General features: G+C 33.2%; 83 protein-coding genes, 8 tRNA genes, 12 rRNA genes, 4 pseudogenes and 1 riboswitch (2 of these 108 running past the window's edge). Of the genes and pseudogenes, 75 read left to right on the plus strand and 32 right to left on the minus strand.

Going from position 1 to position 115343, the window contains the following annotated elements; genetic code table 11:
- The 3 genes from PG912_RS04970 to PG912_RS04980 all read left to right on the plus strand — a co-directional run.
- On the plus strand, positions 1-749 hold the 3' portion of the coding sequence (locus tag PG912_RS04970; protein ID WP_275688714.1) for a hypothetical protein. It extends 604 nt beyond the left edge of the window; only the last 749 of its 1353 coding nucleotides appear in the window; its start codon lies beyond the left edge, outside the window; the stop codon is at positions 747-749.
- A gap of 23 nt (positions 750-772) precedes the next feature.
- Positions 773-2017: a hypothetical protein gene (locus PG912_RS04975; RefSeq protein WP_275688715.1), complete on the plus strand. Its 1245-nt coding sequence runs from the start codon at positions 773-775 to the stop codon at positions 2015-2017.
- A 162-nt stretch (positions 2018-2179) separates the two neighbouring features.
- Positions 2180-2707, plus strand: coding sequence for a hypothetical protein (locus PG912_RS04980; protein ID WP_275688716.1), 528 nt, complete (start codon positions 2180-2182; stop codon positions 2705-2707).
- Position 2708: 1 nt separating this feature from the next.
- Here the strand turns inward: PG912_RS04980 and PG912_RS04985 are convergent, their stop codons facing one another.
- Complete coding sequence (locus PG912_RS04985) at positions 2709-3134, minus strand: DUF7738 domain-containing protein (RefSeq protein ID WP_275688717.1); 426 nt, start codon at positions 3132-3134, stop codon at positions 2709-2711.
- A gap of 107 nt (positions 3135-3241) precedes the next feature.
- Here PG912_RS04985 and PG912_RS04990 point away from each other — a divergent pair, with 107 nt between their 5' ends.
- Genes PG912_RS04990 through PG912_RS05005 form a run of 4 tightly spaced genes read left to right on the plus strand, consistent with a single transcriptional unit; the run spans position 3242 to position 6130 of the window.
- Positions 3242-4546 carry an NAD(P)/FAD-dependent oxidoreductase gene (locus PG912_RS04990; protein WP_275688718.1) on the plus strand — a complete coding sequence of 435 codons (1305 nt, stop codon included), beginning with the start codon at positions 3242-3244 and terminating at the stop codon, positions 4544-4546.
- Positions 4539-4793, plus strand: a complete 255-nt coding sequence (locus tag PG912_RS04995) for a hypothetical protein (RefSeq protein ID WP_275688719.1) — start codon at positions 4539-4541, stop codon at positions 4791-4793. Before PG912_RS04990 ends, PG912_RS04995 begins: the two co-directional genes overlap by 8 nt.
- A gap of 57 nt (positions 4794-4850) precedes the next feature.
- Positions 4851-5207 (plus strand): hypothetical protein, encoded by a 357-nt coding sequence (locus tag PG912_RS05000; protein ID WP_275688720.1) that lies wholly within the window; start codon positions 4851-4853, stop codon positions 5205-5207.
- A 2-nt stretch (positions 5208-5209) separates the two neighbouring features.
- Positions 5210-6130: an AraC family transcriptional regulator gene (locus PG912_RS05005; protein ID WP_275688721.1), complete on the plus strand. Its 921-nt coding sequence runs from the start codon at positions 5210-5212 to the stop codon at positions 6128-6130.
- 35 nt (positions 6131-6165) lie between these two features.
- Here the strand turns inward: PG912_RS05005 and PG912_RS05010 are convergent, their stop codons facing one another.
- Positions 6166-6675 carry a flavodoxin family protein gene (locus tag PG912_RS05010; RefSeq protein ID WP_260585140.1) on the minus strand — a complete coding sequence of 170 codons (510 nt, stop codon included), beginning with the start codon at positions 6673-6675 and terminating at the stop codon, positions 6166-6168.
- A 146-nt stretch (positions 6676-6821) separates the two neighbouring features.
- On the opposite strand from PG912_RS05010, the gene PG912_RS05015 reads away from it, so the two are divergent.
- Genes PG912_RS05015 through PG912_RS05030 form a run of 4 tightly spaced genes read left to right on the plus strand, consistent with a single transcriptional unit; the run spans position 6822 to position 12020 of the window.
- On the plus strand, positions 6822-7676 hold the full coding sequence (locus PG912_RS05015) for a PPK2 family polyphosphate kinase (protein WP_275688722.1): 855 nt from the start codon (positions 6822-6824) through the stop codon (positions 7674-7676).
- A gap of 14 nt (positions 7677-7690) precedes the next feature.
- On the plus strand, positions 7691-8518 hold the full coding sequence (locus PG912_RS05020; protein ID WP_275688723.1) for a 3'-5' exonuclease: 828 nt from the start codon (positions 7691-7693) through the stop codon (positions 8516-8518).
- A gap of 36 nt (positions 8519-8554) precedes the next feature.
- On the plus strand, positions 8555-9040 hold the full coding sequence (locus tag PG912_RS05025; protein WP_260585143.1) for an ABC transporter ATPase: 486 nt from the start codon (positions 8555-8557) through the stop codon (positions 9038-9040).
- 58 nt (positions 9041-9098) lie between these two features.
- Positions 9099-12020, plus strand: a complete 2922-nt coding sequence (locus tag PG912_RS05030; protein ID WP_275688724.1) for a glycoside hydrolase family 3 N-terminal domain-containing protein — start codon at positions 9099-9101, stop codon at positions 12018-12020.
- Here PG912_RS05030 and PG912_RS05035 read toward each other — a convergent pair.
- The 7 genes from PG912_RS05035 to PG912_RS05065 all read right to left on the minus strand — a co-directional run bounded on the left by PG912_RS05035 (position 12001) and on the right by PG912_RS05065 (position 19507).
- Complete coding sequence (locus tag PG912_RS05035) at positions 12001-13047, minus strand: lysophospholipid acyltransferase family protein (RefSeq protein WP_275688725.1); 1047 nt, start codon at positions 13045-13047, stop codon at positions 12001-12003. The two genes, PG912_RS05030 and PG912_RS05035, sit on opposite strands and share 20 nt — an antisense overlap.
- Positions 13048-13962 (minus strand): bile acid:sodium symporter family protein, encoded by a 915-nt coding sequence (locus PG912_RS05040; protein ID WP_275688726.1) that lies wholly within the window; start codon positions 13960-13962, stop codon positions 13048-13050.
- Entirely contained in the window at positions 13946-14584 is a 639-nt protein-coding gene (locus PG912_RS05045; RefSeq protein WP_275688727.1) for a DUF4159 domain-containing protein, read from the minus strand. The genes PG912_RS05040 and PG912_RS05045 overlap by 17 nt, the downstream gene beginning before the upstream one ends.
- A 493-nt stretch (positions 14585-15077) precedes the next feature.
- On the minus strand, positions 15078-16238 hold the full coding sequence (locus PG912_RS05050; RefSeq protein WP_275688728.1) for a helix-turn-helix domain-containing protein: 1161 nt from the start codon (positions 16236-16238) through the stop codon (positions 15078-15080).
- Positions 16239-16277: 39 nt separating this feature from the next.
- On the minus strand, positions 16278-16988 hold the full coding sequence (locus PG912_RS05055; protein ID WP_275688729.1) for a 16S rRNA (uracil(1498)-N(3))-methyltransferase: 711 nt from the start codon (positions 16986-16988) through the stop codon (positions 16278-16280).
- Entirely contained in the window at positions 16988-18106 is a 1119-nt protein-coding gene (locus PG912_RS05060; RefSeq protein WP_275688730.1) for a GTP cyclohydrolase, read from the minus strand. Before PG912_RS05060 ends, PG912_RS05055 begins: the two co-directional genes overlap by 1 nt.
- Positions 18107-18124: 18 nt before the next feature.
- Positions 18125-19507, minus strand: a complete 1383-nt coding sequence (locus tag PG912_RS05065) for a transporter (protein ID WP_275688731.1) — start codon at positions 19505-19507, stop codon at positions 18125-18127.
- Positions 19508-19644: 137 nt separating this feature from the next.
- On the opposite strand from PG912_RS05065, the gene PG912_RS05070 reads away from it, so the two are divergent.
- The 7 genes from PG912_RS05070 to PG912_RS05100 are packed head-to-tail and all read left to right on the plus strand — an operon-like array spanning position 19645 to position 27957.
- Positions 19645-19923, plus strand: a complete 279-nt coding sequence (locus PG912_RS05070; protein WP_275688732.1) for a DUF4834 family protein — start codon at positions 19645-19647, stop codon at positions 19921-19923.
- Positions 19924-19925: 2 nt separating this feature from the next.
- Positions 19926-22346, plus strand: a complete 2421-nt coding sequence (locus PG912_RS05075) for a YfhO family protein (protein WP_275688733.1) — start codon at positions 19926-19928, stop codon at positions 22344-22346.
- Between the two features lie 33 nt (positions 22347-22379).
- Positions 22380-22898: a methyltransferase domain-containing protein gene (locus PG912_RS05080; RefSeq protein ID WP_275688734.1), complete on the plus strand. Its 519-nt coding sequence runs from the start codon at positions 22380-22382 to the stop codon at positions 22896-22898.
- A 6-nt stretch (positions 22899-22904) separates the two neighbouring features.
- Positions 22905-24089: a glycosyltransferase family 4 protein gene (locus PG912_RS05085; RefSeq protein WP_275688735.1), complete on the plus strand. Its 1185-nt coding sequence runs from the start codon at positions 22905-22907 to the stop codon at positions 24087-24089.
- 1 nt (position 24090) lies between these two features.
- Positions 24091-25371, plus strand: a complete 1281-nt coding sequence (locus PG912_RS05090; protein ID WP_275688736.1) for a glycosyltransferase family 4 protein — start codon at positions 24091-24093, stop codon at positions 25369-25371.
- Positions 25368-26453, plus strand: coding sequence for a non-hydrolyzing UDP-N-acetylglucosamine 2-epimerase (gene wecB, locus PG912_RS05095; RefSeq protein WP_275688737.1), 1086 nt, complete (start codon positions 25368-25370; stop codon positions 26451-26453). The genes PG912_RS05090 and wecB overlap by 4 nt, the downstream gene beginning before the upstream one ends.
- A 1-nt stretch (position 26454) precedes the next feature.
- Positions 26455-27957, plus strand: coding sequence for a lipopolysaccharide biosynthesis protein (locus PG912_RS05100; protein ID WP_275688738.1), 1503 nt, complete (start codon positions 26455-26457; stop codon positions 27955-27957).
- Between the two features lie 385 nt (positions 27958-28342).
- On the opposite strand, the gene PG912_RS05105 is transcribed toward PG912_RS05100, so the two are convergent.
- The 4 genes and pseudogenes from PG912_RS05105 to PG912_RS13795 all read right to left on the minus strand — a co-directional run bounded on the left by PG912_RS05105 (position 28343) and on the right by PG912_RS13795 (position 32952).
- Positions 28343-28753: a GNAT family N-acetyltransferase gene (locus PG912_RS05105; protein ID WP_275688739.1), complete on the minus strand. Its 411-nt coding sequence runs from the start codon at positions 28751-28753 to the stop codon at positions 28343-28345.
- Between the two features lie 154 nt (positions 28754-28907).
- Positions 28908-29264 carry a VF530 family protein gene (locus PG912_RS13880; protein ID WP_333780687.1) on the minus strand — a complete coding sequence of 119 codons (357 nt, stop codon included), beginning with the start codon at positions 29262-29264 and terminating at the stop codon, positions 28908-28910.
- A gap of 147 nt (positions 29265-29411) precedes the next feature.
- Entirely contained in the window at positions 29412-31325 is a 1914-nt protein-coding gene (htpG, locus tag PG912_RS05115) for a molecular chaperone HtpG (protein WP_275688740.1), read from the minus strand.
- A 236-nt stretch (positions 31326-31561) separates the two neighbouring features.
- Positions 31562-32952: pseudogene (locus PG912_RS13795) on the minus strand (Gfo/Idh/MocA family protein).
- 109 nt (positions 32953-33061) lie between these two features.
- On the opposite strand from PG912_RS13795, the gene PG912_RS05130 reads away from it, so the two are divergent.
- The gene (locus tag PG912_RS05130; RefSeq protein WP_275688743.1) at positions 33062-34069 is read left to right on the plus strand and encodes a 3-oxoacyl-ACP synthase III family protein; all 1008 of its coding nucleotides are present in this window, start codon (positions 33062-33064) and stop codon (positions 34067-34069) included.
- A gap of 169 nt (positions 34070-34238) precedes the next feature.
- Here PG912_RS05130 and PG912_RS05135 read toward each other — a convergent pair whose 3' ends face one another.
- Entirely contained in the window at positions 34239-36599 is a 2361-nt protein-coding gene (locus PG912_RS05135; RefSeq protein WP_275688744.1) for a TonB-dependent receptor domain-containing protein, read from the minus strand.
- A gap of 96 nt (positions 36600-36695) precedes the next feature.
- Here PG912_RS05135 and PG912_RS05140 point away from each other — a divergent pair, with 96 nt between their 5' ends.
- Positions 36696-37058: a CoA-binding protein gene (locus PG912_RS05140; protein WP_275688745.1), complete on the plus strand. Its 363-nt coding sequence runs from the start codon at positions 36696-36698 to the stop codon at positions 37056-37058.
- Here PG912_RS05140 and PG912_RS05145 read toward each other — a convergent pair.
- The 5 genes and pseudogenes from PG912_RS05145 to pyrR all read right to left on the minus strand — a co-directional run bounded on the left by PG912_RS05145 (position 37055) and on the right by pyrR (position 40197).
- Positions 37055-37996: a ribonuclease Z gene (locus PG912_RS05145; RefSeq protein WP_275688746.1), complete on the minus strand. Its 942-nt coding sequence runs from the start codon at positions 37994-37996 to the stop codon at positions 37055-37057. The two genes, PG912_RS05140 and PG912_RS05145, sit on opposite strands and share 4 nt — an antisense overlap.
- Positions 37997-38317 (minus strand): T9SS type A sorting domain-containing protein, encoded by a 321-nt coding sequence (locus PG912_RS05150; protein WP_260585166.1) that lies wholly within the window; start codon positions 38315-38317, stop codon positions 37997-37999.
- 32 nt (positions 38318-38349) lie between these two features.
- Positions 38350-38682 (minus strand): hypothetical protein, encoded by a 333-nt coding sequence (locus PG912_RS05155; protein WP_275688747.1) that lies wholly within the window; start codon positions 38680-38682, stop codon positions 38350-38352.
- 2 nt (positions 38683-38684) lie between these two features.
- Positions 38685-39618: pseudogene (locus PG912_RS05160) on the minus strand (aspartate carbamoyltransferase catalytic subunit).
- A gap of 24 nt (positions 39619-39642) precedes the next feature.
- On the minus strand, positions 39643-40197 hold the full coding sequence (gene pyrR, locus PG912_RS05165) for a bifunctional pyr operon transcriptional regulator/uracil phosphoribosyltransferase PyrR (protein ID WP_260585169.1): 555 nt from the start codon (positions 40195-40197) through the stop codon (positions 39643-39645).
- 145 nt (positions 40198-40342) lie between these two features.
- Here pyrR and PG912_RS05170 point away from each other — a divergent pair, with 145 nt between their 5' ends.
- Positions 40343-42235 carry a SulP family inorganic anion transporter gene (locus tag PG912_RS05170; protein ID WP_275688748.1) on the plus strand — a complete coding sequence of 631 codons (1893 nt, stop codon included), beginning with the start codon at positions 40343-40345 and terminating at the stop codon, positions 42233-42235.
- Between the two features lie 36 nt (positions 42236-42271).
- Here the strand turns inward: PG912_RS05170 and PG912_RS05175 are convergent, their stop codons facing one another.
- A complete protein-coding gene (locus PG912_RS05175) occupies positions 42272-43213 on the minus strand; it encodes a hydrogen peroxide-inducible genes activator (RefSeq protein WP_260585170.1) in 942 nt (313 codons plus the stop codon).
- A gap of 114 nt (positions 43214-43327) precedes the next feature.
- Between PG912_RS05175 and PG912_RS05180 the strand changes: the two genes are divergently transcribed.
- The 3 genes from PG912_RS05180 to PG912_RS05190 all read left to right on the plus strand — a co-directional run bounded on the left by PG912_RS05180 (position 43328) and on the right by PG912_RS05190 (position 47294).
- Complete coding sequence (locus PG912_RS05180; RefSeq protein WP_275688749.1) at positions 43328-43798, plus strand: Dps family protein; 471 nt, start codon at positions 43328-43330, stop codon at positions 43796-43798.
- Between the two features lie 188 nt (positions 43799-43986).
- Positions 43987-45507 carry a PhoX family protein gene (locus PG912_RS05185; RefSeq protein WP_275688750.1) on the plus strand — a complete coding sequence of 507 codons (1521 nt, stop codon included), beginning with the start codon at positions 43987-43989 and terminating at the stop codon, positions 45505-45507.
- Between the two features lie 44 nt (positions 45508-45551).
- The gene (locus tag PG912_RS05190) at positions 45552-47294 is read left to right on the plus strand and encodes a cytochrome-c peroxidase (protein ID WP_275688751.1); all 1743 of its coding nucleotides are present in this window, start codon (positions 45552-45554) and stop codon (positions 47292-47294) included.
- A gap of 4 nt (positions 47295-47298) precedes the next feature.
- On the opposite strand, the gene PG912_RS05195 is transcribed toward PG912_RS05190, so the two are convergent.
- On the minus strand, positions 47299-48027 hold the full coding sequence (locus PG912_RS05195) for a sulfite exporter TauE/SafE family protein (RefSeq protein WP_275688752.1): 729 nt from the start codon (positions 48025-48027) through the stop codon (positions 47299-47301).
- Positions 48028-48085: 58 nt separating this feature from the next.
- Positions 48086-49003: an AraC family transcriptional regulator N-terminal domain-containing protein gene (locus PG912_RS05200; protein ID WP_275688753.1), complete on the minus strand. Its 918-nt coding sequence runs from the start codon at positions 49001-49003 to the stop codon at positions 48086-48088.
- A gap of 463 nt (positions 49004-49466) precedes the next feature.
- Between PG912_RS05200 and acs the strand changes: the two genes are divergently transcribed.
- From acs to PG912_RS05230, 6 genes are all read left to right on the plus strand, one after another.
- Complete coding sequence (acs, locus tag PG912_RS05205) at positions 49467-51374, plus strand: acetate--CoA ligase (protein ID WP_275688754.1); 1908 nt, start codon at positions 49467-49469, stop codon at positions 51372-51374.
- A gap of 97 nt (positions 51375-51471) precedes the next feature.
- Positions 51472-52044, plus strand: coding sequence for a Crp/Fnr family transcriptional regulator (locus PG912_RS05210; RefSeq protein WP_275689013.1), 573 nt, complete (start codon positions 51472-51474; stop codon positions 52042-52044).
- 59 nt (positions 52045-52103) lie between these two features.
- The gene (locus PG912_RS05215) at positions 52104-52829 is read left to right on the plus strand and encodes an acyl-CoA desaturase (RefSeq protein WP_275688755.1); all 726 of its coding nucleotides are present in this window, start codon (positions 52104-52106) and stop codon (positions 52827-52829) included.
- A 90-nt stretch (positions 52830-52919) separates the two neighbouring features.
- Positions 52920-54686, plus strand: a complete 1767-nt coding sequence (locus PG912_RS05220) for an ABC transporter ATP-binding protein (RefSeq protein ID WP_275688756.1) — start codon at positions 52920-52922, stop codon at positions 54684-54686.
- Between the two features lie 136 nt (positions 54687-54822).
- A complete protein-coding gene (locus PG912_RS05225; RefSeq protein WP_275688757.1) occupies positions 54823-55575 on the plus strand; it encodes a DUF6503 family protein in 753 nt (250 codons plus the stop codon).
- Between the two features lie 111 nt (positions 55576-55686).
- Entirely contained in the window at positions 55687-57342 is a 1656-nt protein-coding gene (locus PG912_RS05230; protein WP_275688758.1) for a sodium:solute symporter, read from the plus strand.
- A 149-nt stretch (positions 57343-57491) separates the two neighbouring features.
- Here PG912_RS05230 and PG912_RS05235 read toward each other — a convergent pair whose 3' ends face one another.
- The 3 genes and pseudogenes from PG912_RS05235 to PG912_RS05245 all read right to left on the minus strand — a co-directional run bounded on the left by PG912_RS05235 (position 57492) and on the right by PG912_RS05245 (position 59633).
- Positions 57492-58586 (minus strand): TIGR03862 family flavoprotein, encoded by a 1095-nt coding sequence (locus PG912_RS05235; protein ID WP_275688759.1) that lies wholly within the window; start codon positions 58584-58586, stop codon positions 57492-57494.
- Complete coding sequence (locus tag PG912_RS05240) at positions 58543-58677, minus strand: NAD(P)-binding protein (RefSeq protein WP_275688760.1); 135 nt, start codon at positions 58675-58677, stop codon at positions 58543-58545. Before PG912_RS05240 ends, PG912_RS05235 begins: the two co-directional genes overlap by 44 nt.
- Before the next feature lie 117 nt (positions 58678-58794).
- A pseudogene (locus PG912_RS05245) lies at positions 58795-59633 on the minus strand (DUF2911 domain-containing protein).
- A gap of 107 nt (positions 59634-59740) precedes the next feature.
- On the opposite strand from PG912_RS05245, the pseudogene PG912_RS05250 reads away from it, so the two are divergent.
- From PG912_RS05250 to PG912_RS05260, 3 genes and pseudogenes are all read left to right on the plus strand, one after another.
- Positions 59741-60172 (plus strand): annotated as a pseudogene (locus tag PG912_RS05250) (MIP/aquaporin family protein); the annotation flags it as partial.
- Positions 60173-60254: 82 nt separating this feature from the next.
- Positions 60255-60407 (plus strand): aquaporin, encoded by a 153-nt coding sequence (locus PG912_RS05255; protein ID WP_275688761.1) that lies wholly within the window; start codon positions 60255-60257, stop codon positions 60405-60407.
- Positions 60394-61155 (plus strand): NAD(P)-binding domain-containing protein, encoded by a 762-nt coding sequence (locus PG912_RS05260; RefSeq protein ID WP_260585193.1) that lies wholly within the window; start codon positions 60394-60396, stop codon positions 61153-61155. The genes PG912_RS05255 and PG912_RS05260 overlap by 14 nt, the downstream gene beginning before the upstream one ends.
- Here the strand turns inward: PG912_RS05260 and gldG are convergent.
- From gldG to PG912_RS05285, 5 genes are read right to left on the minus strand one after another with little or no spacing between them, the layout of a single operon-like run.
- The gene (gene gldG, locus PG912_RS05265; RefSeq protein ID WP_275688762.1) at positions 61148-62791 is read right to left on the minus strand and encodes a gliding motility-associated ABC transporter substrate-binding protein GldG; all 1644 of its coding nucleotides are present in this window, start codon (positions 62789-62791) and stop codon (positions 61148-61150) included. The two genes, PG912_RS05260 and gldG, sit on opposite strands and share 8 nt — an antisense overlap.
- A complete protein-coding gene (gldF, locus tag PG912_RS05270; protein ID WP_260585195.1) occupies positions 62784-63494 on the minus strand; it encodes a gliding motility-associated ABC transporter permease subunit GldF in 711 nt (236 codons plus the stop codon). Before gldF ends, gldG begins: the two co-directional genes overlap by 8 nt.
- A complete protein-coding gene (locus PG912_RS05275) occupies positions 63494-64018 on the minus strand; it encodes a GNAT family N-acetyltransferase (protein WP_275688763.1) in 525 nt (174 codons plus the stop codon). Before PG912_RS05275 ends, gldF begins: the two co-directional genes overlap by 1 nt.
- On the minus strand, positions 64018-64314 hold the full coding sequence (locus PG912_RS05280; RefSeq protein ID WP_275688764.1) for a putative quinol monooxygenase: 297 nt from the start codon (positions 64312-64314) through the stop codon (positions 64018-64020). Before PG912_RS05280 ends, PG912_RS05275 begins: the two co-directional genes overlap by 1 nt.
- 5 nt (positions 64315-64319) lie before the next feature.
- Entirely contained in the window at positions 64320-65183 is an 864-nt protein-coding gene (locus PG912_RS05285; protein ID WP_275688765.1) for an SAM hydrolase/SAM-dependent halogenase family protein, read from the minus strand.
- Positions 65184-65303: 120 nt separating this feature from the next.
- Here PG912_RS05285 and PG912_RS05290 point away from each other — a divergent pair, with 120 nt between their 5' ends.
- From PG912_RS05290 to rrf (PG912_RS05435), 30 genes are all read left to right on the plus strand, one after another.
- On the plus strand, positions 65304-66257 hold the full coding sequence (locus tag PG912_RS05290) for a PhoH family protein (protein WP_275688766.1): 954 nt from the start codon (positions 65304-65306) through the stop codon (positions 66255-66257).
- Between the two features lies 1 nt (position 66258).
- Entirely contained in the window at positions 66259-66450 is a 192-nt protein-coding gene (locus PG912_RS05295; protein ID WP_275688767.1) for a hypothetical protein, read from the plus strand.
- 39 nt (positions 66451-66489) lie between these two features.
- The gene (locus tag PG912_RS05300; protein WP_275688768.1) at positions 66490-67437 is read left to right on the plus strand and encodes a phosphoribosylaminoimidazolesuccinocarboxamide synthase; all 948 of its coding nucleotides are present in this window, start codon (positions 66490-66492) and stop codon (positions 67435-67437) included.
- Positions 67430-67840 carry a glyoxalase gene (locus PG912_RS05305; protein ID WP_275688769.1) on the plus strand — a complete coding sequence of 137 codons (411 nt, stop codon included), beginning with the start codon at positions 67430-67432 and terminating at the stop codon, positions 67838-67840. The genes PG912_RS05300 and PG912_RS05305 overlap by 8 nt, the downstream gene beginning before the upstream one ends.
- Entirely contained in the window at positions 67818-69005 is a 1188-nt protein-coding gene (gene fabV / locus PG912_RS05310; protein WP_275688770.1) for an enoyl-ACP reductase FabV, read from the plus strand. Before PG912_RS05305 ends, fabV begins: the two co-directional genes overlap by 23 nt.
- A gap of 83 nt (positions 69006-69088) precedes the next feature.
- A complete protein-coding gene (locus tag PG912_RS05315) occupies positions 69089-69559 on the plus strand; it encodes a hypothetical protein (protein ID WP_275688771.1) in 471 nt (156 codons plus the stop codon).
- 168 nt (positions 69560-69727) lie between these two features.
- Complete coding sequence (locus tag PG912_RS05320) at positions 69728-70189, plus strand: (2Fe-2S)-binding protein (protein WP_275688772.1); 462 nt, start codon at positions 69728-69730, stop codon at positions 70187-70189.
- A 10-nt stretch (positions 70190-70199) separates the two neighbouring features.
- A complete protein-coding gene (locus PG912_RS05325) occupies positions 70200-72419 on the plus strand; it encodes a xanthine dehydrogenase family protein molybdopterin-binding subunit (RefSeq protein WP_275688773.1) in 2220 nt (739 codons plus the stop codon).
- A 135-nt stretch (positions 72420-72554) separates the two neighbouring features.
- Positions 72555-73808: an aminotransferase class I/II-fold pyridoxal phosphate-dependent enzyme gene (locus PG912_RS05330; RefSeq protein ID WP_275688774.1), complete on the plus strand. Its 1254-nt coding sequence runs from the start codon at positions 72555-72557 to the stop codon at positions 73806-73808.
- A gap of 103 nt (positions 73809-73911) precedes the next feature.
- Complete coding sequence (locus PG912_RS05335) at positions 73912-74649, plus strand: DUF4294 domain-containing protein (RefSeq protein WP_275688775.1); 738 nt, start codon at positions 73912-73914, stop codon at positions 74647-74649.
- A gap of 792 nt (positions 74650-75441) precedes the next feature.
- Positions 75442-76959 (plus strand): 16S ribosomal RNA (locus PG912_RS05340).
- An 82-nt stretch (positions 76960-77041) separates the two neighbouring features.
- Positions 77042-77115, plus strand: a tRNA-Ile gene (locus PG912_RS05345).
- A gap of 85 nt (positions 77116-77200) precedes the next feature.
- Positions 77201-77277 (plus strand) — tRNA-Ala (locus PG912_RS05350).
- A 228-nt stretch (positions 77278-77505) separates the two neighbouring features.
- Positions 77506-80389: ribosomal RNA gene (locus PG912_RS05355) — 23S ribosomal RNA — on the plus strand.
- Positions 80390-80491: 102 nt separating this feature from the next.
- Positions 80492-80600: ribosomal RNA gene (rrf, locus tag PG912_RS05360) — 5S ribosomal RNA — on the plus strand.
- A 1152-nt stretch (positions 80601-81752) separates the two neighbouring features.
- A 16S ribosomal RNA gene (locus PG912_RS05365) occupies positions 81753-83270 on the plus strand.
- A gap of 82 nt (positions 83271-83352) precedes the next feature.
- Positions 83353-83426, plus strand: a tRNA-Ile gene (locus tag PG912_RS05370).
- Between the two features lie 85 nt (positions 83427-83511).
- A tRNA-Ala gene (locus PG912_RS05375) sits at positions 83512-83588 on the plus strand.
- A gap of 228 nt (positions 83589-83816) precedes the next feature.
- A 23S ribosomal RNA gene (locus PG912_RS05380) occupies positions 83817-86699 on the plus strand.
- A 102-nt stretch (positions 86700-86801) separates the two neighbouring features.
- Positions 86802-86910 (plus strand): 5S ribosomal RNA (rrf, locus tag PG912_RS05385).
- Between the two features lie 1152 nt (positions 86911-88062).
- A 16S ribosomal RNA gene (locus tag PG912_RS05390) occupies positions 88063-89580 on the plus strand.
- Positions 89581-89662: 82 nt separating this feature from the next.
- A tRNA-Ile gene (locus PG912_RS05395) sits at positions 89663-89736 on the plus strand.
- Between the two features lie 85 nt (positions 89737-89821).
- Positions 89822-89898, plus strand: a tRNA-Ala gene (locus PG912_RS05400).
- Positions 89899-90126: 228 nt separating this feature from the next.
- Positions 90127-93011: ribosomal RNA gene (locus PG912_RS05405) — 23S ribosomal RNA — on the plus strand.
- A gap of 102 nt (positions 93012-93113) precedes the next feature.
- Positions 93114-93222, plus strand: a 5S ribosomal RNA gene (gene rrf, locus PG912_RS05410).
- 1152 nt (positions 93223-94374) lie between these two features.
- Positions 94375-95890 (plus strand): 16S ribosomal RNA (locus PG912_RS05415).
- Positions 95891-95972: 82 nt separating this feature from the next.
- Positions 95973-96046 (plus strand) — tRNA-Ile (locus PG912_RS05420).
- A gap of 85 nt (positions 96047-96131) precedes the next feature.
- A tRNA-Ala gene (locus tag PG912_RS05425) sits at positions 96132-96208 on the plus strand.
- A 228-nt stretch (positions 96209-96436) separates the two neighbouring features.
- Positions 96437-99321: ribosomal RNA gene (locus PG912_RS05430) — 23S ribosomal RNA — on the plus strand.
- Between the two features lie 102 nt (positions 99322-99423).
- Positions 99424-99532 (plus strand): 5S ribosomal RNA (gene rrf / locus PG912_RS05435).
- Together the 16S, 23S and 5S rRNA genes with 8 tRNA genes alongside form the textbook arrangement of a ribosomal RNA operon.
- 606 nt (positions 99533-100138) lie before the next feature.
- On the opposite strand, the gene PG912_RS05440 is transcribed toward rrf (PG912_RS05435), so the two are convergent.
- The gene (locus PG912_RS05440; protein WP_333780688.1) at positions 100139-100729 is read right to left on the minus strand and encodes a LytR/AlgR family response regulator transcription factor; all 591 of its coding nucleotides are present in this window, start codon (positions 100727-100729) and stop codon (positions 100139-100141) included.
- Positions 100730-100841: 112 nt separating this feature from the next.
- On the minus strand, positions 100842-101897 hold the full coding sequence (locus PG912_RS05445) for a sensor histidine kinase (RefSeq protein WP_275688776.1): 1056 nt from the start codon (positions 101895-101897) through the stop codon (positions 100842-100844).
- A gap of 383 nt (positions 101898-102280) precedes the next feature.
- Between PG912_RS05445 and PG912_RS05450 the strand changes: the two genes are divergently transcribed.
- The 12 genes from PG912_RS05450 to PG912_RS05505 form a co-directional block, all read left to right on the plus strand.
- Positions 102281-103411 carry a S41 family peptidase gene (locus tag PG912_RS05450; RefSeq protein ID WP_275689014.1) on the plus strand — a complete coding sequence of 377 codons (1131 nt, stop codon included), beginning with the start codon at positions 102281-102283 and terminating at the stop codon, positions 103409-103411.
- Between the two features lies 1 nt (position 103412).
- On the plus strand, positions 103413-104456 hold the full coding sequence (locus PG912_RS05455; RefSeq protein WP_275688777.1) for a WD40 repeat domain-containing protein: 1044 nt from the start codon (positions 103413-103415) through the stop codon (positions 104454-104456).
- A gap of 145 nt (positions 104457-104601) precedes the next feature.
- Positions 104602-104726, plus strand: a riboswitch (SAM riboswitch).
- A 122-nt stretch (positions 104727-104848) separates the two neighbouring features.
- Positions 104849-106123 (plus strand): O-acetylhomoserine aminocarboxypropyltransferase/cysteine synthase family protein, encoded by a 1275-nt coding sequence (locus PG912_RS05460; RefSeq protein WP_275688778.1) that lies wholly within the window; start codon positions 104849-104851, stop codon positions 106121-106123.
- A gap of 93 nt (positions 106124-106216) precedes the next feature.
- Complete coding sequence (thrA, locus tag PG912_RS05465; protein WP_275688779.1) at positions 106217-109615, plus strand: bifunctional aspartate kinase/homoserine dehydrogenase I; 3399 nt, start codon at positions 106217-106219, stop codon at positions 109613-109615.
- 65 nt (positions 109616-109680) lie between these two features.
- Positions 109681-110847 (plus strand): trans-sulfuration enzyme family protein, encoded by a 1167-nt coding sequence (locus PG912_RS05470; RefSeq protein WP_275688780.1) that lies wholly within the window; start codon positions 109681-109683, stop codon positions 110845-110847.
- Positions 110848-110876: 29 nt separating this feature from the next.
- Positions 110877-111284 (plus strand): RrF2 family transcriptional regulator, encoded by a 408-nt coding sequence (locus PG912_RS05475; protein ID WP_260585833.1) that lies wholly within the window; start codon positions 110877-110879, stop codon positions 111282-111284.
- A 119-nt stretch (positions 111285-111403) separates the two neighbouring features.
- Positions 111404-111655, plus strand: coding sequence for a DUF2061 domain-containing protein (locus tag PG912_RS05480; RefSeq protein ID WP_275688781.1), 252 nt, complete (start codon positions 111404-111406; stop codon positions 111653-111655).
- The gene (locus tag PG912_RS05485) at positions 111655-112281 is read left to right on the plus strand and encodes a phosphoadenosine phosphosulfate reductase domain-containing protein (protein ID WP_260585831.1); all 627 of its coding nucleotides are present in this window, start codon (positions 111655-111657) and stop codon (positions 112279-112281) included. Before PG912_RS05480 ends, PG912_RS05485 begins: the two co-directional genes overlap by 1 nt.
- Complete coding sequence (cysD, locus tag PG912_RS05490) at positions 112265-113197, plus strand: sulfate adenylyltransferase subunit CysD (protein WP_275688782.1); 933 nt, start codon at positions 112265-112267, stop codon at positions 113195-113197. The genes PG912_RS05485 and cysD overlap by 17 nt, the downstream gene beginning before the upstream one ends.
- 183 nt (positions 113198-113380) lie before the next feature.
- Entirely contained in the window at positions 113381-114628 is a 1248-nt protein-coding gene (locus tag PG912_RS05495) for a sulfate adenylyltransferase subunit 1 (RefSeq protein ID WP_275688783.1), read from the plus strand.
- Between the two features lie 11 nt (positions 114629-114639).
- Entirely contained in the window at positions 114640-114987 is a 348-nt protein-coding gene (locus PG912_RS05500; RefSeq protein ID WP_028888186.1) for a 4Fe-4S dicluster domain-containing protein, read from the plus strand.
- Positions 114988-115021: 34 nt separating this feature from the next.
- Positions 115022-115343: the beginning of a nitrite reductase gene (locus PG912_RS05505; protein ID WP_275688784.1), read on the plus strand. 1784 nt of this gene lie beyond the right edge of the window; 322 of the gene's 2106 nt are visible here — the first part of the coding sequence; its start codon is at positions 115022-115024; the stop codon falls past the right edge of the window.

Below are 115343 nucleotides of genomic sequence, written 5' to 3' on the forward strand. Positions count from 1 at the left end.
TTAAATACGGCATTGTGGCTACGTTAAAGGATGGAAGTAAGCTGTCTACAAAAAATTTAGGAGGAAAACTTCCTTGGAGTGATTTTACACTTAAAAATAAAGGATGTAGTAGTACTATTGATGAGGTTCGAGTAGATGAAGATGCAAAGTCGTTAAAGCAGGACAGAATAACGATTAAAGCAATATCAAAATATCACCCAACATTAAATGCTACGAAGCATATTAACACCACAAATAACTTATCTATTCAAGTAAATCAATCAGGTTTTTGGGGGCATGAACGTCATAAATATGTACATGTTTCTCAAGGTAAAAATGGTCAACATGCAGGTAGAGGTGATAATTTAACGATAAAAGTTAAAACAGTTACTCATAAACAAACTGGCATTAAATTAAATAAAATAGATATTTATAATACCACAAAAGAAAAGCATGTTGCACGTTATAAGTTAACTACTTACACGAAATTGATTATAAACAATCAAGGTGGTGGCGGTATGGGTGGCTTTGAAGGACGTGATGGTTCGCCAAATGGAGGAAATGGTGGTTCTGGTGGAGCAGGTGGTAATATTCTTTTAATAAAAGATCCATCAGTAGTAAAATTAAATATTGTTCTTAATAACCAAGGAGGAAATGGTGGTAAAGGAGGTGCGCCGAAATATTCTCATGCAAGTAGAGGAAGAAGTGGAGCAAAAGGAGATAATGGAAGGGTGACAAAACAAGTGAAATCAATAAAATTAAATTTTTAATTCAACAATAAAAAACAATAATTATGAAAAAACAATTATTATTAACATGTGCTTTAAGTGCAGTATTATTTTTAGGAAACACAACCGAAACTAATGCGCAATTTGGTAAATTATTAAAAAAAGTAAGTTCTAAAAAGAGCAGTAAAAAATCTTCTAGATCAACGAAATCTTCGAAAAAATCTAAAACAGCAGGGTCATCATCAGGTACTTTTAGTCATTTAAATAGTGTGAATGATGAAATGGGATTAAGTGGCGAATACTACGGTTTAATAGATAAAAGTACATTTGGTATTAAGTTTGTAAAAGAAGATGGTGGGAAAATTGTGAATGAATTACATTACTGGGAAAAAAAAAGTGAGAAACCACAATTAAAAATGAACTTTAAAGAAAGTTATTTTAACAAAAAACAGGTTAAAATGTTTTTTGAATGGGTTTCTACAGGAGCAAAATCATACATTGAAATATTCGAAATAGCCCCAGGCGTTATAGCACAAACACAACAAACAAGTAGGTCTTTAAATAAATATGAAGAATCGGTTCCATTAGATTCTAAAAGAACTGTAATTGAGGTAATGGCTAAAAACAAAGCAGACTTAGATACTTGGGATATTGAAACAGCACAAGCTAAAATAGATATGATGATTAGCGACTTAAATTCGTTAAAAGTAGCGAAAACAAAAAAGAAATTAATGCGTTTTGATACGTATAAAAATTACCATGGTAAAGTGGCTTTTGCAAAAGCAACACATTACTTAAAGAGTTCAAAGGCAAACCAACCAGTAGAAAAAGCTGCTAATTTTATTACTAAGCAAGAGTTAGGTTCTACTGTAGCATATAAACCTTATTTCGATATGCCATTGTCAATATCTCACCCAGGTTCTTGGTTTAATATTACTTATGAAATGGCAGGAGTAACAACAGATAGAGAAGTTTTAAGAAGAAAAAGTACAAAATATTCTAAAAACATACCTCAATTAGATGATTATGAAAATGACTTTTATTTCCATTATCCAAAAGTAACTATTAATCGTTCTAATAATTTAGCTGATTATGCTTTTTTAGAATTGTTAAGACAAACACAAGATAAATTACAACAAGGAAAAACATATGATTTAAAAGTTACTGTTTGGGCTCATAAAGACGGGCAAAATATTGATCCAGTAGCAAAAGGTACTATTCAATTAGAATATACTGCAAACACAGAAAAATTATTGTTAGATCCAGTTAAGGGGTGGATCACAGTTTTAGAAGATTATTTAGATGAATAAGACTTTTTATTGTTTGATTCAAGTAAAAAGGATCATGATTTAAAAAGGATTACTTAAATAAAAATATCTTTGATTATTTGAAACCGAATTGTTTAAAAGCAATTCGGTTTTTTTTATAATAAGGGTTCATCAAAAGTCGGGGACTTTACTTATTTTTGAAGCATGAAATTTCATAAATTTAATTTTTTTAGATATACTTATTGTGAATTTGAATCTCAGTCAATAGATTTTTTTAAAGATAAATCTGCACACTATCAAAGTAAATCGGGGAGTTTATATTTTTACATAGATGCTGGAGTTTTTCGTTATTCAAATCATTGGGGAAGGGTTGCTAATTGTCGTTGGAAAATTAAAGGAATTGAAACATATAAAAGTCAAAATTATTACGTAGGTTTTGCAAAATGGAATGATTTTTATCCATTAAATAATACCGATAAAGTATTTTACTTAGAAGTAGATTTTTTACTAAAACAAGCGAAAGTTAAACGATTAAAAAATAAAGTAAAAAAAGAAGTTTTTTTAATGACTTCAACTTTAGCCCATCAACGGTTAAAACAAATTCAAACATTGTTTAACGAATATAAATGGGCAAAATATTTTGAAGAAGATATTGAAGTATTAAGGAAAATATTAATCACAAATTTAATCAATACAAATAAACCGATACAGCAATTAAAAAGAGAATTGTAAATTAATAGTTTTTATTAATTCCTAAACTAAAACCAAAACGAATTTCGTTTTCACTTCCTAATCTGTGAATAGCTATTTTACCCAAAGAAACTTTTCCGAATTCGTTGTTGGTAATTTCTTCATCATTTAAAAACAATTTCCCGTTAAATTGATTTTTGGTATTGTATTCACTTTTATCCAACTTGTTTTGATACACATTGATAGATAAAATAGCATCTTTATCTGTATAGCCACAAAATACACCATATTTATCCCAAAACATATAGTTATTAGATTTTTGAAGCTCTCTATCTGGCTTTCCTAATACAGTAATTAAAGTAGCATAATCGGTCGGAAAAGTAATTGGTTTTTCGTTAACTACAATAACATCAGTATCGCATTTAATAACTAAACCTTTCACTTTTTTCTTTCTTAAAAAATTAAACATAGTAGCGTGTTTTTATAAAGGGATAGTTGTGTTAACTTGTAAGCAAATTTAAAGAATAAAATCTAATTTTTAGTTAAATTTGTTGTTCTGAAATAAAATAATTTAAAATGAATATACCTCAAACAAGTTTTCCTAGAATTGTAATTATTGGTGGAGGATTTGCAGGTTTAGCTGCTGCAAGAGGATTAGAAGAACAAGAACTTCAAGTCGTTTTAATAGACAAACATAACTACCATACTTTTCAACCATTATTATACCAAGTTGCTACTGGTGGGTTAGAGCCAGATAGTATTGCTTTTCCGTTACGGAAGCGTTTTAATGATGTTGAAAATTTCTTTTTCCGCTTGGCGGAAGTTACCAATATTAATGCGGATCAAAATATAATTGAAACAACTATTGGTAATTTAGTGTACGATGAGTTGATAATAGCAACAGGATCTACCACAAATTTTTTCGGAAATACAAATATCAAAAAGTATGCGATGGAAATGAAATCGGTTCCACAAGCATTAAATATCCGTAGTTTGGTGTTAGAAAATTTTGAAGAAGCATTATTAGAAACCGATTTAGAAAAACGAAGAGCTTTAATGAATTTTGTCATTGTTGGCGGAGGGCCAACAGGCGTGGAATTAGCAGGTGCATTGGCAGAAATGAAAAAAGGAATTCTACCTAAAGACTATCCTGATTTAGATATCCGATTGATGAAAATTAATTTGATTCAAAGTTCTGGCGAATTATTAAAAGGAATGAGTGCTAAAGCATCAGAAAAAGCCGAAGATTTCTTAATAAAATTAGGCGTTGATGTCTGGAAAGATCTTCGAGTTTTAGATTATAACGGAACCACGGTAACAACAAATGGTCACGATAATTTTAATGCAGAAACGGTAATTTGGGCTGCAGGAGTAAAAGGAGGTGCTATTAATGGTTTACAGCAAGAATGTTTAGTTGAAAGAGCAAACCGATTTAAGGTTGATGAATATAACAAGGTAATAGGTTATAAAAATGTGTATGCGGTAGGAGATGTAGCTTGTATGCAAACGGAAGATTATAAACATGGGCACCCAATGATGGCGCAACCAGCCATTCAGCAAGGAACTTTATTGGCTAAAAATGTTTTAGCAAAATTTAAAGGAAAAAAACTTAAAGCTTTTAAATATAATGATAAAGGAGCGATGGCAACTATTGGGCGAAATAAAGCAGTAGTAGATTTACCAAGATTAAAATTTCAAGGAGTTTTTGCATGGTTTGTTTGGATGTTTGTGCATTTATTCTCTTTAATAGGTTTTAGAAATAAAGTAATTGTATTTATGAATTGGATGTATAATTATATTCGTTTTGATAGAGAAACGAGGTTAATTATTCGTCCGTATAAAAACAAAAATAAATATTCATTTAATAAAGAAAATGGCTAAAATATCTAGAAGTATTAAGTGTAGTAAATGTGAGGTTTTTACTTCGGATGCTGATTATTGTAAAAGCTGTGGAGAATTAATATCGCATAAAAAAAAGGTAGAAATAAAAATAGAAAAACAAAAACTAGAACGTGTAGTTGAAGCGCAGCATGAAATTGATAATCCCAATTTAGCCGAACGTTTAAAACAACATCCTTTTTTTTATATAAAATTATTGGCTGGATTTTATATTCCGCTTTTTTATTAGTGAGTATAATCGGTGGCGCTTTGGCTTGGTTTGTAACAATGGTAGCCGCTGGGTAGCATGAAAAAAGTACTGCCTATTTACTTTATATTTTCATTGTTTTTAGGAACAAGTGTGTATTTTGCTCAAAAACTAAATTTTAATTTGCCAAAAATTATTCAATTTTATTTGAATGATTTTTTAATAATTCCAATTATTTTAATAGGTAGTTTATTTATTTTAAGATGGAGTAAGCAAAATAAAAAGTATCAAATTCCTCTTTGGATTGTTTTATATATTTGTAGCTTATACGCATTATTATATGAATATATTTTACCTAAATTTCACCCGAGATATACTGCCGATATACTAGATGTATTTTTATATTTTATAAGTGGTTTTATATTTTTAATCCTTCAAAAAAATAATAAAAATTAAAAATGTCTTCTAAAAAAATAACATCAAAAACAGTTATAAGAATAAGTAAAGCAATTGCTTATATTGAAGAGCATTTACATGAAAAATTAACTTTAGAAGACGTTGCCTTGAAAGCATATTTTTCTAGATTTCATTTTCATCGACTTTTTTTGACAGTAACAGGAGAAACCCTAAATAATTTTATAACTAGAAAGCGGATAGAAAAAGCAGCATCATTTTTATTGCATCAAAAAGAACTATCTATAACCTTAGTTGCAGAAAAAGTAGGGTTTGCAAGTTTATCTTCATTTTCAAGAACATTTAAGAAATTTTATGGAATGAGTCCTGTTGAATTCAAAAAAGAAAGTGAATATAAATTTAGTGAAATATCTAAATCAGAAAGCAAGAACGGACAAGTAACAACATCTTTTGAACAGTATATTTGTAATGTTAATAATTCTTTAAATTGGTTAAAAATGAATGCAACTACTGAAGTTAAAATTGTACCTGAATTGCAGCTAGCATATATAAGTCATCAAGGAAAGATGGATTTAATTGGAGATGTTTATAAGAGGTTAATGCAATGGGCTTTTCCGAAAGGCTTAATGCAACAAAAAGATTTGCGAATGGTAACAATTTATCATGACAGCCCAAAAATTACTGACGAAGATAAAATACGTATGAGTGCTTGTATGACATTAAATAGGTTAGTGAAAACGGATGGTGAAGTAAATTTAAGAACGTTACCTAAAACTAAATGTATTGTTTCTCATTTAGAAATTAATATATCTGAGTTTCAAAAAGCATGGGAAAATAACTTTGTATGGATGAGTGAACATGGTTTTAAAAAAGCCGATCAAGATCCTTTTGGAATTTATTATAACAACCCTGAAGAGCATCCCGAAGGAAAATGTATTGTAGATATTTGTATTCCTATTCAATAAAAAAAAGGCTGTCTGTTTTACCAGCAACCTTTTTTTTAGAGTAGACATCTAAAAGTATCAATGTTATTTTTAGCTTCTAAAGTAATTTCAGAACCATCTTTGGTAAACCAAGTATGCGTGTCGCCAAGGTAATTCATACCTAAATAATTGGCACTTTCTATAAAAGGCATGGTAAATCCATTTTTTAAATCATTTTCGCCAGAATTACTAATCATAGCCATATTTTTACCTCTCATTAACCTTCCTAAATCTTTTTTATAATGTAGTAAGTCAGACATTCTGTCAAAAAATGTCTTTAAAATCCCACTCATGCTATACCAATAAACAGGTGTAGCAAATATTATGGTATCGTATTTTTGTATAATAGTTTCCATTAATGGAATAAAATCGTCATTTGCATTGCTAAAATCATATTCGAAATCACCAATATTTTTAGTTTTTAAATCGATAATATCAAAATCATTATTTTTATTTAAATATTGAATAATCGTATTTGTATTTCCGTTGCTTTTCGAGCTTCCTTGTATAATTACTCTTGTGTTCATCTGTATTTTTATTTAGAAGATAAATTTCTAAAATTTAATTAGAACAGCATTTAATCTTTAATCGTAAAAATTGATAATTCCCAAGGGAAAATCAATACAAAAAGGAGATTTTTTTGTATTTTTATGCTACTAATTCACTATTGTAAATGAATACAAACACCTATAAGTTTTCGAACGCAACAACATTGAGTAATTTCAGAACGAAAGAAGTGGGTGAAGACGCCAAAAAGAAGCTTAAAAAAATACGAAAAGAAATTAGTGAGTTACAAGATACTATGTATGCCGAAGGTAAGTATAGTATGTTAATTTGCTTACAAGGAATGGATACTTCGGGTAAAGATAGCTTAATTCGTGAGGTGTTTAAAGATGTGAATGCGCGTGGAGTAGTGGTGCATAGTTTTAAAGTACCTACAGATTTAGAGTTGAAACATGATTTTTTGTGGCGCCATTATATCGCGTTACCAGCAAAAGGTAAAATAGGTGTTTTTAATAGAACACATTACGAAAATGTGTTGGTAACAAGAGTACATCCCGAGTATATTTTAGGTGAAAATATACCTACAATTAAAAGTTTAGATGATTTAAATGATACTTTTTACCATGATAGGATGGAAAGAATCAATCAATTTGAAAAGCACATTTCAGATAGCGGAACCATTATTTTAAAATTCTTTTTAAATGTATCTAAAGAAGAACAAAAAAACAGATTGTTACGTCGTTTAAATATTCCAGAGAAAAATTGGAAATTTTCTTCTGGCGATTTAAAAGAACGTAAGTTGTGGAGTAAATATCAAGAATGTTATGTAGATTTATTAAACAGAACTAATACGGATTATGCACCTTGGTATGTAGTGCCTGCAGATGATAAACCAACGGCGAGATATATTGTAGGAAAAACAATTAGCGAAACGTTAAAAAAGTACGGTTTTAAAGAACCTACATTAGCGCAAAAAGATTTAGATAAATTAGACGAGTTTAAAGCTCAGTTAAATAACGAATAATTGCCAAAAAAAAGATGGAATTAAACTTAACAAAACCAATTATATTTTTCGATTTAGAAACAACAGGAATCAACATTGCGAAAGATAGAGTGGTAGAAATATCAATATTAAAAGTGTTTCCAAACGGAAATAAAGAAAGTAAAACATGGTTGGTAAATCCTGAGCTAGCAATACCAAAAGAATCATCAGAAATTCACGGAATTACTGATGAAAAAGTTGCCAACGAGCCAACTTTTAAAGAATTAGCTGTTAGTATAAACGAAATGATTGCAGGTTGTGACTTAGCAGGTTTCAATTCAAACAGATTTGATATTCCGGTTTTAGCAGAAGAGTTAATGCGTGCAGGGATTGATTTTGATATGAATGATCGTAAAGCAGTTGATGTTCAGGTTATTTTTCACAAAAAAGAACAACGTACTTTAAGTGCAGGATATCAGTTTTACTGTGGCAAAGAATTAATTGGTGCGCATGGCGCAGAAGCCGATACCAATGCTACCTACGAAATTTTATTAGCACAGCTAGATAAGTATGAAGATATTGAGAATACTGTGGATGCTTTAAGTGAATATTCAACACATGGTAAACGAGCAGATTTTGCAGGTTTTATTTTGATGAATGATAAAGACGAAGAAATTTTCTCTTTCGGAAAATATAAAGGAAGAACAGTAGAAGAAGTGTTTAAAGAAAACCCAGGATACAATTCATGGATTCAGAATGCTGATTTTCCGTTGTACACCAAAAAAGTATTACGCGAAATTAAAGAGCGAATGGCAGTACCTAAAAAGAAAATGACCGACGGAGAAAAGTTAGAAGCTTTACAACAAAAATTTAATTTAAGATAATTTTTTACTTTAGAGATTATAAAAAAAGAATAAAAAATGTTTACAGAATATAATAATTTACCAACAAACTCAAGAGTTTGGATTTATCAAGCAGACAGAGAATTTAGTATCGAGGAAGTAGAATACATTTGTGCTAAAACCATACTTTTTATTGATAATTGGACACGTCATGGAGATGATTTAAAAGGGTCATTTACTATAAAATATAACCAGTTTTTAATATTGGGTGTAGATGAAGGTTTTAATGATGTATCAGGATGTTCAATAGATTCTTCAGTTCATTTTGTACAAGAATTAGAAAAAGAATTAAGAATCGATTTAATGAATAAAATGAACGTTTCTTTTAAAGATGGTGACAATATTAATGTTGTTAAATTATCCGATTTTCAGCAATTAGCAAAAGATAAAAAGATAACATCAAAAACTATCGTATTTAATAATATGGTAGATACCAAGGAAGATTTTGAAACTAACTGGGAAGTTACTGCCGATAAAAGTTGGCATAAACGATTTTTGGTATAACAATTGATTTTAATTATTGTGTAACGCAATAAAAGTGTAGAAAAAGAAGGAAAAAAACATGAAAAAGATACTCATAATTTTAATAACAGCATTTGTACAAGTACTACAAGCTCAGCAAACGGATCCGTTGTTAGCAAAAGATGCGGACGGACAAGAGAAATGGGTAGATAGCATTATGAATAATATGTCGATTGATGAAAAAATCGGACAGTTATTTATGATACAAGCCTATTCTAACAAGGATAAAAAGCATGAAGTGGCTATTACTGAAATGATAACTAAGTACCATGTTGGTAACTTAATTTTTATGCAAGGAACACCAGAAAAACAAGTCGTTTTAAATAATAAATATCAAGAAGTATCTAAAGTACCACTAATGATTGGTTTTGATGGTGAATGGGGTTTAGATATGCGTCTTAAAAACACGTATCGTTTTCCTTGGAATATGACTTTAGGTGCAATTAAAGATAATGAACTGTTAGTAGCAACAGGAAAAAGAATTGGTGAACACTGTAAAAGAGTTGGTATTCATATCAATTTTGCTCCGGTGGTAGATATCAATACAAACCCTAAAAATCCGATTATCGGAAATCGATCTTTTGGAGAAAATAAAGAAAATGTAACTCAAAAAGCAATTGCTTTTACAAAAGGGATGCAAAGTGCAGGAGTGTTAGCAAACGCAAAACACTTTCCAGGGCATGGAGATACAGCGGCAGATTCGCATCATACATTACCAACAATTAATTTTAGTGAGCAACGATTAGATTCGTTAGAGTTGTATCCTTTTAAAAAAATGTTTAAAGAAGGTGTTGCTAGTGTTATGACAGCACATTTAAGTATTCCTGCTTTAGAAACGAATGTGAAATTACCATCATCATTATCAAAAAATGTTGTGACTACTTTGCTACAAGATAAATTAGGTTTTAAAGGATTGATAATTACGGATGGTTTAAACATGAAAGGAGCTGCTAATTATTCAACTCCAGCACAAATAGATGTTGCTGCGATTTTAGCAGGTAATGATGTATTATTGATTTCTCAGGATGTTCCTGGTTCAGTAAGATTGCTTAAAAAAGCATTAACTGATGGAGAATTAACAGAAGAACGTTTGAATTATTCTGTAAAAAAGATATTAAAAGCGAAGTATTTAGTCGGTTTAAACTCGTATAAATCAATTGATACAGAAAATATATCAAAAGATATAAATTCACCTTATGATGAGGTTTTACATAGAAAATTAATAAAAGATGCGATAACCGTTGTAAAAAATAAAGAAGCTATTTTACCAATTAAAAATTTAAAGGATAAAAAAATAGCATACGTTGCTTTAGGAGATGCAAAAGGAAGTTCTTTTGTTGATATGTTAAAAAATTATACGGCATTAGATGTCGTTTCAGACAAGCATTTGAGTGTATTAAAACAAAAACTAGAAAAATACAATTTGATTATTATTGGTTTTCATAAATCAAATAAGAATCCTTGGAAAGGTTATAAATTTTCAAATAAAAATTTAGTTTGGTTACAAGAAATATCAAGAAACAAAAAAGTTATTTTAGATGTATTTACGAGTCCGTATAGTTTACTTCAGGTAACATCATTTGAAAACATAGAAGGTGTTGTAGTATCGTATCAAAATAGTGTTTTATCGCAAGAGTTATCAGCGCAAGCTTTATTTGGCGCTTTTGATTTAAAAGGAAAATTACCGGTATCAATTAAAGAAAGTTTTAAAGAAGGCACCGGGGAGTTTGTAAAGGGAATTAATGTGTTTCAATACACAATCCCTGAAGAAGCGGGAGTTTCATCAGAAAAATTATCAATAATTGATAAAAGAATTGATACTATTTTACAACAAAAAATGGCACCAGGAGGGCAGGTTTTTGTAGCAAAAGACGGAAAAGTAATTTATAATAAAAGCTTTGGCTATCATACAAATACAAAAAAAAGAGCTGTAAAAAATTCTGATATTTATGATTTAGCTTCTTTAACAAAAATATTAGCATCATTGCCTATGGTGATGAAAGCAGAAGAGGAAAGAAAATTAAGTTTGTACTCTAGTTTAGGTGATGTTTTACCAAGGTATAAAGATTCTAATAAAGACACTTTATTAATAAAAGAACTATTGTCTCATTATGGTCGTTTACGCTCATGGATTCCTTTTTATATGAATACTAGAGATGAAGAAACAGGTAAGAACTCAGTAAAATATTATCGAAAAATACGAACAGGTAAGTTTAATATTAAAGTTGCCAGAAACTTGTATTTAAAGCGAAGTTATAAAGATTCTATATACAAGCATATTGTTGAGTCTGAACAGCGAGCAAGAGTAGGCTATAAGTACAGTGATCTAGGTTACTATATGATAAAAGAAATTATAGAAAAAAAATATAAGAGGCCATTAAATAAGTTAGCAGATGAATATTTTTATAGCTCGTTAGGTGCTAACAGAACAAGTTATTTGCCGCTTGCTAAATTTAGAAAATCTGAAATTGTACCAACAGAAAGAGATACTTATTATAGAAATCAGCTAGTACATGGTTATGTACATGATATGGGCGCAGCTATGATAGGTGGTGTAGGTGGTCATGCTGGTTTGTTTTCGAATGCGAATGATGTAGGGAAGATTATGCAAATGTATTTACAGGAAGGAACTTATGGTGATAAAAAATATTTAGAACCAGAAACCGTACAGAAATTTAATAAGCGTTACTATGCAAAAAGAAAAGTAAGAAGAGGTTTAGGTTTTGATAAACCTCAATTAAACCCCAAAGTTAAAGCAACTTGTGGCTGTGTTTCAGATGAAAGTTTTGGGCATAGTGGTTTTACCGGAACTTATACTTGGGCAGATCCTGCAACAGGAGTGGTATATGTTTTTTTATCAAACAGAATATATCCTACGATGAACAATAGAGGTTTGGTAAAAAGCAATATCCGTACTAAAATTCAGGAAGATATTCAAGATGCTATTTTAATGACGGAGTAGTACTTAATTTGGTGTAAAAAAGGACTGTTAAAATTGACATAACTAAATATACAATGGCAATTTTCCAATCAAAAAAGAAATATAGGATCAAACTTTGTAATATATAAAAAAGAGGAAAAAGCACTATGCTTAAGGTAAATCGAAATGTATCAATAAATTCAATTTCGGGTACTTTTTTACTTAACAGTTTCCAAATAAAATAAGGAATAACACTATTTATTAAAAGTATATAATATAAGAAAGAAGCGTAGTTTTTACTACGTTTTTTTTCTTTTGGAAAAGAACCAGATTTAAGAATAGCATTTGTCGCACCAACTTTTGTAAAATCTACTTGAGCTTTATCTAGTTTCTGTATTGTAGTTGTATAAAACTCATCATTTGCTATATGAACACTTAAATTTTCTAGTTGATGAGCAACTTGTTCTTTTATTGTTTTAATAGATTTAAAAATATCATTTTGATTATAAAACTCATTTGCTAAAATAGGTTTTCCGAAATTTAAAGTAACTTTAGAAGGATAGCTAGATGAGTTTTGATATGTAAGACCAATAGGGACAACATGAATATTTAGATTAGGGTATTTTTCTAAAGCACCGTAAATTATTCGTGTAAAGCCTTTACTTAAAGGCCTAATGGTTCGTTTTCTATTATGACTTCCTTCTGCAAAAATAAGTAAAGTCTCCTTGTTATTTAAAAGGTCTTGACAATCATTAAAAATGGCTTCATTTTTTGATAATTGTTTTATCCCATCTCTTATGCGGTAGATTGGCATTAAACCTAATAAATTTAAAAAAGCAGCAGCTATTGTATTTTTAAAAACAGCAGCACGTACTAGAAAATGAATTTTTCTTTTGGTATTTGTAGCAATTAATAAAGGATCTATTAATGCGTTTGGGTGATTTGCAACAAATAAAACAGCACCTTTTTTGGGAACATTATTTTCACCTAATACCGTTATTTTTTTTGAATAAAAAAATAAACCGATTTTAATATAAATTTTAAAAATTGAATATAAAAGTGTTTTCATTTACTGTTTTTTTCGTCCCCAATAAGTTGCTAAAACCATTCCAGAGAAAACATCCCAAATTCCCCAAAAAGCTGCGAGTAAAGCCATGCCTCCTAAACCTTCAAAAAAACCAAAAATTAATAACAGTCCTAAGCCTCCATTCTGAATTCCGGTTTCTATAGCAATTGTTTTACTATCTGATTTGTTTAAACCAAAAATTTTGGCGGTAAAAAAACCGAGAATATAGGCGAAAATATTATGAAAAATAACTAAAAACAATACGTGATGAATGTAGTTTTTAAAGATGCTTAAATTTTGAGAAAAAGCGATTACAATTAAAAGAATAAATACGGTCATAGAAAGAGGTTTTAATACCTTTTCTATCTTTTCTGCCATTTCAGAATGATAGTGTTTTATGAGCATTCCGAGTATTAAAGGAATACCTAGAATTAACGAAACAAGTTTAAATAATTCAAACGGATTTAACTCAACTGTTTTTAAAATTGCATTCGTAGGCTCGTATAAACTTCCCCAGAAGTGTAAATTTACTGGAGTCATAACAATACATATAAGTGTTGCGAAAGCTGTTAAACTTACAGATAAAGCAGCATTACCGCCAGCCATTTTACTGAAAAAATTAGAAACGTTTCCGCCAGGACAAGCTGCAATCATCATCATTCCTAAAGCAAAACTGGGGTGTGGTTGTATTAAAATAATTGCTAAAAAAGTAGCAGCAGGTAATAATATAAACTGAGATAATACGCCAACAAAAACAATTTTAGGTTTTTTAAAAAGTCGCTTAAAATCGTCAAGTTTTATGCCTAACGCAACGCCGAACATAATTATAGCAATGGCAATATTTAATAACCATAAACCTTCTGAATCGAAGTTTATTTTAATACTATCTATTTGTGTTTCACTAATGTTTAAAAGCATACTCTATAATATTTGATCCCATTTTTAAAGCTTTCATTCTTGTTTCTTTAGGATTATTATGAATTTCAGCATCTTCCCATCCATCACTTAAATCACTTTCATAATCATAAAAAACAATTAAACGGTTTTTGTAAAAAAGTCCCAACCCTTGTGGTGGTTTTTTGTTGTGTTCATGAATTTTAGGCATTCCTTTAGGAAAAGAAAATGTTTGATGATAAATCGGGTGATTGTTTGGTATTTGTTGTAAAGTTAGTGTTGGGAAAACTTTTGTTAATTCCCGCCTTATATATTTATCTAACCCATAATTATCTGATATATGAATAAATCCGCCCGAGATTAAGTAGTTTTTAAGATTTTTAGCTTCATCGTTCGTAAAAAAAATATTTCCATGACCGGTAACAAAAATTATTGGGTAATTATTTATGTTATCATCATCGAGTGTTATTGTTTTAGCTTTATCAATAGTCGTATGAATGTTTGTATTACTAAATTGTATTAAATTAGGTAGTGCTGTTGGGTTAGCATACCAATCACCACCACCTTTATATTTTAAAGTGGCAATTTGCTGAGAGAAAATGAAAGTGTAACTTATAAGAAATATAGGCAGTAAAAGGTTTTTCATTTTTTTGATTTGCATTATAAAAAGCAAGATAACAAAAGAACAATAAAAAACACCAATATTACTATTGGTGTTTTGTTCCCCTTAAGAAATTAATTGTATTTGAAGATCCCCCTTAACTGATATTCAATACTTATAATCTAAATTTCCGCTTCCGAAGATAATTAGATCTTAAGTTTTAAGAGTTCGGAATCATCCAGTTTGGGTGTTTAAGGACTAATCTTAATGAAAATTGAATGATATTATTGCATAAATAGTATTAAAAATAAAAAACACCAATATTGCTATCGGTGTTTTTAGTAGTATCTTTTTCTTTTTCATTACTGAGAAGAATCTCAATAATTTACTTTCGAAGCTATAGTTCTAAAAAAGAAAACCCCTTCAAAAATCTCCATTTTTAGAATTTATAAACCTCTGGTACAAATATACTAAGGATATAAAAATAAGGAGTTCGAAATCATCCAATTTGGATGATTTCGAACTATTTTATTGGGTTTTAAATTTCAATAGCTTTAGTTTTTTTAAACTGAACAGGTGTATAGCCCGATTTTTTCTTAAAAGCAGTATAAAATGTCGATTTTGAGTTAAAACCAGATTCTAATCCGATAGATGTGATTGTGTAATTAGAATAACTTGGATCAAGTAAAAGCAGTTTAGCTTGCTCAATTCTTTTTTCATTAAGGTAATCTGTAAAAGATTTTTTAGCAATATTATTAATAATTAAAGAAAGTGTACTTGTGCTTAATTCAGTATCTTTTGATAATTTTTTTAAGGTGTATTTAGGTAGTAAGAATTTTTTATTTTTATCAATAAAATTATCTATTTCTAAAAATTGCTCTTTGTGTTTTTCAGAAGAAGTGTCTTTAGTATTTAAGTTTATTGTTTCAAGATTAAAACCTTCATCTAAATCAATTAATAATGATTCTCTAATTTTCTTACGCTCCTTTAGTATTCTTATTTGTTTTAATCCTTGGTAGCCTAACCAATAAATAAGTAATGTTGTATAAATTCTTAGAGGATAGTAAGAGAATAAGAAACCAGTAAAGTTCATTTTTACTTTAATGATTAAAGCAAGTATCCATAATACATAACCTACAGTTGTAAGTTTAAAAAAAGTATACACCCATTTTAAATTATCGAAAGATGTTATTTTTGTAAAAAGTTTTTCTTTTCTATAAAGTATATATAGCGAATAAATAAAAACACTTAAAGAGATGGTTAAGCTAAATATTTCTTCAAAAGAAGTGTATCGTTCATAAATGTAATTTAAATTATCTTGAGAGTTTGTGTCATTGTAGTTATATACGAAAACAATTTGTGTTGCGATTATAATTAAAAATAAAGGCACTATTGCTTTTAATATATTATACGATTTCTTAGATAAATTTAAATAATTTATAAGGAACATATATAGGAAGGGCATTGCTAAAAAATGCCAAGGTATTTGTAAGTAATCTAAAGAGAATTTATGTTGAAATAAATGTTTCTCTAAAGCCCAAGATTGAATATTGTTTAATGAAATAGCAAGTATTAGAAAGTTTAAATAAAGCATGCTTTTTTCTCTTCCGTTTTTTGAACAAAAAAGGATAATACTAAAAGCAAAACCATGTAAGGCGCTAATAAGTAAAAACAGGTTAAATAAAGTAGGGGTATCCAATAAGTAAGGTTTTAAACCAAATATATAAAAAAAAATGAATTATTGATTGATAAAAGCAATACTTTGAACGACATTTAAACCAGCAGTTTCGGTTCGAAGGCGATTTTCACCTAATGAAATAGGTGTAAAGTTTACAGTAAATGCTGACTCAATTTCCTTCATTGAAAAATCACCTTCGGATTCAATGAGTATTGTTTGTTTAGCGTTTTTAGCAGCGCTGTTTTTTAAAAGTTTTTTTTCAATATTTTCTTCGCAATGGGCGATAAATTTTTCTCCTGAGAAGTTTTGTTTTATGAATTCTGAAAATTTTACAGGATCATTAAGTTTTGGTAATGTAAATTGTAATGATTGCTTCATGGCTGATTGCACAATTTTAGATAATCGTTCAATCTTCACTATTTTTCTTTCAGAGTTGTCGCAAATAATAGGGGTAATTTCATCAATACCAATTTCAGTTGCTTTTTCTAAAAACCACTCTAAACGATCATTATTTTTAGTAGGTGCAATAGCCACATGTAAATAATAATCTCTGTTATTTGGTTTTTCTTCTTTTTTTATAACCGTTGCAAGACATTTTTTGTCACTAGCAATTGCTATTTCTACTGAAAATAAAAACCCATTACCGTTTGTAATGTGTAATATGTCACCTTCTTTTTTTCTTAAAACACGAACAATATGCCTGCTTTCTTCTTTTTCGAAGGTAATTTGTTTGGTGTTTGGAGTGATATTTTGATTAAAAAATAGCTGCATTATAAATCTAATTTATAAGTTCTTCTTCGTTTGTGTGTTGTTGGATTAAAATCTTTCCAAATTTGATGGATAGCGATATTATCTTCTAATTCTGGAGTTCTAATACAATTTATGATTCCTTTTTTAGAAAAAGTATCACAATATTGTTTGAATATAATAGCAAAAACACCTTTGTTTTGATATTCAGGCGCTACACCAATTAAGTAAAAGGTAACGTCTTTTGAGTTTTTTCTAGCGTTTAATAAATGAAAAAGGCCAAAAGGAAAAAGCTTACCTTTTGCTTTTTGAAGTGCTTTAGAAAATGAGGGCATTACAATGGCAAAAGCAACTAATTTATTATCTTTATCTACCACAAACTTTATATATTCAGGATTGATAAAACTGATGTATTTTTCTTTAAAATGGGTTACTTGTGCATCAGAAATAGGTACGTAAGTTGATAATTTTGAATATGCTTTGCTAAATAATTCAAACATTTCATCAACGTACGGCATTATAGCTTTGGTTGAAGTAAAACTTAACGGTTTTAAACCGTACCTTCTTTGAATGATGTTACTTGCTTTTCCGTATTTTACAGCATCTACATTTTTAAAAAGAAATTTATTTTCTAAATATTCCTTTTCTTTCTTTAATCCTAGTAGCTCAAAATGTTCCGAATAATAAGGATGATTATACCAAGTAATCATCGTGCCAATATGGTCAAAGCCGTCAATAAGTACTCCGGTTTTATCTAAGTTATTAAAACCAACAGAGCCTTCAAGGTATTCTAAGTTATTTTCGCGACCTATTTCTTTAACTTTATTTAGTAGTGCTTCAGTAACCTTTATATCATCAATAACATCAAACCAACCGAATCGTATTTTTTTAATTTGTTGTTTTTCTACTTCATAAGTATTTATAATAGCAACAACTCTTCCTACAATTTTTTCGTCTTTTAATGCAATAAAAAAAAATGCTTTTGCGTTTTCAAAAACAGGATTTTTATTAGGGTCGAAATTATCAATCTCATCACTGATAATAGGAGGAACCCAGTTTTTGTTATTTTTATAAAGAGAAAAAGGAAATTTAACAAATTGTTTCATTTCCTTTTTTGATATTACTTCTTTGATTTTAATCATACAGCAAATGTAAGATTTTTAATTGTCCTTCTTTTGCTCTTTTTCGTCTTCCTTTTTTAAATCCTCTTCTAATTTTTTAATCTCTTTTTCTAGTTTTAAACGCTCTTCTTCTTTACGTTTTGCTTCTTTTAAAAGATTTTTTTCTATCTCTTTACGTTCTTTTTCTTTACGCTTAGCTTCCTTTTCTTCCTCTTTTTTAATGTTTTTCTCTAATTTTAAACGCTCTTTTTCTTTGTTTTTAATAGCTTTTTCAGCTTCTTTTACTGCTTTTTTTGCAGCTTTCTTTTCAGCTTTTGTTGTTTTTTTCTTTTCTTTAATATCTTCTTTAACAATAACATCAACTAAAGATTTAGAGCGCTCTCTTTTTGGTCTTTGTATAGTTATCTTTTCTTCTTTTTCGCCTTCTTTTATCGTTACAGTATGTTTGTCTTTCTTTTTAAATACACCTTTTATTTTATCAAATAAACGACCAAAGAAACCTTTGTTTTCTGTGTATTTAGTAGATTTTTGTTCTTCAATTTTATTACCAAACTCATCTACTTCTAAAAATTTATTATGATGCCTGTTTATCCTGTATGAGACTCCTACACTTGTATAAAGTCCTATTTTTTCTTGATCAAAACTACCTCTTAGTGTAGCATTAAATTGCATATCTTCATTAAATAGATAAGCAGCTCCGATACCAACATTATTTTTACGTTCGTATTTTTCGAAAGTATCTTGCCATTCTGCAAAACCAGACCAATAATCATTAAAGTTATAAGTACCTGTAATAATGTATGATAATTCCGTAAAGTCGGTGCCTATATTGTCGTAATATAAGTTTGTAACCACGTTAAGTTTAGTTGAAAACTCATTTTGAAGCAATAAACCAACTTTCGGGCTAATACCACCTTTTTTGTGTGGTGTATTTAAGATACTTCCAAAATTAAGCCCAGCATAAGCTCCGATATGTGGAATCCATCTTTTGTAATCAAAAGAATGTCTTGCTCTCCAACTTCTAATTTCTTTCTTTTTATCGTTGTATTTAGGCGTATAGATTAAATACTTTGCTCCTAAGGTAAGTTGCCCTAAGCCAAATTCGTTATATGAAGATTCAAAAACGTTCTTAAAAGCAATTTTATCGCTCAGTAGACTGGTTTTTAAATTAAATTCTAACTTTTCAGAAAAAAAACTGGTTCTAAATAAAAGGTTTAAACCTTTAGCTTGTGGATTACTGAAAGTTGGTGTTGCACTTGTACTCCTAAAAAAAAGACTACTTTCAAATTGATACACACCTGATCCAACACTATAAGGACTTTCAGAAAAACCAGGGTTGTTTGAGTTTATAACCGTTGTATACTGGGCATTTGTAGCCAAGGTTAACAAAAAAGTAATAAACAAAAGAAGTTTCTTAATCATGTTGTAAATTCAATTAATACAATTAGTACAAACATACATAAAATACAAATTACTATATAATATAAGTTTTGTAAAGTCTTAACGCTTCGTTTTGCTTCAAATTGTTATTTTTGATTAATTTTTTATTAAAAGTTAAGATGATACATATAAATGAAGCTGGACCTATGAATTTTTTAAGAACCATATTAATAATTATACTTGTTTATTACGTGCTAAAATTTTTGGTGAAGTTATTTGCTCCTTATTTATTAAAAAAAGCGGTAGATAAAGTTCAGAAAAAAGCAGCACAACAATATAATAATCAGCAAGAAAGTACTGTTGATGAAGGAAAAACAGTTGTAGATAAAAAACCACAAGACACTAAACAAAGCAATAATTCGGTAGGGGAATATGTTGATTTTGAAGAAATAGACTAAGCATGAATTTTAAAAAAATGATTCCGTATGCGATAACAATTGTTGTTTTTGCAATTATATCGCTGCTATATTTTAATCCGGTTTTAAGCGGAAAACGAATAAAACAAAGCGACATTACCCAATTTATAGGAATGTCTAAAGAAGTAAAAGATTATAGAATAGCCAATGATGAAGAACCTTATTGGCTAGGAAACGCTTTTAGCGGTATGCCTGCATATCAGGTTAGTGCGTATTATCCGAATGATTTTGTTAGATATATTGATAAAGCGATTCGCTTTCTACCGCGGCCTGCAGATTATTTGTTTTTATATTTCTTAGGATTTTTCTTGTTACTAACAGCCTTAAAAGTAGATTGGAAGCTTGCCATTTTAGGAAGTTTATCCTTCGGGTTTTCTACATATTTGATTATTATTTTCGGTGCGGGACATAATGCAAAAGCACATGCAATTGGGTATATGCCAATGGTACTAGCCGGAGTTTTATATGTTTTTAGAAAACGTTATTTAGTCGGATTTGTAATTACAGCTTTAGCAATGGCCTTAGAAGTATACACAAATCACCCGCAAATGACTTATTATTTAGGTTTTTGTTTGTTGATATTGGCAATTGTAGAATTTATAGAAGCTTTTAAAACCAAAACATTACCAGTATTTGCAAAACAAGCTGCGGTATTATTGGTTGCAATGTTTATTGGTTTAGGCGTAAATTCTACCCGATTATTATCAATGAAAGAATACGGTGATTTTAGTACACGTGGAAAATCGGAATTAACGATAGCTCCTGACGGATCACCAAAAGAAAAATCTACAGGATTAGATAAATCATATATTACCGAATATAGTTACGGAATTGTAGAAACTTTTAATTTGATAATTCCTCGTTTTATGGGAGGAGGAACGGTTGAAGAATTAGGAGAAGATTCTAATTTTTATCAAGTTTTAGAACAAAACGCAGGTAAAAGTGTTGCTAAAGATTATTCGAGTCAGGTTTTAACATATTGGGGAACACAGCCAATTGTTGAAGCGCCCGCATATATTGGTGCTATTTTATTTTTCTTATTTTTTTTAGGCGTTTTCTTAGTAAAAGGACGTTTAAGAAATTGGTTGGTAGCCGCTACTATTTTTTCAATTATGTTAAGTTGGGGAAAAAATTTCTCAATACTCACCAACTTTTTTATTGATTATGTGCCGCTGTATAATAAATTCAGAGCGGTTTCATCTATTCAGGTAATAGCAGAACTATGTGTGCCTTTATTAGGAATGATAGCTTTACGAGATTTTTTCTCATCAGAAGTAGCATCCGAAGAAAAAGAAAACGCATTAAAAAAAGCATTTTATGTTTTAGGCGGAATTACTTTATGTTTTGCGGTATTCGGATCTAGTTTATTTGCTTTTGAAGGATTAAGAGATAGTCAATATCAAGAATTACCAACATTAATAGATGCTTTAATTGCGGATAGAAAAGCGATGTTGTTTAACGATAGTATTCGCTCATTTTTATTGGTTTTAGGTGCAGCAGCTTTGTTGTGGCTTTATCTAAAGGAAAAATTAAAACAAGTGCCGGTTTTAATTATTTTGGGAAGTTTAATTCTTTTCGATTTAGTTTCTGTTGATATGAATTATGTAAATAAAGAAGATTTTACATCAGCAAGAAAAGTCTTAAAACCATTTACACCAACTCAAGCTGATAAAGAAATATTAGAAGATAAAAGTTATTATCGTGTAGCTAATTTTGGTGGAAACCCGATGCAAGATGGTAGAACATCGTATTTTCATAATTCGATTGGTGGTTATCATGCTGCGAAAATGAAACGCTATCAAGAGTTATTTGATTATCAAATCGCAAAAAATAACATCAACGTATTAAATATGTTGAATACAAAATACGTTATTGTTGGTGAAGATAAATTTCAAGAAAATACGGATGCAAACGGAAATGCGTGGTTTGTTAATTCTTTAAAAATAGTTAATTCAGCAAATGAAGAAATACGAGCGTTAGATAGTTTAAATACTAAAATATCAGCTGTAATTAATGGACGAGAATTAAAAAGAAGTCCACAAGGATATATGGATTATAATAATATATTTAAAAAAGATTCAACAGCTACAATTTCATTAATTAAAAATAATGTTACAACCTTAGTTTATAAAACAGCTACGCAAGAAAATCAGTTTGCTGTATTTTCAGAAATTTATTATAAAGATGGTTGGAATGCTTATTTAGATGGCGTTAAAACTGAACATTATCAAGTGAATTATGTGCTTAGAGGTATGAATATACCAAAAGGAAAACACGAAGTTGTATTTAAGTACGAGCCAACCGTGATAAGAACCGGAAATATAATTACATTATTTTGTTATGCCTTATTATTGCTAATTCCGATTGGCTGGTTTGTAATTCGTAAAAAGAAGCAGCAAAAATAAATTTAGAGTTCAATTTTTTTTAAATAAAAATTAATGAAAACATATTATCCTCAAAAGAGATATAACCATACAATAAAATTTTTAGAGAAGGTGTTGCCTGCTCCGGCAACTATTTTAGATTTAGGAACTAGAAATAGGTTTACCGAAATTATGGAAAATCATGGGTATACTGTGATCAATACCAAAGGAGAGGATTTAGATTTTATTACGGATATTGTAAAAGAGCACGAAGTAGATGCAGTAACATCGTTTGAAATTTTCGAACATATGTTAGCTCCTTTAAATATTTTAAAAGCCATAAAAAGCACAAAGCTAATTACTACAATTCCGTTAAAATTATGGTTCGCAAACGCCTACAGAAGTAAAACGGATGTGTGGGACAGGCATTATCACGAATTTGAAGACTGGCAATTTGATTGGTTACTAGAAAAATCGAACTGGAATATTGTGGACTCAGAAAAATGGACAAGCCCTGTTAATAAAATTGGTTTCAGACCAATATTAAGGAAATTTATTCCGAGATATTATGCTGTTTACGCAGAAAGAAAGTAGTTGTAGATGAGAATAGGAATGATATTGGATAAGGTTTTTCCGCCTGATCCTCGTGTAGAAAATGAAGCAATTGAGTTGATAAAAAACGGACATGAAGTGTTCTTGTTTTGTTTGACTTATGGAGGGGAACAGCAGGAAGAAACAATCAACCAAATTAACGTTAAGCGATACCAATCTAACAAGTTGGAGTATAAACTATCTGCTTTAGCATACACCGTTCCTTTCTATTCATTATTGATGAAAAAGAAGATTGTCGATTTTTTGTTTAATAATAAGATTGAAGCTATTCATATTCATGATATCCGAATTGCAGAAGCAGTTTTTTTAGCAAATAAAAAACAGCAATTACCTGTCGTTTTAGATTTGCATGACAACATGCCAGAGGTGATGAAGTTTTATCCGCACTTGCAGAAATTTCCTGGAAAGTATATCATTTCTCCAAAAAAATGGCAGCAAAAGGAAGAAGCATTTATTAAAAAGGCTGATAAAGTAATTACGGTTTCTCAAGAATTTGTGAATGAAGTAGTTGATAGAACTAAAATTACTGAAAATAAAGTAGTTTTAGTACCAAATACCATTCGTAAATCTTTTTACGATGCCTTTGAGCTGAATACAGCCATCATCAAAAAATATAAAGAAAATTTTGTAATTCTTTATCTGGGAGATACTCATGTTCGCAGAGGTCTACTAACGGCAATACGAGCTGTTGCAAAATTAAAAGAGCAAATTCCGACTGTTAAGTTGGTAATTGTAGGTAAGAATACGACCGATTATGTTTTAAAAGCAGAAGTTGAAAAGTTGAAAGTATCAGATTTTGTTGATTTTGAAGGTTGGCAAAACGTTTCGTTGTTTCCGTCTTATATAGAGGCTAGTGATGTTTGTATTTCACCTTTACGACGTAATATTCAGCACGATGTGGCTTATGCGAATAAATTATTTCAATACATGAGTTTAGCAAAACCATTATTGGTAAGTAACGCCATTGCTCAGAAAAACTTAATTGAAAAAATAAATGGAGGTTTGGTACATGAAGCACAAAATGTAGCAGATTTCGAGGATAAAGTTTTAACGCTATATAATGATACAGCTCTACGACAAGAATTGGGTAAAAACGGAGAGAATTTTGTTAAAAATGAATTCACTTGGGATAAAACTTCTGAAGGATTAATCGATTTATACAATAATTTATAATTTGAAAGTACTAATTATTACATATTATTGGGTTCCAGCAGGTGGTTCTGGTGTACAACGTTGGTTAAAATTTGTAAAATATTTACGTGATTTTAATGTAGAACCTGTGGTATATACGGTTGATGAAGCTAAGTATCCTATTATAGATGCATCTTTAGCAAACGACATTCCTGAAGGTGTTGAAGTACTTAAAAAAGCTATTTGGGAACCAAATGATCTTTTATCAATCTTTAAAAAGAAAGAAACCAAAACAAGTGCCGGTTTTTTAAATCCGAATCCAACTTTTTTCGGGAAAATATTACAATACATTCGAGCTAATTATTTTATTCCGGATGCAAGAAAATATTGGATAAAACCATCTGTAAAATATTTAGAAAAATACTTATCAGAAAATAAGATTGATGCAATTATTACCACAGATCCGCCACATAGTTTACATTTAATCGGATTGCACCTAAAGAAAAAAACAAATGTAAAGTGGATTGCAGATTTTCGGGATCCTTGGACGGATATTGATTATTTTCATCAACTGCCATTAACTAAAAAAGCGATAAAAAAACACCATCAGCTAGAACAAGAAGTGCTGAAAAATGCCGATGCAAGTTTGGTGGTTGGTAAAACAATGAAGGCTAATTATGAGACATTTTCAGATAACATACACGTGGTAACAAATGGGTATGATTCTGAAGAAAACACCAATAATGAAACAAATTTAGATTTGAAATTCTCTATTACGCATATCGGGTTGATGAATGCAGATAGAAATCCGAAAATGTTGTGGAAAGCATTGGCTGAATTATCCGAAGAAAATAGCGATTTTAAAAACGATTTAGAAATAAAATTGATTGGAAAATTGTCTGATGATGTTGTAACAGATTTAAAAAAGTATGACTTTAAAAATGTTACACGCATAAATTATGTGCCGCATAAAGAAGTACAACAGTATCAGCGAGCTTCACAAGTTTTATTATTAGCAGTAAATAAAGTGCCAAGCGCTAAAGGAATTATAACAGGAAAGATTTTTGAATATTTACAAGCAAAACGTCCTATCTTAGCAATTGGTCCTAAAGATGGTGATTTAGCTGAGATTTTAACAAAAACAAAAGCAGGCAGTATAGTCGATTTTAGTGAGAAAGAGCAATTAAAAAAGACAGTGAGTGATTTGTATAAAAAGTACCAACAAAACTCGTTAACAGTTTCCTCTGTAAATATCGAGCAATACCATCGTAAGGAATTAACCAAACAATTGTCCGTAATACTTAAACAAGTAGTAAATTCTTGAAAAAAATAGTTACCATATTAGGCGCGCGTCCTCAGTTTGTAAAAGGAGCTGTGTTAAGCCGAGTGATACAAAAACATGGCGAAGTTGAAGAAATAATAGTGCATACAGGTCAGCATTTTGATGCCAACATGAGTGCTGTTTTTTTTGATGAAATGCAAATACCTAAACCGAAGTATAATTTAAATATCAACGGTTTAAGTCACGGTGCCATGACAGGGCAGATGCTAGAGAAAATTGAAGAGATTTTAGTAACAGAAAAACCGGATGCAGTTGTAGTGTATGGTGATACAAACTCTACACTAGCAGGTGCTTTAGCGGCCAAGAAATTACATGTAAAAGTGGTGCATATTGAGGCTGGTTTGCGTTCTTTTAACATGCAAATGCCCGAAGAAGTAAATCGTATTGTAACGGATAGAATTGCTGATTTATTAAGTTGTCCTACACAGGTTGCAATAGATAATTTGCAGAAAGAAGGTTTTGATAATTTAGCGATTAAAATTGAGCAGCATGGTGATATTATGAAAGATGCTGTTGAGTTTTACGGTCAGTTTTCAGAAGAAAAATCGACTATTATAAGCGATTTAAAACTAACAGAAAATGAATTTGTTCTGGCGACAATTCACCGTCAGGAAAATACTGATTTTAAAGAGAAATTAATCGAGGTTTTTTCAGCTTTAGAATCAATAAATAAAACAAAAAAAGTAGTATTACCATTACATCCTCGAACTAAAAAAATGTTAGCGAAGTATAATTTACAACCTAATATTACTTTTATAGATCCTGTTGGCTATTTTGATATGTTAGAATTGTTAAAAAAATGTAGTTTGGTTGTTACCGATAGTGGGGGACTTCAAAAAGAGGCTTTTTTTAATAAAAAGCACTGTATTATAGCAAGAGAAGAAACAGAATGGATAGAGTTGGTAACCTATAAATACGCTACAATTACAGGAACACATCCGAAGAAAATAACCAATGCTTTTAATGATTTTTTGAATTCAGAAATGACATTTGAAGAAACGTTATACGGTAATAATGTTGGTGAGAGAATATATAAATCAATTATAAAATTAATTCAAGAATAAATTGGGAATCGTACTAAGACAGTCGCTAAAAAACACCATTATAATCTATTTAGGTTTTTTAATAGGTGGTATAAACACCATATATTTATATGCTCGTTTTTTAAAAGATGAGTATTATGGTTTAGCAATGTATGTATTTGCAGCTTCAAATTTATTAATGCCGGTAATTGCTTTAGGTATTCAGTTTACAATTATAAAATTCTTTGTAGCCTACAAAACTAAAAAAGAAAAAGATAGTTTTTTAAGTTCCGTTTTATTTTTACCGCTTTTAATAGCGTTGCCTGTTGGTTTTGGTTGGAACTTTTTTCATAATTTAATTATGGAATATGTTGCCAAAAGTAATGTTGAAGGGAACTTAATTATTGAGAATTATACTGTTTATATATATGTTATTGCAGTAGCTTGTGCTTATTTTGAAGTTTTTTATTCTTGGGCAAAAGTACAAATGCAATCGGTTTTTGGTAATGTTTTAAAAGAGCTTTATAACCGAGCTGCTATTATGATATTGCTATTTGCCGTAAGTTTTGAGTTGATTACCAAACAAGATTTTTTGTTTTACATGACGTTTGCCTACGTTGTAAGAACTGCATTAATGATGTTGTATGCTTTTAAGCTATATACACCAACTATAACGTTGTCATTACCATCTAATTTTAAAGAGGTTCTTAGGTATACTTTTTATATTGTTTTAGCGGGTAGTGCAGGAGCGTTTGTATTAGATATAGACAAAGTAATGATTCCTGGTAAAGACGGATTAGCAACAGCAGCGTATTACGGAGTAGCACTTTTTATTGGTACTTTTATAGAAGCCCCAAGCAGGGCAATGGGACAAATATTACAACCACTTACTTCTAAATCTATTAATGAGAATAATGATAAAGAAACAAGAAGTCTGTATGAAAAAAGCTCTATAAATTTATTATTGGTTGGAGGGTTGTTCTTTATATTGGTAAACTGTAATGTAGATGAATTGTTTAAAATAATGCCAAATAAAAATTATGCAGGTGGCGGATTGGTAGTTTTACTAATATCTATGGCTAAATTATTTTTAATGTCTTTAGGTAATAACGGAGCGATAATTCAAAACTCAAAATTTTATAAAATTACCATGCCTGTAGGTTTAGGTATGGCATTTATGGTATATTATTTAAATATTTTCTTTTATAATGATATAGGCATGGGTACCGAAGGTTTGGCTTTAGCGACATTGTTAACCGTATTATTTTTTAATACGTTTAAGCTGTGGTTTGTTAGTAGCAAGTTAAATATGTTTCCGTACACAAAGAAAACCCTTAAGATGTTGTTAATAATAGCCGTATTATTCTTCGGATTTTATTATTGGAATTTCTCGATACCTCAATTCTCTATTAAAAGCACGCCAATTGATCCGATAATAAATATCATATTAAAAAGTATTTTAATAGTAGTAGTGTATGTATTTGTGGTAATTAAATTAGCTGTTTCAGAACAAATGAATAATTTAGTAGGTAGGTATATAAAATAAAAAAGACTCATACACATAAGGGAATAAGTCTTTTATTAGGGGGATAAGAATAAATAATTTTAAGGGGGGGTAATTATTTATATTACAAATATAGGAGGTTTTTTTAATGTGTTGGTTAACATAGGTTTATAAAGTTAGTTTAACACAGGTAAAATTAAAATGGCTATAAAAACTAATCTTATAGTCGTTTTAGTATAAAAATAGCTTCAACTGAACCTATTGTACATTTTAATTAATGTTTATCAATTCGAGTCAAGCACTTAAAAGATGTTCTCGGTACGATTCTCTTTGATTTCGATTGGGCTCAATCTGACAAAAAAATACTCAATCTGATATCTTTAGGAGGATCAAAATAACATAAAAAGAGTTTCATTTTAAACGAAGTTTATAAACTTAAGTACATAATATGATTCGGATTTGAGTGTGTTGCTGATATTTTAAAATCACTTTTCCCTACTATTGTAAAGCCTACTTTCTCATAAAACTGAATCGCTTTTTTGTTTTCTATCCAAACGTTTAACCAAATTCCAACCTGATTATTTTCCTTGCATAAGGCTACATTAAAATCGAATAATTTTTTACCGAGCCCTAAACCATAAAATTCCTCAAGCAAATACAATCTACTCATATAAGTGATGTTTTTAGCGGTAACATCTTTACAGGTTTTATTGAAAATTATTTTTGAATACCCGGCAGTTTTATTTTCATATTCCAGTAAATAATATTCATTCTCTACGGTTTCTAATTCTTCTATAAAGTCGCTTTCTTTAAAGTTATTAGTGATATAAGCATTCATATCTTTAGGCGGAGCAGAATGTCCATGTGCAGGTAAAAAAGAGGCGATACTAATTTTAGAAAAAAGTTTAGCTTGCGAGGTGTTTGCTTTTATTATTTTGATGATTTCTAGGTGTTTTTAAGGTGAGGTAAAATATTCCGATGTCTAAATATTATTATTGCTGTTGTTCTTCTAGCATATCTAAATAAACATCTTCTACATGTTCACGAGCCCAGCGAGTTTTTCTTAAAAATCCTAAACTCGATTTCATGGTCGGATCGTGTTTAAAACAACGAATGTTTACACGTTCTGCTAAATACTCCCAACCATAATAATCAACTAAGCGTTTTAGAAGCTGCGCAAGTTTAACACCATGTAACGGATTGTTAAGTTGCTCTTCTGTTGCCTGTCTTCTGTTTTGTCTAGAAGGATTTTCTTTATTTAACTGCTCGTTAGTTTTTGGCTTAAAATTGGTATTTGTAAGCTCTTCAGATTGTGTTGGGTTATTAATTGGATTATTTTCTGTATCCATTACTCTATTGTTTTATCTTAACATTGAACTACAAAAATAGAACTTGAAACAGCAATTAACTAGTTTAGTAGGATTTTTAAAAATTTTACAAAAAAACCTCTTTGAGTAAACAAAGAGGTTTTGTAATATTTAAAGTAACGGTGTTATTTATTTAATTAACTCGTAAGAACGCTTAATAAAGTTGGTTAAATCTTCACCATGTAAAAGGTTTTGAGATAACTTGGCTAAATCGAAAGCTTGCGTAATTAATCCTTTTTTCTTGTCTTCATCAGCGTTTAATATTTCAGAAACTAATGGGTGATTTGTATTAACAACTAAGTTATACATTTCAGGTAAATTACCCATTCCCATCATTCCGCCTCCACCACCAGAAGCTTGCATTTCTTTCATACGACGCATAAATTCTGGTACAGTAATTAAGAAAGGAGACGAAGAAGAATCCATTGCTTCTAATTGAACAGTATATGTTTGCGATGCAATTACACCTTCAATAACTGGTTTTAACGATTCTTTTTCTTCATCAGTTAATTTAGAAATAACAGCTTCGTCTTTCTTAATTAAATTATCAATAAAATCAGAATCAACACGTGTAAACTGAACTTTAGATTCACCTGAAGTTTCTAGTTTTTGCATTAAGTGCGATACGATTGGAGAATCTAATACAACAACCTCATATCCTTTAGCAGTAGCATCTTGAATATAACTGTGTTGTGCCTCTTTGTTAGAAGCATATAAAATTACGTGATTTCCATCTTTATCAGTTTGAGCGTCTTTTGTTTTTTCAATTAACTCATTAAAAGTAAAGTACGTATCTGCAACAGTTGGATATAAAGCGAATTTTTTAGCCTTATCAAAGAATTTATCTTCTGATAACATCCCGTATTCGATAATTACTTTAATATCGTTCCATTTTTGTTCAAAATCAGCACGATCTTTTTTGAATAAAGAACTTAACTTATCTGCTACTTTTTTAGTAATGTAACCAGATATTTTCTTTACGGCTCCATCTGCCTGTAAACCAGAACGAGAAACATTTAAAGGAATGTCTGGAGAATCGATAACACCTTTTAACATCTGTAAAAAGTCAGGTACAATTCCTTCAACGTTATCAGTTACATACACTTGGTTTTGATACAATTGGATTTTATCCTTTTGCATATCTAAACTCTGCGTTAACTTAGGGAAAAATAAAATTCCAGTTAAGTTAAACGGATAATCTACATTTAAGTGAATGTGAAATAACGACTCTTCAAACTGCGTTGGATATAGCTCACGATAAAAATTCGTGTAATCTTCATCACTTAAATCAGCAGGCGCTTTTGTCCAAGCAGGGTTTGTATTGTTGATAATATTATCAACTTCAATTTGTTGGTGAGGCTCAGTAGTTTCTTTACCATCCGCATCAGTTGTAGTTGCAGGTGTAAAATCAGGATCGTTAACCTTGTTCATTCCAAATTTAATTGGCACTTGATTAAAACGATTGTATTTGTTTAATAAACCTCCAATTTTAGCTTCTTCTAAAAACTCTAAAGAATCTTCAGCAACATGTAAAATAATTTCTGTTCCTCTGTCAGCTTTATCATGAGCTTCTAAAGTAAATTCAGGAGAACCATCACATGTCCAATGAGCAGCAGGTTCATCTTTAAATGATTTAGTAATTAACTCAACTTTGTCAGCTACCATAAAAGCAGAGTAAAAACCTAATCCGAAGTGCCCAATAACACCTGTTTCGTTTTTATCGTCTTTGTATTTGTCTAAAAACTCTTCGGCTCCAGAAAAAGCAATTTGGTTGATATATTTTTCAACTTCATCAGCTGTCATTCCTAAACCTTGGTCTTTAATGATTATGGTTTTAGCCTCTTTATTAATACTAATTTCAATTTTAGCATCTCCTAATTCGGTCTTAGCTTCACCAATAGCAATTAAGTGTTTTAATTTTGTAGTTGCATCTGTTCCGTTAGAGATTAATTCACGTAAAAAGATTTCGTGATCAGAATATAAGAATTTTTTAATCAGTGGAAATATATTTTCTACCGACACATTAATACTTCCTTTGCTCATAATTATATATTTGTTTGATTTGTGTTTTATTGAGTGCAGTCGAGATACTTTCAACACTTATTTAAATTTCTTTTATTTTAATCTGATTAGAAATTAAATACACTCGAACTAAACAGTTCGTTTTTTCTATAGTAGAATAGTAGTCAAAAAAAATACCAAATGAAATTTTGTGACAAGATGACATAAAAAAATGCCAACTAAGGAGTTGGCATTTCTTATACAAGAAGGTAGTTTTTTTAGATATTTCGCAACATTTCTGTTGTGTTTTTATTTTTCCAGGTTCCGCCTGTAAAATCAGGTACTTTTACTGAACTGCTATTTTGAGCAACTGAGAGTTCTGAAAGTGGCGTAATAGCGCTCCACATTACACTATCATATACATTAATATCTAAAGGTAAACCTTGGTTTAGGCATTTAATTAAACGATAAATCATTACAAAATCCATTCCTCCGTGACCAACAGAATTATCAGAAATCTGCGATTTTAATGTACTCCAAAGCGGATGGTTATACTTTTCTCTGTATTCATTATATTTTTCTTTTTCTAACCAATTATGTCCCCACCAAGCTAGTTCATCATCATTAATATATAGTTTTGATGGGTAGCCTTCGTGTACTGCTTTTGTGCCAACAACGGTGTTTAAACGATTGTAAGGCCTGCCTGTATGTACATCAAACTGTAACATAATTGTTTTACCGAGTTTTGTTTTAATCATGGTGGTGTTCATATCACCGCATTTAACGTTTGAAAATTTATTAATACCAGCATGTTTAGCAGCATCGCTTAAACTTTTTTCTCGCGAACTCATAGAAACAAGATGGTCGTAAGTGTCTCCACGACCAATATCCATATATTGACTGATTGGCCTAAACCATGAGTGGTGTAAAAGTTACCATCTTTATTTAAATGATGTTTAATTCTCCATTGATCTTCATAATATTTATCATCTAATAAATGTTTACGTAAATCATGAATATAAGCTCCTTCTGCATGTGTTAAATCACCAAAAACACCTTGATTTACCATGTTTAAAACCCAAAGTTCTTCATTGTTAAAACAACAATTTTCGAGCATTATACAATGTTTTTGTGTACGTTCTGCAGTTTCAATGAGTTTCCAACAGTCCTCCATTGTGTAGGCCACAGGAACTTCACAAGCAGCGTGTTTGCCTTTTTCCATGCCGTATAAAGCCATTGGCGTATGCATTTCCCACGGAGTGGCAATAATTAATAAATCAATATCATCTCTATCTACTAACTTTTTCCATTCATCTGCATTTCCGTGGTATTCATGAGCCGTTTTTTGATGTGTTTTTTGTAAATGTTCATTTAGCTTTGCTGTTTTTTCTTTGTGTAAATCGGAAACAGCAACAATTTCTGCATTATTATTTTTAACCAACCAGTCAAACATTTGGATTAAAGTTTGTCCTCGGTTACCGCAACCAATAATTCCGACGTTAACTTTAGCTATTTTGGGTGCTGTTAAGCCAAAAGCCGTTCCTTTTGCTGTTTTATTTAATAAAGGGTTTATTTTTTCTATGGTTTCATTTTTGCAAGAAATTGCTGTAGATAACCCTAAAAATACAGCTGCTTTAGTTGATAGTGAAAGAAAATCTTTTCTATTCATAATATGTTGATTCGTGTTTGTTAATTTAAGCTTCTTTGTAAAGATATTAAATTATCACTATTTTTACCCGCTACAAATATGCAAACAACAAAAAACACCAACATAGAATATGTATAATTCAAAAATAACAGGATTGGGTTATTATGTGCCAGATAACGTGGTTACAAATGATGACTTAAAAGAGTTTATGGAAACTTCTGATGAATGGATCCAAGAGAGAACAGGTATTAAAGAGCGTCGTTGGATTGATCCAAAAACAGAGGATACAACTGCTGTAATGGGAGCAAAAGCTGCTAAAATAGCAATCGAAAGAGCTGGTTTAACGAAGGATGATATCGATTTTATTATTTTTGCAACTTTAAGTCCAGATTTGTATTTTCCTGGAGGCGGAGTACAAGTACAAGATATGTTAGATATGCCAACTATTGGTGCTTTAGATGTACGTAACCAATGTTCTGGTTTTATTTATTCTATGTCTGTTGCCGATCAGTTTATTAAAACAGGAATGTATAAAAACATTTTAGTGATTGGTGCAGAAAATCATTCAGGTGGTTTAGAGAAATCTACTAGAGGTAGAGGTGTTACTGTAATTTTTGGTGATGGGGCAGGAGCTGCGGTTTTATCAAGAAGTGAAGAGGCAGGAAAAGGAATTTTATCTTCTCACTTACATTCGGAAGGTAAACATGCTAAAAAATTAGTTTTAGAAGGACCATCTACACAACGTTGGGTTCCTGAAATTTTAGAGAAAAACGATCCAGAAGATCAATCGTATTTTCCTTATATGGATGGGCAATTTGTATTTAAACATGCAATTACTCGTTTTTCAGAAGCAATAAATGAAGGTTTAGAAGCAAATGGATTAAAGAAAGAAGATATTGATATGTTAATTCCGCATCAAGCAAATTTACGTATCGCACAATTTATTCAGAAGAAATTTCAATTAGCTGATGATAAAGTGTATAATAATATTATGAAGTATGGTAATACTACTGCTGCTTCTGTAATTATTGCTTTAACTGAAGCATGGGAAAAGGGTAAGATTAAAGAGAACGATTTAGTAGTTTTAGCTGCCTTTGGTAGTGGTTTTACTTGGGGTTCTGTAATTATTAAATGGTAGTTTTTAGCCCCGATTGAAGCATTTGTTTGAGCTCCTTTTTTTGATTTTTCTTCAAAAAAAGAGCGAGTGTGAAAAGCGGGAAATAGCTTCTAATAAAATATTGAAATAAAAAAAATCCGAAGTTATTACTTCGGATTTTTTGTTTCAAATAGCTAAAAAAGATTTTAGTTTATAGAAAACCACCACCTTGTTTTTCGTTGTTATCTCTGTTTCTTCTACGTTTTGCTTTGTTTTTACCACCACCAAATCTGTAATTGAATCCGATATAAGCAGTTCTGCTATCTCCTTGAAATTGCCCTGTTTGCGTAAATGGAGTTGTAGATTCAAATCTGAATTTTGCCGTTCTAAAAATATCATTAACTCTAACGTTAATATTTCCTTTACCTTTTAATACTTTGTAGCTTGCACCTGTATTTATCATCCACATGTTTTTAACATCGAATTGTAAATTCTTATTAGCTCCTCTGTACATTGAAAATAATTGGAAACGTAATTTTTTTGTTGCTGTAAAACTATTACTTAAGCGAATATTAAAGGCACTGTTAGTAACTTCAGTTTGGGTGTTTGCAACAATACCTTTTAGTGTTTGCGAATAAAAATCTAAACTTGAGTTAATTCTCCACCAATTAGCAACTTTGTAATTTAAAGAAGCTTCTAAGCCATACCTGTTGTTTCCTTTAAAATTGTCATCCGACTTTATTTGTTTCGTGTCCGTTGGGTCATTAGGGTCTTTGTATAAGATGGTAGAAATTTCATCATTAACTCTTCTGTAAAAAGTACCTAAAGTTAATGAACCTCCTTTAATTCGTCTCGTATAATTAACTTCGAAAGAGTTTGTAAATTGAGGTAATAAATCAGGATTTCCTAATGAAGTTACTAGCGGAGTACTCCATTCTCTAATCGGATTTACTTGTTGAATTGATGGCCTATCAACTCTACGACTGTAACTTAATTGAAACTGATTTTTATCCGAAGGATTGTATGTGAAAAATGCTGATGGATACACGCTAAATATATCATTTTTATAAGGAGATGGAGTTATTCCCTCAACATTAAATAAACCTACGACATTATATTGCTCAAAACGTGCACCTAATTGCATTGTTACTTTGTTGAATTTATGCCCATAATTAATATATCCAGAATACATTTTTCTGTCGTATGAAAATGATGAATTTAATGCATTCGTATTATCATTAATATTATCAGTTTTGTTTATTCTTACTTCAGCACCAAGTTCTAGTTTTCCGTTTTTAGAAACAGGGTTTGTATAATCAATATTAAATAGCGTGTTGCTTCTTTTGTTGCTAATGTCTTCATTTCCTGTGTCTCTTACAGCATATTCTGGAGAGTTAGAATCCGAAAAAGTAGCTTCTACTTCAATATTATGTCCTTTTTTAGCAAAATCTAATTTATAGTTTAAGTTGTATGCACTAGAGCGACTTCCGTTAGAGGTTGAAGTAAAAGGGGAGTCGATAGTTAATGCGCCTGTAGTATCAAATACCTTTGTTGAACCTGTACCAACACCATCAGATAGGTTCTGAGTTGTGTAAAACGACAATGTATTTTTATCATTTAAGTAAATGTCTGCACCTAATTTTATTAAATGAGAAGTATTGTCATTTAAAAAATTAAATTCTTGTCTTGATGCATTTGTACCAGTTCTGGTAACATTACCACGACCACCATTTTTACCATCTCTAAACCCGTAATTTGTATAAAAATTTACTTTACCAGTTTTGTAGTTCATGTCTAGAGAACCATTTAAACGTGTATAAATACCTCTTGTTACACCTCCAGTAACAGAACCGTTAAAGCCAATATTAGCGTTTTTATTTAAGATGATATTAATAATTCCACTCATTCCTTCAGGATTGTATTTTGCCGATGGATTGGTAATTAATTCTATACTTTTGATAGAAGTAGAAGGAATTTGTTGTAATAATTGTGCGGTACTCATATTTGTTGGTTTTCCATCAACTAACACTCTTACATTACTGTTTCCACGTAAACTTAGAGCACCAGTTTGACTATCTACACTTACTGACTGCACATTATTCAATAATTCAGATGCAGTTGCACCTGCCGAAGTTAAATCTTTACCTACATTAATTACTTTACGATCAATTTTTTGGACTACAGTTGATGTCTCTGCACGAATCTCCACTTCGTCTAAAGTAGTCGAATCTTCGGATAAAGAAAGAGTACCAAGATTAATTTTTCTATTTTTGTTACTGACAGTAGCAGGTTTAGAGATTGTTTTGTAACCTATAAATTGAACTTCAACTATAATTTTTCCTTCAGGAATATTTTTTATAGAAAAAGTACCATTGTCGTTTGTGATTCCTCCAGTTAAAATTTTATTGGCAGCATCTTTGATTATAATGTTTACATAAGGTAAAGATTCCTTGGTTGTTTTATCAATAACTTTACCTGAAACAGTACCAGGCTTTGGTAAGTTACTTTTGGGCATTTGAGCAAATAAACTCACACTAAATACGGTGAAAATTAGTAGTAGTATTTTTTTCATTTTGTTTGTTTTTTAGATTCTTTTGATACTTAGTAGACTTGCTATTAATCATTTTCGTTACTACAGTTAACGGAGTTTAACTTATTATTAACAATTATGAAAAAAAATACTTTAGTTATAGGAGCTTCTTTAAATCCTACGAGATATTCAAATATTGCAATTAAAAGATTGATTGATAAAGGAATAAAAACCGTTGCAATTGGTTTAAGAAAAGGGAAAGTGTTAGACACTATTATTGAAAAAGAAAAAGTACTTTTTAAAAATATTGATACTGTTACATTGTATTTAAATGCTGAGCGTCAAAAAGAATACTATGAGTATATAATTTCATTACAACCCAAGAGAGTAATTTTTAATCCGGGTACTGAAAATAATGAGTTTTATAAAATTTTAGAAGAAAATAAAATCCAGTCAGAAGTGGCTTGTACATTGGTTTTATTATCAACCAATCAATATTAATTTAAAATATTTACAGGAGCCGAGTTTGTAGAATATAGTTTACCGGCTTCGGCTAATTCTACATTTTTAAAAATTGTTTGTGCTTCGTCTTTAAAATCTTCTATGTTTGAATATCGACTAGAATAATGACCAATAATTAATTTATTTACGTTTGCTTGGTTAGCAATTGAGGCTGCTTGTTCGGCAGTAGCATGTTTTGTTCTTTCACATAAATCTTCCCTATTTTTTAAAAAGGTAGCTTCATGGTATAAAAGATCTACATTTTTAATAATAGGAACTATATCTGGTTTATATGCAGTATCACTACAAAAAGCAAAACTTTTTGATTTAGGAGGATCGATAGTTAATTCGGAATTGGGAATAACTTTACCTGTAGATAAAACAAAATCTTTACCTGATTTGATATTATGGTAATCGCAAGTATCTATTTCTTTGTATTCTTCTATTTTACCGATATGTAATTTTCTTGGCTTTTCTTTTTCTCTAAATAAAAATCCGTTGGTATAAACTCTGTGGTCTAAAGGAATTGTATGTACAGAAACTTTATCATCTTCAAAAATTAACTCGCTTTCTTTTGATGCGAGTTCGTGAAAATGAATATGGTATTTTGTCCAAGATTTTGATAGTTTTAATTGAAGAGTAGTAACTTCTTTAATACCTTTTGGATCATAAATGTGGAGTTCTTTTTCACGATTTAAAATACCGAAGGTAGAAATAAGACCTATAAGGCCAAAGAAATGATCACCATGTAAATGAGATATAAATATATGATTGATTTTAGAAAAACCAACTTTGTATTTTCGCATTTGTCTTTGTGTACCCTCGCCACAATCTATTAGAAAATGACGGTTATTAATTTCTAAATATTGAGATGTAGGATGTGCGTTTACTCTTGGGGTGGCAGAATGGCAACCTAAAATAGTTAACTTTAAATTCATTTATCTAATTACAAAACGTTTAGAAATTACTTCTTTATTGCTTTGAATAGCATATATATACATGCCTGATTTTAAATCGTTACGATTAAAAGGTATAGAATTACGACCATTAATCACCTTTAACTTTTTAGAATACACTGTTTTTCCGAGTACATTTCTAACAGTTAAAATAACCGTTTGACTTGTTTTTGAGTTTACAAAAATGGTAGTACTATTCGTAAAAGGGTTCGGAGACGCAACTAATTTATCTATAGATTTTTCTTGAGAAAAACTAGATAATGTTATCGTTAATAAAAATAATAAAAGTATTTTTTTTACCATATGTATTCATTTAGGGGATAATAAATATAAGGCTAAAAACCCAAATCACGTTGAATATTTTCCATTTCTATAACATCTTCCGCTTCGGTTAGGGTTGGAACAATGTTAAAATTTTCAGGAAAATCATCAATATTTACATCCTTTACTACAATAACAAAAGATGTGCCGTTTTTTAGATGTTCATGAGCGTATACCAAAAATAATAAAATATTTTCTTTGGTAGCGTTAAAATTCTCTGAAATTTCAACAATAAGGTGTTTTTCCTTATAGTTAATATGTTCTTTTTCAAAAGTTAACATAAATTCAGCGAAAGTTTCTGCTACTGAACTAAATAAAGTATAGATTGTTTTTTCTGCTATTTTCATGATTATCTTTTTATTTGTTGAGCAAGTAAATATATTGCAGCCATACGTACTGCAACACCATTTTCTACTTGATTTAAGATAATAGATTGATTACTATCGGCAACATCACTAGTTAATTCTACCCCACGGTTTATAGAGCCTGGATGCATGATAACAATTTCTTTATTAAGGCTATCTAGTATTTCTCTGTTAATTCCGAAAAGTTGTGTGTATTCTCTTGTTGATGGAAAATATTTAATATCCATTCGTTCATGTTGTACACGTAAAACATTGGCTACATCACACCATTCTAAAGCCTTCTTTAAGTTTGTTTCAACCTCAACACCTAAACTAGTAATGTATTTAGGGATTAAAGTAGTAGTAGCCACAAACTTTTACCTTAGCGCCTTGTAGTTGCAATGCAAATATATTAGAAAGTGCCACTCGCGAGTGTAAAACATCACCTACAATTACAATTTTTTTACCTTTTAGATTACTGTTTAAAGCTTCTCGCATAGAAAAACTATCCAACAAAGCTTGTGTTGGGTGTTCGTGAGTTCCGTCACCAGCGTTAATAATTTTAGCATCTACATGCCTCGATAAAAAAATACCTGCACCAACACTTGCATGACGCATTACAACAATATCAACTTTCATGGCTAATATATTGTTAACAGTATCTATTAAAGTCTCTCCTTTTTTTACTGATGATTGCGCAGCAGAAAAATTAATTACATCAGCAGATAATCGTTTTTCAGCTAACTCGAATGATAATTTTGTGCGAGTACTATTTTCAAAAAATAAATTAGCAATCGTTATATCTCGAAGAGAAGGAACTTTTTTAATGGGTCTGTTTATAACTTCTTTAAAATGAGAAGCAGTTTCAAAAATAAGCTCTAAATCAGTTTTGTTAAGGTACTTAATACCTAATAAATTTTCAACACTTAACTGCTTCATCTTAGTTTGTTTTTATAATCATAACTAATCAAGCTTGGTAGGCTTGGTTTCTAGGTAAATTGTATCTTTTTTATGAGTCTCTTGCCAATTAACAACTACCTTTTCTTCATTAATAGCATCTACTTGTCTACCTCTGTAATTAGGTTGAATTGGTAAATGGCGACTAAAACGACGATCGATTAATACTAATAATTCAATATTTTCTGGTCGTCCGTATGATTGAATTGCGGTTAAAGCACTTCGCACACTTCTTCCTGAATACAGTACATCATCAATAATAACCACCTTTTTATCTTCAATTAAAAAATCAATTTGAGTAGATGTAGCCTCTAATGGCTCATTTCTTCTACGAAAATCATCACGATAAAAAGTAATATCTAACAGCCCTAGTTTAAGGTCTTTAATATTATATTCTTCGGTTAATAATTTTGTTAATCGTTTTGCTAAAAAAGAACCTCTAGGCTGCAAACCTATTAAAACGGTATTAGAAAAATCGTTGTGATTTTCGATTAACTGACAGGCTAATCGATGCAGAATGATTTCAATTTCTTTAGAAGTAAGTAGTGTTTTCCTGCTCATGTTTTGCTATCAAATTGGTATGATAGTTTATTTTTCAAAAATAAAGCAAAAAAAACAGCGGACAAAATTAAACTTGATGAAACATAAAACTATATGAATAAAATTATCTTTACATTTGCCAACTTTTACAATAGCCGAGAATATTATGATGAAATACCTTAAAAATAAGAAACTTAACATTAAAGATGATACGTTAGCAGGGATAACAGTTTCTTTAGCAATGATACCAGAAGTGGTAGCTTTTGCTTTTGTTGCTCAAATTAGCCCAATAGTAGCATTGTTTGGTGCATTTGTAGTGGGAATAATTTCAGCCGTTTTTGGTGGTAGACCAGGACTTATCTCTGGTGCAGCAGGTGCTGTAGCTGTTATTTTTGTAACGATGATACAAGAAGGGCATGCAAAAGGCTTGCTTTTTGATAACCCTGTAGAAAATATGGGCTATTTCTATTTACTAGCCGCAGTTGTTTTAATGGGAGTAATACAAGTTTTTGCTGGTTTGTTTAAGTTAGGGAAATTTGTGCGTTTAATTCCACACCCTGTAATGATGGGATTTGTAAACGGATTGGCAATTGTTATTTTTATGGCACAATTGGGAATGTTTACTGAAAATAAAAAAGATTTTTTCGGACAAAATATGCGTAAAACCGAATCGAAAGAATTGGTTTATAATGTAACAAATAATCAAGTTAAAGATTTAAATTCTGACACTGTTTTATTTACCATTGATGGAAATTCAGTAAGGAATAATAATACAAACGAAGAAGCTTTTTTCGTTTCAGAAGGTCAGGTTTTTGATGCTAAAACAAAAAAAGTTGTTTTTAACGTTTCTGAAGAAGGGTTTTATTCGGTAAAAGATAGCGGAGTTGTAAAATCAACCATGCAAGGAGAAAAGCTTTATACAATGATTGGGTTGGTTTTATTAACAATGCTTATTGTATGGGGATTACCAAAAATAACTACTAAAATACCGGCAGCATTAACGGCTATTTTAATTGTTACATTAATATCAATCTTTAGTGGTTTAAGTTCTATTAATGTTGGTGATTTTATTAGAGACGGAGGAGGAGCCGGTTTAAACGGTATTGATGAAATATCAAAAAAACTAAATTTATTAGAGCTTTGGAGCAACTTACCTTTTAATTTAGATACCCTTAAATTTATAGCACCTTATGCCTTTTTAGCGGCATCTGTTGGTTTGATAGAAACTTTAATGACTATGAACTTAGTAGATGAGTTAACAGATAGTAGAGGTAACGGAAATAAAGAATGTGTTGCGCAAGGAGCAGGAAATATTGTAAGTGGTGTATTTGGTGGAACTGGTGGTTGTGGTATGATTGGCCAAACAGTTATTAATATCAACGCTGGTGGTAGAGGAAGATTATCGGGAGTAATGATGTCATTAACCTTATTAACTTTTATTTTATTTGCTGATAAATATATAGAGCAAGTGCCAATTGCTGCTTTAGTAGGAGTAATGTTTATGATGGTTATTGAAACATTTGCATGGTCTAGTTTTAGAATCATGAAAAAAATTCCAACTTCTGATGCATTTGTATTAGTAATCGTATCTGCAGTTACTGTATTTTTCGATTTAGCAATTGCCGTTTTTGTAGGGGTAATTATCTCCGCTTTATCTTTTGCTTGGACAAGTGCTAAGAAAATTAGAGCTAGAAAAAGAATGAAAGCAGATGGAACTAAAGTGTATGAAATTTGGGGACCTTTATTCTTTGGAAGTATTACTACTTTTAATGAAAAATTTGATGTTAAAAATGATCCTGAAAATGTAGAAATTGATTTTATTGAAAGTAGAATTTCTGATCACTCTGCCCTAGAAGCCTTATTTATTTTAGTAGAGAAGTATGAGAAAGCAGGAAAAACATTAAAATTAAAACACTTAAGTGAAGACTGTAAAGTGTTAATGTATAAAGCGAATGATAAGTTTTATGATGTAATTATAGCTGATGTTGATGATCCTCGTTATCATTTAGCTGAAAATCCTGAAGCTTTTCCGAAGCCTTTATCAGAATATAAATTTTAAATAAAAAATCCCGCTTTTAGCGGGATTTTTTATGACTTATATTTTATTTATCGGACTAATAATATCAACATCACTAAAAGCAATTGCGCCTCTAATAACACTATCTATAGTGCTTTTTAAAGCTTCAATTAATTGCATTTTAAGTTGTGATTTATGATAAATTAAGCTGACCTCTCTTGCAGGAGGAGGTGTTTCAAATTCTCTTAAATGTTCTTTGTCAGATTCATTTAAATCTAGCGTATTTAAATATGGCAATAAGGTCATGCCTAAACCATCTTTAGATAGTTTTATGAGTGTATCAAAACTTCCACTTTCTAACTGAAAATGATGCGTTGAGTTCTTTTTATTAGTTCTGCATAAATTAATAATGCTGTTTTTAAAACAATGTCCATCTTCTAGTAATAAAATGTCATCCACTTCTAAATCATCAATTTTAATCTTTTTCTGATCATACAAACGATGTTCTTTTGGGATTAAACCCACAAAAGGTTCGTAATATAAAACGCGTTCTTTTATTGCTTCATTTTCTAGCGGAGTTGCCGCCAAAGCAGCATCGATATGACCGTCGGTTAATTTTCTAACAATTTCTTCAGTAGTTAACTCCTCTATAATTAACTGAACTTTCGGATAGTTTTTACTAAATGTCTTTAAAAACATTGGTAGTAGAGTTGGCATAACCGTAGGTATAATTCCAAGTTTAAACTCGCCACCTATAAATCCTTTTTGTTGATGAACTATATCTACAATTCGATTACTTTCATCAACAATAACTTTAGCTTGTTCAATAATTTTTTGACCAACTTCGGTTAATTCAATTGGTTTTTTTGACCGATTAAATATTTTAGCCTCTAATTCATCTTCTAATTTTTGAATTTGCATACTTAAAGTAGGCTGCGTAACAAAACAGTGCTCAGCTGCAATAGTAAAGTTTTTATATTCAGCAACAGCAAGGGTGTATTTTAACTGAGTTATTGTCATTCTATCAAATTTTTTGATAAAGATATTAAAACTATCAATATCATTTATAGTTTTTGTGATTTATTTAAAAGTAATTTTGAAGTATTAAAATATGAATAACTAAAAATAAATAAAATGAATACAACAGTTATAGGATTAGATAAGAATAAATCAATTGAATTAGTAAAAGAATTAAATGTTTTGTTGGCTAATTTTCAAGTTTATTACCAAAATGTTAGAGGATTGCATTGGAATATTAAAGGGAAAAGTTTTTTTGAATTGCATGTGAAGTTTGAAGAGTTATATACTGATTCTCAGTTAAAAGTGGATTTAATCGCTGAACGAATTTTAACATTACAAGGAACTCCTTTGCATACTTTTGATGATTATATAAAAGCGGCAGAGGTTCCTGTAGGAAAAAATATAAGTAAAGATGTTGAAGCAGTACAATTAGTTGTAAAGTCATTAGCCGGATTGTTAAAAGTTGAAAGAAAAATTTTAGAATTATCTGAAGCAGCAGCTGATGAAGGAACAAATTCTATGATGAGTGACTTTATTACTGAGCAAGAAAAAACAATATGGATGTTAAACGCTTGGTTGGGGTAAGACTAATTGATTTAAATAGAAAAAGGTGTACTAATTTAGTGCGCCTTTTTCTATTTAGAATAGTTCTAGTTATTTAAGTTCTCTTAATAAAATTTACATTTTAATGATGTGATATTAAAATAGCATTGATATAAGTTTTACAAACGAGCCCTTAATTTGAGGAATCAAAAAAACTAAAAAATATCATAATGAAAAAATTAAAATTAAGCTTACTTACCTTATTAACAATTTCAATTAGTATTACCACATTTACAGCTTGTGAAGATGCTATTGATGGAACTGACGGTATAGATGGTATTGATGGAAGTAACGGATCAGATGGAGAAAATGGTTCTGATGCAACAACATATTTAACAGCTTCTAAAACACCAAACTTTTTAAAAGTAACAAGTGATTTTGTAGGGTTAAAAATTACGCCAATTTTATCATCAGAAGATGTGATACCAAATTCACCAGACTTTGTATATGGTTCTATGGCAGATGGAGCAGGTTTGTTAGCTGAAACAGATGGTATTTTTACATTAATTAATAATATTGAAGCAGATTATTCTATCGCAAGAATTAAATTAAACGAAAATTTAAGACCAGTATCTGCAGAATATATTTTAAACGCAACAGCAACAGCTGAAACTGCTCAGTGCTCTGGATCAATGATTTCTCCACAAGAACATGGTTTTGGACCATTATATTTATCAGGAGGTGAATGGGGTGGAGCGTCTAAAGGTGTTTTTGCAACAGATCCGTATAAATCAGCAACCGATGCTAGTACAGGAAATATGTTAGCAGCATTAGGGCAATGGTCTACTGAAAATGCTGTAGTAATAGGTAAAGATGCTTATGCGGATAAAACGGTAGCGTTTATTGGAGACGATAATGCTAATAACGAAGTGCCTTCAGGTCAATTAGGAATGTATGTTGGTAATAGAGGAGATTTAGATGGTGGAAAATTATATGGTTTAAAAGTAACTTCTCCAGGTGTAACTTATGAAATGGACATGGCTCAAGGAACTGAATATGATGTGGAGTTTGTAGAACTTGAAGAAAAAGAAATTAACGCTTTAGATACTGAATGTAAAACAAAAGGGGTTATGGGATTCTCTAGATTAGAAGATATTGATTGGAGAAGAGGTTCTGCAGCTAATAATAGAGAAATTTATTTTGCAGTAACTGGACGTAATAAGCCAGGTTTAGTTGGTAAAGGATCTATTTTAGGACGTGTTTATAAAGTAGTTTTAAATGATACTGATCCAACAGGAACTGCAAAAATTACTTGTGTATTAGATGGTGATATTGTTGGAGGAAAAGCAGATGGATTTCACTCGCCAGATAACATTTTAGTAACTGAAAACTATGCTTATATTCAAGAAGATCCTAACGGGTATGCTTCTGTAAATCCAAGTATTATAGGATATTCTAAACTGTATCAATATAATTTAACAACCGGAGCTATAAAAACAGTATTAGAATGTGATCAGGAAAGAGCAGCATCTTTAGGATACGGTTCAACTTCAAGAAATTGGGAAATTACAGGAATGATTGATGTGACAGATATTGTAAATAATGGTAAGAATTCATTTTTAGTAATGACTCAAAACCATGGATGGGAACCAGCAGACGGAACTTCATTTACAGATCCAAAAGCAAATCCTAATTTATCAAATAGAAAAGAAGGTTCTGTTTTACATTTAATTACAGGATTAGAAAGATAAAATATGAAAGATATCTTAAGTCTAGCTAAGACATACCTTTGTGTATGTCTTTTGCTTTTATTGATGGGATGCAATCAAAAAAAGAAAAATATCAATCAATTACAGCATTTTCTGAAGCTGTAAAACAACTTTATGTAGAGCAGCTTTCTATGGCTATTGAAAATTTAGATGCCATGGAAGGAAAGCCAATAAAAGAACAACGAAATAAATACATAGCAGCAAGAAAAAATTTTAAATTACTAGAGCCAATTTTAGCTTTTTCAGACAAAGACAATTATAAATCGTTAAATGCACCTAATATAATAGGGGTTAAAGGCGAGGAAAGTAATGATACTAGAGTGATAAAGCCGATAGGTTTTCAGGTGATAGAAGAAACTATTCATGAAAAAAATATTGATCAAGATATTTTAAAAAGAGCAATAACTGTTACAAGTGGTCGATTAAAATTAATTCGAAAAAATGTAGTTCTTAAGTTAAAAGGCTACCATGTAATTTGGTTGATAAGAGATCAAATTACAAGAATAGCTACCACTGGTATTACAGGTTTTGATTCGCCTGTTTTAAATCAATCACTAATAGAAAGTTCATACACTTATAAAACAATATTAAAGATTGTTCAACTAAATAAAGAGAAGTTTACATCAAAAGAGCTGCTTATTAAGTTTGAAAAAGCAATTAAAAATGCTCAAAAAGATTTAGACCATGATTTTGATAGTTTTGATAGATTTACTTTTATAAAAAAACATACGAATCCGCAATTAAAAATATTACTTGAAATTCAAAAAGACTGGAAAGTGAAATTTCCTTTTGAAATGGCATTGTCTAATAACATGACAACCTTGTTTTCTGATAAAACATTAAACGCCAATTATTTTTCCGACCATTTAAGTGATACTACTCAATTGGCAGCTAAAATAGTTTTCGGAAAACAGTTGTTTAATGACACCTCTCTTTCTAAAGATTATAATATGGCTTGTGTAACCTGTCATATTAAAGATTTGGCTTTTACAGATGGTCGAAAAACATTTGATAAGAATCAAACAAGAAACACCCCTACATTAACTTATGCTTCTTACCAAAGAGGTTTTTTTATGGATTCGAGAGCAGGCAGTTTAGAAGGGCAGGTTATTGGTGTGGTAGAAAATCACAATGAATTTAATATGTCTATGGATTCAGTAGTACAGCGTGTGTTAAAAAACGAAAAATATAAAAATTTACTTACTAATTTATATGATAATAAAAGAGTAAATTTTAACATTCGACATGCGATTGCATCTTATATAAGAACCTTAAATACTTTTAATTCAAAATTTGATAAAAACATCAGAGGAGAAGAGGCTAGTTTAACAAGTGACGAACAAAAAGGATTTAATTTATTTATGGGAAAAGCATTGTGTGCAACGTGTCATTTTGCACCTGTTTTTAACGGAACCGTTCCGCCTAATTACAATGATACAGAGCTAGAGTTTATAGGTGTTCCAATATCTACGGATACTATAAATCCAATGATTTCATCAGATCTAGGACGTTATAATCTGTATAAAACACCCGAACGTAAACATTTCTTTAAAACACCTACTATTAGAAATATAGCCAAAACTGCACCATATATGCATAATGGCGTTTATAAAACTTTAAAAGAAGTAATGGATTTTTATAATAAAGGAGGCGGAGAAGGTTTAGGGTTTCATAATGAAAAGCAAACATTACCTTTTGATAAATTAAATTTATCTGAAAAGGAAATAACTCAAGTTGTAGACTTTATGAAAACATTGACTGACGAGTAATTGTTTAAAATAAATATTTAATTAAAATACGAATACTTACAAAGGCAACCAAAATAGCGGTTGCCTTTTTTAATTGAATAGGACTAAAGAATTGATGACTTACTCTGCTACCTATTTGGCCGCCAATAAAAACGGTAATCAATAGAGTCGTAGTTAAATTCCAGTCAATAGTAAAACTAGGATTCATATATTGGCCAAGTAGCCCTGCAATAGAATTAACTAAAATAAAAAAGCTTGACGTTGCCGCAATTCTTTTCGGAGAATCCCAATTTGTTAAATGTAAAAAAGGCGCTAAAAAAATACCACCTCCAATACCTACAATGCCAGAAATAAAACCAATAATGCCACCATAACTCGCATTTTTGTGAATGCTTACTTTTGTTGTATCTTTTTTTAATGAAATTACATTTTTAGAAACCCACATGGTAATTGCAGCTACAAACAAAGTAGTTCCTAAAAGAATAAAAAATATAGTTTGATTTATTTTAAGAAAACCACCTAAAAAAGCTAGTGGAACACTAAATGAAACAAGTGGAATTACTTTTTTCCAATTAAATAATTGTTCTTTTTGAAATATCAAAACATTACCAAAAACAACGGCAATATTACATATTAAAGAGGTAGATCTTATTTGTATATATGCGATACCTGTTAAGGCTAAAACAGCTAAATAACTAGAGCCTCCACCAAAACCAACGGAAGAGTAAAGTATGGAAATACTAAAAAAAAGCAAAATTAGTTGCCAGTTTAAAAAAACGGATTCAATTAAAAATGTCAATAGTTCTGTGAAATTAATTTTTCAAAGATGTTTTAAATTGTTGCGGTGTTAAAAGCTCATTTTTCTTAAAAAGTCTATTAAAATAAGTAACACTATTAAACCCTGCTTTGTATGCGATATCACAAATATTTTCTTGAGGAGTGTTTTTAATTAATTGTTTTGCAAATTTAATTTTCTCAGAATTTATATAATCCACGGGAGTAACACCTAGTGTACTTTTAAATTTTTTAAAGAAATGAGATTTACTCATGCAAGCTTTTTCAGAAACTTCATCTAAAGTTAAATTATTTTTTGTTAAATTATCCTTAATGTATTTTACCGCGTATCCGATACGAGTATCATTAAATAAATCATCAACATTATTTAAAATTAACTTTCTTGCTTTGCTTTGTAACAAACGAATAATTAGTTCTTGAATCATTAAATCTAATAGTAGATCTTTAGATTTTGTATTGTTAATAAACGTACTCGTAAGCCTGTTTATTAAAATATTTAATTCATTGTTATTGTTTAAATGAGATGTCGCTTTTTTAAAATCCCATCCGTTATTTTCTCTTTCAATAGTGGTGTCTTCATTGAAGTTATAAACAACTTCATTTATTTTTCCTTGATCAATAACTAACCCTAAGCACGATGTAGGATTATCTAAAGAAGCATCCGGAAAATCAATATTCATGCTATTATTTTCAGGAATGACTAAAGATTCATCAGGAACAAAAGAAAAAGGTGTTGTATCATTAAAATGCATCGTTTTTTTACCAGTTAACATACTCGCAATAACTGTAGAATCGAAATTTAAGAAAACATTTTTTGTGGCTTCAAAAGTTTCAAATATATTTAATTCGGCATATTCAGAAGAATACATCGTCCTATTTTCAATAAGAGTAGAGAGTTTCCTCTTTTTAAAATGTTGGTGGTCTAATGATATCATAACTTTTTCTTTCGGATAGTAATATAGTGCAAAAATTTAAGAATATAGTGCAACTATTGTTAAAGTTTAATCGGTAAATTTGATATATCAATAATTCTAATATTCGAATTGTGTAAATGTAAAAAGACAAGTTTCCCCCAGAGAAAATTGCTATTAAAAAGAAAAAAACTAACACTTAAATGTGTTAGTTTTTTTTTGATAAACAAATAATTTTATAGGTTAAATAGGCTTTACCACGTTTATTTTAAATTGTATTTATAGAATTAATTACTTAAATATAATATAGAATAGACATTGTTAAACTTATTTACTGACTCTTATATTTTAATTTAGAAAAAGTTGAAAATAAAACAGTGGAAAATCAATTAATAAGTGTTTTATCTATGAAATGTTGTCATAAGTAGAAAAAAAGAAGATTATTATAGAATAATCTTAAATTAGTGTTTCATAATTATACAGCATAATGAGTAACTATCATATTAAAAATTTAGAAGAATATTTTCAGGTATATCGTAAATCGGTACGAAACCCTGAGTTGTTTTGGGAAGAAATAGCAGAAGAACATTTTGTATGGCGAAAAAAATGGAATACAGTTTTAGAGTATGATTTTTTAAAACCTGAAATAAAATGGTTTGAAGGAGCAAAGTTAAATATTACCGAAAACTGTATCGATCGTCACTTACAAATACGAGGAGATAAAACAGCAATATTGTTCGAACCAAACAGTCCAAATGAAAAAGCAGTGCATATTTCATATAAAGAGTTGCACAAAAGAGTATGTAAGTTTGCCAATGTTTTAAAAGAAAGCGGTATTAAAAAAGGAGATAGAGTTTGTATTTATTTACCAATGATTCCTGAATTAGCAGTTTCAGTATTAGCCTGCGCTCGGATAGGTGCGGTACATTCTGTAATATTTGCTGGGTTTTCGGCAACAGCTTTATCAACAAGAGTAAACGACTGTGAAGCAAAAATGGTAATTACTTCGGATGGTTCTTTCCGCGGAGCGAAAACAATTGATTTAAAAGGAATTGTAGATGAAGCTTTGGTAGATTGTGAAGGAGTTAAAACAGTATTAGTAGCGAAAAGGATTCACTCTACGATTCAAATGAAAGAAGGACGAGATAAGTGGTTGCAACCTTTAATAGATAAAGCTTCTGATGTTTGTGAGCCAGAGATAATGGACGCAGAAGACCCGTTATTTATTTTATATACATCAGGTTCAACAGGAAGTCCGAAAGGAATGGTACATTCTACTGCTGGTTATATGATTTATACAGCCTATACTTTTAAAAACGTATTTAATTATAAGGAAAATGATGTGTATTGGTGTACTGCTGATATTGGTTGGATTACCGGACACAGTTACATCGTATATGATCCACTAGCAAACGGAGCCACAACAGTTATGTTTGAAGGTGTACCTAGTTACCCTGATTTTGGACGTTTTTGGGAAATCATAGAAAAACATAAGATTAATCAGTTTTACACTGCGCCAACGGCAATTAGAGCTTTAGCAAAAGAAAAGCTAGAATTTGTAGATACATACGATTTGTCATCCTTAAAAGTTTTAGGAACTGTAGGAGAACCAATAAATGAAGAAGCTTGGCATTGGTATAATGATAATGTAGGTAAAAAGAAATCTCCAATTGTAGATACTTGGTGGCAAACTGAAACAGGCGGAATGATGATTTCTCCGCTACCATATATAACCCCAACCAAACCAACTTATGCAACTTTACCATTACCAGGAGTACAATTGGTATTAATGGATGAAAAGGGAGAGGAAGTAAAAGGAAATCAAGTAGATGGACGTTTGTGTGTAAAATACCCTTGGCCAGGTATGGCAAGAACAATTTGGGGAAATCACCAACGCTATAAAGAAACGTATTTTTCAGCTTTTGATAACAAATATTTTACAGGCGATGGTGCCTTGCGTGATGAGGTTGGTTATTACCGAATTACAGGTAGAGTAGATGATGTAATTATTGTATCGGGACATAATTTAGGAACCGCACCTATTGAAGATGCCATAAATGAACATCCTGCGGTAGCAGAAAGTGCTATTGTTGGTTTTCCGCACGATGTAAAAGGAAATGCATTGTACGGTTATGTAATTTTAAAAGACGTTGGTGAAGGTAGAGATCATAATAATTTACGAACAGAAATAAATCAAATAATTACAGAACATATTGGTCCAATTGCTAAATTGAATAAAATTCAATTTACGGTTGGATTACCAAAAACACGATCAGGAAAAATTATGCGCCGTATTTTACGTAAAATAGCACATAATGAATTGGATAATTTAGGAGATGTTTCAACCTTGTTAAACCCTGAAGTAGTACAAAGTATTATTGATAATAGATTGTAAATTTAAATAGAATTACTAAAAACGTAATTAGCTAAAATAATGCGTTGTATCTTGCAAAAATAATATGAAGTATTATTGATAATATAGCAAGATGAGCATTGTAAATATTAGAACATATCTAGAAAAATCACTAACAATTAATGATAATGATTGGAATTTTTTTACAGCTAGATTAAAACTAAAAAAAGTAAAAAAGCGTACAAAACTTTTAAATGTAGGAGAAGTAGAAAGGTCTATTTCTTTTATTGACAAGGGTATTGTACGTTTTTTTATTCCGAAAGAAGAAGAAGATAAAGAAACTACTTTCGGATTTTGTTTTAATAATGAATTTGTAAGTGCTTACGATTCTTTTTTAACACAATCGCCTTCGTTATATGAATTAGAAACACTTACGGATGTAGAGATGTGGAGCATGTCTTATGAAGACTTACAAGAGGTTTATAAAAAAACGTCCATAGGAAATACTTTAGGAAGATTATCATCAGAACGTTTATTTTTAATAAAATCTAAAAGAGAACAATCCTTATTAAATGAAACAGCCGAAGAACGTTACCTTAATTTATTTGATGAACGTCCTAAGCTAATTAAAGAAATTCCACTAAAATATATTGCTTCATACATAGGTGTTACAGCGCAGGCTTTAAGCCGAATTAGAAAGCGAATTACTTAACTTAGGTTCATTTTTTTTGCGATACTAAAATTGGTTCTTTGTAAGCTAATTTTATAAGAATGGCGATAGTAATTTTCATGATAATTTTATGGTATTCAGGGTTGTTTTTTCAAACCTTCTTTTTGCATAGATATTCAGCACATCAAACCTTTAAAATGTCAAATTTTGGAGAAAAAGTATGCTTCTTTTTAACTTGGTTAACACAAGGTTCTAATTATTTAAGTGCTTATGGTTATGGTGTAATGCACCGAATGCATCATGCGTATGCCGATACCGAGAAAGATCCGCATTCACCTAAGTACGATAGTAATTTATTTAGTATGATGTGGCGTACTAAAAACATGTATCAGGATATTAATAATCAAAGAATAGCAATTGAAGAAAAATTTACCAAAAATGTACCACAATGGAAAAGCTTTGACAATTTTGCAAGTTCAAAGTTCTCTAGATTAACTTGGGGAGCATTATACGTTGTGTTTTTTATGTTTTTTGCAACTGCTTGGTGGCAATGGTTGTTTTTACCAGTAGCTTTTTTAATGGCACCAATACACGGAGTAATTATAAACTGGTTTGCACATATTTATGGTTATGTAAACTTTAAAGTAAGCGATACTTCAAAAAATTTATTACCATTCGATTTTTTAATGATGGGCGAAGGATATCACAACAATCACCATGCTAATGGTGGTCGTGCTAATTTTGGTGGTGTAAGATGGCATGAAATAGATGTAACGTATTGTATTATGGTTGTTTTAGATAAAGTAAGGTTGATAAAATTAAAATAAAAGTACTTTTAAATTGTATTTTGTAATTGTGTCAGGCTTATTGTAAATGGCATATATTTTGACGATAAATAGTATCTTCAATAAAAAAACATGCAGCAACATACATCATCAAAAGAAAACAAAAAGAAACCTAAAGTATCAATAGGAAAAGCATTTAAAACTATTATTTGGCCACGTAAAAGCTTAGTTTTAATTGGTTTAGTTTTAATAGTAATAAGTAGGTTGGCAAGTTTGGTTGCTCCGTTAAAAATTAAATCACTGCTAGATGATGTAATTCCTAATAAAGATTACAATGCGTTATACAGCTTATTATTTGTTGTTGGTACAGCTATTTTAATTCAAGCAATAACTTCATTTTTATTAACACGTATTTTAAGTGTACAAGCACAATATTTAATTTCAGAATTGCGCGCAAAAGTGCAAAAGAAAGTTTTGTCTTTACCCATTAGTTTTTTCGATAACACAAAATCAGGAGCTTTAGTTTCTCGAATTATGAGTGATGTAGAAGGGGTTCGTAATTTAATAGGAACCGGGTTGGTTCAATTAGTTGGAGGATCAATCACAGCCATAATTTCTTTAATTTTATTGATAAACATAAGTTGGTCAATGACGCTGTTTGTATTAATACCTGTAATTATTTTTGGGTTAGTTGCTTTAAAAGCATTTAAATATATCAGGCCTATTTTTAGAAATAGAGGCGTAATTAATGCTGAGGTAAAAGGACGATTAACTGAAACGTTGGCAGGTGTAAGAGTCATAAAAGCATTTAATGCAGAGCAACAAGAAAACGAATCTTTTGAAAAAGGAGTAGCTCTTTTGTTTCAGAATGTAAAAAAGAGTTTAACAGCAACGGCAATCATGACAAGTTCGGCAACTTTTTTATTAGGAATTGCTTCTACAGGAATTATGGGAATTGGTGGTTATAAAATTATGATGGGTGAATTAACCGTTGGAGATTTTTTATCATTTACTTTTTTATTAGGTTTAATGATTGCGCCAATTGTACAAATGAGTAATATCGGAAGTCAATTAACGGAGGCTTTAGCAGGTTTAGATAGAACCGAAGAGTTGATGAACATGGAAGCTGAGGAAGATGATGCAGAAAGAACTATTGAGTTGAAAGATGTAAACGGAGCCATAAAATTTGACGATGTTTCTTTTTCATATGAAGAAGGAAAACAAGTACTAAATAATATTAGTTTTAAAGTACCTAAAGGAACTGTAACAGCATTGGTTGGAAGTTCTGGTTCTGGTAAATCTACCATTGCAGGATTATCAGCGACTTTTTTAAATCCAAAATCAGGAAAAGTATCGATTGATGATTACGATATGTCAAAAGTTAAATTAAGCAGTTACCGTAAAAATTTAGGAGTCGTTTTACAGGATGAGTTTTTATTTGAAGGATCAATAAGAGAAAACATTTTATTCCCAAGACCAGATGCAACTGAACAAGAATTACAAAATGCTGTAAAAGCAGCGTATGTAAATGAATTTACCGATCGTTTTGATGACGGATTAAATACGTTAATTGGTGAAAGAGGTGTAAAACTTTCTGGCGGACAACGTCAGCGTTTGGCAATTGCAAGAGCCATTTTAGCAAATCCTAAAATTATTATTTTAGATGAAGCTACCTCTAGTTTAGATACCGAAAGTGAAGCGTTGATTCAGAAAAGTTTATCAGAATTAATAAAGGACAGAACAACTATTGTAATTGCGCATAGATTAAGTACGATTAAACAAGCAGATCAAATATTGGTGATTGAAGCCGGTTCGATAGTAGAAAGAGGTACACATGACGAGTTGATAAAAAAACAAGGGAGATATTTTGAGTTGTACACCTATCAATCAAAAATTTAAATGTCATTAATAATAAACTAATAAAATAAAAGCATCCGAATTCGGATGCTTTTTTATTTTATAAATTCATAGAAGTTGTGTAAGTTTACTGCTAATACTCGACTGTATTTTATAGTAATAAAACATCCATAAAAAAATGAAAAAATTAGTCTTATTAATAGTAATTGCAGTAATTTCTTTAGCTTGTAAAAATGAATCAAAAAAAGAAGTTGTTAAAGAAGAAAAAACAGTTGCTAAATATCCTGAAAAATTAGCTAAAGTTTTTCAAAAACATGGAGGTATTGATAATTGGCGTAAAATGAAAACATTGTCGTATGGTTTAAAAGGAGAGGAACATACTACGGATTTACATTCAAGAAAAGCAGTAATCAATTCGAAAGAATATTCGTTAGGTTATGATGGTAAAGATGTTTGGGTTTCAGATACTGCAGTTTATAAGAAAGATGCTAAATTTTATTATAACTTATATTTCTATTTTTATACAATGCCTTTTGTTTTGGCAGATGACGGAATTGTATATTCAGAAACAAAACCATTAGAATTTAACGGAAAAAAATATCCAGGGTTTAAAATTTCATACAATGCAAATGTAGGTTCATCACCAGATGATAATTATTTTATTTATTATGATGAAACGACCAACGAAATGAGTTGGTTAGCTTATACAGTTACCTATCATAGTAAAAAAGCATCAAATAAAAAGAGTATTATTAGATATAACGATTGGCAAAATGTTAACGGTTTTTTATTACCTAAATCTTTAACTTGGTACAAAAAACATGAAAATGGTAATCCTACTGAACCAGCAGGTGAACCGACTGAATTTGTATTACCTTTATTAAGTGAAGCATCATTTGATGCTGACTTTTATGTAAAACCAACAAAATAAATGGATTCACAAAAATATACTTGGAAAAAAGAATACACTGTAGTGTTGATTGCAAATGTAGTTTACATCGCATTATTTTATATTATTACAAATTTATATACGAATTAGAATATGCAAACTATAGACTGGGTAGTACTTTCGTTAACATTATCATTTATTGTTTTTTACGGAGTTTGGAAAACTAGAGGAAGAAAAAACGCTGAAGATTATATTAAAGGAGGAAGCGATAGTAAATGGTGGACAATTGGTTTGTCGGTAATGGCAACACAAGCGAGTGCGATTACCTTTTTATCTACACCAGGACAGGCATTTCATAGCGGAATGGGTTTTGTACAATTTTACTTCGGATTGCCAATTGCTATGGTCATCATTTGTTTGGTATTTATCCCGATTTATCATCGATTAAAAGTATATACAGCGTACGAATATTTAGAAGGGCGTTTTGATAAAAAAACAAGAACTTTAACTGCTATTTTATTTTTAATTCAAAGAGGATTAGCAGCAGGAATTACCATTTTTGCGCCTGCAATTATTTTGTCAGCTGTATTAGGTTGGGATTTAATTACATTAAATATAATCATCGGATTCTTAGTAATTATTTATACTGTTTCTGGCGGAACAAAAGCCGTAAGTGTTACTCAAAAACAACAAATGGCAGTAATTTTTGCAGGAATGTTTATTGCCTTCTATTTGATATTACAATATTTACCTGACGGAATTACATTTACAAAAGCGTTAGAAATTGCCGGAGCTTCGGATAAAATGCAAGTATTAGATTTTTCTTGGGATTTAAATAATCGCTACACAGTTTGGACAGGTATTTTAGGAGGAACATTTTTAATGCTTTCTTATTTCGGAACCGATCAGAGTCAAGTTCAGCGATATTTATCAGGAAAATCGGTTCGAGAAAGTCAGTTAGGTTTAATTTTTAACGGATTGTTAAAAGTGCCTATGCAATTTTTTATCCTATTGGTTGGGGTAATGGTTTTTGTTTTTTATCAATTTAATACTTCGCCTTTAAACTTTAATCCGAAGGCAAAAGAAGCTGTTGAAAATTCTCAATATGCATCAGAGTATAAGGCTTTAGGTGATAAACATATCCAGATTGAAAATCAGAAAAAAGCTTTGATTTTTGATGGATTATCCGACAAAAATAAAAAACAATTACAAGCGTTAAACGAGCAAGATAAATCAATAAAAAAGCAAGCTAAAGCAATAATTACAAAAGCAGACGCTATAGTAGAAACGAATGATAAAGATTATGTTTTTATTCATTTTATTTTACACAATTTACCAAAAGGTTTAATCGGCTTATTGTTAGCGGTAATTTTATCGGCAGCAATGTCATCTACAGCATCTGAGTTAAATGCGTTGGCATCAACCACTGTTATCGATTTATATAAAAGAAATCAAAAGAAGGATAGGAGTGAAGAGCATTATGTTAAAATGACCAAATGGTTTACTTTAGGATGGGGACTTTTAGCAATTTCTGTAGCTTGTGTAGCCAATTTATTTGATAATTTAATTCAGTTAGTTAATATTATCGGTTCTATTTTCTACGGAAATGTTTTAGGGATATTCTTATTAGCTTTCTTCTTTAAATTTGTGAAATCGAATGCCGTTTTTATAGCCGCAATTATCACTCAGTTAATTATTATTTATGTTTGGAAAGCAGATTGGCTACCTTTCTTATGGTTAAATGCTTTGGGTTGCGGATTGGTAATTTTAATAGCTTCTTTATTACAACCATTTTTAAATAAGAAATAAGTAATAGTTGTAAGTTTAGTTATTCTGATATAAACAGAAATTAAAAAGATATCGAATACGTCAACCTGAACTTGTTTCAGGTTCGCATAAGCATTGGGTGCTATGATAGATGAGATTTTGAAATAAATTAAGAATGATGTTAAGAAGGTTTATTCTTTTTCATTCAAATGCTTTGCAACATAAGTTCCCATACTAAAACAGGCTTGTAATAAATAACCTCCGGTAGGCGCGTTCCAATCTAACATTTCACCGATACAATAATTATTTTTGAGTTTTTTTAACTCGAAATTTTCGGTGACTTCGTTTAAAGGAATTCCGCCAGTAGTTGAAATAGCTTCATTTAAAGGAGCAGCCGCTTCGATTACAAGAGGTAACGCTTTTATTTTTTTAGCAATATTATTTTTGTTGATGTATTCTTCTTTTGTTAAAATAGTTTTTAAAAGAGCAATTTGAGGTGAACTTAACCTCAGTATTTTTTTAAGAATATCAGTTATTCTTAAATGAGAATCCTTTATTTTTTTTTGAATTGTTGCTAATTCAAGAGTTGGTTTTAAATCTAAATAAACAACAGGTTTTTTGTTAGCAGTTAATTGCGATTGTATTTGCGGACTCAATGCATAAATAGCATTTCCTTCTAATCCGAATTTTGTAATAACCAATTCTCCTTTTTGTTTTTTATCTAAACAAGAAAGTGCAATATTTTTTAAAGGCTGTCCTTCGTTTTTAGATATAAAATCACTTTTCCAATTAATATTGTAAGCACAATTAGCAGGTAAAAAAGGAAGTGTATTTATATCTTTCTCCTTAAAATTATCCGCCCAATTACCTTCTGATCCAGTAATTTTCCAACTAGCACCACCTAATGAAAAAATAGTATAATCAGCTCTTACAATTTTATTGTCATTAAAAATCAATTCACTTTTATCACTCCAATCTTTCCATTCATAATTGTATAGAAACTGTATGTTTTTATCAATTAAAAACTGTTTGATGTTGGTAAGAACTGTAATAGGTTTAATTCCTTTTTCAGGATATATGCGATTACTACTTCCTACAAAAGTTGGAATATCAATAGATAACAACCAGTTACGTAAATCTTCATTCGTAAAGTTTAATAAAGCATTTTTAAGAAATGAAGTAGGTGTATAGCGGGTAATCATTTTATCAATATGCTCACCATGGCTAAGGTTAAATCCACCATCACCAGCGACTAAAAACTTTCTCCCAATAGATTTTTTTTTCATAAATTGTGATATCAAATTTATTTGAATCTAAAAAAACTGCTGTAAAGAGAGCAGAAGGTCCACCTCCAATAATGGCTATTGATTTTTTCATAGCACAAAGTTACTATTTGTTTTTTAGGATAATAAAAAAAAGGGTATAAAACAAATAATGTCTGAAACCGAAGTTGCAGACATTATTTTATATAAACGTTTTTTACTTTTAAATGAATTACATTTTAGCTAAAAACTCTTTATTCATTTTAATATAATCAGCGTTACCTGCTTTTTCAGCACCAGCTAAAGATGCTTTTGCAGCTTTAACAGCTCCTTTTTTATCTCCAGCTTTCGCTAAGATTAAAGATTGCTGACGCAAATACCAAAAACGAGGTTGATCTTTAGTCATATCTACTGCTTTGTTAATCCAAGTTGCTGCTTTTTTAATGTCTTTACCACTCTGTAAATAATATACAGCAGCAGAGTAAAAATCACCAGCTTTTGGCCTTGCATAGTTGCAGCAATACTAGCTTCAACAGCTTTATCCGTAGGCGTGTTAAATTTTACACCAACATAAGCGTTTTCCCATAACATTCCTAAAACAGCAGAGTTATTAGTAATATCGTCAATAGTAATTGTAAAAGTTTCTATTTTCATTGGCATCATATCAGCCTTTACAGTGGTAGATAAAGCTATTTTTTTATCATCCCATTTTCTTGGATTACCCCAATTTGTTGCATCCGAATAAAAAATTACTTCCCAAGAAGTTTTTCCTGGTTTAGTATATAAAGCGTATGTTCCTTTTTTTAACTCTTTTCCATCGATAGTAACGTCAGTACTAAAAGTAACTTTAGTGTTTTCGTTAGCTCCAGTTCTCCATACTTTTCCGTAAGGTACTAAGTCTCCAAAAATAGTTCTTCCTCTCATTCCTGGTCTAGAATATTCAACTGTAACATCTGATAATCCAACAGTTTGTTCTAATTTAGAAGAAGGGCTAGGAGCTGGAGTTTTTATTTGTGCATTTGTAGTTAACGTAAGTGCAGCTACAAATAAGCTTAAAACTAATTTTTTCATGATAATTGGTTTGTTTTTGTTTCGATGCTAAAATTACGAGTAAAAATTGAGTTAAATGTTAATGAAAACTTAAAATAAACATCATTTTTTTAGTTGATATTTGCAATATGAAAAAATATATTTCTGAATTGATAGGAACTTTTGCTTTGGTTTTTTGTGGTACTGGTGCAATGACAGTGAGTGAAATAACTGGCGGAACCGATTTAACGCATACAGGTGTTGCAATAACTTGGGGGTTAATAGTAATGGCGATGATTTACGCTTTTGGTGAAATATCAGGAGCACATTTTAATCCAGCAGTTACTATAGCTTTTGCGTATGCTAAAAAGTTTTCATGGAAAGAAGTTCCTAAATATATAATTGCTCAATTAGTAGGAGCGTTACTTGCTAGTTGCATTTTATGGGTGTTATTTCCTGAAAGTGAATATTATGGTGCAACCATTCCTGTATTAGAACCATGGCGAGCGTTTATTTTAGAATTACTGCTAACCTTCTTTTTAATGCTAACAATTATTAATGTTTCTAGCGGAAGTAAAGAAGTAGGTGTAATGGCAGGTATTGCTATTGGAGGCGTTGTTTTGTTAGAAGCTATGTTTGCAGGATCCAATGACCAAAGCGTCTATGAATCCAGCACGTTCTATTGCTCCGGCTTTAGTTTCTGGGCATTTAGAGCATTTGTGGTTGTATGTTTTAGCCCCAATTTTAGGAGCTTTATTAGCGGTAGTTTCTTGTAAATTTGTAAAAGACAATAATTGTTGTGATGAAGAATGTTAGTATTTTAGGCTGTGGGTGGTTAGGAAAATCATTAGCAGTTTCGTTATTAAATGAAGGATATAAAGTAAAAGGCTCTACAACTTCTGAAGAAAAATTAGATCTTTTAGAAGTTAACGGAATAGCACCTTATATTGTTAATATTTCTGAATTTGAAGAGTTTGATACTTTCTTAAATTCAGATATTTTAATTATTACAATTACTTCTAAAGATGTTGATAGTTTTGAAAATTTAATTGCTCAAATAGAAAACTCTCCAATACAAAAAATAATCTTTATTAGTTCTACCTCAGTTTATGGAAGAGTTAATAAAATCATGACAGAAGAAGATGAAGTTTTAAAAACTCCTTTAACAGCAATAGAAAATTTATTTAGAGAAAATACTTTTTTCGAAACTACTATTATTCGTTTTGCAGGTTTATTTGGAGATGTAAGACAACCAAGTAATTGGTTTAAAAATGGAAGAAAAATACCACATCCAAAAGGTTTTGTAAATATGATTCATAAAGACGATTGTATAGAGATTATTCATACAATTATTGATCAGAATTGTTGGGGTGAAACTTTTAATGCATGTTCTAACCATCATCCAACAAGAAGAGAGTTTTACACCTTAGCCAAATTAAGGAACGACTTTGAAGTTCCAGAGTTTGAAAACAATGAAGTTTATGAGTGGAAGATTATCAGTTCGAAAAAAATACAACAAGCTTTAGATTATACTTTTATTCACGACGATTTGCTGTCTATTTAGCATATTTTATTTTTCTTAGATAGTTAAAAACGAAGCCAAATATAGCTAGTAAAATTAACGGAATACCGATATTTATAAACTGCCAAAAACTTTTTTCGGTGTAAGCTTTTTGTTTATCAAGTAAGTTTATCTGCAATGTTTTATTTCGTAAATTAATTAAACCAACATCGTCTAATAAATAATCAATAGTGTTTATTAAAAACTCTTTATTTCCAAATTGTTCCCCTGTCCATTTATCCAAAGCTAAATCGTGTGGTTTACCTTTTAAAATTTGATTTTTAGCGATATCTCCATCAGCAATAACAACCATTTTATTAGGATTACTTTCTGATTTAAAATTAGGAGTATCAAACGGTTTTGTTCTATTTTTATAGGCAGAATTAAAATTACCTTCTAATAAAACACCTAAAAGCTGTGAGTCGCTTTTATACTCATTTTCTTTAGGTTGTTGGGCAATACTTTGTAGTTCTACAAAATTTGGAGTTCCGATTTTTTTACTTAAAACTGAAGTAATAAATAAAGGTGTTTTTTTAATATTACCTTTTAAAGTGTCAATTTGAGTGGTAAAACGAAAGCGAACTGGAGCTATATTTTTTGTTATCGAATGATTTGGATTTCCGTTTGCTAACGGATGATAAAACCAATTTAAATGTTGAAACTGCGCTTGATTTCCGGTGTTCCCTGTAGCAAGCGGGATTTTAGCCGAGTATAAATCTTGAATTAGTTTATTATTTACCCGAACTTGATAACTGAATAATAAATCGGTTAAATTTAAATCACGCGGAAAAGCAAGCATTTTTCCTTCGTTATACAAACTATCGGTATCAGCATAATTTTGATCAATCATCCACAGAGATTTTCCTCCGTTGGTAATAAATTGATCGAGTGTAAATTTTTCTTGTTCGGTAAAACGTTCGGTTGGTTTGGCAACAATAGCCAAATCATATTTTGTTAAATCTTTAAGTGTTTTCTGCGGATTTTTAGCAACACTATCTAAAGTGAATTTAGCTAAGTGATAATTTTTTCCTACTTCACTTAATAAACTGTATAAATAAATATCTTCTAACTCGCCATTACCTGAAATAACTGCTATTTTTTGTTTTTTATTTTTGGTGATATTATTCAATGCATTTGCAAAAGAATATTCTAATTTTTCAATAGCATTTTGTAATTGGTCTTCTTGAGTTTTGGCTATTGCATTTGGTAATAAAGAGACTAAAGTAGATTTTTTACCAAGATTAATTTCTGCCCAAGGAAAAATAATAGCTTGTGATAGTTTTCCATCCTCTTCAACAGTTAATTGCGTAGGCATCATTCCTTTTTGTATCAATTGCTCACGAATATTATCAGGATTTATAAATCGAAATAAAATATTCGAATTCTGAGCTTTTAATTCCTCTAAAAATTGACGTGTTTCAATCTGTAATCTTTTAAATTCAGCAGGAAAATCACCTTCTAAATACACGTTTACAAAAACAGTATTATCAATATTATCTAATATGTTTTTACTAACATCAGATATTGTAAAACGCTTATCTTTTGTTAAATCAAACCTTTTGTATATTGATGTTGAAAGATAGTTTAATAATAACAATCCGATAAGAGCAAAGGCTATATGTTGTATCTTTTTACTCATTTTTTAATTGTTGTTTGGTGATGAATAAAAAGAAAAAAGTAACACTTAAAAAATAGATAACATCACGTGTGTCAATTACACCACGGCTAATACTTTTAAAATGTTCGTTTATTCCTAATTGTTGTATCGAGTTTCCTAAAGTGCTACTTACAGCATCAAATCCGTAGAAAAAAATAAAAGTGATAAAGACACTTAAAATAAAGGCTACAATCTGATTTTTAGAAAGTGTAGATGTAAATAAACCAATTGCGGTATAAGTGGCAGCTAAAAAAAGTAATCCTAAATACGAACCAATTGTACTACCAATATCTAAATTTCCAACAGGATTTCCAATCGTGTAAACGGTATAAACATAAGTTAATGTTGGTATTAAAGCAACACAAACTAAAAGTAAAGATGCGGTAAACTTACCTAATACAATTTGCCAATCGGTAACAGGTTTTGTTTTTAAAATTTCTATGGTTCCGCTATTAAATTCATCAGCAAAACTCTTCATGGTAATTGCCGGAATCAGAAATAAAAATAACCAAGGTGCTAAATAAAAGAAAGAACTTAAATCGGCAAAACCAGCATTTAAAATATTAAAATTGTCTTTAAAAACCCATAAAAATAATCCGTTTACGAGTAAAAAAACACCGATAACTAAATAAGCTATTGGTGATGCAAAAAATGAGTTGAATTCTTTTTTTAGTATGGCGTACATTATGCTGGGTTTATATCGAGGCGAAAAATAGTATTACCATCAAATAAATCATCATCATCTAAAATAAACTGATGTTTTTTTAATAACGTTATTGACGCAGTATTATTTTGATGTGTAAAAGCTTCAATTGTTTGTAGTTTTAAAACTGATTTTCCATATTCTAAAACAGTAGCCATAGCTTCACTCATAAAACCTTCATTATGAAAATCGGGATTTAATTCATACCCTATTTCAGCATAATTATTTTCGGCATTGATATTATGATAAACGATGGTACCAATTATTTGGTTGTTTTCTTGATGCTGAATTGCCCAAAAAATTCGATTCCCTTTTTCAAATTCATCCAAACAAGTTTGAATAAAAGAATCGGCATCATTTAAGTTTTTAGGCGTATCTCTAACAATTAGTTTGTTAACTTCTTTGTTAGAACGCAATTTAAAAATAGTTCGTTTATCATTAAAAGATAACTGACGTAATGTTAATCTTTCGGTAGATAATTCAGGGAAAATACTAGGGTAGTTCATTATGGTAGGCTTACGGTTTTGTCAACACTCCACGCTAATGGTTTGTCGTTAAATAATACTTTTGTTTGTGCCCAAACTCCTTTAAATAAGTCAGAGTTTCGGTAGTTTTCTAAATCTTGTTCGGTTTCCCAATAGCTGTAAGTAAAGAAAATATCTGGATTGTTTTTATCTCTATACAATTCTAATAAACGGCAACCTGGTGAGCTTCTAATAAACTCTTTTTTGGTGTTAAAATTAGCTAAGAATTCTTCAATTTTCTCTGATTGAAAACTCATTTTTACAATTCGTACAAACATGTTTTTTAATTTATTGTGGTAAAATCGGGTGTTTCAATAGTTTCAAATTCAATGGTAATTGTATCTCTATATCCTAGCCCTAATAATGTAGAAGCTCCGCCAACATTATCTAAATTACTTCGGTAAATAGCAATTTCTAAAAAACCAGCCGAATTAAAAATAGCTAATTTTTCGCCATCACAATTCCTTTTTTCTTTAGAAACAGAGTAATCTACAATTTCATTATAGCGATTGTAAATTTTATTAAAAATAGATCGTTTGGCAGCAATGGTAAAATTACGACCTTTACCTATAGTTATAAAAAGTTTTTTATTAATATTCGTAATTACATTTCCGTAATTATCAACATAAATAACTCCTCCAATAATAATGTCTTTTGCTTGATTTACTTTTGGCTGAATTTCAACACTACTTTTATAAGAAGCTATTTCTTTACCAATAACATTTAGGCTACCACCACGAGCAATATGTGAAGCAACTTGCACAAAAACATCTAATACAGGAAAACTGGTTTCGATATGATTGTGAATATTGATTTCAACAATTTTTGTTGGTTTTATTTCTGATGCAATCATAGCAATTAATCCGTTATCAGGACAAATAAAATAATGATTGTCTAATTCAATTGCAATATGTTTATTCTCTGGACTTAATTCAGAATCTACCCCAACGATATGAATTGTTTTATCAGGGAAACTTTTATAGGTGTTTTTTAAAATATAAGCAGTTTCTGTAATGTTAAATGGGGTTATATGATGTGTAATGTCAACAATTTTAGCTTCAGGTAATTCACTATAAATTGCTCCTTTTACAGCCCCTACAAAGTGGTCTTTTATTCCAAAATCGGTAGTTAATGTAATTAGAGACATTAATTTAATTGCTTGTTAATTAGTAGGTTGAAAAAGTAAGCTAAAATTTATAGCAAAACTACATAATTCAATAAAAATAATCATTATTTTTAAAGTGAATAATATTAAAACCTTTGTCATTTGAACGAACGTATCATTGAACTAACAGAAATCGACCCAAATGAATTTTTTGGAGCTCAAAACAGTACAATTACAGCGTTAAAAAAGTACTTTCCGAAAGTGAAAATTGTTGCTAGAGGAAATAAACTTAAAATTTATGGAGAACCTGAAATTCTAGATGAATTAGAAAAACGGTTAGAAATGCTTGTAAAGTACTTCAATAAATATAATAAATTAGATGAAAACAGCATTGAACGTGTTTTAACAGCAACGGGAAAAGAAGAAGAAATTCGAAAATCCGGAAAAATAGAAGGTGTTTTAGTGCATGGTGTTAATGGTAAATTGATAAAAGCACAAACAACAAATCAACGTAAAATGGTTGATTTGATGCAAAAAAATGATATGCTTTTTGCTGTTGGTCCAGCAGGAACAGGAAAAACGTATACAGCAGTTGCCCTGGCAGTAAAAGCATTAAAAGAAAAAGAAGTCCGTAGAATAATTTTAACAAGACCTGCTGTAGAATCTGGAGAGAATTTAGGTTTTTTACCGGGTGATTTAAAAGAAAAATTAGATCCGTATATGCAACCTTTATATGATGCTTTACGAGATATGATTCCACATGAAAAACTAGAATCGCATTTAGAAAAAGGAATTATACAAATTGCTCCTTTGGCATTTATGCGTGGACGTACTTTAGATAATGCTTTTGTTATTTTAGATGAAGCTCAGAATACAACGCATAATCAAATGAAAATGTTCTTAACAAGAATGGGAAAACATGCAAAGTTTATTATAACAGGAGATCCTGGGCAAATAGATTTACCGCGTAAACAAGTTTCTGGGTTAAAACAGGCATTATTGGCTTTAAAAGATATTGGAGGTATAGCACAAGTGTATCTGGATGATAAAGATGTAGTACGCCATCGATTGATCAAAAAAATTATTAAAGCCTATAAAAGTATAGAAACAGAATAGTATGAAAAAGAAGGTAATCGCTTTATTAGGGCTTTTAATATGTATTATAGGTATAGTAATTTACTTTTTAGAATCTAAAAACAATACTATTCTTCCATCATTTTTAAAAGGAACAGGCTTATGGTTTTTAATTATAGGCTCGTCTTTTTCTTTATTTTATTCTTTTAAGGAAAGAAATAAAAAAGAAAAATAAATAGTATATTTTTGCAGCCAACAACACAACAAACAAAGAATGAATACAATTAATGAAACTAACTTTCAATTTCCAAAACAAAAGTCAGTTTATAAAGGTAAAGTACGCGAGGTTTATAATATAAATGATGAGTTATTAGTAATGATAGCTTCTGATAGATTATCAGCTTTCGATGTAGTTTTACCACGTCAAATTCCTTTTAAAGGGCAGATTTTAAATCAGATTGCCTCCAAAATGATGAATGATACTGCTGATATTGTTCCGAATTGGTTACATGCAAATCCAGATGAAAACGTTGCAATTGGTCATTTATGTGAACCTTTTAAGGTAGAAATGGTAATTCGTGGTTATATGTCTGGTCATGCAGCACGTGAATATAAAGCAGGTAAAAGAGTTTTATGTGGCGTAACAATGGCAGAAGGAATGCAGGAAAACGACAAGTTTCCTATTCCTATAATTACACCATCTACCAAGGCTGATAATGGTGATCATGATGAAGATATAACTCGTGAAGAAATTTTATCAAAAGGAGTTGTTTCTGAAGAAGATTACATCGTTTTAGAAAAATATACACGTGCTTTATTTCAAAGAGGAACTGAGATAGCAGCTTCTCGCGGATTGATTTTAGTAGATACTAAATATGAATTCGGAAAAACAAAGGAAGGCAAAATTGTATTGATTGATGAAATTCATACACCAGATTCTTCACGCTATTTTTATGCTGATGGATATCAGGATAGACAAGATAAAGGAGAAGCTCAAAAGCAGTTATCAAAAGAGTTTGTACGTCAGTGGTTAATTGAAAATAATTTTCAAGGAAAAGACGGACAACAAATTCCTGAAATGTCTGATGAAAAAGTTATCGAAATTTCAAATAGATATATCGAATTGTACGAACAAATTACAGGAGAGAAATTTGTAAAAGCAAATACTGAAAATGTATTAGCTCGTATAGAAAAAAATGTTGTTAATTTTTTGAATGGATAGTAAAAAACTAACTATTAGACCAGTTTTAAACTTTTCATCTGAAATACCTATTGAAGATTTTCAGAATAAGACTGTGCGTCCAATTTTAAAATTACAACATGATTTATTGCTACAGTTTTTCATTTTTTTCTGTAATAAGCAAAAAGTAGATATTTTAAATGTCGAAAAAGAGAAGTTTAATAAAGTGGTGAACAATATCACCAAAAAAAATATAAATTTAAAAAATCAGTTTTTAGGTTTAATTATAGGTCAGTTTACCGTTGGTGAATTTGAGTTTTATAAAGAAAATAATACTGATATTAATAAAAGAATTTTAATGATGATTGGCCAACGAATCAAAGACAGTCAATTAGAAATTAAAGATTTTAAAACAAACAACAATGATAATAGCACCAAGAACTAGAGGGTTTATTTGTTTAACATCTCACCCAACAGGATGTGAACAAAATATAAAAGATCAAATAGCATACGTACAATCGAAAGGAAAAATTGAAGGAGCCAAAAAAGTATTAGTAATAGGTGCATCAACAGGTTTCGGATTGGCATCAAGAATTTCAAGTGCCTTTGGTTCAGACGCTGCAACAATCGGAGTTTTCTTTGATAAACCAGCTACTGAAGGAAGACCAGGATCGCCAGGGTTTTATAATACCGCAGCTTTCGAACAAGAAGCAACAAAAGCAGGTTTGTATGCAAAAAGTATCAACGGAGATGCATTTTCTAACGAAATAAAAGAACAAGTTGTAAACTTAATAAAAGAGGATTTAGGTCAAATTGATTTAGTAATTTATAGTTTAGCATCACCAGTAAGAACGCATCCAACAACAGGAAAACGTTTTAAATCGGTTTTAAAACCAATCGGAGATGTTTTTACCAATAAAACAGTTGATTTTCATACAGGAAAAGTATCAGAAATATCTATAAATCCTGCTGAAGGAGAAGATGTTGAAAATACAGTAACGGTAATGGGAGGTGAAGATTGGAAAATGTGGATGGACGCATTACAATCTGAGAACTTATTATCAGAAGGTGCTACAACAGTTGCTTATTCTTACATTGTACCAGAAGTAACAAAACCAGTATACAGAAACGGAACAATTGGTGCTGCTAAAGACGATTTAGAAGCAACAGCTTTTAAAATTACTGAAGATTTAAAATCATTAAACGGAAAAGCCTATGTTTCGGTAAATAAAGCATTGGTAACTCAGGCTAGTTCTGCAATTCCGGTAATTCCGTTATATATTTCTTTATTATTTAAAGTGATGAAGGCAAAAGGAATTCATGAAGGGTGTATCGAACAAATTCAACGTTTGTATAGCGAACGTTTATTTGGAGGTGATTTAAATTTAGATGCTAAAGGACGAATTAGAGTTGATGACTGGGAAATGCGTGAAGATGTGCAAGCAGAAATTGCAGAATTATGGAAAAAAGCAACTACTGAAAATTTAAACGAAATAGGAGATTTAGAAGGTTATAGTAAAGAATTCTTTAAGTTATTCGGATTTAAAGTTGACGGAGTAGATTATGATGTTGATGTGAATGAATTAGTTAACATTCCGAGTATCCAATAAAGTCGATAAAAAAATAAATTGAAAACCTCATAGATACATCGTCTATGAGGTTTTTTAGTTATATTTAATTTTTAAATTATACTATGGAAACAGCTACAGTAAAAACATTAAAAGATGAATTAAAACATAAAAATTCTAACGAATTGTTAGAACTGTGTTTAAAATTAGCGCGTTTCAAAAAAGAAAATAAAGAATTACTTACCTATTTATTATTTGAAGCTCATGATGAAGAAAGATATGTTTTAGGTGTAAAAAATGAAATAGATGTATTATTTGATGGCATTAATACTAAAAGTTATTTTTTTATCAGAAAAAGTGCACGTAAAATATTAACAAGCACAAAAAAGTATATCCGTTTTTCAAAGAAAAAAGAAACAGAAGTCGAATTGCTTTTGTACTTCTGTGTAAAACTTAAAAATTTTAAGCCTTCTATAAAAAGTAGTCCGCGTTTGCAAAATATATTAACGGCGCAAATAAAGTTGATAGAGAAACTAATAACAACGTTACACGAAGATTTACAATATGATTTTCGTTTAGAGTTGGATAAATTATAAAAATATGGGATGTTAAAAATGAAGCAATGAATGTTCTCGATAACGTCATGCCGAACTTATTTAAGACTCACATTCAGTAAAGCGAGGCATTTATACTCTCTTAAATAATAACAAAAAAAGTTATAGATTTTTTCCGTAACTTATTCGAGCAAAATTAAAACAATCAAGATGCCAAATTATACTTTAAAAATTAACGGAAAATCGCGCTCTTTTACTGCGGATGATGATACACCTTTATTATGGGTTTTACGAGATGAATTAGACATGGTTGGTACTAAATTTGGTTGTGGAATTTCACAATGTGGCGCCTGTACTGTACATGTAGATGGAGCAGCAATGCGAAGTTGCCAGTTAAAGATGTCGATGTTAGATAAAGAAGAAATTACAACAATTGAAGGTTTATCAGAAAATGCAGATCACCCACTACAAGAAGCATGGAAAGAAGTTGATGTTCCGCAATGCGGATATTGCCAAGCTGGTCAAATAATGACTGCCGCTTCGTTTTTAAAGGATAACCCAGCGCCATCAACAGAAGAAATTCGCGAAGCAATGCACGGTAATTTGTGCAGATGCGCATCGTATAATAGAATTGAAAAAGCAGTAGCAATTGCCGCTAAAAAAATGTCTTAAAAATTTAACTATGAGCACACAAGAAAATAAATTCACGTTTAGTAGAAGAAATTTTTTAAGAACATCAGCATTAGCAAGTGGTGGAATTATAATTGGTTTTAACTTGTTTACAGCGTGTAAACCAAATGTAACTCCATCAATCGATATAGAAAACTTAAATTATAACGATTTTAACGCATTTATAAAAATTTCTGATGAAGGTTACGCTACGATTTACTCTCCAAACCCCGAAATAGGGCAGGGAGTAAAAACGTCAATGCCAATGCTTATTGCAGAAGAGTTAGATATCGATTGGGATAAAGTACACGTAGCACAAGCTCCTTTAGATACTAAAAATTATCAACGTCAGTTGGCAGGAGGAAGTCAGTCAATACGTTTTGGTTGGGATGCTTTAAGACAAACAGGAGCTACTACAAAACAAATGTTAGTAAATGCCGCTGCCGTAAAATGGGGTGTAGATGCAGCAACATGTAAAGCATCAAAAGGTGTTATTACAAATACAAAAGGAGAAACTTTAGGATATGGAGATGTTGTAAAAGAAGCTGCTGTTTTAGATGTGCCTGAAAATGTAACTTTAAAAAAGCCTTCTGAATTTACCATTATAGGAAAGAGTGCAACCAATGTAGATTTAGAAAAAATAGTAACAGGTAAACCTTTATTTGGATTAGATTATAAAGCTCCCGGAATGGTATACGCAACAGTTTTAAGACCTCCGGCATTCGGTCAATTATTAGATTCTTTTGATGCATCTGAAGCAAAAAAAGTAAAAGGAGTATTAGATGTTATAGTTATTGGAGATAAAGTTAGAAGTTTTTTAGATTCAGGTAAATCTAATTGGACTTTTAAAATGTCTGAAACAGATAAAGTGGTGGTGGTTGCAGAAAATACTTGGGCAGCGATTAAAGGAAAAAACGCTATAAAAGCTGTTTGGAAGACCAATAATAAAGAATTAGAAAATACTGAAGCTCATGATAAAATTCTAAATGATATTTTAGATGCTAAAGATTTTGATGTACGTCGTGAAGATGGAAACATTGAAAAAGCATTTGCATCAGCAGATAAAATAGTTGAAAGAACATATCATTCACCTTTTTTACCTCATAATTGTTTAGAACCAATGAATTTTTTCGCCAATGTCACTCCAGAAAAGATTGATTTAATAGGACCAGTACAAACTCCAGAATTTGCTGCGATGGTTGTTGTAGAAATGTTAAATAGAGATTTAGCCGATGTTCAAGTGCATATGACAAGAATGGGGGGCGGATTTGGTCGTCGTTTATATGGTGATTTTGTATATGAAGCAGCAGAAATATCTAATGTAATTAAAAAACCGGTGAAAGTTATATCTACTAGAGAAGATGATATGACTACGGGTGTTTATCGTCCAGCAATAAAATATCGAATTGCAGCATCAATTAAAGACAATAAAATAACAGGGTATCATTTAAAAGAAGCGGGAGTAAATAGTAATATGTACGGAGCAATTCCGCACTTTTTCCCTGCAGGATGTATACCAAGCTATAAAGTATCTACGAAGAATTATCAAAGTGATATTACAACTGGAGCTTGGCGAGCGCCGTACACTAATTTTTTAGCCTTTGCAGAACAATCATTTTTTGATGAATTAGCAACAGAATTAAATATTGATGCCGTTCAATTACGAATCGATTTATTACAAAATGTAAAAGAAACTCAAGATAAAAAGATCGAATATTCTGGGAAACGAATGGAAGATACTATCAAGCTAGCTGCCGAAAAAGGCGGTTGGGGAGAGGCGAAAGAAGGCGTTTATCAAGGTTTTTCAGCATATTATAGTCATAATACCCATGTTGCTGAAGTTGCCGAGGTAATCTTAAAAAATGGTTTACCTGTAGTTACAAAAGTAGTTGCAGCGGTTGATTGTGGAATAGTTGTAAATCCAACCGGAGCTATAAATCAGGTACAAGGTGGTGTAATCGACGGAATCGGACATGCAATGTATGGTGATTTAGCTTTTGATAACGGAAAACCATCCAACAAAAATTTTGATACTTATCGATTAATAAGAATGAATGAAACTCCTAAGGTAGACGTGCACTTTGTCGAAAACCAATTGTCTCCTACAGGTTTAGGAGAACCAGGTTTGCCACCAGCAGGTGGTGCTGTTGCAAATGCAATTTATAAAGCATTGGGTAAAAGGTTATATAAGCAGCCGTTTGTCAATGAGTTAAGTGAGGGAGTGAAAGGGTAGTTTAATTATAATAATTAAAAAAGAAAGATGTCATAATTTGATGTCTTTTTTTTGCTGCTTAATCAAGTAGCTATCAATTTTGAAAATCTGTGAAAAAGCATTATTTTCGCAATATATAAAATTACAAAAGTAATAATGGTAAAAGATTTATTTGAAAGAATTAAAGAAGATAAAGAGCCTTTAGGAAAATGGGCAGATAAAGCAGAAGGTTATTTTGTGTTTCCTAAATTAGAAGGACCAATTTCTAACAGAATGTCTTTTAATGGTAAGAAAGTAATTACTTGGAGTATTAATGATTATTTAGGATTAGCAAATCATCCAGAAGTATTAAAAGTAGATGGAGAATCAGCTTCAACTGACGGATTAGCATACCCAATGGGAGCTCGTATGATGTCAGGTCACACTAAATATCATGAGCAATTAGAGCAAGAATGTGCTGAATTTGTAGATAAAGAAGCAGCATATTTAGTAAACTTCGGATATCAAGGAATGGTTTCGGCTATCGATGCTTTGGTTAATAAAGATGATATTATTGTATATGACATGGATACGCATGCATGTATTATAGACGGAGTTCGTTTACATTCAGGTAAGCGTTTTGTTTATCGTCATAACGATATCGAAAGTTGTGAGAAAAACTTAAAAAGAGCTACAAGAATGGCTGAAAAAACTGGTGGTGGAATTCTATTAGTTTCAGAAGGTGTTTTTGGTATGCGTGGTGAACAAGGTCGTTTAAAAGAAATTATAGCATTAAAAGAAAAATATAACTTCAGAATTTTAGTCGACGATGCTCATGGTTTCGGAACCCTAGGTGAAGGAGGTAAAGGAACTGGTTTTGAGCAAGGTGTTCAGGATGGTATCGATGTGTATTTTGCAACATTTGCAAAATCTATGGCTGGTATTGGAGCTTTTTTTGCAGGAGACAAAGATGTAGTACAGTATTTACAATACAACATGAGGTCTCAAATGTTTGCTAAATCTCTACCAATGCCAATGGTAAAAGGAGCATTAAAACGTTTAGATATGATGCGTACAATGCCTGAGTTAAAAGAGAACTTGTGGAAAATTACAAACTCTTTACAATCTGGTTTACGTAATGCTGGTTTCGACTTAGGAACAACGCAAACCTGTATCACACCCGTGTTTTTAAAAGGAGAAATTCCAGAAGCAATGGCAATGGTACAAGATTTACGTGAAAACCATGGGGTGTTTTGTTCAATTGTAGTATATCCAGTAATTCCTAAAGGATTAATTATTTTAAGATTAATACCAACAGCAAGGCATACACAAGTAGATGTGGATGAAACAATTGTTGCATTTACAGGAATAAGAGAAAAATTAGAAAACGGAACGTATAAAAAAGTTGCAGAAGCTATAATGGCTGAGTAATAAATTAAGATTGAAACAAAAAAACTCATGAAATATTTCATGAGTTTTTTTGTTTTAAAAAAGAAACGAATACATTTGGGTGTCTTTTAGATAAATAGAAAAAATGAAAAAAATTTTACACTTATATATAATGTTCTTTGTTACTATTTCGATAGGTCAAATAAAAGATACGCTCCCAAACTTTAATGATGAGTATTTTTTAATAAAAGACGGAGACAGTTTAATGATAGCATTAAACGAAGTTGCTATTTTACCAAAACATAAATATAAAGATAAGTCAGATGCCCGTTATTATTTTTGGTTCCGACGAAAAGTATTTAAAGCATATCCCTATGCTGTATTAGCTACAAAAAGAATAGACAGTGTAGCACTGCGTCTAACAAAAATAAAATCGAAGAGAAAGAAAAGAAAGTATATTAAAAAAACACAAAAATATTTAGAAAAAGAATTAACAAAACCATTAAAAAAATTAACAAGAACAGAAGGAAGGTTGTTGTTAAAGTTAATTCATCGGCAATCAGGTAAAACAGCATTTAATAATATAAAAGAGTTGCGAAGTGGTTGGAAAGCTTTTTGGTATAATGCAACAGCCAATATGTTTAAGTTATCATTAAAGTCTGAATACTTTCCTGAAAAAGAAAACGAAGATTTTTTAATAGAAGATGTCTTACAACGGGCTTTTATCGATGAAAAATTAGAATATCAAGAGTCAAAATTAAAAAAAGAGTATTTATCGATAGTATCAAAAGGGCGAGGTGTTGTAAATGTAGAGTTTTATAAGAAGATGTTTGCAAAGCAGCAAAAAAAGCGAGCGAGAAAAAATAAAAGCAAGAAAAAGTAATTAAAGGGATTTGTTATGAAGCTTAAAAAGTTTCATGGCGTGTCAATTTCTTTAAAATTGTCGGGCTTTCACTACTCGCTTTTTTACTGAAAATGGTAAAAAGAGCTCAAACAGAGAGCCTGTATTGAGCATAGTCGAAATGTTCAATCCCTCACGCGAAGAGCACAATTCATTAACAATATAAGAACAAAACCATAAAAGACAAGATTAAAACAGTTGTTAAGTAGTTGTATAACAGCGATAATAAAATACTTTAAAAAAAAGGTAAAAAAGGTAGTTGTTATGTTAAAAAAGGAATCTATATTTGCACCCGCTAAGGGAAAAACGAGTATTTAGAACTTAGCAAAGTTCATTAAGATAAGGGTTAAGATATCATCAAAAAAAGGTAAAAAATAAGTTAATTTTTACTTGTTTAAATCGAAAGAAAGAGAGTGTCTTTGCAGTCCGTTTTAAATGCGGAGGTTCATTAAAATCCAGTAAAAAATAACTTTAAAATAACTTCAAAAAAGTTTTGTCAGTTTTAGAAAAGTTTATAGATTTGCAACCGCTTTAAGAGAGTGAAGCGATCAGAGAAATTTTGGAATGATTTTGTAATAAGAATCAGTTAGTTCGAATCTAGCATTTCTACAAGAAGGTTGAGTTAAAGAGATGAGATAATACTTGTCATTGGCGACTTGCCAAGTTCATTGAAAATATTGAAATTGACAGCGTAAACAAAGAGTAGAATAACCACGTTCTAATTCGTTAGAACAAATTCTTTTGAAACTTATTCATTAATATTATTTAAAATATACAATGAAGAGTTTGATCCTGGCTCAGGATGAACGCTAGCGGCAGGCTTAACACATGCAAGTCGAGGGGTAACATTGTGCTTGCACAGATGACGACCGGCGAACGGGTGCGTAACGCGTATAGAATCTGCCTTGTACAGGAGGATAGCCTTTAGAAATGAAGATTAACACTCCATAATGTATAGAAGAGGCATCTCTTTTATATTAAATATTTATAGGTACAAGATGACTATGCGTCCTATTAGCTAGATGGTAAGGTAACGGCTTACCATGGCAACGATAGGTAGGGGGTCTGAGAGGATTATCCCCCACACTGGTACTGAGACACGGACCAGACTCCTACGGGAGGCAGCAGTGAGGAATATTGGTCAATGGAGGCAACTCTGAACCAGCCATGCCGCGTGCAGGATGACTGCCCTATGGGTTGTAAACTGCTTTTATACAGGAAGAAACATTCCCTCGTGAGGGAACTTGACGGTACTGTAAGAATAAGGACCGGCTAACTCCGTGCCAGCAGCCGCGGTAATACGGAGGATTCAAGCGTTATCCGGAATCATTGGGTTTAAAGGGTCCGCAGGCGGTCAATTAAGTCAGAGGTGAAATCCCGTCGCTCAACGACGGAACTGCCTTTGATACTGGTTGACTTGAGTTATACGGAAGTAGATAGAATAAGTAGTGTAGCGGTGAAATGCATAGATATTACTTAGAATACCGATTGCGAAGGCAGTCTACTACGTATATACTGACGCTCATGGACGAAAGCGTGGGGAGCGAACAGGATTAGATACCCTGGTAGTCCACGCCGTAAACGATGGATACTAGTTGTTGGGTTTATTCTCAGTGACTAAGCGAAAGTGATAAGTATCCCACCTGGGGAGTACGGTCGCAAGACTGAAACTCAAAGGAATTGACGGGGGCCCGCACAAGCGGTGGAGCATGTGGTTTAATTCGATGATACGCGAGGAACCTTACCAGGGCTTAAATGTAGAGTGACAGGGCTAGAGATAGCTTTTTCTTCGGACACTTTACAAGGTGCTGCATGGTTGTCGTCAGCTCGTGCCGTGAGGTGTCAGGTTAAGTCCTATAACGAGCGCAACCCCTATTGTTAGTTGCTAACAGGTCATGCTGAGGACTCTAGCGAGACTGCCGGTGCAAACCGTGAGGAAGGTGGGGATGACGTCAAATCATCACGGCTCTTACGTCCTGGGCTACACACGTGCTACAATGGTATGGACAATGAGCAGCCACTATGCGAATAGGAGCGAATCTATAAACCATATCACAGTTCGGATCGGAGTCTGCAACTCGACTCCGTGAAGCTGGAATCGCTAGTAATCGGATATCAGCCATGATCCGGTGAATACGTTCCCGAGCCTTGTACACACCGCCCGTCAAGCCATGGAAGCTGGGGGTGCCTGAAGTTCGTTACCGCAAGGAGCGACCTAGGGTAAAACTGGTAACTAGGGCTAAGTCGTAACAAGGTAGCCGTACCGGAAGGTGCGGCTGGAACACCTCCTTTCTAGAGAAAGATGGTGAGTTACAAAAGGGAAATTTTACTCTTTGCTGTTAATTTTAAAAAAACACTAATAACAAGCTATTATAGTCTCATAGCTCAGCTGGTTAGAGCGCTACACTGATAATGTAGAGGTCGGCAGTTCGAGTCTGCCTGAGACTACAAAAAGGCAAGTTATTAGAAAGGAAATTCTGGAAACAAGAGGATTCGACATTCAAATCTGGATAGTAATCTAGAGTTTTATAATGGGGGATTAGCTCAGTTGGCTAGAGCGCTTGCCTTGCACGCAAGAGGTCATCGGTTCGACTCCGATATTCTCCACCAGGTAGCACCTGGAGGCAATTTATTAAAATTGTTTCAGAGTGCTATAAGAATCAATTTGATAAAATACATATCAATTGCGATTCGCAATGTTCATTGACATATTGGTAAAATGATATCGTAAAGAAATCAAGATAGAGAAGTTAATCTTCGGATTAACAACAATATTTTTATAAAAATAAATAATTATAAAGAGCTCGTTCTAAATAGTAATATTTAGAGCAAAAAGTACAATAAGCTAAATAAGGGCGTATGGCGGATGCCTAGGCTTTCAGAGGCGATGAAGGACGCGATAAGCTGCGATAAGTAACGGGGAGAAGCACATATTTTATGATCCGTTAATTTCCGAATGGGGCAACCCGGTATGTTGAAGACATATCACCTCGTAAGAGGGGCAAACCCGGTGAACTGAAACATCTAAGTAACCGGAGGAAGAGAAAACAATAGTGATTCCGTTAGTAGTGGCGAGCGAACGCGGATTAGCCCAAACCATATTTGTTACGGCAAATGTGGGGTTGTAGGGCTGCGACATTAGAATCTAAGTGAACTAGAATTGTCTGGAAAGACAAACCGAAGAGAGTGATAGTCTCGTATAGGTAAGCGAAGAAGATATAGCAGTACCCTGAGTAGTGCGGGACACGAGTAATCCTGTATGAATCCACCGGGACCATCCGGTAAGGCTAAATACTCCTGAAAGACCGATAGTGAACTAGTACCGTGAGGGAAAGGTGAAAAGAACCCTAAGTAAGGGAGTGAAATAGAACCTGAAACCGTACGCCTACAAGCGGTCGGAGCACATTAACTGTGTGACGGCGTGCCTTTTGCATAATGAGCCTACGAGTTACTGTTACTAGCAAGGTTAAGGATTTAAGGTCCGGAGCCGAAGCGAAAGCGAGTCTGAATAGGGCGACCATAGTTAGTAGTAGTAGACGCGAAACCGAGTGATCTACCCATGGGCAGGTTGAAGCTGTAGTAACATACAGTGGAGGATCGAACCAGTAAACGTTGAAAAGTTTTTGGATGACCTGTGGGTAGGGGTGAAAGGCCAATCAAACTCGGAAATAGCTCGTACTCCCCGAAATGCATTTAGGTGCAGCGTTGAGCGAAAGTTTTATAGAGGTAGAGCTACTGATTGGATGCGGGGGCTTCACCGCCTACCAATTCCTGACAAACTCCGAATGCTATAAAATGTTACTCAGCAGTGAGGGCATGGGTGCTAAGGTCCATGTCCGAGAGGGAAAGAACCCAGACCATCAGCTAAGGTCCCCAAATATATGTTAAGTTGAACTAACGAGGTGAAACTGCTTAGACAGCTAGGATGTTGGCTTGGAAGCAGCCATTCATTTAAAGAGTGCGTAACAGCTCACTAGTCGAGCGGTTTTGCATGGATAATAATCGGGCATAAACATATTACCGAAGCTATGGATTTACGTTGAAAGACACGTAAGTGGTAGGGGAGCATTCTATTTGCGCCGAAGGTGTTCTGTAAGGGATGCTGGAGCGGATAGAAAAGAAAATGTAGGCATAAGTAACGATAAAGGGGGCGAGAAACCCCCTCACCGAAAGACTAAGGTTTCCTCAGCGATGCTAATCAGCTGAGGGTTAGTCGGGTCCTAAGGCGAATCCGAAGGGAGTAGTCGATGGATAACAGGTTAATATTCCTGTACTTCTTATAATTGCGATGGGGTGACGGAGTAATGAAAGCACCGCGAACTGACGGAATAGTTCGTTGAAACATGTAGCTATTGGCACTGTAGGTAAATCCGCAGAGCTAGGTGAAATGTGATAGTACAACAAATCTTCGGATGCGTTGATAGTGTGCCTAAAGGCTTCCAAGAAAAACCTCTAAGCTTCAGATTATGAGAACCCGTACCGTAAACCGACACAGGTAGTTGGGATGAGAATTCTAAGGTGCTCGAGTGATTCATGGCTAAGGAACTAGGCAAAATCGACCCGTAACTTCGGGAGAAGGGTCGCCCATCTTCGGATGAAGCCGCAGTGAAAAGGTCCAGGCGACTGTTTATCAAAAACACAGGGCTTTGCTAAATTGAAAGATGATGTATAAGGCCTGACACCTGCCCGGTGCTGGAAGGTTAAGTGGAGTTGTTAGCTTCGGCGAGGCAATGAAATGAAGCCCCAGTAAACGGCGGCCGTAACTATAACGGTCCTAAGGTAGCGAAATTCCTTGTCGGGTAAGTTCCGACCTGCACGAATGGTGCAACGATCTGGACACTGTCTCAGCCATGAGCTCGGTGAAATTGTAGTATCGGTGAAGATGCCGATTACCCGCAGCGGGACGAAAAGACCCCGTGAACCTTTACTATAGCTTCGTATTGGTTTTGGATAAGTAATGTGTAGGATAGGTGGGAGACTATGAAGCGGCGTCGCTAGGCGTTGTGGAGTTGTCCTTGAAATACCACCCTTTGCTTATCTAGAATCTAACTCAGCAATGAGAACAGTGCGTGGTGGGTAGTTTGACTGGGGTGGTCGCCTCCAAAAGAGTAACGGAGGCTTCTAAAGGTTCCCTCAGCACGTTTGGTAACCGTGCGTAGAGTGCAATGGCATAAGGGAGCTTGACTGAGAGACATACAGGTCGATCAGGTACGAAAGTAGAGCATAGTGATCCGGTGGTTCCGCATGGAAGAGCCATCGCTCAAAGGATAAAAGGTACTCCGGGGATAACAGGCTGATCTCCCCCAAGAGCTCACATCGACGGGGGGGTTTGGCACCTCGATGTCGGCTCGTCACATCCTGGGGCTGGAGAAGGTCCCAAGGGTTGGGCTGTTCGCCCATTAAAGTGGCACGCGAGCTGGGTTCAGAACGTCGTGAGACAGTTCGGTCTCTATCTGCTGTGGGCGTTAGAAATTTGAGTGGATTTGACTTTAGTACGAGAGGATCGAGTTGAACTAACCTCTGGTGTATCAGTTGTTCCGCCAGGAGCACTGCTGAGTAGCTACGTTGGGAAGGGATAAGCGCTGAAAGCATATAAGCGCGAAACCCACCACAAGATGAGATTTCTTTAAAGGGTCGTGGAAGATTACCACGTTGATAGGATACAGGTGTAAAGGCAGTAATGTCATAGCCGAGTATTACTAATAACCCATAGGCTTATGTAGAAGTCTTGCTCTCGAAAGGGAGCAAGCGCAACTCTTTTGATAATTTACGATATGATTTTACTAGTATGTTAACTTATACAGTTGAAATATACTGAACGATTTAAGGTGATTATCGCAATGGGGCTCACCTCTTTCCATCCCGAACAGAGAAGTTAAGCCCATTTGCGCCGATGGTACTGCCAATGGTGGGAGAGTAGGTCGTTGCCTTTCTTTTAAACCTCAATCTGAAAAGATTGAGGTTTTTTTTGCGCTAAACTCAAATGAAGTTGTAAAAAACTGAAAGATGGAGGGGAAAGGGTGTTAGGAAAAGGAAAAAAGGATAATAGATCAAGAGTGAAGTAATTGAATCTAGTTCTAGAATGTGTTTTTATTAAAGTTATATTAGAAGATAGGCTAGTTAAAGATAAAAAGGAACTTTCTATATACCCAAAAGAACAAATAAATAAAAAGCAACACTCTTTAATAATATTTAAGCAAAGTTTTATGGGTATAAACAAGGGAGAAATAAATAAAATGATGGCGATAATAACTGTTTCTAATAGTTTTATTTATATTAAAATAAACCTTTTCCAACACAATGTAAGAACACTACCCTCTTTATTAAGCTTGTCTTGATTAAAAAAGCATGATTTTATTGGATTTATTTATAGTTCTTATAAGTGAATATGGTATAATAAGAGTTGATGTTGATAGAAAAAAATAGCTGTATCTCATCCAGGAGAACCATTCAAAAGAATTAAATGAACCTATTGAAGTATTTTTCATAAAAAACAAGCGTTAAATATTCAGTTAAAGTCTTGATAAATAAGGAGTGATAAAATACTTTAAAAAAAGGCAAAAAAGGTAGTTGTTATGTTAAAAAAGGAATCTATATTTGCACCCGCTAAGGGAAAAACGAGTGTTTAGAATTTAGTAAAGTTCATTAAGATAAGGGTTAAGATATCATCAAAAAAAGGTAAAAAATAAGTTAATTTTTACTTGTTTAAATCGAAAGAAAGAGAGTATCTTTGCAGTCCGTTTTAAATACGGGAGTTCATTAAAATCCAGCAAAAATTAAACTAAAAAAAACTTCAAAAAATTTTTGTCAGTTTTAGAAAAGTTTATAGATTTGCAACCGCTTTAAGAGAGTGAAGCGATCAGAGAAATTTTGGAATGATTTTGTAATAAGAATCAGTTAGTTCGAATCTAGCATTTCTACAAGAGGGTTGAGTTAAAGAGATGAGATAATACTTGTCATTGGCGACTTGCCAAGTTCATTGAAAATATTGAAATTGACAGCGTAAACAAAGAGTAGAATAACCACGTTCTAATTCGTTAGAACAAATTCTTTTGAAACTTATTCATTAATATTATTTAAAATATACAATGAAGAGTTTGATCCTGGCTCAGGATGAACGCTAGCGGCAGGCTTAACACATGCAAGTCGAGGGGTAACGTTGTGCTTGCACAGATGACGACCGGCGAACGGGTGCGTAACGCGTATAGAATCTGCCTTGTACAGGAGGATAGCCTTTAGAAATGAAGATTAACACTCCATAATGTATAGAAGAGGCATCTCTTTTATATTAAATATTTATAGGTACAAGATGACTATGCGTCCTATTAGCTAGATGGTAAGGTAACGGCTTACCATGGCAACGATAGGTAGGGGGTCTGAGAGGATTATCCCCCACACTGGTACTGAGACACGGATCAGACTCCTACGGGAGGCAGCAGTGAGGAATATTGGTCAATGGAGGCAACTCTGAACCAGCCATGCCGCGTGCAGGATGACTGCCCTATGGGTTGTAAACTGCTTTTATACAGGAAGAAACATTCCCTCGTGAGGGAACTTGACGGTACTGTAAGAATAAGGATCGGCTAACTCCGTGCCAGCAGCCGCGGTAATACGGAGGATCCAAGCGTTATCCGGAATCATTGGGTTTAAAGGGTTCGCAGGCGGTCAATTAAGTCAGAGGTGAAATCCCGTCGCTCAACGACGGAACTGCCTTTGATACTGGTTGACTTGAGTTATACGGAAGTAGATAGAATAAGTAGTGTAGCGGTGAAATGCATAGATATTACTTAGAATACCGATTGCGAAGGCAGTCTACTACGTATATACTGACGCTCATGGACGAAAGCGTGGGGAGCGAACAGGATTAGATACCCTGGTAGTCCACGCCGTAAACGATGGATACTAGTTGTTGGGTTTATTCTCAGTGACTAAGCGAAAGTGATAAGTATCCCACCTGGGGAGTACGGTCGCAAGACTGAAACTCAAAGGAATTGACGGGGGCCCGCACAAGCGGTGGAGCATGTGGTTTAATTCGATGATACGCGAGGAACCTTACCAGGGCTTAAATGTAGAGTGACAGGGCTAGAGATAGCTTTTTCTTCGGACACTTTACAAGGTGCTGCATGGTTGTCGTCAGCTCGTGCCGTGAGGTGTCAGGTTAAGTCCTATAACGAGCGCAACCCCTATTGTTAGTTGCTAACAGGTCATGCTGAGGACTCTAGCGAGACTGCCGGTGCAAACCGTGAGGAAGGTGGGGATGACGTCAAATCATCACGGCCCTTACGTCCTGGGCTACACACGTGCTACAATGGTATGGACAATGAGCAGCCACTATGCGAATAGGAGCGAATCTATAAACCATATCACAGTTCGGATCGGAGTCTGCAACTCGACTCCGTGAAGCTGGAATCGCTAGTAATCGGATATCAGCCATGATCCGGTGAATACGTTCCCGAGCCTTGTACACACCGCCCGTCAAGCCATGGAAGCTGGGGGTGCCTGAAGTTCGTTACCGCAAGGAGCGACCTAGGGTAAAACTGGTAACTAGGGCTAAGTCGTAACAAGGTAGCCGTACCGGAAGGTGCGGCTGGAACACCTCCTTTCTAGAGAAAGATGGTGAGTTACAAAAGGGAAATTTTACTCTTTGCTGTTAATTTTAAAAAAACACTAATAACAAGCTATTATAGTCTCATAGCTCAGCTGGTTAGAGCGCTACACTGATAATGTAGAGGTCGGCAGTTCGAGTCTGCCTGAGACTACAAAAAGGCAAGTTATTAGAAAGGAAATTCTGGAAACAAGAGGATTCGACATTCAAATCTGGATAGTAATCTAGAGTTTTATAATGGGGGATTAGCTCAGTTGGCTAGAGCGCTTGCCTTGCACGCAAGAGGTCATCGGTTCGACTCCGATATTCTCCACCAGGTAGCACCTGGAGGCAATTTATTAAAATTGTTTCAGAGTGCTATAAGAATCAATTTGATAAAATACATATCAATTGCGATTCGCAATGTTCATTGACATATTGGTAAAATGATATCGTAAAGAAATCAAGATAGAGAAGTTAATCTTCGGATTAACAACAATATTTTTATAAAAATAAATAATTATAAAGAGCTCGTTCTAAATAGTAATATTTAGAGCAAAAAGTACAATAAGCTAAATAAGGGCGTATGGCGGATGCCTAGGCTTTCAGAGGCGATGAAGGACGCGATAAGCTGCGATAAGTAACGGGGAGAAGCACATATTTTATGATCCGTTAATTTCCGAATGGGGCAACCCGGTATGTTGAAGACATATCACCTCGTAAGAGGGGCAAACCCGGTGAACTGAAACATCTAAGTAACCGGAGGAAGAGAAAACAATAGTGATTCCGTTAGTAGTGGCGAGCGAACGCGGATTAGCCCAAACCATATTTGTTACGGCAAATGTGGGGTTGTAGGGCTGCGACATTAGAATCTAAGTGAACTAGAATTGTCTGGAAAGACAAACCGAAGAGAGTGATAGTCTCGTATAGGTAAGCGAAGAAGATATAGCAGTACCCTGAGTAGTGCGGGACACGAGTAATCCTGTATGAATCCACCGGGACCATCCGGTAAGGCTAAATACTCCTGAAAGACCGATAGTGAACTAGTACCGTGAGGGAAAGGTGAAAAGAACCCTAAGTAAGGGAGTGAAATAGAACCTGAAACCGTACGCCTACAAGCGGTCGGAGCACATTAACTGTGTGACGGCGTGCCTTTTGCATAATGAGCCTACGAGTTACTGTTACTAGCAAGGTTAAGGATTTAAGGTCCGGAGCCGAAGCGAAAGCGAGTCTGAATAGGGCGACCATAGTTAGTAGTAGTAGACGCGAAACCGAGTGATCTACCCATGGGCAGGTTGAAGCTGTAGTAACATACAGTGGAGGATCGAACCAGTAAACGTTGAAAAGTTTTTGGATGACCTGTGGGTAGGGGTGAAAGGCCAATCAAACTCGGAAATAGCTCGTACTCCCCGAAATGCATTTAGGTGCAGCGTTGAGCGAAAGTTTTATAGAGGTAGAGCTACTGATTGGATGCGGGGGCTTCACCGCCTACCAATTCCTGACAAACTCCGAATGCTATAAAATGTTACTCAGCAGTGAGGGCATGGGTGCTAAGGTCCATGTCCGAGAGGGAAAGAACCCAGACCATCAGCTAAGGTCCCCAAATATATGTTAAGTTGAACTAACGAGGTGAAACTGCTTAGACAGCTAGGATGTTGGCTTGGAAGCAGCCATTCATTTAAAGAGTGCGTAACAGCTCACTAGTCGAGCGGTTTTGCATGGATAATAATCGGGCATAAACATATTACCGAAGCTATGGATTTACGTTGAAAGACACGTAAGTGGTAGGGGAGCATTCTATTTGCGCCGAAGGTGTTCTGTAAGGGATGCTGGAGCGGATAGAAAAGAAAATGTAGGCATAAGTAACGATAAAGGGGGCGAGAAACCCCCTCACCGAAAGACTAAGGTTTCCTCAGCGATGCTAATCAGCTGAGGGTTAGTCGGGTCCTAAGGCGAATCCGAAGGGAGTAGTCGATGGATAACAGGTTAATATTCCTGTACTTCTTATAATTGCGATGGGGTGACGGAGTAATGAAAGCACCGCGAACTGACGGAATAGTTCGTTGAAACATGTAGCTATTGGCACTGTAGGTAAATCCGCAGAGCTAGGTGAAATGTGATAGTACAACAAATCTTCGGATGCGTTGATAGTGTGCCTAAAGGCTTCCAAGAAAAACCTCTAAGCTTCAGATTATGAGAACCCGTACCGTAAACCGACACAGGTAGTTGGGATGAGAATTCTAAGGTGCTCGAGTGATTCATGGCTAAGGAACTAGGCAAAATCGACCCGTAACTTCGGGAGAAGGGTCGCCCATCTTCGGATGAGCCGCAGTGAAAAGGTCCAGGCGACTGTTTATCAAAAACACAGGGCTTTGCTAAATTGAAAGATGATGTATAAGGCCTGACACCTGCCCGGTGCTGGAAGGTTAAGTGGAGTTGTTAGCTTCGGCGAGGCAATGAAATGAAGCCCCAGTAAACGGCGGCCGTAACTATAACGGTCCTAAGGTAGCGAAATTCCTTGTCGGGTAAGTTCCGACCTGCACGAATGGTGCAACGATCTGGACACTGTCTCAGCCATGAGCTCGGTGAAATTGTAGTATCGGTGAAGATGCCGATTACCCGCAGCGGGACGAAAAGACCCCGTGAACCTTTACTATAGCTTCGTATTGGTTTTGGATAAGTAATGTGTAGGATAGGTGGGAGACTATGAAGCGGCGTCGCTAGGCGTTGTGGAGTTGTCCTTGAAATACCACCCTTTGCTTATCTAGAATCTAACTCAGCAATGAGAACAGTGCGTGGTGGGTAGTTTGACTGGGGTGGTCGCCTCCAAAAGAGTAACGGAGGCTTCTAAAGGTTCCCTCAGCACGTTTGGTAACCGTGCGTAGAGTGCAATGGCATAAGGGAGCTTGACTGAGAGACATACAGGTCGATCAGGTACGAAAGTAGAGCATAGTGATCCGGTGGTTCCGCATGGAAGAGCCATCGCTCAAAGGATAAAAGGTACTCCGGGGATAACAGGCTGATCTCCCCCAAGAGCTCACATCGACGGGGGGGTTTGGCACCTCGATGTCGGCTCGTCACATCCTGGGGCTGGAGAAGGTCCCAAGGGTTGGGCTGTTCGCCCATTAAAGTGGCACGCGAGCTGGGTTCAGAACGTCGTGAGACAGTTCGGTCTCTATCTGCTGTGGGCGTTAGAAATTTGAGTGGATTTGACTTTAGTACGAGAGGACAGAGTTGAACTAACCTCTGGTGTATCAGTTGTTCCGCCAGGAGCACTGCTGAGTAGCTACGTTGGGAAGGGATAAGCGCTGAAAGCATATAAGCGCGAAACCCACCACAAGATGAGATTTCTTTAAAGGGTCGTGGAAGATTACCACGTTGATAGGATACAGGTGTAAAGGCAGTAATGTCATAGCCGAGTATTACTAATAACCCATAGGCTTATGTAGAAGTCTTGCTCTCGAAAGGGAGCAAGCGCAACTCTTTTGATAATTTACGATATGATTTTACTAGTATGTTAACTTATACAGTTGAAATATACTGAACGATTTAAGGTGATTATCGCAATGGGGCTCACCTCTTTCCATCCCGAACAGAGAAGTTAAGCCCATTTGCGCCGATGGTACTGCCAATGGTGGGAGAGTAGGTCGTTGCCTTTCTTTTAAACCTCAATCTGAAAAGATTGAGGTTTTTTTTGCGCTAAACTCAAATGAAGTTGTAAAAAACTGAAAGATGGAGGGGAAAGGGTGTTAGGAAAAGGAAAAAAGGATAATAGATCAAGAGTGAAGTAATTGAATCTAGTTCTAGAATGTGTTTTTATTAAAGTTATATTAGAAGATAGGCTAGTTAAAGATAAAAAGGAACTTTCTATATACCCAAAAGAACAAATAAATAAAAAGCAACACTCTTTAATAATATTTAAGCAAAGTTTTATGGGTATAAACAAGGGAGAAATAAATAAAATGATGGCGATAATAACTGTTTCTAATAGTTTTATTTATATTAAAATAAACCTTTTCCAACACAATGTAAGAACACTACCCTCTTTATTAAGCTTGTCTTGATTAAAAAAGCATGATTTTATTGGATTTATTTATAGTTCTTATAAGTGAATATGGTATAATAAGAGTTGATGTTGATAGAAAAAAATAGCTGTATCTCATCCAGGAGAACCATTCAAAAGAATTAAATGAACCTATTGAAGTATTTTTCATAAAAAACAAGCGTTAAATATTCAGTTAAAGTCTTGATAAATAAGGAGTGATAAAATACTTTAAAAAAAGGCAAAAAAGGTAGTTGTTATGTTAAAAAAGGAATCTATATTTGCACCCGCTAAGGGAAAAACGAGTGTTTAGAATTTAGTAAAGTTCATTAAGATAAGGGTTAAGATATCATCAAAAAAAGGTAAAAAATAAGTTAATTTTTACTTGTTTAAATCGAAAGAAAGAGAGTATCTTTGCAGTCCGTTTTAAATACGGGAGTTCATTAAAATCCAGCAAAAATTAAACTAAAAAAAACTTCAAAAAATTTTTGTCAGTTTTAGAAAAGTTTATAGATTTGCAACCGCTTTAAGAGAGTGAAGCGATCAGAGAAATTTTGGAATGATTTTGTAATAAGAATCAGTTAGTTCGAATCTAGCATTTCTACAAGAGGGTTGAGTTAAAGAGATGAGATAATACTTGTCATTGGCGACTTGCCAAGTTCATTGAAAATATTGAAATTGACAGCGTAAACAAAGAGTAGAATAACCACGTTCTAATTCGTTAGAACAAATTCTTTTGAAACTTATTCATTAATATTATTTAAAATATACAATGAAGAGTTTGATCCTGGCTCAGGATGAACGCTAGCGGCAGGCTTAACACATGCAAGTCGAGGGGTAACATTGTGCTTGCACAGATGACGACCGGCGAACGGGTGCGTAACGCGTATAGAATCTGCCTTGTACAGGAGGATAGCCTTTAGAAATGAAGATTAACACTCCATAATGTATAGAAGAGGCATCTCTTTTATATTAAATATTTATAGGTACAAGATGACTATGCGTCCTATTAGCTAGATGGTAAGGTAACGGCTTACCATGGCAACGATAGGTAGGGGGTCTGAGAGGATTATCCCCCACACTGGTACTGAGACACGGACCAGACTCCTACGGGAGGCAGCAGTGAGGAATATTGGTCAATGGAGGCAACTCTGAACCAGCCATGCCGCGTGCAGGATGACTGCCCTATGGGTTGTAAACTGCTTTTATACAGGAAGAAACATTCCCTCGTGAGGGAACTTGACGGTACTGTAAGAATAAGGACCGGCTAACTCCGTGCCAGCAGCCGCGGTAATACGGAGGATCCAAGCGTTATCCGGAATCATTGGGTTTAAAGGGTTCGCAGGCGGTCAATTAAGTCAGAGGTGAAATCCCGTCGCTCAACGACGGAACTGCCTTTGATACTGGTTGACTTGAGTTATACGGAAGTAGATAGAATAAGTAGTGTAGCGGTGAAATGCATAGATATTACTTAGAATACCGATTGCGAAGGCAGTCTACTACGTATATACTGACGCTCATGGACGAAAGCGTGGGGAGCGAACAGGATTAGATACCCTGGTAGTCCACGCCGTAAACGATGGATACTAGTTGTTGGGTTTATTCTCAGTGACTAAGCGAAAGTGATAAGTATCCCACCTGGGGAGTACGGTCGCAAGACTGAAACTCAAAGGAATTGACGGGGGCCCGCACAAGCGGTGGAGCATGTGGTTTAATTCGATGATACGCGAGGAACCTTACCAGGGCTTAAATGTAGAGTGACAGGGCTAGAGATAGCTTTTTCTTCGGACACTTTACAAGGTGCTGCATGGTTGTCGTCAGCTCGTGCCGTGAGGTGTCAGGTTAAGTCCTATAACGAGCGCAACCCCTATTGTTAGTTGCTAACAGGTCATGCTGAGGACTCTAGCGAGACTGCCGGTGCAAACCGTGAGGAAGGTGGGGATGACGTCAAATCATCACGGCCCTTACGTCCTGGGCTACACACGTGCTACAATGGTATGGACAATGAGCAGCCACTATGCGAATAGGAGCGAATCTATAAACCATATCACAGTTCGGATCGGAGTCTGCAACTCGACTCCGTGAAGCTGGAATCGCTAGTAATCGGATATCAGCCATGATCCGGTGAATACGTTCCCGAGCCTTGTACACACCGCCCGTCAAGCCATGGAAGCTGGGGGTGCCTGAAGTTCGTTACCGCAAGGAGCGACCTAGGGTAAAACTGGTAACTAGGGCTAAGTCGTAACAAGGTAGCCGTACCGGAAGGTGCGGCTGGAACACCTCCTTTCTAGAGAAAGATGGTGAGTTACAAAAGGGAAATTTTACTCTTTGCTGTTAATTTTAAAAAAACACTAATAACAAGCTATTATAGTCTCATAGCTCAGCTGGTTAGAGCGCTACACTGATAATGTAGAGGTCGGCAGTTCGAGTCTGCCTGAGACTACAAAAAGGCAAGTTATTAGAAAGGAAATTCTGGAAACAAGAGGATTCGACATTCAAATCTGGATAGTAATCTAGAGTTTTATAATGGGGGATTAGCTCAGTTGGCTAGAGCGCTTGCCTTGCACGCAAGAGGTCATCGGTTCGACTCCGATATTCTCCACCAGGTAGCACCTGGAGGCAATTTATTAAAATTGTTTCAGAGTGCTATAAGAATCAATTTGATAAAATACATATCAATTGCGATTCGCAATGTTCATTGACATATTGGTAAAATGATATCGTAAAGAAATCAAGATAGAGAAGTTAATCTTCGGATTAACAACAATATTTTTATAAAAATAAATAATTATAAAGAGCTCGTTCTAAATAGTAATATTTAGAGCAAAAAGTACAATAAGCTAAATAAGGGCGTATGGCGGATGCCTAGGCTTTCAGAGGCGATGAAGGACGCGATAAGCTGCGATAAGTAACGGGGAGAAGCACATATTTTATGATCCGTTAATTTCCGAATGGGGCAACCCGGTATGTTGAAGACATATCACCTCGTAAGAGGGGCAAACCCGGTGAACTGAAACATCTAAGTAACCGGAGGAAGAGAAAACAATAGTGATTCCGTTAGTAGTGGCGAGCGAACGCGGATTAGCCCAAACCATATTTGTTACGGCAAATGTGGGGTTGTAGGGCTGCGACATTAGAATCTAAGTGAACTAGAATTGTCTGGAAAGACAAACCGAAGAGAGTGATAGTCTCGTATAGGTAAGCGAAGAAGATATAGCAGTACCCTGAGTAGTGCGGGACACGAGTAATCCTGTATGAATCCACCGGGACCATCCGGTAAGGCTAAATACTCCTGAAAGACCGATAGTGAACTAGTACCGTGAGGGAAAGGTGAAAAGAACCCTAAGTAAGGGAGTGAAATAGAACCTGAAACCGTACGCCTACAAGCGGTCGGAGCACATTAACTGTGTGACGGCGTGCCTTTTGCATAATGAGCCTACGAGTTACTGTTACTAGCAAGGTTAAGGATTTAAGGTCCGGAGCCGAAGCGAAAGCGAGTCTGAATAGGGCGACCATAGTTAGTAGTAGTAGACGCGAAACCGAGTGATCTACCCATGGGCAGGTTGAAGCTGTAGTAACATACAGTGGAGGATCGAACCAGTAAACGTTGAAAAGTTTTTGGATGACCTGTGGGTAGGGGTGAAAGGCCAATCAAACTCGGAAATAGCTCGTACTCCCCGAAATGCATTTAGGTGCAGCGTTGAGCGAAAGTTTTATAGAGGTAGAGCTACTGATTGGATGCGGGGGCTTCACCGCCTACCAATTCCTGACAAACTCCGAATGCTATAAAATGTTACTCAGCAGTGAGGGCATGGGTGCTAAGGTCCATGTCCGAGAGGGAAAGAACCCAGACCATCAGCTAAGGTCCCCAAATATATGTTAAGTTGAACTAACGAGGTGAAACTGCTTAGACAGCTAGGATGTTGGCTTGGAAGCAGCCATTCATTTAAAGAGTGCGTAACAGCTCACTAGTCGAGCGGTTTTGCATGGATAATAATCGGGCATAAACATATTACCGAAGCTATGGATTTACGTTGAAAGACACGTAAGTGGTAGGGGAGCATTCTATTTGCGCCGAAGGTGTTCTGTAAGGGATGCTGGAGCGGATAGAAAAGAAAATGTAGGCATAAGTAACGATAAAGGGGGCGAGAAACCCCCTCACCGAAAGACTAAGGTTTCCTCAGCGATGCTAATCAGCTGAGGGTTAGTCGGGTCCTAAGGCGAATCCGAAGGGAGTAGTCGATGGATAACAGGTTAATATTCCTGTACTTCTTATAATTGCGATGGGGTGACGGAGTAATGAAAGCACCGCGAACTGACGGAATAGTTCGTTGAAACATGTAGCTATTGGCACTGTAGGTAAATCCGCAGAGCTAGGTGAAATGTGATAGTACAACAAATCTTCGGATGCGTTGATAGTGTGCCTAAAGGCTTCCAAGAAAAACCTCTAAGCTTCAGATTATGAGAACCCGTACCGTAAACCGACACAGGTAGTTGGGATGAGAATTCTAAGGTGCTCGAGTGATTCATGGCTAAGGAACTAGGCAAAATCGACCCGTAACTTCGGGAGAAGGGTCGCCCATCTTCGGATGATAGCCGCAGTGAAAAGGTCCAGGCGACTGTTTATCAAAAACACAGGGCTTTGCTAAATTGAAAGATGATGTATAAGGCCTGACACCTGCCCGGTGCTGGAAGGTTAAGTGGAGTTGTTAGCTTCGGCGAGGCAATGAAATGAAGCCCCAGTAAACGGCGGCCGTAACTATAACGGTCCTAAGGTAGCGAAATTCCTTGTCGGGTAAGTTCCGACCTGCACGAATGGTGCAACGATCTGGACACTGTCTCAGCCATGAGCTCGGTGAAATTGTAGTATCGGTGAAGATGCCGATTACCCGCAGCGGGACGAAAAGACCCCGTGAACCTTTACTATAGCTTCGTATTGGTTTTGGATAAGTAATGTGTAGGATAGGTGGGAGACTATGAAGCGGCGTCGCTAGGCGTTGTGGAGTTGTCCTTGAAATACCACCCTTTGCTTATCTAGAATCTAACTCAGCAATGAGAACAGTGCGTGGTGGGTAGTTTGACTGGGGTGGTCGCCTCCAAAAGAGTAACGGAGGCTTCTAAAGGTTCCCTCAGCACGTTTGGTAACCGTGCGTAGAGTGCAATGGCATAAGGGAGCTTGACTGAGAGACATACAGGTCGATCAGGTACGAAAGTAGAGCATAGTGATCCGGTGGTTCCGCATGGAAGAGCCATCGCTCAAAGGATAAAAGGTACTCCGGGGATAACAGGCTGATCTCCCCCAAGAGCTCACATCGACGGGGGGGTTTGGCACCTCGATGTCGGCTCGTCACATCCTGGGGCTGGAGAAGGTCCCAAGGGTTGGGCTGTTCGCCCATTAAAGTGGCACGCGAGCTGGGTTCAGAACGTCGTGAGACAGTTCGGTCTCTATCTGCTGTGGGCGTTAGAAATTTGAGTGGATTTGACTTTAGTACGAGAGGACTGAGTTGAACTAACCTCTGGTGTATCAGTTGTTCCGCCAGGAGCACTGCTGAGTAGCTACGTTGGGAAGGGATAAGCGCTGAAAGCATATAAGCGCGAAACCCACCACAAGATGAGATTTCTTTAAAGGGTCGTGGAAGATTACCACGTTGATAGGATACAGGTGTAAAGGCAGTAATGTCATAGCCGAGTATTACTAATAACCCATAGGCTTATGTAGAAGTCTTGCTCTCGAAAGGGAGCAAGCGCAACTCTTTTGATAATTTACGATATGATTTTACTAGTATGTTAACTTATACAGTTGAAATATACTGAACGATTTAAGGTGATTATCGCAATGGGGCTCACCTCTTTCCATCCCGAACAGAGAAGTTAAGCCCATTTGCGCCGATGGTACTGCCAATGGTGGGAGAGTAGGTCGTTGCCTTTCTTTTAAACCTCAATCTGAAAAGATTGAGGTTTTTTTTGCGCTAAACTCAAATGAAGTTGTAAAAAACTGAAAGATGGAGGGGAAAGGGTGTTAGGAAAAGGAAAAAAGGATAATAGATCAAGAGTGAAGTAATTGAATCTAGTTCTAGAATGTGTTTTTATTAAAGTTATATTAGAAGATAGGCTAGTTAAAGATAAAAAGGAACTTTCTATATACCCAAAAGAACAAATAAATAAAAAGCAACACTCTTTAATAATATTTAAGCAAAGTTTTATGGGTATAAACAAGGGAGAAATAAATAAAATGATGGCGATAATAACTGTTTCTAATAGTTTTATTTATATTAAAATAAACCTTTTCCAACACAATGTAAGAACACTACCCTCTTTATTAAGCTTGTCTTGATTAAAAAAGCATGATTTTATTGGATTTATTTATAGTTCTTATAAGTGAATATGGTATAATAAGAGTTGATGTTGATAGAAAAAAATAGCTGTATCTCATCCAGGAGAACCATTCAAAAGAATTAAATGAACCTATTGAAGTATTTTTCATAAAAAACAAGCGTTAAATATTCAGTTAAAGTCTTGATAAATAAGGAGTGATAAAATACTTTAAAAAAAGGCAAAAAAGGTAGTTGTTATGTTAAAAAAGGAATCTATATTTGCACCCGCTAAGGGAAAAACGAGTGTTTAGAATTTAGTAAAGTTCATTAAGATAAGGGTTAAGATATCATCAAAAAAAGGTAAAAAATAAGTTAATTTTTACTTGTTTAAATCGAAAGAAAGAGAGTATCTTTGCAGTCCGTTTTAAATACGGGAGTTCATTAAAATCCAGCAAAAATTAAACTAAAAAAAACTTCAAAAAATTTTTGTCAGTTTTAGAAAAGTTTATAGATTTGCAACCGCTTTAAGAGAGTGAAGCGATCAGAGAAATTTTGGAATGATTTTGTAATAAGAATCAGTTAGTTCGAATCTAGCATTTCTACAAGAGGGTTGAGTTAAAGAGATGAGATAATACTTGTCATTGGCGACTTGCCAAGTTCATTGAAAATATTGAAATTGACAGCGTAAACAAAGAGTAGAATAACCACGTTCTAATTCGTTAGAACAAATTCTTTTGAAACTTATTCATTAATATTATTTAAAATATACAATGAAGAGTTTGATCCTGGCTCAGGATGAACGCTAGCGGCAGGCTTAACACATGCAAGTCGAGGGGTAACGTTGTGCTTGCACAGATGACGACCGGCGAACGGGTGCGTAACGCGTATAGAATCTGCCTTGTACAGGAGGATAGCCTTTAGAAATGAAGATTAACACTCCATAATGTATAGAAGAGGCATCTCTTTTATATTAAATATTTATAGGTACAAGATGACTATGCGTCCTATTAGCTAGATGGTAAGGTAACGGCTTACCATGGCAACGATAGGTAGGGGGTCTGAGAGGATTATCCCCCACACTGGTACTGAGACACGGACCAGACTCCTACGGGAGGCAGCAGTGAGGAATATTGGTCAATGGAGGCAACTCTGAACCAGCCATGCCGCGTGCAGGATGACTGCCCTATGGGTTGTAAACTGCTTTTATACAGGAAGAAACATTCCCTCGTGAGGGAACTTGACGGTACTGTAAGAATAAGGACCGGCTAACTCCGTGCCAGCAGCCGCGGTAATACGGAGGATCCAAGCGTTATCCGGAATCATTGGGTTTAAAGGGTCCGCAGGCGGTCAATTAAGTCAGAGGTGAAATCCCGTCGCTCAACGACGGAACTGCCTTTGATACTGGTTGACTTGAGTTATACGGAAGTAGATAGAATAAGTAGTGTAGCGGTGAAATGCATAGATATTACTTAGAATACCGATTGCGAAGGCAGTCTACTACGTATATACTGACGCTCATGGACGAAAGCGTGGGGAGCGAACAGGATTAGATACCCTGGTAGTCCACGCCGTAAACGATGGATACTAGTTGTTGGGTTTATTCTCAGTGACTAAGCGAAAGTGATAAGTATCCCACCTGGGGAGTACGGTCGCAAGACTGAAACTCAAAGGAATTGACGGGGGCCGCACAAGCGGTGGAGCATGTGGTTTAATTCGATGATACGCGAGGAACCTTACCAGGGCTTAAATGTAGAGTGACAGGGCTAGAGATAGCTTTTTCTTCGGACACTTTACAAGGTGCTGCATGGTTGTCGTCAGCTCGTGCCGTGAGGTGTCAGGTTAAGTCCTATAACGAGCGCAACCCCTATTGTTAGTTGCTAACAGGTCATGCTGAGGACTCTAGCGAGACTGCCGGTGCAAACCGTGAGGAAGGTGGGGATGACGTCAAATCATCACGGCCTTACGTCCTGGGCTACACACGTGCTACAATGGTATGGACAATGAGCAGCCACTATGCGAATAGGAGCGAATCTATAAACCATATCACAGTTCGGATCGGAGTCTGCAACTCGACTCCGTGAAGCTGGAATCGCTAGTAATCGGATATCAGCCATGATCCGGTGAATACGTTCCCGAGCCTTGTACACACCGCCCGTCAAGCCATGGAAGCTGGGGGTGCCTGAAGTTCGTTACCGCAAGGAGCGACCTAGGGTAAAACTGGTAACTAGGGCTAAGTCGTAACAAGGTAGCCGTACCGGAAGGTGCGGCTGGAACACCTCCTTTCTAGAGAAAGATGGTGAGTTACAAAAGGGAAATTTTACTCTTTGCTGTTAATTTTAAAAAAACACTAATAACAAGCTATTATAGTCTCATAGCTCAGCTGGTTAGAGCGCTACACTGATAATGTAGAGGTCGGCAGTTCGAGTCTGCCTGAGACTACAAAAAGGCAAGTTATTAGAAAGGAAATTCTGGAAACAAGAGGATTCGACATTCAAATCTGGATAGTAATCTAGAGTTTTATAATGGGGGATTAGCTCAGTTGGCTAGAGCGCTTGCCTTGCACGCAAGAGGTCATCGGTTCGACTCCGATATTCTCCACCAGGTAGCACCTGGAGGCAATTTATTAAAATTGTTTCAGAGTGCTATAAGAATCAATTTGATAAAATACATATCAATTGCGATTCGCAATGTTCATTGACATATTGGTAAAATGATATCGTAAAGAAATCAAGATAGAGAAGTTAATCTTCGGATTAACAACAATATTTTTATAAAAATAAATAATTATAAAGAGCTCGTTCTAAATAGTAATATTTAGAGCAAAAAGTACAATAAGCTAAATAAGGGCGTATGGCGGATGCCTAGGCTTTCAGAGGCGATGAAGGACGCGATAAGCTGCGATAAGTAACGGGGAGAAGCACATATTTTATGATCCGTTAATTTCCGAATGGGGCAACCCGGTATGTTGAAGACATATCACCTCGTAAGAGGGGCAAACCCGGTGAACTGAAACATCTAAGTAACCGGAGGAAGAGAAAACAATAGTGATTCCGTTAGTAGTGGCGAGCGAACGCGGATTAGCCCAAACCATATTTGTTACGGCAAATGTGGGGTTGTAGGGCTGCGACATTAGAATCTAAGTGAACTAGAATTGTCTGGAAAGACAAACCGAAGAGAGTGATAGTCTCGTATAGGTAAGCGAAGAAGATATAGCAGTACCCTGAGTAGTGCGGGACACGAGTAATCCTGTATGAATCCACCGGGACCATCCGGTAAGGCTAAATACTCCTGAAAGACCGATAGTGAACTAGTACCGTGAGGGAAAGGTGAAAAGAACCCTAAGTAAGGGAGTGAAATAGAACCTGAAACCGTACGCCTACAAGCGGTCGGAGCACATTAACTGTGTGACGGCGTGCCTTTTGCATAATGAGCCTACGAGTTACTGTTACTAGCAAGGTTAAGGATTTAAGGTCCGGAGCCGAAGCGAAAGCGAGTCTGAATAGGGCGACCATAGTTAGTAGTAGTAGACGCGAAACCGAGTGATCTACCCATGGGCAGGTTGAAGCTGTAGTAACATACAGTGGAGGATACGAACCAGTAAACGTTGAAAAGTTTTTGGATGACCTGTGGGTAGGGGTGAAAGGCCAATCAAACTCGGAAATAGCTCGTACTCCCCGAAATGCATTTAGGTGCAGCGTTGAGCGAAAGTTTTATAGAGGTAGAGCTACTGATTGGATGCGGGGGCTTCACCGCCTACCAATTCCTGACAAACTCCGAATGCTATAAAATGTTACTCAGCAGTGAGGGCATGGGTGCTAAGGTCCATGTCCGAGAGGGAAAGAACCCAGACCATCAGCTAAGGTCCCCAAATATATGTTAAGTTGAACTAACGAGGTGAAACTGCTTAGACAGCTAGGATGTTGGCTTGGAAGCAGCCATTCATTTAAAGAGTGCGTAACAGCTCACTAGTCGAGCGGTTTTGCATGGATAATAATCGGGCATAAACATATTACCGAAGCTATGGATTTACGTTGAAAGACACGTAAGTGGTAGGGGAGCATTCTATTTGCGCCGAAGGTGTTCTGTAAGGGATGCTGGAGCGGATAGAAAAGAAAATGTAGGCATAAGTAACGATAAAGGGGGCGAGAAACCCCCTCACCGAAAGACTAAGGTTTCCTCAGCGATGCTAATCAGCTGAGGGTTAGTCGGGTCCTAAGGCGAATCCGAAGGGAGTAGTCGATGGATAACAGGTTAATATTCCTGTACTTCTTATAATTGCGATGGGGTGACGGAGTAATGAAAGCACCGCGAACTGACGGAATAGTTCGTTGAAACATGTAGCTATTGGCACTGTAGGTAAATCCGCAGAGCTAGGTGAAATGTGATAGTACAACAAATCTTCGGATGCGTTGATAGTGTGCCTAAAGGCTTCCAAGAAAAACCTCTAAGCTTCAGATTATGAGAACCCGTACCGTAAACCGACACAGGTAGTTGGGATGAGAATTCTAAGGTGCTCGAGTGATTCATGGCTAAGGAACTAGGCAAAATCGACCCGTAACTTCGGGAGAAGGGTCGCCCATCTTCGGATGAAGCCGCAGTGAAAAGGTCCAGGCGACTGTTTATCAAAAACACAGGGCTTTGCTAAATTGAAAGATGATGTATAAGGCCTGACACCTGCCCGGTGCTGGAAGGTTAAGTGGAGTTGTTAGCTTCGGCGAGGCAATGAAATGAAGCCCCAGTAAACGGCGGCCGTAACTATAACGGTCCTAAGGTAGCGAAATTCCTTGTCGGGTAAGTTCCGACCTGCACGAATGGTGCAACGATCTGGACACTGTCTCAGCCATGAGCTCGGTGAAATTGTAGTATCGGTGAAGATGCCGATTACCCGCAGCGGGACGAAAAGACCCCGTGAACCTTTACTATAGCTTCGTATTGGTTTTGGATAAGTAATGTGTAGGATAGGTGGGAGACTATGAAGCGGCGTCGCTAGGCGTTGTGGAGTTGTCCTTGAAATACCACCCTTTGCTTATCTAGAATCTAACTCAGCAATGAGAACAGTGCGTGGTGGGTAGTTTGACTGGGGTGGTCGCCTCCAAAAGAGTAACGGAGGCTTCTAAAGGTTCCCTCAGCACGTTTGGTAACCGTGCGTAGAGTGCAATGGCATAAGGGAGCTTGACTGAGAGACATACAGGTCGATCAGGTACGAAAGTAGAGCATAGTGATCCGGTGGTTCCGCATGGAAGAGCCATCGCTCAAAGGATAAAAGGTACTCCGGGGATAACAGGCTGATCTCCCCCAAGAGCTCACATCGACGGGGGGGTTTGGCACCTCGATGTCGGCTCGTCACATCCTGGGGCTGGAGAAGGTCCCAAGGGTTGGGCTGTTCGCCCATTAAAGTGGCACGCGAGCTGGGTTCAGAACGTCGTGAGACAGTTCGGTCTCTATCTGCTGTGGGCGTTAGAAATTTGAGTGGATTTGACTTTAGTACGAGAGGATCGAGTTGAACTAACCTCTGGTGTATCAGTTGTTCCGCCAGGAGCACTGCTGAGTAGCTACGTTGGGAAGGGATAAGCGCTGAAAGCATATAAGCGCGAAACCCACCACAAGATGAGATTTCTTTAAAGGGTCGTGGAAGATTACCACGTTGATAGGATACAGGTGTAAAGGCAGTAATGTCATAGCCGAGTATTACTAATAACCCATAGGCTTATGTAGAAGTCTTGCTCTCGAAAGGGAGCAAGCGCAACTCTTTTGATAATTTACGATATGATTTTACTAGTATGTTAACTTATACAGTTGAAATATACTGAACGATTTAAGGTGATTATCGCAATGGGGCTCACCTCTTTCCATCCCGAACAGAGAAGTTAAGCCCATTTGCGCCGATGGTACTGCCAATGGTGGGAGAGTAGGTCGTTGCCTTTCTTTTAAACCTCAATCTGAAAAGATTGAGGTTTTTTTTGCGCTAAACTGAAATGAAGTTATAAAAAAGTGAAAGGGTGAAAGATGGAAGGGAAAGGGTGAAAGAAGAGAATACTTACATGTTACTTATAAGAACTTAAGTAAATAGTAAAGAACAGTAGTTGCTTTATGGAGATAATAGTTGTCAGATTAATATTTGTAATGGATCTTAATGAAATAACCCTAACCGATTATAGTTTTTTATAATAGCTAAAATAAATTAATTATACCTCTATATTTAATTTCAATGTTTTTATATCAAATTTGATAAAAACACTTCCTGCTAATTAATGAAGTCAAATATTTTATGAATTAAAAGGTAAAAGTTTATAGTTAGAAGACTTACTCCCATGGTATAATAATTCTGACTTTAATGGTTTATAAAATTTGAGGATTATTCTATTTATTATTAAAAGCCTTTTTATGTATCATTTATCAAAAAAATAAAAATAAAAAAATGTTATAGTATTATTTATCTTGTTCAGTCAATATAATTAAAAGATAAGCTTAGTATTTTTATATTAACGTTTTAACCCCTTTAAAGAGTCTAAATGTTTTATATAAATGGAATTATAATTTAAATAAGTGATTTATGTTTTTTTTATAAGTTTGACCAATAGGAATTTTATGCTCTTTGATTATAATACGATTTCCTTCTATTTGTTCAATCTTACTTTTTGAAATTATAAAAGATTTGTGTGTTCTGATAAAAGTATCAGGAAGAAATTCCTCTAAAAAAGATATTTTTTCATTGCTTAAAATCATTTTATCCTTTAAATGAACTTTGCAATAGTGACCATAAGCTTCAATAAAAAGAATGTTGTTAAAATGGACTTGGTAGTGTTTTTTATCACCTTTTAAGAAAAAACTTTCAGGGTTTTCTGTCTGGTTTTCTGAAATATTATTATTTATTTCTTGCTGTTGATTGGTTTTTGAAATAGTTTTATTAACCGCTTTTACAAAGCGTTCAAAACTAAAAGGTTTTAATAAATAATCAGAAATATTTAATTCATATCCTTCTAAAGCAAATTCTTTATAAGCAGTGGTTACAATTATTTTTGGCGGATTTGGAATTGTTTTTAAAAGATCGAAACCAGAAAGTTTTGGCATATTAATATCTAAAAATAAAAGATCTATTTGGTTTTCGTTTAAAAGTTGCATGGCTTCAAAAGCGTTGTAACAATTCCCTTTTTTTCTAAATGAGGTAAATTTTCACAATATTTTTCAATAATTCGATGTGCAATAGGCTCATCATCAACAATTAAATAATTTGTCATACTATTTCTAATTTTAGCGATAATTTATACTTAGAATTATTTTTTTTAATAGTTAATTCATGTTTTTTAGGATATAGTAATTGCAATCGTTGTTTTAAATTATCTAATCCAATTCCTGTTTTTTGTGCAACTTCTGGTTTTTCAAAATTATTTTCAATTTCAAAAAGAATAATGTTGTTTTTTTTACTGATATTAATGTGAATATAAGCGTTTTCTGTTAATTTTTCAATGCCATGTTTAAAGGCATTTTCTAAGGCTATAATATACAAAAGTGGCGCAATTTTAACATCGGATATGTTGATGTAGTGAAACTGAATATCTACTTTTTTTTGATACCTTATTTTATGCAGTTCAATATAATTTTGTAAATATTCAACTTCATCTTTTAAAGGTACCAAATCTTCCTTTCCCATATAGATTGTGTAACGCATCATGTCAGACAATTTTAGCACAACATCTGGAGCATTATCTGATTTTTCTACCGTTAAACCGTATAAATTATTTAAGGTATTAAAAAAGAAATGTGGGTTTATTTGATTTTTTAACAAGGCTAATTCTGCTTTTGCTTTTTTTGATTCTATTGTTTTTAACCATTTCCATTGTTGAAAAAACCATCCAAAAATCAATATAAAAAAAGGAATGGTTAAAATAATTTTAATCTCTTTTTCTTGCTGTAAGTACACGTTTAAATCATCAATATAAACTCTTATATATAAGAAGTAACCGATGCTTAATAGGTAAAAAAAGATTGTAAAAAGTGCGTATTTTTTTAAGAAATTTGTGGCAATTATAGAAAAGAAAGCTAAGCTCGTAATAATAATTCCTATAAACGTAATTGGATTGTCAATTATCTGGGCATGGATATCATTAACAATAACAAGTATAAAAAATAGGATTACGCCAATTAATTTTAGTGAAACTGATGAGTGTTTTTTTAAGAAAGGAAAATAATAAATTGGCAATGAAAACAACAACCAATAAAAGATAAAACTTAATATGTTTGATAGGTATTCTGAATTATCAATATAAATATGATCAAAATAAGTTAGCAACAGTACTAGGAGTCTGAAAATTATTAGCCCGTATATAAATGCCTTGTATTTTTTTAAAAATGATTTCACTTGGTAAAGCTAATGATAATGTAATAAATAGGACACTATTTTACACAAACAATCAGAAATCAAGCACAAACAACTAAAAAAGGACTCAAAACTAGTTCAAGTTTATAAAGATGTTTTTTGTGTGTAAAAGATAAGCAGTTGAGAATTATTATTTATCTAAGATTAATTCGGTTTTATGTTTGCAAGGAATTTAAAATCAATTTAAGAATGAAAAAATACATATTAGCATCCGTATTAACAATTGTGACTATAACAAGCACAATATCACAAAATAATGAATTTAACAAAAATGAAAAAAAATAGTTTTAAAAGTAATTTCAGAGAAATTACTAGCGTCTTATATCAATTTAGATCTTGCAAAAGAAATGTCGGCAATGATCATATCTAATTCAAAAAAATACAAGTCTATTTCTAATCAAAAAGAATTTTCTACAGTAATAACCAAAGACTTACAAAAAGTAAGTAAAGATTTGCATTTAAAAGTAAATTTTGAGCCAAAAAGAATAGCACAAAGTAAACGTATAATGCCCGCCAACATTAAACTTAAAAGAGATAAAATGATGGCTATGAAAATGGCAGAAATCAATTTTGGTTTTACAGAAACAAAAGTACTAAATGGTAATATTGGTTATTTAAATTTACGCATGTTTGCAGATATGAAGTACGCAAAAGAGACGGCAACTGCAGCTATGAATTTTTTAAAAAACACTAATGCAATTATAATTGATTTAAGAAATAATGGTGGAGGTGTTCCAAACATGATGCAATTATTATCGAGTTATTTTACGGGTAAAAAACCAGTGTTACTAAGTAATTTTTATGAACGTAAGACAAATAATAAAACACAGTTATTTACTTTGGAAAGTATTGATGGTAAAAGGAGAACAAATACGCCATTATACATTTTAACAAGTAAAAAAACGTTTTCTGCAGCAGAGGCATTTACATATACATTAAAACATTTAAATAAAGCAATAGTTGTTGGGGAAACAACTCGTGGAGGTGCAAACAGAACTAAAAGAGTGAATTTGAATAACAATTTTACAATCTCTATTCCGTATATTGAAGCAACACACCCTGTTACAAAAACTAATTGGGAGGGAAAAGGCGTAAAACCAACTATTAAATCAACAAAGAAAGATGCTTTTATAATTGCATATATTGATGCATTAGATAAAACTATAAAACGCAATAAAAACAATATTTTAAATAAAGTAGGATATACTTACTTACAAGAAAAAAATGTTGATTTAGCCATTAAAGTATTTCAAAAAAACACAAAATTATTCCCGAAGGACGCCAACTCTTGGGATAGTTTAGGGGAAGCGTATTTTTATAAAAAGGATAAAGAAAATGCTTTATTAGCATATAAGAAAGCATTTGAATTAGATGCATCATCAGTATCAGCAAAAAAGATGATTCAAAAACTAGAAAGTATTAAATAGTATGAAAAATAAGTTTTTAATAATAGGAATTATAATTGTTATAAGCCTTTTAGTTTTAATGTCTTTACAAGTATTTGCTCAGCCTAAAATTGTTGATGGAAATCAAATAGAATTGCAAAAAACATATACACATCATAAAAATGAAGTATGGGAGGTTAAGTTTAGTTCGAACGATTCATTAATGATTAGTGGAGGAATAGAACCAAACGCTAAAATTTGGTCTAGAATTACAGGTGAAGTTTTACATGAGTTACCACATGAAATAGGAACGCCAACAGTAGATTTTAGTTCGACAGGAAAAGTTGTAGCAACAGGAGCGTATGATGGAAACGTTAGAATTTGGGACGTTAAAACAGGAGCGTTATTACAAACATTAAAAGGAAATGGAGGCACAATTTGGACTGTAAACTTTAGTCCAGACGGAAAATTAATCGCTGCTGGCGGAAATGATGATAAAGTTTTTGTATGGAATGTAAATACGGGGAAACTAATTTATGATTTTAACGATTCTCAAGAGAACATTTGGGAAGTTGTTTTTAACCCTACAGGCGAATTATTATTATCGTCAGGAAGTGATAATGCGATTAGGGTTTATGATATTGAATCAGGGAGATTACTTCAAACGATTTTAGGACATTGTATGGTACCATTGTCAATGAATTTTAGCCCAAACGGAAAATTATTAGCAAGTGCTGGCGATGATAAAACAGTTAAAATTTGGGATACCACTAATTGGCAATTGTTGCACACTTTAAAAGGAGATAATCAGGCAATTCACTCTGTTGTTTTTATTGATAATGATAGGGTAATAGCAGGTGGAACAGACAAATCGATGATTGGAGAGTTACTAGAATACCATTTTAAATTTTCAGGGGTAGTAAAACCAATTGTAGCAACCCTTTGGGATGTTAAAAACGAAAAAATTCTACAGACAATTTCAAATCATAACAATGATATTGGCTTAGGAATGGATGTTAGTTCTGATGGAAAATTAATAGCTACACCTAGTAAGGATAAAACGGTTAAAATTTGGCAAGTATTGTAATTTTATTTTTTTAGATAAACACCTCAATAACAGGGGTGTTTATTGTGTTTTTACAATGTGAAATAAAAAAAAGTGAATTTTTATTAGGATATTAATATTTAAATTTCAAATATTTGCACTCACAAAGTTCAATAACTTATTGACAATGTTATCAAGAAAGGTGGAGGGATTAGACCCTATGAAACCTTAGCAACCCTTTGTTTAAGTCAAAGAAGGTGCTAAATTCTACTTAATTTTAGATTCATTTATCTAAAGTTGGATAGATAACTCAAGTGCAATTATTCATCTATAATTGCTATAATTCTTCATAACATTTTTCTAGTAGGTACGTCAAAAAAAAATGACGCATTTGGCTTTTGGTTTAATTTTTTATTATCTCAAAAACAAGAAAAATGAGTACACAAAAATTTGCAACGAACGCGTTGCACGCAGGACATGATGTAAAACAAACGGGAGGCACAAGAGCAGTTCCTATTTATCAAACAACATCATATGTTTTTAATGATTCAGATCATGCAGCAAATCTTTTTTCATTAAAAGAATTAGGATTTATTTACACACGTTTAAATAACCCTACCAATCAAATTTTACAAGAGCGTTTGGCTAGTTTAGAAGGCGGAACTGGAGCTGTAGTATTTGCTTCTGGTACGGCAGCAATTTCAACAGGATTGTTAACGTTGTTAAAAGCAGGAGATCATATTGTAGCTTCAAGTAGTTTGTACGGTGGAACTTACAATTTATTAAATGTTACTTTACCAAGATTAGGTATTACAACTACTTTTGTTGATGCTTCTAATCCAGATAACTTTGAAGCAGCTGTACAGGATAATACCAGAGCATTTTTTGTTGAATCTTTAGGGAATCCTAAATTAGATGTGTTGGATTTAAAAGCTATTTCTACACATGCAAAAAAAGCTGAAGTTCCTTTTATTGTTGATAATACCGTAGCTACACCAGCATTGTTAAATCCGATAGAACATGGTGCAAATATTGTAATTCATTCATTAACAAAGTATATTGGAGGCCAAGGAAATTCTTTAGGAGGAGCAATTATTGATGCAGGAACTTTTAATTGGGCAAATGGTAAATTCCCTGAATTTACAGAACCATCAGCAGGATATCACGGATTGGTTTATCACGATGCTTTAGGCGCAGCTTCTTACACATTTAAATTAATTTTAGAAGGGCTACGAGATTTTGGAGGCGCTTTAAGTCCTACAAATGCATTTAATATTATTCAAGGATTAGAAACGTTAAATATCAGAATAAAAAAGCATAGTGAAAACGCACTAGATATTGCTACATGGTTGGAAGAGCAACCAGAAGTAACTTGGGTAAATTACCCTGGTTTAGAAAGTAGTAAATATAACAAGTTAGCAAAAACATATTTATCAAAAGGGCAAAGTGGTATTGTTACATTTGGTGTAAAAGGTGGTTATGAAGCGGCAAAAAAAGTATCTGATAACACAAAACTTTTCTCATTATTAGCAAATATTGGAGACACAAAATCACTAATCATTCACCCTGCTAGTACAACACATCAACAATTAAGTGAAGAAGCACAAGAAAGTGCAGGTGTTACGAATGATTTAATTCGTTTGTCTGTAGGGCTTGAAGATTTAGAGGATTTAAAAGGCGATTTAAAAGAAGCTTTTTCTACCATATAAACATAAAAAAGAATCGAATGTATTGAGTCTTATTTTTTTGAAGGGGAATAAGTTCATGTAAATCGTTCGGTTTTATATTTAAAAAAGACACAATTGACAAATACTTTAGCACATATAAATATTATTGATTTTACCACGGAGAGCGGTGCTTTATTAAGTAAAATAGCTTTAAGTTATCAGGTTTTTGGGGAAAAATTAGGAACTGCTCCTGTGGTATTAATCAATCATGCTTTAACGGGTAATAGTAGTGTTGCTGATATTAAAAATGGTTGGTGGAAAGAATTAATAGGACAAAATAAAGCGGTAAATACTGAGAAATACACAGTTTTGTGCTTTAATATTCCTGGAAATGGACATGATGGTTTTTTAATAGAAAACTATAAAGATTTTATAGCTAGAGATATTGCTAAAATATTTTTATTAGGCTTAGAAAAACTAAATGTAAAACAATTATTTGCTTTAATCGGAGGATCATTAGGTGGTGGAATTGCTTGGGAAATGGCTGTTTTAAGCCCAAAAATAACAAAGCATTTAATTCCGATAGCTACCGATTGGAAATCTACCGATTGGTTGATTGGTAATTGCCAAATTCAAGAACAATTTTTAAATAATTCAAGTAATCCGGTACACGATGCTCGTATGCATGCAATGTTGTGCTATAGGACTCCAAAATCTTTTAAAGAGCGTTTTCATCGTTCTAAAAATGAAAATTCAGAGGTATTTAATGTAGAAAGTTGGTTGTTACATCATGGTAAAAAATTACAAGAGCGCTATCAGTTAGCATCTTATAAATTAATGAATCAATTATTAAAAACAATTGATGTTACTAGAGGTAAAAATAATTCAGACATTTTAGAAATAATTGAAGCAGATATACACATTATTGGTGTTGATTCTGATTTGTTTTTTACAGCTGAAGAAAATAGAGAAACTCAAAAAGAACTAGCGTTAGTACATTCAAACGTTACTTATAACGAAATAAATTCGGTTCACGGACACGATGCTTTTTTGATTGAATATGAGCAGTTAGAAAAAATAATTGCTCCAATTTTTAATCTAAATATAAAAAATAATAAAATGAAAATAATAAAATTTGGTGGAAAATCGCTATCGAATGAAGGAATTAATAATGTAATTTCTATTATTGAACAAAAAGTAAATAATCAAGAAAATATAGCTGTAGTAGTATCGGCAAGAGGAAATGCTACCGATCAATTAGAAGAAATTTTAGAAAAAGCTACTAAAAACGAAACCTATATCGAACAATTTGAAGCTTTTAAATACGAACAATCTAAATTGACTCCGTTAGTTGATTTTTCGCCAGAGTTTTCTCGTTTAGAAAAGTTTTTTGAAGGTGTTAGTTTATTAGGTGATTATAGTCAAAAAATAAAAGATGAAGTTTTAGCACAAGGTGAATTATTATCAACCAAAACAGTTTCAGCACTTTTAAACGAAAAAGGAATAAAAGCAAACGCTACAGATGCTAGAGAATTATTAAAAACAGATGAAAATTTTGGTAACGCACAACCAATTATAAATATATCAAAAGAAAATGTAATAAAGCATTTTAAAAAAAATAACGGTGAAACTGTAAACATTATAACGGGTTTTATTGCTTCTAATTTAAAAGGAGAAACTACTACTTTAGGTAGAAATGGTAGTAATTACACAGCGTCTTTATTGGCAAATTATTTAGATGCAGAAGAGTTGCAAAATTATACACATGTTGATGGGATTTTTACCGCAAATCCTGATTTAGTAGCTGATGCAAAAAAAATAGAAGAATTATCATTTTCTGAAGCAAATGAACTAGCTAATTTCGGAGCCAATATTTTACATGCAAAAACGATTATTCCGTTATTAGAAAAAAATATCAATCTTCGAATTTTAAATACATTTAATCAAGATGATAAAGGAACGTTAATTACCGCCAAATCAAATTCAAAAGGCATAAAATCCTTATCAGTTTTAGATAATGTAGCGCTATTAAATTTTGAAGGAAGAGGTTTATTGGGTAAAGTAGGTGTAGATGCACGTATTTTTAGAGTTCTAAGTAATAACGGCATTAGTGTTAGCATTATATCTCAAGGATCATCAGAAAGAGGTATTGGTTTAGTTATTGATAAAGACAAAGCCAATGAAGCGGTTAGAGCTTTAGAGCAAGAATTTGAAAGTGATTTTTACACCAAAGATGTAAATCAAATAGCAATTATAAACGATGTTTCGGTAATTTCAATAATTGGACAAGATTTAAGTGAATTTCATCATCCGTATAATGCGTTGATAAAAAATCAAATTGTTCCGTTGTTATTTAATAACACAATTTCGGGAAAAAACGTAAGTTTAGTGGTTAAAAAAGCGCAGTTACATAAAGCTTTAAATGTAATTCACGGACAAGTTTTTGGTGTTGCAAAAAAAATAAATATAGCCATATTTGGTAAAGGTTTAGTTGGTGGTACACTGATTAATCAAATAATAGCAAACACAAAATCAATCGTAGAAAGAAAGAAAATTCAACTAAATATTTTTGCCATTGCAGGCTCTAAAAAAGTATTGTTAAGTAGCGATGGAGCTGTAGAAAATTGGAAAACAATTTTAAAAAATAATGAAGATGAAACACATATTGTTGATAGCGTAATAGATTTTGCTAAAAAGTATCATCTCGAAAATTTAATAGCTGTAGATAATACCGCAAGTGGCGAATTTATAGAAAATTATATACCGTTAATAGAAAATGGTTTCGATTTAGTTTCATCAAACAAAATAGCAAATACGGTATCTCACCAATTTTATAAAAATTTGCGAAAAACATTAGAAATTAATAACAAATCATATTTGTACGAAACGAATGTTGGTGCAGGTTTACCTTTAATTGATACCATTAAATTATTACACGATTCTGGCGAAAATATTACACGTATTAGAGGGGTGTTTTCAGGTTCGTTAAGTTATTTATTTAATAAGTTTTCTTCGGATGAAGTTCCGTTTTCAAACGTATTACAAGAAGCAATTGATAGCGGATTTACAGAGCCAGATCCGAGAGAAGATTTATGCGGAAACGATGTAGCACGAAAACTATTGATTTTGGCTCGTGAGTTAGATTTAGAAAATGAATTTGAAGATATTTCTATCGAAAATTTAATTCCAGCAGAATTTAGAGACATTTCATCAGCAGAATTTTTATCGAATTTAGATAAATTAAACACCGAATTTAAAGATAAAAAAGATGCTCAAGAAAAAGATCACGTATTACGATATATAGGCGATTTACATGGCGATTTATCAAAAACAAAAGGAGAGTTAGATGTAAAATTAGTTTCGGTACCAACAAGTTCTCCTTTAGGAAGCTTAAAAGGATCGGATGCAATTTTTGAAATTTATACAGAGTCGTACGGAGCGCAACCTATTGTAATTCAAGGAGCAGGAGCAGGAGCAGAAGTAACTGCAAGAGGTGTTTTTGGCGATATTTTACGATTGGCAAACAAACAATAAATAGAAATACTAATTTTTATAAAATATACTAGATATTGATTTATCAATATAAAAAAACAAAAAATATGAGTAAAAATTTCGAAACCGAAGCAATTAGAACACAAACAGAACGATCGCAATTTTCTGAGCATTCTACACCTTTATACTTAACATCTAGTTTTGTATTTGATGATGCTGAAGATATGAGAGCGTCTTTTGCCGAAGAAAAAGAAAAGAATTTATATAGTCGATTTTCAAACCCAAATACCACAGAATTTGTAAATAAAATTGTGGCAATGGAAAAAGCGGAAGCAGGTTATGCTTTTGCTACTGGTATGGCGGCAGTATTTTCTACTTTCGGGGCTTTGTTAAATGCTGGCGATCATATAGTTTCTTGCAGATCGGTTTTTGGCTCTACTCATAGTTTATTTACTAAATATTTGCCAAAATGGAATATTGAAACTAGTTATTTTAAAATTAATGAAGTCGATACTATTGAGAGCTTAATTAAACCAAATACTAAAATATTATATGCAGAAACGCCTACAAATCCGGCAGTTGATATTATAGATTTAGAGTTGTTAGGTAAAATAGCAAAAAAACATAATTTATTATTAGTCATAGATAATTGTTTTGCAACGCCATATTTACAAAACCCAATAGATTTTGGTGCAGATTTAGTAATTCACTCAGCTACAAAATTAATTGACGGACAAGGAAGAGTTTTAGGAGGAGTTGCTGTTGGTAAAGCCGATTTAATTCGTGAAATTTATTTATTTTCAAGAAATACAGAGCCTGCAATGTCTCCGTTTAACGCATGGGTATTATCAAAAAGTTTAGAAACATTAAGTATTCGAGTAGAAAAACATTGCGAAAATGCCTTAAAGGTAGCGGAGTTTTTAGAAGCTCATCCGAAGGTAAATTTAGTGAAATATCCGTTTTTAAACTCGCATCCAAAATACGAAATAGCAAAAAAACAAATGCGCTTAGGTGGTAACATTGTAGCTTTTGAGGTTAAAGGTGGTATTGAAGCAGGACGAAATTTTTTAAATGCTATTAAAATGTGCTCATTGTCTGCAAATTTAGGCGATACAAGAAGTATTGTTACCCATCCAGCCTCTACAACGCATAGTAAACTAAGTGTTGAAGATAGATTAGAAGTTGGTATTACTGACGGTTTGGTACGATGTTCTATTGGTTTAGAAAATGTAGATGATATTATTTACGATTTAAAACAAGCTTTAGAGAATTAACAACTAAATAAAAAGTGTATTTTTGTACTATGCTTTCTAAAAAAACGAAATACGGCTTAAAGGCGCTAGCATTTATAGCTAGACAAGAAAAAGGAGATAAAGTTCAAATAGCAACGATATCTAAAAGCGAAAATATTTCTCATAAATTTTTAGAAAGTATATTACTTACCTTACGAAAAGCAGGGTTTTTAGGCGCTAAAAAAGGAAAAGGCGGAGGTTATTATATGTTAAAAGAAGCATCAGAAATAAAAATGACTGATGTTATTAGAACCTTAGAAGGACCAATAGCAATGTTGCCTTGTGTAAGCCTTAATTATTATGAAAAATGTAGTGATTGCCCAGATGAAGATGCTTGTTCTGTACATAAACTTATGATACAGGTTAGAGACAATACCTTGCAGATATTACGTAATAATACACTTGCCGATTTAGTATAATTTTCAACAATTGTTGGTTTAATGTAAATTTTTTAAATAAATGTTTTTTTATTTAAAATGAATATATACATTTGTCGAATCTTAAAACCTAGTTACCCGATAGGGTATAGAATTTAAAAATGATTTTAGAACAATTAATAGAAGATAAGAAAAATTATAATTCTGATAAAAATTCAGAAAATCCGTGGCGAAGTTTCGTTAAGTCGGTTAGTTGGAGAGTAATAGGTACTATTGATACTGTTTTAATTTCTTGGTTAATAACTGGCGAACTAGCATTGGCTTTTTCTATAGGAGGTATAGAGTTAGTAACAAAAATGGTTTTGTATTTCTTTCACGAAAGAATTTGGAATAAAATAAAATGGGGAAAATAATGAGTTTACAAGAGCAACTAAATGTTGAGGAGTTAAATAAGGGATTAGAAAAATTAAGTCCAAAAGAAATTATAGAATGGGTTTTTGAGTTAAATCAAAAAACAATAGTTACTACTAATTTTAGGCCTTATGAAGTAGCTCTTTTACATTTAATAGCTAATAATAATCCATCTATAAAAGTTATTTGGTGTGATACAGGTTATAACACACCTCAAACTTATAAACATGCTGAAGAGTTGGTTGATAAATTAAATTTAAACATTCATTTATACGTACCAAAACAAACAGTAGCGCATCGTAATGTTACTATTGGTATTCCATCTGTAGACGATAACAACCATGTAGTTTTTACCGAACAAGTAAAGTTAGAGCCTTTTAAAAGAGCAATGGCAGAACACCAACCAGATATTTGGTTTACTAATTTAAGAAAAGGACAAACAGCGTTTAGAGATAGCATCGGAATAATTTCTTTTAGTAAAGATGGAGTTTTAAAAGTAAGTCCGTTTTATAACTGGTCAGATGAAGATTTAGATAAATATTTAAAAGAACATAATCTTCCAAACGAGTTTAAATATTTCGATCCTACAAAAGTAAAAAATAATAGAGAATGTGGTTTACATATTTAAAAAATATGATTATGAAAGCAAAAACAATAAAAGTTGGCCTTTAGAAAGTGAAGCCATATATATATTTAGGGAAGTAGTCGCTCAATTTGAAAAGCCAGTGTTATTATTTTCGGGGGGAAAAGACAGTATAACATTGGTGCGACTTGCTCAAAAAGCATTTTATCCAGCCAAAATTCCGTTTCCATTAATGCATATAGACACAGGACATAATTTTCCTGAAACTATTGAATTTAGAGACCGTTTGGCAAAAGAATTAGGAGTTGAACTAATCGTTAGAAACGTTCAAGATAATATAGATAAAGGGAGAGTAAAGGAAGAAAAAGGGAGATACGCGAGCCGAAATATGCTGCAAACAGAAACGTTATTAGATGCAATTGATGAGTTTGGCTTTGATGCATGTATCGGTGGTGCGCGTAGAGATGAAGAAAAAGCAAGAGCCAAAGAACGTATTTTCTCTGTCCGTGATGATTTTGGGCAATGGGATGAAAAAAATCAACGCCCAGAATTGTTTGATATGCTAAATGGAAGAATTGATTTAGGACAAAATGTACGTGTTTTTCCTATTTCAAACTGGACAGAACTAGATGTTTGGTCATACATAAAAAGTGAAGAAATTGAAATCCCATCAATTTACTTTGCACATAAAAGAGCTACTTTTTTAAGAGACGGACTAATATGGTCGGCAGAAGACGATGTTGTTTATAGAGACGAACATGAAGAAGTGCAAGAAAGAATGGTACGTTTTAGAACCGTTGGTGACATGAGTTGTACAGCAGCAGTACTTTCAGACGCTGTTGATATAAATACAGTTGTAAACGAAATAAAAGTATCAACAATATCAGAAAGAGGTGCTCGTATAGATGATAAACGCTCGGAAGCAGCGATGGAGAAACGAAAACAACAAGGGTATTTCTAAAATATTTTGGGCGTTTTAACAGGCTTTTCACTATATCTTTTTTTGAGAAAAACAAAAAAAGGATGCCGCTTCAATCCCTAACGCACCTATTTACAGATACTTTTCAAGCTTAAAAAGCATTGAAATTATTAATAAAACAAATACAGCTAAAAGCCAAAAGCTAATAGCGAATAGCGAATAAAAATGAATGTATTAAAAATAGCAACAGCAGGTAGTGTAGATGATGGTAAAAGTACCTTAATCGGACGTATTTTATATGACACTAACTCGTTAACCGATGATAAGCTAGAAGCAATTGAAGAAAAAAGTAAACAAAGAGGTTTTGATTATTTAGATTTTTCATTAGCAACAGACGGTTTAGTAGCAGAAAGAGAACAAGGTATTACTATTGATGTAGCACATATATATTTTTCAACACCAAAAACGAGTTTTATTATTGCAGATACTCCAGGGCATATTGAGTATACACGAAATATGGTTACAGGAGCATCAAACTCACAAGCATCAATTGTGTTAATTGACGCACGTAATGGAGTAATTGAGCAAACTTACCGTCACTTTTTTATAAATACACTATTAAGAGTTGAAAATGTAGTTATTGCTATAAATAAAATGGATTTGGTTGATTTTTCAGAAGAAAAATTTAATCAAATAAAAAATGAAATTGAATATTTAGCAAGCAAAAGTTCTTATAAAAGTCAAAAATTAACTTTTATTCCTATGTCTGCTTTACAGGGAGATAACGTTGTTAAAAAATCAGAAAACACACCTTGGTATAAAGGAGAAACATTATTAGATCATTTAGAAAGTTTAGTTTCTGAAGATTTACAAGAAAAGTCTCAAACACGTTTTCCTATACAAACTGTTATACGACCTAAAACAGATAAATATCATGATTTTAGAGGTTATGCTGGTAAAATTTATGGAGGAGATTTAGCGGTAGGAGATGCGGTAACTGTATTACCGTCAAGCACAGCATCAAAAATAAAAAGTATTCATTTTTTTGATAAACAGTTTACAGAAGCAAAAAGAGGTAGTTCGGTAACAATTACTTTAGAAGATAATGTAAATGTAAGCAGAGGTGATATGTTGGTAAAAACAAACGAACAGCCAACAGTTTCTAAAGACTTAAAAGCAACTATTTGTTGGATGGATAAAGAGCCTTTACAAGCAGCAAATAAATATTACTTAAAACATGGGGTACATGATGTGCAAGCAAAAATAATGTCATTATCATCCATTATAAAAACTGATTTTTCAGGAGCAGAAGAAAATCCATCAGCATTAACATTAAATGAAATTGGTGATGTGATTTTAAAATTAAGTAAACCATTATTTTTTGATTCTTATAAAGAAAATAAAGCGAATGGTACCTTTATCTTAATCAATCCAATAACCAATAATACTGCCGGAGTTGGCTTTATTCAGTAATTAAAAATAGTATGGCAATTATAATAACCGACGAATGCATTAATTGTGGTGCATGCGAACCAGAATGCCCAAATACAGCTATTTACGAAGGAGCTGAAGATTGGAAATATAGTGAAGGAACTTCATTAACAGGAAATGTTAAATTAAAAGATGGTATTGAATTAGATGCAGATGAAACACAAGAAGCTGTATCTGACGAATATTATTTTATAGCACCTGATAAATGTACAGAATGTATAGGGTTTCATGAAGAACCACAATGTGCGGCGGTATGCCCAGTAGATTGTTGTGTGCCAGATGACAACCATGTAGAAACAGAAGAAGAATTATTGGCAAAACAAAAATTCTTACACAATTAAAAAGTAACGCTTACGAGCTTTAAGATATACAGTAATGCAAAGTTTTAGAACCGAAATAGAAAACCCAATTGTAGAAAAAGATATTCTAGAATTAGAGAGAAAAATCCAACTTTTTAAAGAAGGAAAAATAGACGAAGAACGTTTTAGAAGTTTACGTTTGGCAAGAGGAGTTTACGGTCAGCGTCAATTTGGAGTACAAATGATTCGTATAAAATTACCTTATGGTAAAGTTACTAGCGAACAATTACATAGAATTTCAGACGTTTCAGATGAGTATTCTCGTGGAAGATTACATATCACTACAAGGCAAGATATTCAAATACATCACGTAAGTTTAGATAGAACGCCAGAATTAT

Source organism: Tenacibaculum retecalamus (assembly GCF_027941755.1).
Lineage (GTDB): Bacteria > Bacteroidota > Bacteroidia > Flavobacteriales > Flavobacteriaceae > Polaribacter > Polaribacter haliotis_B.

What these genes read in the sequence shown, in the direction of transcription:
- PG912_RS05185 (WP_275688750.1), top strand. Translation starts at nt 43,987, where the DNA reads ATGAAAAAATTAAAATTAAGCTTACTTACCTTATTAACAATTTCAATT.
- PG912_RS05190 (WP_275688751.1), top strand. Translation starts at nt 45,552, where the DNA reads ATGTCTTTTGCTTTTATTGATGGGATGCAATCAAAAAAAGAAAAATAT.
- gldG (WP_275688762.1), bottom strand. Translation starts at nt 62,791, where the DNA reads ATGAGTAAAAAGATACAACATATAGCCTTTGCTCTTATCGGATTGTTA.
- PG912_RS05335 (WP_275688775.1), top strand. Translation starts at nt 73,912, where the DNA reads ATGAAAAAAATTTTACACTTATATATAATGTTCTTTGTTACTATTTCG.
- PG912_RS05295 (WP_275688767.1), top strand. Translation starts at nt 66,259, where the DNA reads ATGAAAAAGAAGGTAATCGCTTTATTAGGGCTTTTAATATGTATTATA.
- PG912_RS05230 (WP_275688758.1), top strand. Translation starts at nt 55,687, where the DNA reads ATGCAAACTATAGACTGGGTAGTACTTTCGTTAACATTATCATTTATT.
- PG912_RS05135 (WP_275688744.1), bottom strand. Translation starts at nt 36,599, where the DNA reads ATGAAAAAAATACTACTACTAATTTTCACCGTATTTAGTGTGAGTTTA.
- PG912_RS05130 (WP_275688743.1), top strand. Translation starts at nt 33,062, where the DNA reads ATGTATAATTCAAAAATAACAGGATTGGGTTATTATGTGCCAGATAAC.
- PG912_RS04980 (WP_275688716.1), top strand. Translation starts at nt 2,180, where the DNA reads ATGAAATTTCATAAATTTAATTTTTTTAGATATACTTATTGTGAATTT.
- PG912_RS05035 (WP_275688725.1), bottom strand. Translation starts at nt 13,047, where the DNA reads ATGAAAACACTTTTATATTCAATTTTTAAAATTTATATTAAAATCGGT.
- PG912_RS05010 (WP_260585140.1), bottom strand. Translation starts at nt 6,675, where the DNA reads ATGAACACAAGAGTAATTATACAAGGAAGCTCGAAAAGCAACGGAAAT.
- PG912_RS05045 (WP_275688727.1), bottom strand. Translation starts at nt 14,584, where the DNA reads ATGAAAAACCTTTTACTGCCTATATTTCTTATAAGTTACACTTTCATT.
- PG912_RS05055 (WP_275688729.1), bottom strand. Translation starts at nt 16,988, where the DNA reads ATGCAGCTATTTTTTAATCAAAATATCACTCCAAACACCAAACAAATT.
- PG912_RS05315 (WP_275688771.1), top strand. Translation starts at nt 69,089, where the DNA reads ATGGAAACAGCTACAGTAAAAACATTAAAAGATGAATTAAAACATAAA.
- PG912_RS05070 (WP_275688732.1), top strand. Translation starts at nt 19,645, where the DNA reads ATGATACATATAAATGAAGCTGGACCTATGAATTTTTTAAGAACCATA.
- PG912_RS05220 (WP_275688756.1), top strand. Translation starts at nt 52,920, where the DNA reads ATGCAGCAACATACATCATCAAAAGAAAACAAAAAGAAACCTAAAGTA.
- gldF (WP_260585195.1), bottom strand. Translation starts at nt 63,494, where the DNA reads ATGTACGCCATACTAAAAAAAGAATTCAACTCATTTTTTGCATCACCA.
- PG912_RS05175 (WP_260585170.1), bottom strand. Translation starts at nt 43,213, where the DNA reads ATGACAATAACTCAGTTAAAATACACCCTTGCTGTTGCTGAATATAAA.
- fabV (WP_275688770.1), top strand. Translation starts at nt 67,818, where the DNA reads ATGATAATAGCACCAAGAACTAGAGGGTTTATTTGTTTAACATCTCAC.
- PG912_RS05305 (WP_275688769.1), top strand. Translation starts at nt 67,430, where the DNA reads ATGGATAGTAAAAAACTAACTATTAGACCAGTTTTAAACTTTTCATCT.
- htpG (WP_275688740.1), bottom strand. Translation starts at nt 31,325, where the DNA reads ATGAGCAAAGGAAGTATTAATGTGTCGGTAGAAAATATATTTCCACTG.
- PG912_RS05200 (WP_275688753.1), bottom strand. Translation starts at nt 49,003, where the DNA reads ATGATATCATTAGACCACCAACATTTTAAAAAGAGGAAACTCTCTACT.
- PG912_RS05240 (WP_275688760.1), bottom strand. Translation starts at nt 58,677, where the DNA reads ATGAAAAAATCAATAGCCATTATTGGAGGTGGACCTTCTGCTCTCTTT.
- PG912_RS05015 (WP_275688722.1), top strand. Translation starts at nt 6,822, where the DNA reads ATGAATACAAACACCTATAAGTTTTCGAACGCAACAACATTGAGTAAT.
- PG912_RS05170 (WP_275688748.1), top strand. Translation starts at nt 40,343, where the DNA reads ATGATGAAATACCTTAAAAATAAGAAACTTAACATTAAAGATGATACG.
- PG912_RS05480 (WP_275688781.1), top strand. Translation starts at nt 111,404, where the DNA reads ATGATTTTAGAACAATTAATAGAAGATAAGAAAAATTATAATTCTGAT.
- PG912_RS04990 (WP_275688718.1), top strand. Translation starts at nt 3,242, where the DNA reads ATGAATATACCTCAAACAAGTTTTCCTAGAATTGTAATTATTGGTGGA.
- PG912_RS05150 (WP_260585166.1), bottom strand. Translation starts at nt 38,317, where the DNA reads ATGGTAAAAAAAATACTTTTATTATTTTTATTAACGATAACATTATCT.
- PG912_RS05085 (WP_275688735.1), top strand. Translation starts at nt 22,905, where the DNA reads ATGAGAATAGGAATGATATTGGATAAGGTTTTTCCGCCTGATCCTCGT.
- PG912_RS05215 (WP_275688755.1), top strand. Translation starts at nt 52,104, where the DNA reads ATGGCGATAGTAATTTTCATGATAATTTTATGGTATTCAGGGTTGTTT.
- PG912_RS05225 (WP_275688757.1), top strand. Translation starts at nt 54,823, where the DNA reads ATGAAAAAATTAGTCTTATTAATAGTAATTGCAGTAATTTCTTTAGCT.
- PG912_RS05155 (WP_275688747.1), bottom strand. Translation starts at nt 38,682, where the DNA reads ATGAAAATAGCAGAAAAAACAATCTATACTTTATTTAGTTCAGTAGCA.
- PG912_RS05260 (WP_260585193.1), top strand. Translation starts at nt 60,394, where the DNA reads ATGAAGAATGTTAGTATTTTAGGCTGTGGGTGGTTAGGAAAATCATTA.
- PG912_RS05040 (WP_275688726.1), bottom strand. Translation starts at nt 13,962, where the DNA reads ATGCTTTTAAACATTAGTGAAACACAAATAGATAGTATTAAAATAAAC.
- PG912_RS05025 (WP_260585143.1), top strand. Translation starts at nt 8,555, where the DNA reads ATGTTTACAGAATATAATAATTTACCAACAAACTCAAGAGTTTGGATT.
- PG912_RS05285 (WP_275688765.1), bottom strand. Translation starts at nt 65,183, where the DNA reads ATGTCTCTAATTACATTAACTACCGATTTTGGAATAAAAGACCACTTT.
- PG912_RS05325 (WP_275688773.1), top strand. Translation starts at nt 70,200, where the DNA reads ATGAGCACACAAGAAAATAAATTCACGTTTAGTAGAAGAAATTTTTTA.
- PG912_RS05455 (WP_275688777.1), top strand. Translation starts at nt 103,413, where the DNA reads ATGAAAAATAAGTTTTTAATAATAGGAATTATAATTGTTATAAGCCTT.
- PG912_RS05320 (WP_275688772.1), top strand. Translation starts at nt 69,728, where the DNA reads ATGCCAAATTATACTTTAAAAATTAACGGAAAATCGCGCTCTTTTACT.
- PG912_RS05460 (WP_275688778.1), top strand. Translation starts at nt 104,849, where the DNA reads ATGAGTACACAAAAATTTGCAACGAACGCGTTGCACGCAGGACATGAT.
- PG912_RS04995 (WP_275688719.1), top strand. Translation starts at nt 4,539, where the DNA reads ATGGCTAAAATATCTAGAAGTATTAAGTGTAGTAAATGTGAGGTTTTT.
- PG912_RS05475 (WP_260585833.1), top strand. Translation starts at nt 110,877, where the DNA reads ATGCTTTCTAAAAAAACGAAATACGGCTTAAAGGCGCTAGCATTTATA.
- PG912_RS05065 (WP_275688731.1), bottom strand. Translation starts at nt 19,507, where the DNA reads ATGATTAAGAAACTTCTTTTGTTTATTACTTTTTTGTTAACCTTGGCT.
- PG912_RS05300 (WP_275688768.1), top strand. Translation starts at nt 66,490, where the DNA reads ATGAATACAATTAATGAAACTAACTTTCAATTTCCAAAACAAAAGTCA.
- PG912_RS05495 (WP_275688783.1), top strand. Translation starts at nt 113,381, where the DNA reads ATGAATGTATTAAAAATAGCAACAGCAGGTAGTGTAGATGATGGTAAA.
- PG912_RS05255 (WP_275688761.1), top strand. Translation starts at nt 60,255, where the DNA reads ATGAATCCAGCACGTTCTATTGCTCCGGCTTTAGTTTCTGGGCATTTA.
- PG912_RS05080 (WP_275688734.1), top strand. Translation starts at nt 22,380, where the DNA reads ATGAAAACATATTATCCTCAAAAGAGATATAACCATACAATAAAATTT.
- PG912_RS05330 (WP_275688774.1), top strand. Translation starts at nt 72,555, where the DNA reads ATGGTAAAAGATTTATTTGAAAGAATTAAAGAAGATAAAGAGCCTTTA.
- PG912_RS05440 (WP_333780688.1), bottom strand. Translation starts at nt 100,729, where the DNA reads ATGCAACTTTTAAACGAAAACCAAATAGATCTTTTATTTTTAGATATT.
- PG912_RS05280 (WP_275688764.1), bottom strand. Translation starts at nt 64,314, where the DNA reads ATGTTTGTACGAATTGTAAAAATGAGTTTTCAATCAGAGAAAATTGAA.
- PG912_RS05235 (WP_275688759.1), bottom strand. Translation starts at nt 58,586, where the DNA reads ATGAAAAAAAAATCTATTGGGAGAAAGTTTTTAGTCGCTGGTGATGGT.
- PG912_RS05075 (WP_275688733.1), top strand. Translation starts at nt 19,926, where the DNA reads ATGAATTTTAAAAAAATGATTCCGTATGCGATAACAATTGTTGTTTTT.
- PG912_RS04975 (WP_275688715.1), top strand. Translation starts at nt 773, where the DNA reads ATGAAAAAACAATTATTATTAACATGTGCTTTAAGTGCAGTATTATTT.
- PG912_RS05105 (WP_275688739.1), bottom strand. Translation starts at nt 28,753, where the DNA reads ATGAATGCTTATATCACTAATAACTTTAAAGAAAGCGACTTTATAGAA.
- PG912_RS05005 (WP_275688721.1), top strand. Translation starts at nt 5,210, where the DNA reads ATGTCTTCTAAAAAAATAACATCAAAAACAGTTATAAGAATAAGTAAA.
- PG912_RS05470 (WP_275688780.1), top strand. Translation starts at nt 109,681, where the DNA reads ATGAGTAAAAATTTCGAAACCGAAGCAATTAGAACACAAACAGAACGA.
- PG912_RS05500 (WP_028888186.1), top strand. Translation starts at nt 114,640, where the DNA reads ATGGCAATTATAATAACCGACGAATGCATTAATTGTGGTGCATGCGAA.
- PG912_RS05060 (WP_275688730.1), bottom strand. Translation starts at nt 18,106, where the DNA reads ATGATTAAAATCAAAGAAGTAATATCAAAAAAGGAAATGAAACAATTT.
- PG912_RS05140 (WP_275688745.1), top strand. Translation starts at nt 36,696, where the DNA reads ATGAAAAAAAATACTTTAGTTATAGGAGCTTCTTTAAATCCTACGAGA.
- PG912_RS05275 (WP_275688763.1), bottom strand. Translation starts at nt 64,018, where the DNA reads ATGAACTACCCTAGTATTTTCCCTGAATTATCTACCGAAAGATTAACA.
- PG912_RS05485 (WP_260585831.1), top strand. Translation starts at nt 111,655, where the DNA reads ATGAGTTTACAAGAGCAACTAAATGTTGAGGAGTTAAATAAGGGATTA.
- pyrR (WP_260585169.1), bottom strand. Translation starts at nt 40,197, where the DNA reads ATGAGCAGGAAAACACTACTTACTTCTAAAGAAATTGAAATCATTCTG.
- PG912_RS04985 (WP_275688717.1), bottom strand. Translation starts at nt 3,134, where the DNA reads ATGTTTAATTTTTTAAGAAAGAAAAAAGTGAAAGGTTTAGTTATTAAA.
- PG912_RS05030 (WP_275688724.1), top strand. Translation starts at nt 9,099, where the DNA reads ATGAAAAAGATACTCATAATTTTAATAACAGCATTTGTACAAGTACTA.
- PG912_RS05145 (WP_275688746.1), bottom strand. Translation starts at nt 37,996, where the DNA reads ATGAATTTAAAGTTAACTATTTTAGGTTGCCATTCTGCCACCCCAAGA.
- PG912_RS05020 (WP_275688723.1), top strand. Translation starts at nt 7,691, where the DNA reads ATGGAATTAAACTTAACAAAACCAATTATATTTTTCGATTTAGAAACA.
- acs (WP_275688754.1), top strand. Translation starts at nt 49,467, where the DNA reads ATGAGTAACTATCATATTAAAAATTTAGAAGAATATTTTCAGGTATAT.
- PG912_RS05000 (WP_275688720.1), top strand. Translation starts at nt 4,851, where the DNA reads ATGAAAAAAGTACTGCCTATTTACTTTATATTTTCATTGTTTTTAGGA.
- PG912_RS05180 (WP_275688749.1), top strand. Translation starts at nt 43,328, where the DNA reads ATGAATACAACAGTTATAGGATTAGATAAGAATAAATCAATTGAATTA.
- PG912_RS13880 (WP_333780687.1), bottom strand. Translation starts at nt 29,264, where the DNA reads ATGGATACAGAAAATAATCCAATTAATAACCCAACACAATCTGAAGAG.